At 38.6% G+C, this 115,343-nt stretch carries 101 protein-coding genes and 1 pseudogene (1 of these 102 running past the window's edge); 48 read left to right on the top strand and 54 right to left on the bottom strand.

Features of this window, described 5'->3' with window-relative positions; translation table 11 throughout:
- From HMJ38_RS07815 to HMJ38_RS07805, 3 genes are all read right to left on the bottom strand, one after another.
- A protein-coding gene (locus HMJ38_RS07815; protein ID WP_194973815.1) for a FecR family protein crosses the window boundary here: on the bottom strand, nucleotides 1-976 show its 5' portion. 116 nt of this gene lie to the left of the window's left edge; only the first 976 of its 1,092 coding nucleotides appear in the window; its start codon is at nucleotides 974-976; its stop codon lies off the left edge, out of view.
- Nucleotides 977-1,367: 391 nt separating this feature from the next.
- On the bottom strand, nucleotides 1,368-1,979 hold the full coding sequence (locus HMJ38_RS07810) for a Uma2 family endonuclease (protein ID WP_194973814.1): 612 nt from the start codon (nucleotides 1,977-1,979) through the stop codon (nucleotides 1,368-1,370).
- Between the two features lie 113 nt (nucleotides 1,980-2,092).
- A complete protein-coding gene (locus HMJ38_RS07805) occupies nucleotides 2,093-2,695 on the bottom strand; it encodes an RNA polymerase sigma factor (protein WP_228779945.1) in 603 nt (200 codons plus the stop codon).
- 629 nt (nucleotides 2,696-3,324) lie between these two features.
- On the opposite strand from HMJ38_RS07805, the gene HMJ38_RS07800 reads away from it, so the two are divergent.
- The 11 genes from HMJ38_RS07800 (at nucleotide 3,325) to HMJ38_RS07750 (ending at nucleotide 14,311) form a co-directional block, all read left to right on the top strand.
- Nucleotides 3,325-3,699 carry a globin domain-containing protein gene (locus HMJ38_RS07800; RefSeq protein WP_194973813.1) on the top strand — a complete coding sequence of 125 codons (375 nt, stop codon included), beginning with the start codon at nucleotides 3,325-3,327 and terminating at the stop codon, nucleotides 3,697-3,699.
- Between the two features lie 2 nt (nucleotides 3,700-3,701).
- Nucleotides 3,702-4,463: a lysophospholipid acyltransferase family protein gene (locus tag HMJ38_RS07795; protein ID WP_194973812.1), complete on the top strand. Its 762-nt coding sequence runs from the start codon at nucleotides 3,702-3,704 to the stop codon at nucleotides 4,461-4,463.
- Nucleotides 4,464-4,589: 126 nt separating this feature from the next.
- Nucleotides 4,590-4,877: an Asp-tRNA(Asn)/Glu-tRNA(Gln) amidotransferase subunit GatC gene (gatC, locus tag HMJ38_RS07790; RefSeq protein ID WP_194973811.1), complete on the top strand. Its 288-nt coding sequence runs from the start codon at nucleotides 4,590-4,592 to the stop codon at nucleotides 4,875-4,877.
- 38 nt (nucleotides 4,878-4,915) lie between these two features.
- A complete protein-coding gene (locus HMJ38_RS07785) occupies nucleotides 4,916-7,687 on the top strand; it encodes a tetratricopeptide repeat protein (RefSeq protein ID WP_228779944.1) in 2,772 nt (923 codons plus the stop codon).
- A gap of 77 nt (nucleotides 7,688-7,764) precedes the next feature.
- Nucleotides 7,765-8,487, top strand: a complete 723-nt coding sequence (locus HMJ38_RS07780; RefSeq protein ID WP_228779943.1) for an ABC transporter ATP-binding protein — start codon at nucleotides 7,765-7,767, stop codon at nucleotides 8,485-8,487.
- An 81-nt stretch (nucleotides 8,488-8,568) separates the two neighbouring features.
- Nucleotides 8,569-9,120, top strand: a complete 552-nt coding sequence (locus HMJ38_RS07775; RefSeq protein ID WP_194973809.1) for a cob(I)yrinic acid a,c-diamide adenosyltransferase — start codon at nucleotides 8,569-8,571, stop codon at nucleotides 9,118-9,120.
- 1 nt (nucleotide 9,121) lies between these two features.
- Nucleotides 9,122-10,189 (top strand): branched-chain amino acid aminotransferase, encoded by a 1,068-nt coding sequence (locus tag HMJ38_RS07770; RefSeq protein ID WP_194973808.1) that lies wholly within the window; start codon nucleotides 9,122-9,124, stop codon nucleotides 10,187-10,189.
- Between the two features lie 399 nt (nucleotides 10,190-10,588).
- Nucleotides 10,589-10,987 carry a hypothetical protein gene (locus HMJ38_RS07765; RefSeq protein ID WP_228779942.1) on the top strand — a complete coding sequence of 133 codons (399 nt, stop codon included), beginning with the start codon at nucleotides 10,589-10,591 and terminating at the stop codon, nucleotides 10,985-10,987.
- Nucleotides 10,988-11,050: 63 nt separating this feature from the next.
- Nucleotides 11,051-12,155 (top strand): peptide chain release factor 2 gene (gene prfB, locus HMJ38_RS07760; RefSeq protein WP_194973806.1). Its coding sequence is split into 2 segments (ribosomal slippage): nucleotides 11,051-11,110 and nucleotides 11,112-12,155, totalling 1,104 coding nucleotides; the frame shifts between segments, so codons are not numbered across the junction.
- Between the two features lie 62 nt (nucleotides 12,156-12,217).
- Nucleotides 12,218-13,399, top strand: coding sequence for an MFS transporter (locus tag HMJ38_RS07755; protein WP_194973805.1), 1,182 nt, complete (start codon nucleotides 12,218-12,220; stop codon nucleotides 13,397-13,399).
- Between the two features lie 177 nt (nucleotides 13,400-13,576).
- Nucleotides 13,577-14,311: a lysoplasmalogenase family protein gene (locus HMJ38_RS07750; RefSeq protein WP_194973804.1), complete on the top strand. Its 735-nt coding sequence runs from the start codon at nucleotides 13,577-13,579 to the stop codon at nucleotides 14,309-14,311.
- Between the two features lies 1 nt (nucleotide 14,312).
- Here HMJ38_RS07750 and HMJ38_RS07745 read toward each other — a convergent pair whose 3' ends face one another.
- The 5 genes from HMJ38_RS07745 to HMJ38_RS07725 form a co-directional block, all read right to left on the bottom strand.
- Entirely contained in the window at nucleotides 14,313-15,665 is a 1,353-nt protein-coding gene (locus HMJ38_RS07745; protein ID WP_194973803.1) for a M24 family metallopeptidase, read from the bottom strand.
- Between the two features lie 57 nt (nucleotides 15,666-15,722).
- Entirely contained in the window at nucleotides 15,723-17,090 is a 1,368-nt protein-coding gene (locus HMJ38_RS07740) for an MATE family efflux transporter (RefSeq protein ID WP_194973802.1), read from the bottom strand.
- 21 nt (nucleotides 17,091-17,111) lie between these two features.
- Nucleotides 17,112-17,651: an NUDIX domain-containing protein gene (locus HMJ38_RS07735; protein ID WP_194973801.1), complete on the bottom strand. Its 540-nt coding sequence runs from the start codon at nucleotides 17,649-17,651 to the stop codon at nucleotides 17,112-17,114.
- A gap of 57 nt (nucleotides 17,652-17,708) precedes the next feature.
- The gene (locus HMJ38_RS07730) at nucleotides 17,709-18,191 is read right to left on the bottom strand and encodes an Lrp/AsnC family transcriptional regulator (RefSeq protein ID WP_194973800.1); all 483 of its coding nucleotides are present in this window, start codon (nucleotides 18,189-18,191) and stop codon (nucleotides 17,709-17,711) included.
- A gap of 209 nt (nucleotides 18,192-18,400) precedes the next feature.
- Nucleotides 18,401-19,594, bottom strand: coding sequence for a tetratricopeptide repeat protein (locus HMJ38_RS07725; RefSeq protein ID WP_194973799.1), 1,194 nt, complete (start codon nucleotides 19,592-19,594; stop codon nucleotides 18,401-18,403).
- A gap of 76 nt (nucleotides 19,595-19,670) precedes the next feature.
- On the opposite strand from HMJ38_RS07725, the gene HMJ38_RS07720 reads away from it, so the two are divergent.
- Both HMJ38_RS07720 and HMJ38_RS07715 read left to right on the top strand, forming a co-directional pair.
- The gene (locus HMJ38_RS07720) at nucleotides 19,671-20,321 is read left to right on the top strand and encodes a sulfate ABC transporter permease (protein ID WP_194973798.1); all 651 of its coding nucleotides are present in this window, start codon (nucleotides 19,671-19,673) and stop codon (nucleotides 20,319-20,321) included.
- A gap of 115 nt (nucleotides 20,322-20,436) precedes the next feature.
- Nucleotides 20,437-22,464: a M3 family metallopeptidase gene (locus HMJ38_RS07715; protein ID WP_194973797.1), complete on the top strand. Its 2,028-nt coding sequence runs from the start codon at nucleotides 20,437-20,439 to the stop codon at nucleotides 22,462-22,464.
- Between the two features lie 139 nt (nucleotides 22,465-22,603).
- Here HMJ38_RS07715 and HMJ38_RS07710 read toward each other — a convergent pair whose 3' ends face one another.
- Nucleotides 22,604-24,040 (bottom strand): amidohydrolase, encoded by a 1,437-nt coding sequence (locus HMJ38_RS07710; protein WP_194973796.1) that lies wholly within the window; start codon nucleotides 24,038-24,040, stop codon nucleotides 22,604-22,606.
- A 378-nt stretch (nucleotides 24,041-24,418) separates the two neighbouring features.
- The gene (locus HMJ38_RS07705; RefSeq protein WP_194973795.1) at nucleotides 24,419-25,411 is read right to left on the bottom strand and encodes a cation diffusion facilitator family transporter; all 993 of its coding nucleotides are present in this window, start codon (nucleotides 25,409-25,411) and stop codon (nucleotides 24,419-24,421) included.
- Between the two features lie 194 nt (nucleotides 25,412-25,605).
- Between HMJ38_RS07705 and HMJ38_RS07700 the strand changes: the two genes are divergently transcribed.
- Entirely contained in the window at nucleotides 25,606-26,691 is a 1,086-nt protein-coding gene (locus HMJ38_RS07700) for an AI-2E family transporter (protein WP_194973794.1), read from the top strand.
- Nucleotides 26,663-27,610, top strand: a complete 948-nt coding sequence (locus HMJ38_RS07695; protein ID WP_194973793.1) for a tetratricopeptide repeat protein — start codon at nucleotides 26,663-26,665, stop codon at nucleotides 27,608-27,610. The genes HMJ38_RS07700 and HMJ38_RS07695 overlap by 29 nt, the downstream gene beginning before the upstream one ends.
- A 4-nt stretch (nucleotides 27,611-27,614) precedes the next feature.
- On the opposite strand, the gene HMJ38_RS07690 is transcribed toward HMJ38_RS07695, so the two are convergent.
- The 4 genes from HMJ38_RS07690 to HMJ38_RS07675 all read right to left on the bottom strand — a co-directional run bounded on the left by HMJ38_RS07690 (nucleotide 27,615) and on the right by HMJ38_RS07675 (nucleotide 35,749).
- Nucleotides 27,615-30,560 (bottom strand): PAS domain S-box protein, encoded by a 2,946-nt coding sequence (locus HMJ38_RS07690; protein ID WP_194973792.1) that lies wholly within the window; start codon nucleotides 30,558-30,560, stop codon nucleotides 27,615-27,617.
- 142 nt (nucleotides 30,561-30,702) lie between these two features.
- Entirely contained in the window at nucleotides 30,703-31,938 is a 1,236-nt protein-coding gene (locus HMJ38_RS07685) for a porin (protein WP_194973791.1), read from the bottom strand.
- Between the two features lie 99 nt (nucleotides 31,939-32,037).
- Nucleotides 32,038-34,299: an aconitate hydratase gene (locus HMJ38_RS07680; protein WP_194973790.1), complete on the bottom strand. Its 2,262-nt coding sequence runs from the start codon at nucleotides 34,297-34,299 to the stop codon at nucleotides 32,038-32,040.
- Between the two features lie 127 nt (nucleotides 34,300-34,426).
- Nucleotides 34,427-35,749 (bottom strand): TIGR00366 family protein, encoded by a 1,323-nt coding sequence (locus HMJ38_RS07675; protein WP_194973789.1) that lies wholly within the window; start codon nucleotides 35,747-35,749, stop codon nucleotides 34,427-34,429.
- Nucleotides 35,750-35,944: 195 nt separating this feature from the next.
- Here HMJ38_RS07675 and HMJ38_RS07670 point away from each other — a divergent pair, with 195 nt between their 5' ends.
- Complete coding sequence (locus HMJ38_RS07670) at nucleotides 35,945-37,690, top strand: sensor histidine kinase (protein WP_228779941.1); 1,746 nt, start codon at nucleotides 35,945-35,947, stop codon at nucleotides 37,688-37,690.
- Nucleotides 37,691-37,700: 10 nt separating this feature from the next.
- Here HMJ38_RS07670 and HMJ38_RS07665 read toward each other — a convergent pair whose 3' ends face one another.
- Complete coding sequence (locus HMJ38_RS07665) at nucleotides 37,701-38,720, bottom strand: acyl-CoA reductase (RefSeq protein WP_317174501.1); 1,020 nt, start codon at nucleotides 38,718-38,720, stop codon at nucleotides 37,701-37,703.
- Between the two features lie 138 nt (nucleotides 38,721-38,858).
- Here HMJ38_RS07665 and HMJ38_RS07660 point away from each other — a divergent pair, with 138 nt between their 5' ends.
- From HMJ38_RS07660 to cas6, 5 genes are all read left to right on the top strand, one after another.
- The gene (locus HMJ38_RS07660) at nucleotides 38,859-39,206 is read left to right on the top strand and encodes a 4Fe-4S binding protein (protein WP_194973788.1); all 348 of its coding nucleotides are present in this window, start codon (nucleotides 38,859-38,861) and stop codon (nucleotides 39,204-39,206) included.
- A 185-nt stretch (nucleotides 39,207-39,391) separates the two neighbouring features.
- A complete protein-coding gene (locus tag HMJ38_RS07655; RefSeq protein WP_194973787.1) occupies nucleotides 39,392-39,721 on the top strand; it encodes a DUF3276 family protein in 330 nt (109 codons plus the stop codon).
- 118 nt (nucleotides 39,722-39,839) lie between these two features.
- Nucleotides 39,840-40,922, top strand: a complete 1,083-nt coding sequence (locus tag HMJ38_RS07650) for an AI-2E family transporter (protein WP_194973786.1) — start codon at nucleotides 39,840-39,842, stop codon at nucleotides 40,920-40,922.
- 14 nt (nucleotides 40,923-40,936) lie between these two features.
- Nucleotides 40,937-42,034, top strand: coding sequence for a redox-regulated ATPase YchF (gene ychF, locus HMJ38_RS07645; protein WP_194973785.1), 1,098 nt, complete (start codon nucleotides 40,937-40,939; stop codon nucleotides 42,032-42,034).
- A gap of 107 nt (nucleotides 42,035-42,141) precedes the next feature.
- Entirely contained in the window at nucleotides 42,142-43,020 is an 879-nt protein-coding gene (gene cas6 / locus HMJ38_RS07640) for a CRISPR-associated endoribonuclease Cas6 (protein ID WP_194973784.1), read from the top strand.
- A 253-nt stretch (nucleotides 43,021-43,273) separates the two neighbouring features.
- Here the strand turns inward: cas6 and rhuM are convergent, their stop codons facing one another.
- On the bottom strand, nucleotides 43,274-43,720 hold the full coding sequence (gene rhuM, locus HMJ38_RS07635; protein ID WP_228779940.1) for a RhuM family protein: 447 nt from the start codon (nucleotides 43,718-43,720) through the stop codon (nucleotides 43,274-43,276).
- Nucleotides 43,721-43,789: 69 nt separating this feature from the next.
- On the opposite strand from rhuM, the gene HMJ38_RS07630 reads away from it, so the two are divergent.
- Both HMJ38_RS07630 and HMJ38_RS07625 read left to right on the top strand, forming a co-directional pair.
- A complete protein-coding gene (locus HMJ38_RS07630) occupies nucleotides 43,790-44,245 on the top strand; it encodes a helix-turn-helix transcriptional regulator (protein ID WP_194973783.1) in 456 nt (151 codons plus the stop codon).
- Nucleotides 44,246-44,247: 2 nt separating this feature from the next.
- Nucleotides 44,248-44,895 (top strand): nucleotidyl transferase AbiEii/AbiGii toxin family protein, encoded by a 648-nt coding sequence (locus tag HMJ38_RS07625; protein WP_194973782.1) that lies wholly within the window; start codon nucleotides 44,248-44,250, stop codon nucleotides 44,893-44,895.
- A 155-nt stretch (nucleotides 44,896-45,050) separates the two neighbouring features.
- Here HMJ38_RS07625 and HMJ38_RS07620 read toward each other — a convergent pair whose 3' ends face one another.
- The 4 genes from HMJ38_RS07620 to HMJ38_RS07605 all read right to left on the bottom strand — a co-directional run bounded on the left by HMJ38_RS07620 (nucleotide 45,051) and on the right by HMJ38_RS07605 (nucleotide 50,111).
- Nucleotides 45,051-45,431: a Fic family protein gene (locus HMJ38_RS07620; protein WP_194973781.1), complete on the bottom strand. Its 381-nt coding sequence runs from the start codon at nucleotides 45,429-45,431 to the stop codon at nucleotides 45,051-45,053.
- A 150-nt stretch (nucleotides 45,432-45,581) separates the two neighbouring features.
- Nucleotides 45,582-48,335 carry a PVC-type heme-binding CxxCH protein gene (locus HMJ38_RS07615; RefSeq protein WP_228779939.1) on the bottom strand — a complete coding sequence of 918 codons (2,754 nt, stop codon included), beginning with the start codon at nucleotides 48,333-48,335 and terminating at the stop codon, nucleotides 45,582-45,584.
- Nucleotides 48,325-49,224, bottom strand: coding sequence for a sugar phosphate isomerase/epimerase family protein (locus tag HMJ38_RS07610; protein WP_228779938.1), 900 nt, complete (start codon nucleotides 49,222-49,224; stop codon nucleotides 48,325-48,327). Before HMJ38_RS07610 ends, HMJ38_RS07615 begins: the two co-directional genes overlap by 11 nt.
- Before the next feature lie 308 nt (nucleotides 49,225-49,532).
- Nucleotides 49,533-50,111, bottom strand: a complete 579-nt coding sequence (locus HMJ38_RS07605) for an outer membrane beta-barrel protein (RefSeq protein WP_194973780.1) — start codon at nucleotides 50,109-50,111, stop codon at nucleotides 49,533-49,535.
- A 212-nt stretch (nucleotides 50,112-50,323) separates the two neighbouring features.
- On the opposite strand from HMJ38_RS07605, the gene msrB reads away from it, so the two are divergent.
- Together msrB and HMJ38_RS07595 are read left to right on the top strand one after the other, a co-directional pair.
- Entirely contained in the window at nucleotides 50,324-51,427 is a 1,104-nt protein-coding gene (msrB, locus tag HMJ38_RS07600) for a peptide-methionine (R)-S-oxide reductase MsrB (protein ID WP_317174500.1), read from the top strand.
- Nucleotides 51,428-51,582: 155 nt separating this feature from the next.
- Nucleotides 51,583-51,993: a hypothetical protein gene (locus HMJ38_RS07595; protein WP_194973779.1), complete on the top strand. Its 411-nt coding sequence runs from the start codon at nucleotides 51,583-51,585 to the stop codon at nucleotides 51,991-51,993.
- 226 nt (nucleotides 51,994-52,219) lie between these two features.
- Here HMJ38_RS07595 and HMJ38_RS07590 read toward each other — a convergent pair whose 3' ends face one another.
- The gene (locus HMJ38_RS07590) at nucleotides 52,220-52,642 is read right to left on the bottom strand and encodes a Dabb family protein (RefSeq protein WP_194973778.1); all 423 of its coding nucleotides are present in this window, start codon (nucleotides 52,640-52,642) and stop codon (nucleotides 52,220-52,222) included.
- Nucleotides 52,643-52,910: 268 nt separating this feature from the next.
- Here HMJ38_RS07590 and HMJ38_RS07585 point away from each other — a divergent pair, with 268 nt between their 5' ends.
- A complete protein-coding gene (locus tag HMJ38_RS07585; RefSeq protein ID WP_228779937.1) occupies nucleotides 52,911-55,247 on the top strand; it encodes a penicillin acylase family protein in 2,337 nt (778 codons plus the stop codon).
- A gap of 82 nt (nucleotides 55,248-55,329) precedes the next feature.
- Here the strand turns inward: HMJ38_RS07585 and HMJ38_RS07580 are convergent, their stop codons facing one another.
- The 4 genes from HMJ38_RS07580 to HMJ38_RS07565 all read right to left on the bottom strand — a co-directional run bounded on the left by HMJ38_RS07580 (nucleotide 55,330) and on the right by HMJ38_RS07565 (nucleotide 58,449).
- Entirely contained in the window at nucleotides 55,330-55,665 is a 336-nt protein-coding gene (locus tag HMJ38_RS07580; RefSeq protein WP_194973777.1) for a rhodanese-like domain-containing protein, read from the bottom strand.
- Nucleotides 55,666-55,763: 98 nt separating this feature from the next.
- Nucleotides 55,764-55,991, bottom strand: coding sequence for a hypothetical protein (locus tag HMJ38_RS07575; RefSeq protein WP_194973776.1), 228 nt, complete (start codon nucleotides 55,989-55,991; stop codon nucleotides 55,764-55,766).
- Nucleotides 55,975-56,931, bottom strand: coding sequence for a sterol desaturase family protein (locus tag HMJ38_RS07570; RefSeq protein ID WP_194973775.1), 957 nt, complete (start codon nucleotides 56,929-56,931; stop codon nucleotides 55,975-55,977). Before HMJ38_RS07570 ends, HMJ38_RS07575 begins: the two co-directional genes overlap by 17 nt.
- An 81-nt stretch (nucleotides 56,932-57,012) precedes the next feature.
- Nucleotides 57,013-58,449 (bottom strand): MBL fold metallo-hydrolase, encoded by a 1,437-nt coding sequence (locus HMJ38_RS07565; protein ID WP_194973774.1) that lies wholly within the window; start codon nucleotides 58,447-58,449, stop codon nucleotides 57,013-57,015.
- A gap of 153 nt (nucleotides 58,450-58,602) precedes the next feature.
- On the opposite strand from HMJ38_RS07565, the gene HMJ38_RS07560 reads away from it, so the two are divergent.
- The gene (locus HMJ38_RS07560; protein WP_228779936.1) at nucleotides 58,603-59,205 is read left to right on the top strand and encodes a class I SAM-dependent methyltransferase; all 603 of its coding nucleotides are present in this window, start codon (nucleotides 58,603-58,605) and stop codon (nucleotides 59,203-59,205) included.
- A gap of 160 nt (nucleotides 59,206-59,365) precedes the next feature.
- Nucleotides 59,366-60,169, top strand: a complete 804-nt coding sequence (locus HMJ38_RS07555) for a universal stress protein (RefSeq protein ID WP_194973773.1) — start codon at nucleotides 59,366-59,368, stop codon at nucleotides 60,167-60,169.
- A gap of 384 nt (nucleotides 60,170-60,553) precedes the next feature.
- Here the strand turns inward: HMJ38_RS07555 and HMJ38_RS07550 are convergent.
- Together HMJ38_RS07550 and HMJ38_RS07545 are read right to left on the bottom strand one after the other, a co-directional pair.
- Nucleotides 60,554-61,332: pseudogene (locus tag HMJ38_RS07550) on the bottom strand (alpha/beta hydrolase).
- 295 nt (nucleotides 61,333-61,627) lie between these two features.
- On the bottom strand, nucleotides 61,628-62,467 hold the full coding sequence (locus HMJ38_RS07545; RefSeq protein WP_194973772.1) for a 1,4-dihydroxy-2-naphthoyl-CoA synthase: 840 nt from the start codon (nucleotides 62,465-62,467) through the stop codon (nucleotides 61,628-61,630).
- 84 nt (nucleotides 62,468-62,551) lie between these two features.
- Here HMJ38_RS07545 and HMJ38_RS07540 point away from each other — a divergent pair, with 84 nt between their 5' ends.
- Genes HMJ38_RS07540 through HMJ38_RS07530 form a run of 3 tightly spaced genes read left to right on the top strand, consistent with a single transcriptional unit; the run spans nucleotide 62,552 to nucleotide 65,253 of the window.
- On the top strand, nucleotides 62,552-63,625 hold the full coding sequence (locus HMJ38_RS07540) for an AMP-binding protein (RefSeq protein ID WP_194973771.1): 1,074 nt from the start codon (nucleotides 62,552-62,554) through the stop codon (nucleotides 63,623-63,625).
- Entirely contained in the window at nucleotides 63,622-64,047 is a 426-nt protein-coding gene (locus tag HMJ38_RS07535; RefSeq protein WP_228779935.1) for a DUF2141 domain-containing protein, read from the top strand. Before HMJ38_RS07540 ends, HMJ38_RS07535 begins: the two co-directional genes overlap by 4 nt.
- A 30-nt stretch (nucleotides 64,048-64,077) precedes the next feature.
- Nucleotides 64,078-65,253 carry an ATP-grasp domain-containing protein gene (locus tag HMJ38_RS07530; protein ID WP_194973770.1) on the top strand — a complete coding sequence of 392 codons (1,176 nt, stop codon included), beginning with the start codon at nucleotides 64,078-64,080 and terminating at the stop codon, nucleotides 65,251-65,253.
- A 388-nt stretch (nucleotides 65,254-65,641) separates the two neighbouring features.
- Here HMJ38_RS07530 and HMJ38_RS07525 read toward each other — a convergent pair whose 3' ends face one another.
- The 3 genes from HMJ38_RS07525 to HMJ38_RS07515 are packed head-to-tail and all read right to left on the bottom strand — an operon-like array spanning nucleotide 65,642 to nucleotide 71,370.
- Entirely contained in the window at nucleotides 65,642-67,057 is a 1,416-nt protein-coding gene (locus HMJ38_RS07525; protein WP_194973769.1) for an efflux transporter outer membrane subunit, read from the bottom strand.
- Complete coding sequence (locus tag HMJ38_RS07520; RefSeq protein WP_194973768.1) at nucleotides 67,054-70,227, bottom strand: efflux RND transporter permease subunit; 3,174 nt, start codon at nucleotides 70,225-70,227, stop codon at nucleotides 67,054-67,056. The genes HMJ38_RS07525 and HMJ38_RS07520 overlap by 4 nt, the downstream gene beginning before the upstream one ends.
- A gap of 6 nt (nucleotides 70,228-70,233) precedes the next feature.
- Nucleotides 70,234-71,370: an efflux RND transporter periplasmic adaptor subunit gene (locus tag HMJ38_RS07515; protein WP_194973767.1), complete on the bottom strand. Its 1,137-nt coding sequence runs from the start codon at nucleotides 71,368-71,370 to the stop codon at nucleotides 70,234-70,236.
- A 177-nt stretch (nucleotides 71,371-71,547) separates the two neighbouring features.
- On the opposite strand from HMJ38_RS07515, the gene HMJ38_RS07510 reads away from it, so the two are divergent.
- Nucleotides 71,548-72,312, top strand: a complete 765-nt coding sequence (locus tag HMJ38_RS07510; protein ID WP_194973766.1) for a hypothetical protein — start codon at nucleotides 71,548-71,550, stop codon at nucleotides 72,310-72,312.
- Here the strand turns inward: HMJ38_RS07510 and HMJ38_RS07505 are convergent.
- Both HMJ38_RS07505 and ppsA read right to left on the bottom strand, forming a co-directional pair.
- A complete protein-coding gene (locus HMJ38_RS07505) occupies nucleotides 72,309-72,749 on the bottom strand; it encodes a hypothetical protein (protein ID WP_194973765.1) in 441 nt (146 codons plus the stop codon). The genes HMJ38_RS07510 and HMJ38_RS07505 overlap by 4 nt on opposite strands.
- A 91-nt stretch (nucleotides 72,750-72,840) precedes the next feature.
- Nucleotides 72,841-75,216 carry a phosphoenolpyruvate synthase gene (gene ppsA / locus HMJ38_RS07500; RefSeq protein ID WP_194973764.1) on the bottom strand — a complete coding sequence of 792 codons (2,376 nt, stop codon included), beginning with the start codon at nucleotides 75,214-75,216 and terminating at the stop codon, nucleotides 72,841-72,843.
- A gap of 323 nt (nucleotides 75,217-75,539) precedes the next feature.
- Between ppsA and rluF the strand changes: the two genes are divergently transcribed.
- From rluF to HMJ38_RS07480, 4 genes are all read left to right on the top strand, one after another.
- Nucleotides 75,540-76,274, top strand: a complete 735-nt coding sequence (gene rluF / locus HMJ38_RS07495) for a 23S rRNA pseudouridine(2604) synthase RluF (RefSeq protein WP_194973763.1) — start codon at nucleotides 75,540-75,542, stop codon at nucleotides 76,272-76,274.
- Nucleotides 76,275-76,394: 120 nt separating this feature from the next.
- Entirely contained in the window at nucleotides 76,395-77,075 is a 681-nt protein-coding gene (locus HMJ38_RS07490; RefSeq protein ID WP_194973762.1) for an OmpA family protein, read from the top strand.
- 300 nt (nucleotides 77,076-77,375) lie between these two features.
- Nucleotides 77,376-78,539 (top strand): pyridoxal phosphate-dependent aminotransferase, encoded by a 1,164-nt coding sequence (locus HMJ38_RS07485; protein ID WP_194973761.1) that lies wholly within the window; start codon nucleotides 77,376-77,378, stop codon nucleotides 78,537-78,539.
- Nucleotides 78,540-78,595: 56 nt separating this feature from the next.
- Nucleotides 78,596-79,717 carry an AEC family transporter gene (locus tag HMJ38_RS07480; RefSeq protein ID WP_194973760.1) on the top strand — a complete coding sequence of 374 codons (1,122 nt, stop codon included), beginning with the start codon at nucleotides 78,596-78,598 and terminating at the stop codon, nucleotides 79,715-79,717.
- Here the strand turns inward: HMJ38_RS07480 and HMJ38_RS07475 are convergent.
- The 7 genes from HMJ38_RS07475 to HMJ38_RS07445 all read right to left on the bottom strand — a co-directional run bounded on the left by HMJ38_RS07475 (nucleotide 79,709) and on the right by HMJ38_RS07445 (nucleotide 86,241).
- Nucleotides 79,709-80,476: an XRE family transcriptional regulator gene (locus tag HMJ38_RS07475; protein ID WP_194973759.1), complete on the bottom strand. Its 768-nt coding sequence runs from the start codon at nucleotides 80,474-80,476 to the stop codon at nucleotides 79,709-79,711. The genes HMJ38_RS07480 and HMJ38_RS07475 overlap by 9 nt on opposite strands.
- A gap of 3 nt (nucleotides 80,477-80,479) precedes the next feature.
- Nucleotides 80,480-80,737 carry a hypothetical protein gene (locus tag HMJ38_RS07470; RefSeq protein WP_194973758.1) on the bottom strand — a complete coding sequence of 86 codons (258 nt, stop codon included), beginning with the start codon at nucleotides 80,735-80,737 and terminating at the stop codon, nucleotides 80,480-80,482.
- A gap of 223 nt (nucleotides 80,738-80,960) precedes the next feature.
- Entirely contained in the window at nucleotides 80,961-82,082 is a 1,122-nt protein-coding gene (locus HMJ38_RS07465) for an ATP-binding protein (RefSeq protein WP_194973757.1), read from the bottom strand.
- A gap of 308 nt (nucleotides 82,083-82,390) precedes the next feature.
- A complete protein-coding gene (locus HMJ38_RS07460; RefSeq protein WP_194973756.1) occupies nucleotides 82,391-82,732 on the bottom strand; it encodes a type II toxin-antitoxin system HicB family antitoxin in 342 nt (113 codons plus the stop codon).
- Nucleotides 82,729-82,971 (bottom strand): type II toxin-antitoxin system HicA family toxin, encoded by a 243-nt coding sequence (locus tag HMJ38_RS07455; RefSeq protein ID WP_194973755.1) that lies wholly within the window; start codon nucleotides 82,969-82,971, stop codon nucleotides 82,729-82,731. The genes HMJ38_RS07460 and HMJ38_RS07455 overlap by 4 nt, the downstream gene beginning before the upstream one ends.
- Nucleotides 82,972-83,201: 230 nt before the next feature.
- Nucleotides 83,202-85,451: a Tex family protein gene (locus HMJ38_RS07450; protein WP_194973754.1), complete on the bottom strand. Its 2,250-nt coding sequence runs from the start codon at nucleotides 85,449-85,451 to the stop codon at nucleotides 83,202-83,204.
- Nucleotides 85,452-85,623: 172 nt separating this feature from the next.
- Nucleotides 85,624-86,241 carry an outer membrane beta-barrel protein gene (locus HMJ38_RS07445; RefSeq protein ID WP_194973753.1) on the bottom strand — a complete coding sequence of 206 codons (618 nt, stop codon included), beginning with the start codon at nucleotides 86,239-86,241 and terminating at the stop codon, nucleotides 85,624-85,626.
- A 378-nt stretch (nucleotides 86,242-86,619) separates the two neighbouring features.
- On the opposite strand from HMJ38_RS07445, the gene HMJ38_RS07440 reads away from it, so the two are divergent.
- Nucleotides 86,620-87,201 (top strand): TlpA family protein disulfide reductase, encoded by a 582-nt coding sequence (locus HMJ38_RS07440; protein WP_194973752.1) that lies wholly within the window; start codon nucleotides 86,620-86,622, stop codon nucleotides 87,199-87,201.
- A gap of 19 nt (nucleotides 87,202-87,220) precedes the next feature.
- Here the strand turns inward: HMJ38_RS07440 and HMJ38_RS07435 are convergent, their stop codons facing one another.
- Nucleotides 87,221-87,841 carry a hypothetical protein gene (locus HMJ38_RS07435; protein WP_194973751.1) on the bottom strand — a complete coding sequence of 207 codons (621 nt, stop codon included), beginning with the start codon at nucleotides 87,839-87,841 and terminating at the stop codon, nucleotides 87,221-87,223.
- 197 nt (nucleotides 87,842-88,038) lie between these two features.
- On the opposite strand from HMJ38_RS07435, the gene HMJ38_RS07430 reads away from it, so the two are divergent.
- From HMJ38_RS07430 to HMJ38_RS07410, 5 genes are all read left to right on the top strand, one after another.
- Nucleotides 88,039-88,617, top strand: coding sequence for a TlpA family protein disulfide reductase (locus HMJ38_RS07430; protein WP_194973750.1), 579 nt, complete (start codon nucleotides 88,039-88,041; stop codon nucleotides 88,615-88,617).
- Nucleotides 88,618-88,719: 102 nt separating this feature from the next.
- On the top strand, nucleotides 88,720-89,388 hold the full coding sequence (locus tag HMJ38_RS07425) for a hypothetical protein (protein ID WP_194973749.1): 669 nt from the start codon (nucleotides 88,720-88,722) through the stop codon (nucleotides 89,386-89,388).
- A 149-nt stretch (nucleotides 89,389-89,537) separates the two neighbouring features.
- Nucleotides 89,538-90,884 (top strand): flavin monoamine oxidase family protein, encoded by a 1,347-nt coding sequence (locus HMJ38_RS07420; RefSeq protein ID WP_194973748.1) that lies wholly within the window; start codon nucleotides 89,538-89,540, stop codon nucleotides 90,882-90,884.
- Between the two features lie 141 nt (nucleotides 90,885-91,025).
- Nucleotides 91,026-92,171, top strand: coding sequence for a nitrilase-related carbon-nitrogen hydrolase (locus HMJ38_RS07415; RefSeq protein ID WP_194973747.1), 1,146 nt, complete (start codon nucleotides 91,026-91,028; stop codon nucleotides 92,169-92,171).
- A gap of 251 nt (nucleotides 92,172-92,422) precedes the next feature.
- The gene (locus tag HMJ38_RS07410; protein ID WP_194973746.1) at nucleotides 92,423-93,682 is read left to right on the top strand and encodes a carcinine hydrolase/isopenicillin-N N-acyltransferase family protein; all 1,260 of its coding nucleotides are present in this window, start codon (nucleotides 92,423-92,425) and stop codon (nucleotides 93,680-93,682) included.
- A gap of 112 nt (nucleotides 93,683-93,794) precedes the next feature.
- Here the strand turns inward: HMJ38_RS07410 and HMJ38_RS07405 are convergent, their stop codons facing one another.
- The 3 genes from HMJ38_RS07405 to acnA all read right to left on the bottom strand — a co-directional run bounded on the left by HMJ38_RS07405 (nucleotide 93,795) and on the right by acnA (nucleotide 97,413).
- Nucleotides 93,795-93,974: a zinc-binding dehydrogenase gene (locus tag HMJ38_RS07405; protein WP_194973880.1), complete on the bottom strand. Its 180-nt coding sequence runs from the start codon at nucleotides 93,972-93,974 to the stop codon at nucleotides 93,795-93,797.
- A gap of 48 nt (nucleotides 93,975-94,022) precedes the next feature.
- On the bottom strand, nucleotides 94,023-94,505 hold the full coding sequence (locus tag HMJ38_RS07400; RefSeq protein WP_228779934.1) for a DUF5060 domain-containing protein: 483 nt from the start codon (nucleotides 94,503-94,505) through the stop codon (nucleotides 94,023-94,025).
- A 133-nt stretch (nucleotides 94,506-94,638) separates the two neighbouring features.
- A complete protein-coding gene (gene acnA / locus HMJ38_RS07395) occupies nucleotides 94,639-97,413 on the bottom strand; it encodes an aconitate hydratase AcnA (RefSeq protein ID WP_194973744.1) in 2,775 nt (924 codons plus the stop codon).
- Nucleotides 97,414-97,563: 150 nt separating this feature from the next.
- On the opposite strand from acnA, the gene HMJ38_RS07390 reads away from it, so the two are divergent.
- Nucleotides 97,564-98,622: an endonuclease/exonuclease/phosphatase family protein gene (locus HMJ38_RS07390; RefSeq protein ID WP_194973743.1), complete on the top strand. Its 1,059-nt coding sequence runs from the start codon at nucleotides 97,564-97,566 to the stop codon at nucleotides 98,620-98,622.
- A gap of 3 nt (nucleotides 98,623-98,625) precedes the next feature.
- On the opposite strand, the gene HMJ38_RS07385 is transcribed toward HMJ38_RS07390, so the two are convergent.
- The 4 genes from HMJ38_RS07385 to HMJ38_RS07370 are packed head-to-tail and all read right to left on the bottom strand — an operon-like array spanning nucleotide 98,626 to nucleotide 101,561.
- Entirely contained in the window at nucleotides 98,626-99,591 is a 966-nt protein-coding gene (locus HMJ38_RS07385) for an MlaD family protein (protein WP_194973742.1), read from the bottom strand.
- Nucleotides 99,591-100,349: an ABC transporter ATP-binding protein gene (locus HMJ38_RS07380; protein ID WP_194973741.1), complete on the bottom strand. Its 759-nt coding sequence runs from the start codon at nucleotides 100,347-100,349 to the stop codon at nucleotides 99,591-99,593. The genes HMJ38_RS07385 and HMJ38_RS07380 overlap by 1 nt, the downstream gene beginning before the upstream one ends.
- Entirely contained in the window at nucleotides 100,342-101,139 is a 798-nt protein-coding gene (locus HMJ38_RS07375) for an MlaE family ABC transporter permease (RefSeq protein WP_194973740.1), read from the bottom strand. The genes HMJ38_RS07380 and HMJ38_RS07375 overlap by 8 nt, the downstream gene beginning before the upstream one ends.
- Nucleotides 101,140-101,186: 47 nt before the next feature.
- Complete coding sequence (locus HMJ38_RS07370; protein ID WP_194973739.1) at nucleotides 101,187-101,561, bottom strand: response regulator; 375 nt, start codon at nucleotides 101,559-101,561, stop codon at nucleotides 101,187-101,189.
- Between the two features lie 425 nt (nucleotides 101,562-101,986).
- Here HMJ38_RS07370 and HMJ38_RS07365 point away from each other — a divergent pair, with 425 nt between their 5' ends.
- The 5 genes from HMJ38_RS07365 (at nucleotide 101,987) to HMJ38_RS07345 (ending at nucleotide 106,738) form a co-directional block, all read left to right on the top strand.
- Nucleotides 101,987-103,363, top strand: coding sequence for a TIGR00341 family protein (locus HMJ38_RS07365; RefSeq protein ID WP_194973738.1), 1,377 nt, complete (start codon nucleotides 101,987-101,989; stop codon nucleotides 103,361-103,363).
- An 11-nt stretch (nucleotides 103,364-103,374) separates the two neighbouring features.
- Nucleotides 103,375-103,836, top strand: a complete 462-nt coding sequence (locus HMJ38_RS07360) for a YciI family protein (protein ID WP_194973737.1) — start codon at nucleotides 103,375-103,377, stop codon at nucleotides 103,834-103,836.
- A gap of 50 nt (nucleotides 103,837-103,886) precedes the next feature.
- Nucleotides 103,887-105,230, top strand: coding sequence for a sugar porter family MFS transporter (locus HMJ38_RS07355; RefSeq protein WP_194973736.1), 1,344 nt, complete (start codon nucleotides 103,887-103,889; stop codon nucleotides 105,228-105,230).
- Entirely contained in the window at nucleotides 105,223-106,104 is an 882-nt protein-coding gene (locus tag HMJ38_RS07350; RefSeq protein WP_194973735.1) for a carbohydrate kinase family protein, read from the top strand. Before HMJ38_RS07355 ends, HMJ38_RS07350 begins: the two co-directional genes overlap by 8 nt.
- 301 nt (nucleotides 106,105-106,405) lie before the next feature.
- A complete protein-coding gene (locus HMJ38_RS07345) occupies nucleotides 106,406-106,738 on the top strand; it encodes a four helix bundle protein (RefSeq protein ID WP_317174506.1) in 333 nt (110 codons plus the stop codon).
- Nucleotides 106,739-107,012: 274 nt separating this feature from the next.
- Here HMJ38_RS07345 and HMJ38_RS07340 read toward each other — a convergent pair whose 3' ends face one another.
- The 7 genes from HMJ38_RS07340 to HMJ38_RS07310 form a co-directional block, all read right to left on the bottom strand.
- Nucleotides 107,013-107,408, bottom strand: coding sequence for an HIT family protein (locus HMJ38_RS07340; protein ID WP_194973734.1), 396 nt, complete (start codon nucleotides 107,406-107,408; stop codon nucleotides 107,013-107,015).
- A gap of 51 nt (nucleotides 107,409-107,459) precedes the next feature.
- A complete protein-coding gene (greA, locus tag HMJ38_RS07335) occupies nucleotides 107,460-107,933 on the bottom strand; it encodes a transcription elongation factor GreA (protein ID WP_194973733.1) in 474 nt (157 codons plus the stop codon).
- 180 nt (nucleotides 107,934-108,113) lie between these two features.
- Nucleotides 108,114-110,783, bottom strand: a complete 2,670-nt coding sequence (locus tag HMJ38_RS07330; protein ID WP_194973732.1) for a hypothetical protein — start codon at nucleotides 110,781-110,783, stop codon at nucleotides 108,114-108,116.
- Nucleotides 110,784-110,802: 19 nt separating this feature from the next.
- Nucleotides 110,803-111,624, bottom strand: a complete 822-nt coding sequence (locus HMJ38_RS07325) for a GLPGLI family protein (RefSeq protein ID WP_194973731.1) — start codon at nucleotides 111,622-111,624, stop codon at nucleotides 110,803-110,805.
- A 63-nt stretch (nucleotides 111,625-111,687) separates the two neighbouring features.
- Nucleotides 111,688-111,906: a hypothetical protein gene (locus tag HMJ38_RS07320; protein ID WP_194973730.1), complete on the bottom strand. Its 219-nt coding sequence runs from the start codon at nucleotides 111,904-111,906 to the stop codon at nucleotides 111,688-111,690.
- 271 nt (nucleotides 111,907-112,177) lie between these two features.
- A complete protein-coding gene (locus HMJ38_RS07315) occupies nucleotides 112,178-113,761 on the bottom strand; it encodes a solute:sodium symporter family transporter (RefSeq protein WP_194973729.1) in 1,584 nt (527 codons plus the stop codon).
- A 206-nt stretch (nucleotides 113,762-113,967) separates the two neighbouring features.
- Nucleotides 113,968-114,849: an inositol oxygenase family protein gene (locus HMJ38_RS07310; RefSeq protein ID WP_194973728.1), complete on the bottom strand. Its 882-nt coding sequence runs from the start codon at nucleotides 114,847-114,849 to the stop codon at nucleotides 113,968-113,970.
- Nucleotides 114,850-115,343: the final 494 nt, after the last annotated feature.

Here is a 115,343-nt window from a genome sequence, read left to right as displayed (position 1 = left end):
CAAGGTCTTTGGCAGGCCTGTTCAGGAATTGGATTTCCACTCCATACCAATTTTCCAAAACCCTTTTGATTTCAGCCATCTGGGTCTGTTCAAACACGATGGTCTTTTGGGTCCATGCCAGCACCTTTTCTTTATCGAATTCACCTTTTTCGACTTTTTGACTTTCCGACTTAAATCTTATGGCTTCCCCAGGGACCAAACTGATACTTCGAGGATCTTCCATGTCCACACTGACCTCCACCAAACCGGTCAATAAGGATACCTCCAACACTTCATTCTCAAATGCTTTGACATTGAAAGAAGTGCCCAAAACCTGCGTGGAAACCTGACCCGTCCTCACAATAAATGGTCGATTAGGATCTTTAATTACCTCAAAAAATGCCTCGCCTATCAACTCTATTTCCCTTTGATGCGATTCGAAATTTTTGACATAGCGCAGGGAACTTCCTGAATTGAGAATCACTTTGGAGCCGTCCCTTAGGGTAAGATTGGATTTCACTCCAGGTGCGGCAATATGTTCTTGGTATTCAATCGGAATTTCAGTAATCAAAGTAACTTTAGGTTCAGTCACATAATGGAGAGAAAAAGCCAACATAAAGGCCACGGCAAGGATGGCCACCATCCTGTATAATTGATTGTGTCTGGAAATGGAATGGATGTAAACAGGATACTTTTTAAGGCTGCTTTGGGAATCCAAGGGTATAATCTTACCTTCAAATTCATCAGGTTTTATTACATCCAGCGACTTTTCGATATTTGACCATGCGGCCTTGACCCTGTTTTCATCTACACGACCTGTACTCCTGGAGAGGTTCAAAAGTATTTTTCTGGCCAAAACAATATCCTGATTTTTAGAAGGATTTCTTTTGAGATACTCCTCCCAATAAATTTTTGTCTCCGCATCTGGATTCAGTACCCATTTTTTGAATTCAGGGTCCAAAACAAAATCTTCAATGCTATATTCGGATTTGCACATAATAAAAGGTTTACATTTTAAAGGAGACAGCAAGGCAAAAAAGTTATCCTTATAAAGGAAAAAAATTTATATTTTTTTTAATTAGTGGTTTTTACCTGGGTTTTGATCGACACTTATAGGATGTTCTTTTCGTTCCAAGTTTAAAACATTTTGAAAATGTTCAGAATAGGTAATGACTTCAGGTTACCCTCTTGGCAGCCGTCATTCTGAGGCACGAAGGATCTCTGGAGGTTGGCGGGCTTTATTGTTTTAACAAAAAAAATAATGGGACCAAAAAAGAAATTACAGGGAACAAAAGGCTATATCACCAAAAGTTGATATCTGGAAACTTTTGTATCCTTTTGTCACTTTTGTGGTTCAAATAAAAATATTTTTGGTTTTGTAGATCACTTTAGTCCAGATCCCTGAAAACATACTCCAGATCAAGTTGGAATCCTGCAATAGTCTTAGAATCCAGAATATCTCCCGATGTAAAAAGTCTGGACGGAACGTATTTCCCTTTTACCAATGTATAGGTCATGACAGTCTGTTCGTCGGGATGGATGATCCAATACTCCCCAACGCCGCTTTCTTCATAGACCTCATATTTATATTTAAGTTCCTTTTTGTTGCTGCCCGGCGAAAGAATTTCAATGATCAAATCCGGCGCACCGACACATCCCAACTCATCCAGTTTGCTTTTATCACAAATCACACAAATATCAGGTTGGACCACGGTGTCTATGTCTTCGTTCCTTTTGGATTTTACAGGCAATCGTACATCAAAGGGAGCTTCATAAACCTCGCAGGGATGATCTTCCAGAAAATTAAACAATCTATTAAAAATTTTTCCTGATATTTTCTGGTGGATCCTTCTCGGTGCGGCAGCGGCCTGCCGGAATACTTTGCCCCTGATCAGCTCCACCATTTCATCCATCTGCCAACTCAGATAATCGGCGTAAGTGTACCTTCCATACCCGGTAAAGGGCTCTTTAACTTCACTTCTGCTTTCTTCCCGTTCCATAGAACTAAGATAATGGAATTGATTTAAAATACCGAAAATGGGATCGGTGCTAAGGGTCAATATTTTACAAACGAAATATTAAATAAAAGTCAACAGATTAGGTGATTCACGGATCAAAAAAAACAAACTACCATCACAAAAATAGAAATTACGGATTTTTTTAAATTGGAAATAGCTTTCCAAGCCAAGGTATACACCGACCTTAAATTAATGCCCATCATTTTTGACACTTCCTCATAAGAAAAATCCTCAAAAAAGAGATATAGGATAACCTCTTTCTGTCTGGCAGGAAGATGCTGTAAGGCTTTGGCAATTTTTCGCTCCAGGTCCTCGTCTTTTTGATGGTTGATGATGTTGGATTCAATGGATTCAATGAAGTAACCGGGCGTGTTGTTTTCTCTGATCTCCTCTTTTCTCCATTTTTTTTCCTTACTGCTCGCTTTGCTGATTTTTCTGGAAAGGGATTTAAAAAGATAAACTTTCACATTATTGGCCTGCTGCAGCGTCTTATGGTATTTCCATAAATCTATAAAAACTTCCTGAATACAATCCTGCACAAAATCCTCATCAGCCACCATGGACAATCCAAATCTAAAAAGCTCATGGGAATATAATTTGTACAACCCCTCCAATCCGGTTCTATCACCGGACTGCAACATCATCCAGAAATCATCCGGCCCCTGCTGCGAGGTGATGATGGCGGGTTGTGGTTTCAAAATCTATTTTGGGTTATATTGAATCAGCAAACAATATATAGAACAATTATAACAAAGACAATTTGCTGGTTTTGATTCATTCAGTAAATGATAGGGGGACTTATAAATTAGAAACACTTTTCCAAGCATATTTTACATAACGCATCTCCCACCCTTCACCGCCAACCCCTCTAATTCTAAATCCTTCAGTTTCATCCCGACAAACAGCAGATTTTAAAGGATGGCAGGTATCTACAACCCTGAAAGGCCTGTCAAGCGTACAGGGAGGTTGAACTTATGGAAGGTTACATTAAAAGCACCGTTCCTAATAACAGATAAGCCTATCTCATTGGACTCGTTTTTAGCCTTTCTTTGACAGCTTACCTAGTCATTAACAAAATAGTTCCGCTTGTTTATATGATAGCTATCTGTGGCATCATCAGTGCCGGAATCTTTTTTTACGAGCAAAAGAATAAATCCAACAATTGTTGATAGGGCCGGAAACATCTAAAAATTCAGAAAGAGTTAAACCCAGAAAAAAAAATTAGACTGCCCTCCCATAATTTTAGCTTTATCAGTAACCATACAAAAACCAAACATGTCTTAAAGAAATAATTACTTTTGCCTCTTAATTCAGCCAATCTTCTTTAATGTCCAATTCAAGCCAAACCATATACGAAAGCCTCGGAGAGGAAAAGATTAAAACCCTTGTCCATCACTTTTATCAACATGTCACCGAATCACCGGAATTGAGAAAGCTTTACCCTGAGGATTTGGCACCGGCAGAAGAAAGGTTATTTTTGTTTTTGATTCAGGTCTTTGGAGGGCCACAGACCTACATGGAAAAACGAGGCCATCCCATGTTGAGGAAAAGACATTTCCAATGGCCCATCGATACTCAAATGAGGAATACTTGGCTCAATTGTATGATAAAGGCTATCGATAGAGTTGAAATGGACAACAACATTAAAGAGGGAATAATATCCTATTTTGTGAAAGCTGCTAATCACATGGTCAATCAATAACAATGCTTGTAATCAGAAAAATCTATACTGCTTATGCTTTCCTGATGTTCTGCATCAGTTTCCTTTTGTTTTTCCCCTTATTTTTGTTGTGTATTTGGGTTCCGGGTTGGCAAAAGTACGGCAGAAAAATCAATCAGTTCTGGGCCAACTTGTTTTTCATGCTGATATTCCTTCCGGTAAAAATTGAAGGCAAAGAACATATCAAAAAAGGTCAGCCCTACATTTTTGTATCAAACCACTTCTCTTATATAGATATCGCCATGATGGGATTTATTCCGGGAGATGTCATTTACATCGGAAAAAGTTCCATTACCAAAGTCCCCCTCTTTGGTTACTATTTCAACAATTTGCACATCGCTGTCAAACGGGAAAGTATCAAAAGCCGTGGAGAGGTTTTACTGAGGTCTAAAAATGCCATAGAAAATGGCAGCAGTATTGTGATTTTTCCCGAAGGTGGAATCTGCGCAGTGAATCCACCTATCATGTCAAAATTCAAAGATGGTGCTTTTAGCTTGGCCATAGACAAACAAATACCCATCATTCCTGTCACATTATCATTTAATCATTTAATTTTGCCTGATGCTGATAGGCTATTGATGAATTTTATCAAAGCCAAAATTGTAATACATTCCCCTTTGGAAACTGATGGAATGAATACCAAGGATATCTCTCAACTCAAAGAGAGGTGTTACACCATAATCCAAAACCAATTGTGGGAAGACAATAAAAAAGCTCTCAAAAATTTGAATATCAAAACTTTATGAAATAAAGCCTGCCTGATGCAGAAAGGCATGGGAAAAACCTCAAAAACTGAAATTATTTTCCAATATGCGAGATTCCACCTGCCTGAAGTCAGTCAGATGTGACCACTTAAGAACAACAATAAACACATGAAAATAGATTTAAATACCGTAAAAAAAATGGCCCACCTTGCAAGGTTGGAATTCAATGAAGAAGGTGCGGAAAAAATGAAGCAGGACATGACCCAAATATTGGATTGGGTCGAGCAGCTGAATGAAGTGGACACTGAAGGCGTTAACCCAATCACCACCATGTCTTCCGAAGTAAATGTATTGAGAGAAGATGTGGTCGGTGAGCACCTATCACGGGAGCGAGGTCTTCAAAATGCCCCTCAAAAGGATTCGGATTATTTCAGGGTTCCAAAGGTTTTGGAATAATGGCTTCAAAAAAGTCAATTGTATTCCAAAATTTATTTTTGAAAGGCCTTCCTATCCTGGTTTTATTGATTGGAGGGCTTTACGTGTTATTCAGTTTCTTCCTTTGGGAAAGAGCAATCATGCCAATTCTTCCGGGTATTTTTTCAGAATCTATTGCCGTACCCATCAGTTTTGTTCAGTTGGCGACTGAACTGATTCCCATCGAAATGGAGAATTTTTTGTTGTTCCAGACCTTTGAATCATTACCGCCTACTTATTTTCCCAATGTCACACTGCTATACGGAGCGGTGATTTGGCTACTTTTCAATATTGGGCTGAGTCTCATAAGTACGTTGAAAAAAATGTATTTTATCGGAGCAACAGCTTTGGTGATTTTTTTATTGGCCTTTAGTGGTATCAACGGTTTGAACATTGGAGGAATTTCCAGCAATTATGCATTGATTTCCATCTTGTTTGGCGTTTTATTACCAATGGTTTTGATTTCCTTCTTTGCAGGTCATTGGGCAACCCTACCCAGATTTTTGGTGATTTTCATTTCAGGAACAACCACCCTGTATATTCTAGGTACTTTCTCAGGTATTTCCTCCCCTTGGATTTGGCTATCTGAAAATGCTGCTTTTCCTGCTGCAATCATTTCCACTTTGTTTTTACTGCATATTGGTCATGTGATGATTTCCGGCTCATCTTTATTCTTGATCAAACTCAATAAAGGGACCGGGCTGAAGATTTCATTTCACTTGATTTTGATCTTCATCATCTACTTTCTTTTAATCCTCTTCACATTATTGGACATCATGGGAGAGGTGAATCTGCCCTTCCCAACCCTTCCACCTGTATTACTGATGCTGATTTGTGGATTGATCGGAATATTCATCGTAAGGCTGAAAATTGCGCAAACAGATCAGGCATTTGATGCACCCATAATTGGTGAAGCATTTTACTGGACAGGTTTTGCAATCACCGTTTGGACTTGGGGCAGGGCTATTTTTATTGAAAATGAACCACTCTATGAGTTTCTTAACCATATTTTCCTATACAGTCAACTTTCCCTTTCACTCCTGTTCTTCATTTACCTGATGGCTAATTTTTCCCAAATATTAAACAGCGGAAAAGATGTTGAAAGGATCTTATTCAAACCCCAATATTTTGCCTATTTCCACATGCGCATAGGTTCCATCATGGGTTTGGTCATTTTGACTGTTTATGCAGATGGAATTATTGGAAGCCAATTGGCCAGCACCAGCACCAATATCAATGCGGATTATTACGGCCAAACAGACAGACCGTTGGAAGCAGCCATATTATATGAAAACTCATGGTTGCAATACAGGAGAAATGATAAGGCCAAAAATGCGGCAGCACATATCCGGTTCATCCTGAGACAATCCCAACAGGGCATGGATCATCTTTTGGAAAGTTTCAACTATGCCCCCAATATCCCTAGTATTTTATTACTCAGCGCTAAAGCGCACCAACAGGAAAAAATCTTCGATGCACTTTTCTACCTGGAAAAAGGATTGGAATACTATCCGGGGAATCCTTACCTCATCAACAACCTCGCTTTACTTTATTCCAAAATCAACAGACCCATTGATGCCATTTCCAAATTGGAAGAAATACCCAAAGAAAACAAGGTAGCTCAAGCCAATAAGTTAGGGCTGCAGATTAAACATAGCATCAAAACGGACGGACCCAGTGAAATCCTCGATGATCGGATCTTCAAAATCAACTATTTGGCCGGAGCAAATAAAAAAGGGGATTTTGCAAATTTCATTTTGGATACAGATCAAATACCGGACGAATTTTCATTAAAGACAGCTCTATTTCGGAATCAATGGAGCAACAAAATTGAAACTTCATTGGAAGCGGACTTGAATTTAATGGATAGTTTGGTTTCTCGGCAACAACCTGGATTCGAAGAAAGAATCTTTCGTGAAACCAGAATACTCAGGACACTACAACCCTCATACATCAATGAGACGCTGAAGTATATCAATGGAACTGCGATGGTCCATCCCAACTATGGGGCTTATTACCATGAAATGGCAGCTAAAATACTCGCCGGCCAACTTGATTTTGAAAAAGCTGCAATAGATATTTTGGTGGCTGCAGAGAATGGCTTTGAAAATTATAAGCCTTTTCATTTGGCAATTTTATTTTTCGGAAATAAAGTTAATGAGGCCAAAGCAATAGAAAACAAATATGAAGTTTCATTTCCATCTTGGATGATATTTGAAGAAAATGGTCTTTTGGAAAAAAATGATGCCTCAGATTTTTTTGAAAAAATAAGCCGTCTTCATCAATCATTACCTGAGGATTTTCTGGCGGACCTCGACTCATTGGACCAAAACATATTCAAAGAAGAGTTTGCTTATCATATTATGGTTCATAAACTCCATTGGCTAAAAAAACCTGAATTTGAGAAGGTGAAAAAGATCCTTACAAGCGGAGCCAATTCCGTCCTCAAAAATGAAGATCTTGACTCTTGGTATAATTTTATTCATTCAGATACTGAAAATCTACCTTCTGAAAAAGTGGTGCAACTTTTCCAACTTGAGGAAGGCCTGGACAGAAATGCTTATTGGACTCCTTTGATTTGGAAAAAAGTCCAAAAAGAAACCGATGAACTAAGCAAATACGAGCTTTTACAAGAGGCCATACAGTTCAATAAAGATCCATTTCTATGGATTCAATATGTAAAACAAAGTCGTAAAATTGGGTTGGATAGCTATGGAAGTACAGCCATGGCAGAAATGCGTGGATGGCTAAGTGCAGAACAAATTGAAAAGCTTCAAATGGACAACTTCTAAAAAGATGATGCGTAAAGTGACCTAGAAGTTTTTTGAAACAAACATTTAAGTTAAATTGTCATTTAAAACATTTACCGATGACTAAGATCATAGAAACCACAGAAATCAGCAAAAAATACCAAATGGGTGCAGAGATCGTCCAAGCATTAAAATCTATATCCATCAATGTCAACAAGGGGGAATACGTAGCCTTTATGGGGCCTTCAGGTTCAGGTAAGTCCACCTTGATGAACATTATCGGCTGCTTGGACTCCCCTACTTCTGGTAGCTATGTATTAAATGGCAAAGATGTGAGTGACATGTCTGAAAATGAATTGGCTGAAATCAGAAACAAAGAGATCGGATTTGTTTTCCAGACATTCAATTTGTTACCTAGAGCAACTTGCCTTGACAATGTGGCTTTACCCTTAATCTACGCCGGCTTTAAAAAATCAGACCGTGAAGAACAAGCATTTCAGGCATTGAGCAATGTAGGATTGGCAGACAGGGTACATCATAGACCCAATGAACTTTCAGGTGGTCAAAGACAAAGGGTAGCAATCGCTAGGGCATTGGTCAATAATCCAAGTATCATCTTGGCTGATGAACCGACCGGAAATCTTGATTCCAAGACCTCATACAGTATAATGGAACTATTCCATGAATTACATCAAAAAGGCAACACCATTATCATGGTCACCCATGAAGATGACATAGCACATTATGCACATAGGATTGTGAGGCTAAGGGATGGTCTTGTGGAAACAGATACACTCAACCCCAATCCTACTCGAGGTGAGTCCATGTTGCTGGCGAAGTAGAAATCATTATTTTTTTGCAAATAGATTACTATTTTTGTTGAAACATTGCTGCAATTATATTTTAAAATCGGGAGAGAATTCATGAAAATTTATACCAAAACCGGTGATACCGGTACCACCTCTTTGTTGGGAGGGAGGCGTGTTCTCAAATCAAATTCACGGATTGATGCCTATGGCACAGTAGATGAGCTGAATAGTTTTATCGGATTACTCAAAGATCAGGATATTAATCAAAAAAGAAGTGATTTATTAAAAGAGGTACAGGACCGACTTTTTACGATTGGAGCAACGCTAGCTACTGAACCTGGTAATGAAAATGTGAAAAGACCTGATCTTCACGAAGAAGATCTTGAGCTTTTAGAAAAAGAAATTGATCTCATGGAGCAAGAACTTCCCGTGCTGAGAAATTTTATTTTGCCAGGAGGGCATCAGGTGGTTTCATTTTGTCATTTGGCACGAACAGTATGCAGGAGAACCGAAAGATGTGTGATTGCCCTCATGGAAACCGAATCGGTAGACGAAATCATTGTTAAATATTTAAATAGGCTTTCTGATTATCTTTTTGTTTTAGGAAGATTGATTGCCAAAGAGTTGGACGTAGAGGAAGTAACTTGGAAGCCCAGATCAAAATAACATGAAAACAACCTTACAAATTGACATAACTAAAACCTCCAAATCAAAAATAGACGATATTGATTTTGAGAATTTGGTATTTGGTAAAACCATAAGTGACCACATGTTTGTGGCGGATTTTTTCAATGGAGAATGGACTGATTTTAGGATCGAACCCTATGCCCCCTTGGCACTTAATCCTGCCAATGCAACGCTACATTACGGTCAGTCTGTTTTTGAGGGTATGAAGGCCTACAAAAACGAAAATGATGAAATTCTCTTGTTCCGTGCAGATGCCAACCAAAAAAGACTGAATGAATCTGCCAAAAGGATGTGTATTCCCGAAGTTCCGGAAGAATTATTCATGGAAGGTTTGATGCAACTATTGGATATTGACCGAAAATGGATACCCAATAAGCCCGGATCTTCTTTATATATCCGTCCTTTTATTTTTGCTACAGACGATTACCTTGGTATTAGACCTTCTGAGCGTTATAAATTTATGATTTTCACCTGTCCGGTGGGTCATTATTATGCTAAGCCAGTGACAGTCAAGGTAGAACAAAAATACACCCGTGCTGCTGAAGGCGGTACCGGTGCAGCCAAAGCTGCCGGGAATTATGCAGGTTCTCTATATCCTGCACTCCTGGCTCAAAAGGAAGGATATGATCAATTAATCTGGACAGACAGCAAAACCCATCAAAACATCGAAGAAAGTGGCACGATGAACTTGATGTTTATGATCAACAATGTATTGATAACAGCCCCGACACACACAGGCACTATTTTAAAAGGTATCACACGGGACTCTGTGCTTACCTTAGCTAAAGAAATGGGATATGTGGTTGAAGAAAGGTTTTTAACGGTTGAGGAATTGGAAACAGCATTGCAAACTGGGAGTATTCAGGAAGCATTTGGTACAGGTACTGCCGCCACTATAGCCCATATTGCCAAGATTTATGTAAATGGGGTTGAATTTGAATTACCTCAAAAACCTGTTGATTCATTCTCCCTTCAAGTGCTGAGAACTTTGGACAATATAAAATATGGTAAAGTAAATGATAACCATAATTGGATTATCAAGTTATAAATCAGAACTACTCTAGGAGCACTCCCAAGAGCAATCCACTGGTAGAAATTTGAAATGATGCAAAAGACCAACCCTCATGGTTGGTCTTTTTCCATAAAAAAACATAATATGAATCTCAAATAGGATTCATATTGATTCAGTAGCTTTTGACAATCCACAATTTAATTTGTCCACGTCGAAATTTCAGTCATCTCACCTCCGACTTCTACCGATTCATAGAAAAATGAGGTACTTGACATATGCTTGTCATTCACAAGACCCATTCTAATTATGAAGCAAAAGTCCTATTTAAATTCAAGACACTTAGTTCTAAGTTTTTTGTTTTTGGTCTTGCTCTCTACTGATGGTTTTGGCCAAAAATTTATCTTATTACAAAAAGGATCCAATCAAAAAACAAGATTGAAATTTGAAATTGGCCACGAATTCACGTACAAAACTACTACTTATGACTTTTACATTACAGACATTATTGTAGATATCAGAAACGACATCATTGTATTGTCTGAAAATATATTGCAGCCAAAAGACATTACAGCGGTATATATCAAAAACAAAGACCCCAGAAATGCCACCTTGAAAAATCTTTCCTTTTTGGGCATGGGTGCGGGTTTGATATTTTTCACAGGTGGAATCATCAATAGCCTCTATCATTATGGAGACCTTTCACAGACGAGCAACAGTTTTGGATTATCAGCAGGCTTATTCGGTGCAGGATTTTTATTTTCCAAACTTCAATACAAGGAATTTAAGCATGAGGGAAAGAATAAAATACAACTGGTAATACTTTACGGAGATTGAAAAGAAAATAGGTTTAAAGTATATTTTTCACGACTTTTGCACCTCAAATTAACTAAATAAATTATGACATCAGACCAGTTGAAAGACTTGAGAGCCCGTGTTTCGGCTTTGAGGAGGTATCTTTGACTACGATAAGAAAATAGCCGAAATAGAAGATTTGGAGGCAGTTTCTGCGCAACCTGACTTTTGGAATGATCCAGAAGAAGCGGAGAAAAGCATGAAGCATATCCAATTGAAAAAAAGCTGGACCAACGCATACGAAAAAGTTGAAACCTCACTTCAAGACCTTGAAGTTCTTTTTGATTTTTATGCTGAGGATGAAGTTTCTGAAGAAGAAATGAAAGCCGATTACAATAAGACTTTGAAAGCCTTAGAAGAACTTGAGCTTAAAAAAATGCTCAGCAATGAGGAAGATCAATTGAGTGCCATGCTCGAAATCAATCCAGGTGCAGGAGGTACGGAAAGCAATGATTGGGCTTCCATTCTAATGCGTATGTATATCATGTGGGGAGAGAAGAATGGGTACAAAGTCCGTGAAGTTGACCTGCAGGAAGGAGAAGTCGCTGGAATCAAATCCGTGACTTTGGAATTTGATGGACCTTTGGCATATGGCTTTTTGAAGTCAGAAATTGGTGTCCATAGATTGGTTAGGATTTCTCCCTTTGATAGTAATGGTAGAAGACATACCTCATTTGCCTCAGTATATGCCTATCCGGTGGTAGATGACACCATTGAGATCGAGATCAATCCCGGTGACGTTGAATTACATACATCCAGATCAGGAGGCGCCGGAGGTCAAAATGTAAACAAAGTTGAAACCAAGGTACAACTTACCCATAAACCTTCAGGAATCGTGGTGGTATGTCAAATTGAAAGATCTCAATTGGCTAACCGTGAAAAGGCCATGCAGATGTTGAAATCAAGACTCTATCAGTTGGAGATGGAAAAGAGAAATGCCGAAAGGGCAAAAATCGAATCCGGAAAGATGAAGATAGATTTTGGTTCCCAAATCCGTAATTATGTCCTGCATCCTTATAAATTGGTCAAGGATGCTCGAACCGGATATGAAACCTCAGATACGCAAAGTGTATTGGACGGTGAATTAAATGAATTCATCAAAGCTTTTCTTCTTGCGCAAAGTGAAGAAGAAGTCAATAAGGATGAATAATCCCAAAATTAACCTTTCAAAGCTGATCTGCTTTGAAAGGTTAATTTTATAAAAACCATATTATGCGAATCCTTCCACCCTTTTTTACGCTGGATTTTTTCTTGCTCTGTACCAGCTCATTTTTGTTTTTTGCAAGTTTCAACATGATTATCCCAGAACTCCCCTCCTACTTAAGTTCACTCGGTGGGGAAGACTACAAAGGTTTGATTATTGCGCTATTCACCTTGTCGGCAGGATTATCAAGACCTTTCAGTGGAAAACTTGCAGATAAGATAGGGAGAATCCCTGTAATGATATTTGGGGCCTTGGTTTGTTTGTTGGTGAGTCTATTGTATCCTGTGATTACAGGGGTAGCTGGTTTTTTATTATTGAGGTTTGTCCACGGATTTTCGACAGGTTTTACCCCGACAGGTATCTCAGCCTATGTTGCCGATATTGTTCCATTCAACAGAAGAGGGGAAGCTATGGGCTTACAATCATTATTTGGTTCTTTGGGAATGGCCGCAGGACCTGCATTGGGTGGATATATCAGTATTATTTGGGGCATAAATCTATTATTCTATATTTCCGCTTTCACAGCAGTTTTATCTATTCTTGTTTTGATCAGACTAAAAGAGACCGTCAAGGACAAAGAAACGTTTCATCCCAGATTATTGAAATTGCACCGTTATGAAATTATTGAGAAAAGAGTACTAAACCCTTCTTTGGTACTTTTTTTAACTGTGTTTTCTTTTGGGGTAATCTTGACGATCATCCCTGATTTTTCCACTCACTTGGGAATAGAAAATAAAGGTTTATTCTTTGCTGTTTTTACCCTTTCCTCATTGGGTATCAGAATCATTGCAGGGCGTACTTCGGATAAATATGGTAGAATTCCTGTCATGAAGGCGGCCACCTTATCGATGGCCTTATCAATGATCATCATTGCTTTTGCAGAGAGTAAAGGTGTCTTTCTGTTGGGAGGGGTAGTGTTCGGCTGCTCTGTAGGTATGAATTCTCCAACCATTTCAGCTTGGACTATTGACCTTTCTTTGGATGCGTTCAGGGGCAGGGCTTTAGCTACCATGTACATTGCCTTGGAGGCAGGAATAGGGATTGGAGCTTTGGTGTCAGGATTTGTTTTTGCCAATAATGCCAACAATTTTACTTTGGTTTTTTCCCTCGGTGCTGTAACTTCTATTTTGGCTTTTCTCTTCCTTTTGACAATTCCAAAAAATAAAGAAATCCCAGTTTTAAAGATTTAATTTATTAAAATTCAATTTTTTAATGATATTATATAAAATATAAAAATACATGTGGTTTTAGTATAAAAATTTGTCATTCAAGTTAATAATTATTTTTTTAATCAAAAATTTACGAAAAAATTATGTTTTATTTTGAGTTATTCATTTACTTTTAAATCCATTTAATTGTAGACTCTAATGCTAGCTTGGAATAGTAGATTGACTGTAATCTATTTTTTGGTTGTGTCTCTTTCGGTGATATCCATTGTTTGGGGATATTCAAATGCTTATATTCTCAATATATTCATTGTTCCGGTATTGATTTTCGGGCTTATTGGAAAATTCAAAAAAAGTTTTCATCCATTAATTCCTCTGATGCTTATAGCTACACTTTTTGCTTTCTTGGGAGATATCTTATTCTCTATTCCTGTTGAAAAATCGCTCTTTAATACCATTGGTATCTGTACGTTTATAGCAGCACAGTCTTGCTACGGGTTATTATTTTATTATTCTGCAACCATCAAAAAACATACCTCTCAGCCACCCCTTTCTAGAAGGTGGCCAGAAGTATTGGCATTTTTTTTAGTTTTAATTTCATCTATAACTGTTCTTCCATTGACAGGAGAATTTATAATCGCCAGTTTGATTTACGCTATGATCGGGTCAGTAACCCTAATATTGGCCATGAACAGAAGATTCTTCGTACCCAAAGCCAGCCACATAAGGGTCATGATCGGTGTATCTTGTTTTTACATCAGTGACATCATCACAGGCTTTGATATGTATGGAGAAAACAAGTTCCTTATTGCCCTCATTACTCTTCTCTATTCTCTTGGGCATTTTATGATCATCAAAGGCATACTGATCCAGGTAGATGAAATACCCGCAGAGAAGGAATTTGAGAAATATTATTCTTCCTTAACCAATAAATGAGTTAATTTTTCAAATAGGAGCTTTTCCTTGGAATAGTAAGATACTCAAGCTGTCTACCATTAAGATAGGTAACTTTTTGACCATCATAATAGGCCCCTTCCTCTAGCATGATTCTTACATCTTTGTTCCACTCTTTTACAAATACAACTGCATTCAACTCAATGGCATAAACTGTATTGGGATATAAGGGATAGTCACCTGCACCTTTGGTATCTCCTTGGTTATCCCACATTCCGATAGTTGGTCCTGAGGCATGTCCGTGGGTTCCCAGCGGGTGTGAATAAATGCTCCCCTTAATCCCTTCTGAATCCATGATTTTTCTTGTTTCCCGCAAAATTTGATTACCGGTTCTTCCGGTTACAAATTGGGATGTTAGAATATCCTGAAGCCTGTTTCCTACTTTCATCGCATCCTTAAGGTATTGGGGCACATCATCTTCACCGGGTTTGAGTACATATGCCAATTGCTGCGTATCCGTATTCAACCTCAAATAGGTAATTCCAAAATCCATATGCAGAATATCACCGGGCATGATCACTTCAGAATCTGCTTTGACGGCAAATGACCTCAAATGTTCCTGCGAACTTGGGTCAGGTCTTTGGAGATCGACAGAGGGGTGAAACCAAGTATCAAGCTTCAATTCCTTAATTCTTTCCCTATACCACCATACCACATCATCAGTAGTGGTCACTCCAGGAGTGATTACATTTTCTGACAAACCTTCCGCAATGATTTGATTTGCTATACTTTGAATATGCCGGTATGAAGCCATTTCGGAAGGAGTTCTGGTCTCCAACCATCCCACTGCCAAGCTTTGTGCAGAAGTAACCTTAGCGTGATAATTTTCAGGCAGGTATTCTAAGAAGGTATTGTATTCGGTAACATTTAAACCGTCAGCGTGCCCATAATCCTTTGCGATATTTAGACCTATTTTCTTTGGGTTTTTTTCAACAATCAAATCTGCCAATCTTTTCCACTGATCAGGTTGGGTTTCGGGATCCCAAGCTTTTTTGAATGATTTCCCAACGTCATATCTTGCAACAGCCAAAGTTTCCACCGATTGACTGTTTGGCGCTTTATAAATGACTAACATGGTTCTTCTTCTTGCCGCATGCCATGTGGCGGGCAAAAAGGTTCTAATTACCGGATCTTCATTGTATTCCCTTGAAATAATGACCCACATGTCAATATCGGCCCTGTCCATCAGAGAAGGTAATATTGTATTTATCCTTTCTTCCAGCCATTGATCAATCACTTTGGCTTGCTCCTTTTGGGACAAAACATGGAGGCCTTGAGAAAAGGAAACTTGGGAAAATAAAAAGAGAATGGCAGCTAAGGCAAATATTTTTTTCATGTTTTTTTGATTTAATGATCGGAAAATAGAAAGAATCCCTATAAATAAAAAACCAAACTATACTGATGGGATTTTTGAATTCTTTTCACGCAAAAGCCTTGAACTTAATCTATGGAATCGGAATAAAAGCAGAATACCTGTAACGGTCAAACCGATGAGTAAACCATACCAAATCCCCACTTCCTGCATTCCCATAACGAATCCAAAAACATATCCCAAAGGCAAACCAATTACCCAATATGCTATCAAAGTGACAATTGTCGGGACCCTTACATCCGCCATACCCCTCAAAGCTCCAAGTCCTACCACTTGTATCCCATCGGATAATTGAAATAAACCTGCAATGATGAGTAGGGTTGCACTCATTTTGATTACTTCGATATCGTCAATATAAAGTGAAGGTAAAAACTCTCTGAAAACTATAAAAATTATTGCAGAGATACTCATGAACAATGCTACCATCACAAAAACAGTGAAACCGGCCTCCCTGAGAGATTTAATATCATTTCTACCCAATTGGTTTCCCACTCTGACCATTGCCGCTATGGAAAGCCCTGAGGCCATCATATAACTTACTGATGCAAGATTGATGGCTATCTGATGGGCTGCGAGGGCATTGACACTGATCCATCCCATCATAATTGCGGCAGCACTGAAGGCACCCACTTCAAAAATAAACTGAAAACCTGTGGGTACACCGATTTTCAGCATTCTTGCAATCATCGGAAAACTCAATTTTTTTATACCCAAGCCCAATGAAAATGGTTTATACCTTTTGGAATTCCAAACATAATAAACGATAATGGCTCCCATCAAAATCCTCGAAATCAGCGTTGCCCAACCTGCACCATTCAGTCCCATTGCGGGGAATCCCATATTTCCATATATAAAAACCCAATTTAGAAAAACGTTTATTCCATTGCAGAATAGCGTGATATACATGGCCTGCTTGGTTTGGGAAAGCCCTTCTGCCAGCTGCTTGAATGTTTGGAAAAACATAAAGGGCAGCAATGAAAAAGTTATGATTGCAAGGTAAGGTATGGCTTGGACCACCACTTCCTCAGGTTGATTTAAATGTTTCAATAAGGGGGAAGCCAAAACGATCACAAGAAACAAGATTGTACCCGTTGCCATATTGATGACAAACCCGTGGTTGAACAGTCTCGAAATTTTCCCAGCGTTGCGCTTTCCATCTTCCATAGCCACCAAAGGTGTGATTGCCATAGAAACCCCTATACCAAACATCAACGCCACATAGAATATACTATTTGCCAGCGAAGCTGCCGCCAAAGGTTCTGCTCCCAACCTGCCCACCATCATACTGTCAGCAACACCTACCAATACTTGCCCCAATTGACTGAGCATTACAGGCACTGCCAATGAGGTGGTTTTCGAGAAATTATCTTTAAACTCAGCAATTGTCATTACCTACCCTATCCAGAATGATCAAATATTCTTCAGTTTGGCTACTTTTAATAAGCCTGCAATAGAGATTGCATCAGTAATCTCACCATCTAGTACTTTTTGGACGGCCTCTTGAAGCGGGAGTTTTATCACATGTAATTGCTCTGTTTCTTCAAATTCAGTTTCTCCTTCAATCAGACCCTCCGCCAGAAAAACAAATCCCTCTTCATCTGTCACTGAATTGGATGTATGAATCCTGAGGATATTGGTCCACTTTTCGGCTACAAGGCCTGCCTCTTCCTTTAATTCCCGCTTTGCAGATTCCAAAATATCAATTTCCAGTGGGCCTCCTCCCATGGGGATTTCCCAAGAAAACTCATCCAATGTGTATCTGTATTGTCCTATTAACCAAGTATTGCCTTCATCATCAATCGGGATTATTCCCAATGCTCTATTTTTAAAAATCACTTTGCCATATATCCCATCTTTTCCAGAAGGAATCACTACCTGATGCTCCTCGAGTTTGATCCAAGGGTTGTCATATATCACCTTAATTGATTTGGTTTTCCAAGGGTTTTCCATAGTTGGACATAAAAAAAGGGTGACTTTTGGCCACCCTTCTGAATTTAAATTTTTAATTTATGCAGGGATCGGCAGTATTTTGCTATCCTTAAATGTAGAAAGAATCACCATAGATTGCATTGAATCCACTTCTTTAATTTCACTCACCTTTTCAAGCATCAACTTTTGATAAGCAGTGATGTCTTTAGCAATTATCTTAAGGATAAAGTCACCTGTACCTGTAATGTGGTGGCATTCAATAACTTCCTGTATATCGTTGATTTCTTTCATAAAAGCATCGATATTCCCTTTGTTATGACCAATTAGGCTTACCAGTACAAAAGTGCTCACTCCAAGACCGATTTTTTCAGGGTCTAATTTAGCATGGTAGCTTTTAATGATTCCGGATTGCTCCAACTTCTTAACACGTTCCAATGTAGGGGCAGGAGAAAGTCCAATATCCTTTGAAAGTTGGGCGTTGGTGATTTTGGCGTTTCCTTGTAGGATCTCTAGGATCTTGCGGTCTATTTTATCGAATTTCACTTTAATGCTATTATCCATGATTGAAGAATTTTCAAAATATTATGTTGTGCAAAGTTAATATAATTTGATATTGTTTTAAAACAATTACCCACAAAAAACGCGGCTGAATTCAAAATATTGTTATCTGATTGACTACTTTTCAGAATTTTAACATTGAATTATTTTTATCTTATTGAATTTTTTCAAATTATCTCCTGATTTTAACCCTTTGAAACGAGAAATTTTAATTAAAGTTTATTCTTTTTGATATAATCTCTAGCTTCGACATGAGCAGGGTGTTTTCTTTTGGCATATTTTTTTACTTCTTTAAAATATTCCTTGGCTTGGGCTTTATTATTCTCCTCATTGGCCATCTTGCCCAAAGCTATCAATGAAAATAAATAATATCCGCTTTCCTGACTTTCGGATTCAACACCATAGGACAAGGTTTTAAGATAATATTTTTTCGCTTCTTGTTTTTCATTAATCCTATCATAAAATTGGGCTATGTAAAAAGCTGCATACCTCCCTGAATTGGATTCGTACCCTGTCCAATTTTCGTCGATTCTTCTCAATATTTCCTCGGACTGTTCCTTTGACTCCGTAATTCTTCCTACTGTATACAAATGTCTGGCATAAGAGCGATGGAAATATGGATTGTTTGGAAATTTGGAATGTAGGTAATCAGTTATAGCCAGTGCTTTATAGGGTTGCTTTTCATCCGAAGCATATAATCTAAATAAAAAATACTGTGCTTCTATCCTGGCATAAAAAGCATTTTGGGCTACATCTTCCAATTGCTTTAAACCTAAATCCTTATCTCCTTTTGGAAATAGGGCTACGACAGGTTTTAAGATTGGGTAATTCTCAGGAATCCAGACAGAAAAGTAATTGAATAATGCATCCCCCAACAAAAGCTCCGGATTAAGTTCCTCTTCACCTCTGCTCAAATTGAGATATTTGAGCGCATTTTTCCCCGCAAATGTGGCTCTGGTCCAACTCTTTCTTTCACTGAGAAGCCTCCCTTGAAATCCATAAGCACCTGCTAAAAAAAACGCAGCTTCTTTATTTTCGGGATCATCATCAAGCATCTCTTTTGCTTTGTCAATCACTACATCCATCTGACTGATGAATAGATCATCCATCCTTTTGTTTTCTATATCCGGAGCTATTTTCCACCATGTACTTAGCCCTATCAAAAAATAAGGCAAAGGATGCTCGGGATATTGATAAAGAAGCACCTTGAAACCACGTTCAGCCGTTGCAAAATCAAAATTATAGAGGGCATTTATATTCTCAGTAATTCTGAACTGAAGGCTCTTATCCAGCAAGAGATAGGTAGGTTCTTCAAATCCGATTTTCTCCAAGGGATTTTCCTGAGCTTGTGCCACTGTAATGGTACTAACCAATAAAAAACCAAATAATATTAGTAATGTCCGCATTCTTATTCTAAATTTTCTTCAAAATTATATCCAATTCCAAACAATCGTTTAGATTTGGCAATATTTATTTTATTGTATGACGATTCCATCAAATTCAATCTCTCAACGTATACAGGATGCAATAGATTTCGACAAGAGGCTGTTTTTTCTGATTCTTGTAATTTTATTTTTGTTGATCCGCTATGTGACCAACGACCTCATACTTCAAAGCATTCCCGGGTATGAACAATTAGAAACTGAAGGTAGCTTTACCATCTTCCACATCTTTAACGCATTAAATTATTTATGGACGCCTTTTGCTTTACTCTGGAAATTCACTGTGATAGCCTTTGTGATTTGGACCGGTGGCTTTGCTTTTGGATATAAAACTTCTTTTGTTAAACTATGGCAATTTATCCTTGTGGCAGAAGTGATTTTTGTTTTTCCTGAGTTGATCAAATTATTATATTTTATCCAACCATCTGATTCTAACACCTATATGGAAGTCAAAAACTTCTATCCACTTTCCTTATTCAATTTGGTTGATCAAGACTCGATTGCTGCAAAATATATCTATCCACTTCAAACTATCAACCTATTTGAATTACTTTATATTTATATTCTGATTCTAGGCTTTCATACCATCAGTAGAAGAAGTATATCTGAATCAACAATAGTAGTTCTTTTTAGTTATGTCTTCTGTCTTTTATTATGGCTAGGATTCTACATTATGGTCTACAAATCCTGATTTGCAAAACGATCCCTTTAAGTTTTATTAACCAATGGCTTTTCCCAAAAACCTCAAAAGTTGGTTAACTTTGTCGGAATCGAAGAGATTTTCAGATTAATTAAAAAATATACCTATGAATCCATTATTGGAAAAATTCAATACCCCATTTGACACCCCTCCTTTTCACCTCATTAAAAATGAGCATTTTCTTCCTGCTATACAAGATGCAATAATATCTGCAAAAAATGATATCGAAGCAATCAAAAGCGAACCGCTTCCAAGTTTTGAAAACACCATTGCAGCATTGGATCGAGCAGGAGACAGACTAAACGTAGTATCAGCTATTTTTTTTAACCTAAACTCAGCAGAAACGAATGATGAAATACAGGTTTTGGCCAGGGAAATTTCCCCCTTACTAACTGCCCATAGCAACGATGTATTGCTTGATGAGGAATTATTTGATCGTATCAAACTAATTTATACCCAAAAAGATCAATTGAAATTAGATGAAGAACAAGAAACCTTATTGGAGAAAACCCATAAGGCATTTGTTAGAAATGGCGCACAATTAGATCAAACCAAAAAAAATAGGCTGAGGGAAATCGATAAAGAACTCTCCCAAATTGGACTAAAGTTCGGCGAAAATGTACTTGCAGAAACCAATCAATATGAATTGATCATTGAAAATGAAGCCGACCTATCCGGACTGCCCGACGCTGTCATTGAAGCTGCTGTACAAACAGCTGAAGAAAAGGGGAAGGTAGGAAAATGGGTGTTTACCTTGGCTTACCCCAGCTACATCCCCTTTATGATGTACGCAGATAGCCGGGCTTTGAGAAGAGAGATTTTCATTGCATACAATACCAAATGCAGTAAAGGGGATCAATTGGACAATCAGCAACATATCAAGGATATGATCAGATTGAAAACAGAAAGGGCTGCTTTACTGGGCTACAAGAATTTTTCTGATTTTGTATTGGAAGAAAGAATGGCCAAAAGTGGACCCGAAGTGATTGATTTTTTATCCAACCTTTTACAAAAATCAAAACCCAAAGCCCAAAAAGAAGTAGAGGAGTTAGCACAATTTGCCAAAGATTTGGATAATTTGGATCAGCTTGAAAGATGGGATTTTAGCTATTATTCAGAAAAACTCAAAAAACAAAAGTATGAAGTAGATGACGAATTGCTACGTCCTTTTTTCAAACTTGAAAATGTTATTGAGGGCGTTTTTACCACAGCTGAGAAACTGTATGGGTTGAAATTTGTCATCAACAAAGACATCCCTGTTTATCACCCTGAAGTGAACGCCTATGAGGTCAGGGACAGAAAAGGAAATCATATTTCGGTTTTCTATGCAGACTTTTTCCCACGCGCGGGCAAAAGAAATGGAGCATGGATGACAAGTTTTCGTGGTCAAAAAGTCATAGATGGCAAAGATAAAAGACCTCATGTTTCTATTGTTTGCAACTTTACCAAACCTACCAAGACCAAACCCTCATTATTGACTTTTAATGAGGTGACCACTCTTTTTCATGAATTCGGACACGCCCTTCATGGTATGTTGGCAAAGGGCACCTATGAGTCCTTATCGGGTACCAGTGTTTATTGGGATTTTGTGGAGTTACCTTCTCAGATATTTGAAAATTGGTGTTACGAAAAAGAGTGTTTGGATCTATTTGCCAAACATTACGAATCGGGTGAACCGATTTCGGAGGACTTGATCAAGAAAATAAAAAACGCTTCAAATTTTCATCAAGGCTACCAAACCGTAAGACAGATCAGTTTGGGGATGCTTGACATGGCTTATCACAGCACAGAACCATCCCTGATACAGGATATTTCAATATTTGAAAAGGAAGTGATGGAAGCAACCAATCTTTTACCTGAAGTATCAGGCACTTTGATGAGTACTTCCTTTTCACACATTTTCCAAGGAGGATATGCGGCAGGGTATTACAGCTACAAATGGGCCGAGGTCTTAGACGCAGATGCATTTGAATTGTTTTTGGAGAAAGGAATTTTTGATCAAGAAACAGCAACTTCATTTATGGAAAATATCCTTTCCGCGGGTGGTAGGGTTCACCCATCAATCCTGTACAGAAGATTCCGGGGGAGGGAACCAAAACCAGAGGCACTGTTAAAAAGAGCTGGGCTAATTTAGATAAAATGCTCATTAAAATTACTCTCGCATTTTAATAGTGTGATTAATTGAGCACCGATAATCTTATTTGGAATAAAGATCAAGGGTAATAAAAAAGGATGGCTTTTCAACCATCCTTTTTTAGATTTGGATCAAAAGATCAATTTTTCACATTATAATCAAGGGGTACTTGTTTGTCACCAACAAGTGCTTCATACTTCACATCTCCCATGCGTTCATTAAATTCCTTGGTTGCTTCTTTGATCAATAGAGGATTTAAAATGAGATCTTTACCTGTAAGCGCCATTGTTTTAGCAGCTAACATCATCCCTTTGAATCCAATACTCATACCATCAGCAGCTACTGCCTGCCAGGTATGGGCAGCAGTTCCAGGAACCCAAGTTGCGGTTCCCAATCCTACTGTAGGAACGACATAACTTACATCACCCACATCTGTGGAAGCCGGGAAGAAATTGACCCGGTAGGGTTCTATATTTTTGGCTGATTCTATGGGAGGGATGTTTTTAGAATTAAAAGTTTTTTGAATTTCCCTTGCAAACTCAATTTCTTCTTGATTGTACTCCAATCCACCCAATAAGGAAAGATTTTTATGCATTACTTTTGCCAAAGTCTCATTGGGTAATAGACCATACAACCCTGAGGCGAGTTCAATATCAACCTTTGTACCTGTACCCATTGCAGCCCCTTCAGCAGCCTTTCCTATTCTGTCCCACATATCTTTAAGTTCTGTAATGTCAGGATGTCTGATCATATATTGTACTTCCGCAAAGTCAGGTACTACGTTTGGCGCCAAACCACCACTTGAAATAATATAATGGATTCTGCTTTCCTGATCCACATGTTCACGCATCATGTTGACCATCATATTCATGGCTTCCACTGCATCAAGTGCAGACCTTCCCCTTTGTGGGGAGGCTGCTGCATGTGCAGTTTCTCCATGAAATTTAAACCTTCCTCCGATTACAGCATTGCAACTAGAGGCATTTGCCGCATTTCTATCAGAAGGATGCCAATTGATAACAGCATCTACACCATTGAATATGCCATCACGTGCCATGTAAACCTTGCCTCCACCACTTTCTTCTGCAGGCGTACCAAATATTTTGATGGTAGCTTGGATATTGTTTGCGTCAATCCATTCCTTGAGGGCTACGCCTGATGCCACGACCGCTGTTCCAAACAAGTTATGTCCGCAACCATGACCACTTCCACCTTCTACTATCACTGATCTGTAGGGAACTGCATCCTGTGACAATCCAGGCAAAGCATCATATTCCGCCAAAAAACCAATTACAGGGCCTCCTTTGTCATAAGTAGCAACAAAAGCTGTTGGCATGCCTGCCACTCCTGTTTCTACATTAAAACCCGAAGCTTTTAATTCCTCTATCAGGACTTGGGAACTGGTAAATTCCAAAAACCCCAATTCGGGATTTTCCCATATCTCGCGGGCAGCTTTGGAAAACCTTTCGGTATTGGCATCTAAATTTTTTGTGATAAATGCATCATGGGAAGTTTCCTGCCCCCATACCTGAAGGCAGAACATGACACCAAAAAGTCCTAGTAATAATTGTTTCATTGGATTAAAATTTAAGATTGAAAGTTTTAATTAAAATGTATTTCTAAAAATAAGCTTTGGAAGTTTAAAATAAAACAGAAAATATCTTCTTTGACCAATTAAATAAAAAAAGGACATGTCAAGACATATCCCTTTTTAAACTCCTTAATCCATTTGAAAAGCAATTGCTGTTTAAGGAACAGCTTAATCCTTTGATTTCTTGTCAGATCACAATGAGGACCCCAACAAGAATCAACCATACTACGGATGTTACCGCTAGCAGTATCCGAAATTGTTTGTCCTCGTTCATGGCTTTTTTTTAACGAATATACTAAGTTTTTTGTATTTTGTCAAATATCTGAAAATAATTTGAAAAAAATAATCTTTGGAAAAACATTATTATCCATGAAGTTCATGATAATGTTTCTGATTCTTCGACATATTCAAGGCTGTCCATTCTATTTTCTTATTAAATGGCACTTTTCTCACAGGGCAATCCTTGATTTGGCAATAATGGCAGCACTTTTCGGGAATACATGGATCCGAATGAACAAATACTTCCATATCTCCCTTCCAATCATCCTCTAATACTTTCTCAAGCTGCTCTACTTCTTCATGTACCTGTTTTAAGTCATAATAATAAGGCAATGTCAGATGAAGGTCAATATGCCTGTCCCCCCCATATTGCTGAACCCGCATATTATGAATATCAATCCATACATTTTTCCTGTTTTGATTAATGACATTAACCGTTGATTCTACTGCTTTCGGATCAGCTTCATCCATAAGCCCTCCAACAGACCTTCTGACTAAGCCATACCCGGAATACATGATATAAAAAGAAAACAAAATGGCAATCAACGAATCCAAAAACATATATCCGGTCAGGTAAATAATCAAAACGCCTAAAACCAAAAGAAAACTTGTCAAGGTATCTGTTATCAAGTGCTTTCCACTTGCCTCGAGTGTCAGACTGTTTAGTTCTTTTCCTTTTCTCTGTAAAAAAAATCCAAGAACCCCATTTACCGAACCTGCGAATGTCACTAATAAGACACCCTCAATCAATTTTTCCAATTCACTAGGGAAAAACAAATTATAGATAGATTGATAAAAAATAAAAACCCCTGCTAGAATAATCAGGGTACCTTCAACTCCCGCACTGAAAAACTCAATTTTACCATGCCCATATGGGTGATTATCATCTCTTGGTCTTGAGCTCAGGTATATGCTATAGGTAGCAAAACCGGCAGCTACCACATTTACAATACTTTCCAGCGCATCTGTAAGAATTGCCATCGAATTTGTAATATAAAAAGAATAGAATTTCACTATCAGTAACCCTACACTGACAATAAATGAAACCCTAATCCAATTCGATTTTTCTCTTTCCACTATTTTATTTTTAATCTCTCAAAAATAGAACTAATTTTATTAAACCTCTTTTGTCATTAAATTAAAGGACTAAATTTATTTGAAATGAAATCTCCAAAAAGCTTATTTCACACAAAGCATATCCCCTACTCAATCCAGATTAACCAACAATAAACGAAAGCTATCTTTATTTAAATTTCAATTTTTAAAGGAACATGGAATCAAATAATTTACAACTACCCGCCTACCTCAAAGCGCTTTTTGTTCTACTCCTTATCATAATCATCATCTTTATTCTAATTATTGGCAGAAGTATATTTGTCCCTTTATTCCTTGCCGGTTTGATTTCAATATTATTGACTCCAATTGGCAATTGGATGGAGAGGAAGAGAATTTCAAGAATCCTAAGTACAACAATTGCACTTTTTTCTGGCATAATCATAATCCTTGGCATATTTACGTTTGTGGTCTTACAGGTCGCAAGTTTTAGTCAAGACCTTGGGAATGTAGGAGAAACCCTCAACAACTACCTTGAACAAATAGATAGTTTCATGATTGAAAACCTTAAAATTGAAACTGGTATTGGGCAAGGGATTGACCAGAGTTACCTGATAAATCTTTTACAATCCAATAGCTCTAGCCTGGCCGAATTCCTTCTTGGCACGTTAGGTTCTCTAGCAAGTGTAGTACTTTTACCCGTCTTTATTTTCTTTTTTCTTCTTTACAGAGACCACCTGACAGTATTTATTGCATCCCTATTTCAGAACCATGAAAACGAAAAAATAAAACTGGAAATAAGGATTTTGAGAAAGGTTGTTCAGAGTTATATAATCGGAATCATAAAGGTAATGGCCATATTAGCCATAATGAATACAATTGTCTTGTTTAGTCTTGGAATAAAACACGCCATTTTCTTTGCTGTCTTTGCTGCATTACTGAATATTATTCCATATTTGGGGCCATTTTTAGGAGCTGTTCTACCTACGATTTTTGCCTTTCTTACCAAAGACAGTCTTTTTTATCCCATAGGCGTAGTGATTTCCTTTCAGATCATTCAAATGATAGAAAGTAATTTTCTGACCCCAAAGATTGTTGGGAGCAATGTAAATCTTAATGCCTTTGTTACTTTTGTGGGACTGTTGATTGGTGCTTCCATATGGGGAGTGATCGGAATGATCTTGATAATACCCACTTTAGCAGTATTAAGAAAAATATTTGAACTCAGTGAATCCACTTTGCCGTTTGCTTTGTTGTTAGGTGAAGAAAAACCCAATGTTGAAAAAGAAACTGATCCCACATAACTGGATAATTATTCTGATATGGAACATCTTGTTGATTTCCTGCGATAGTCCGGATACCAAAAAAGAAAGGTATTTGCTGAAAGGCAATGAAAAATTAAAAGAAAACGACACCAAGTCTGCCATTGACTTCTATGGGGAAGCGCTTAAAATAGATCCTGATTTCAGGGATGCGCTATTCAATCGTGGTTTGGTCATGTATCAACTCAATAGACTTGAAAATGCCATTTCAGACTTCTCTTCCATATTAAGAACCAATCCCGTCGATACGCTTGCTCTTTTTCAGCGAGGAGTGACATACATGGACAATGGCGAGTTTTATAAAGCTTTGGAGGATAGCAAGACCTTGATTAGAAATAATCCTGAAAGTTGGAGAAGTCATTTTTTAGAAGGATTGGTCTTGGAGCAAATCAAAAATTATCAGGAATCCTTGACTTCTTTTGAGAAAGCGCTAGAGCTGTTTCCTGACAACCCCGAAGTATTGGTAAATCAGGCAACGATTTTCTACTATCTCAAAGATTTTGAAAAAGCTGAAGTTGGACTTAAAAAAGCCGAAAAATTAGATCCAACTGAAGCCAATATCTTTAATTTGAGATCAATGATTGCATTTGACCGAGGAGAATTAGATATAGCCTTGACAATGATCAACAAAGCTATCGCTCTGAATTCAAATCAAGCTTATTTTTACAACAATAGAGGTCTGTATCTAATATTTGAAAATGAACTTGAAAAAGGACTTGAAGACATCAATTACAGTCTAAAACAAAATCCTAAAAATCTTTTTGCATTTAGAAATAAAGGGATTTATCATTATTTCAAAAATGAAAAAGAGCTTGCTTTAAGGTATTTGACAGAGGTATTTGAAAAGGACCCTGATATGGAATTGGTAAAGGATTACCTGGAAAAAACAAATAACCTTTAAATGATTATCCAACAACTTCTTTTATTTTCTTCAAAAGTTCAGAGGCATCAATTGGTTTGGAAACATACCCTGAAAACCCGCACTCCTCAATTTTTTCCAAAAGATCTTGTTTAGCAGCAGCTGACAGTGCTAGAACTGGAACTTTTGAAATTGTTTTAATGATAGAAGTAGCTTCAAAACCATCCATTACAGGCATTTGAATATCCATCAAAACACAATCATAATTATTTTTGGAAACAGCTTCTACGGCCTCTTGGCCATTGAACACCCTGTCGTAATCTAGCCCCCATTTTTTGATGATCTTTCCCAGAACCAAGGCATTGACATCATTGTCCTCAGCCATCAGGAGTTTGACCTTTCTTAGGGACGTTTCGGCGGGTATCAGAGAGGTAGTAATCGGGGCAGAGACTTTGCCGATTTTTTCAAACTCAACTTCAAAGTAAAATACCGAACCAACTCCTAATTCAGAATCTATACTAATTTTAGCGTCCATTTGTTCCAGCAATTTTTTAGTGATGGAAAGTCCTAGGCCTGTTCCGCCATATTTTTTGCTGAATGAATGTTGTATTTGGTCAAATTGGTCAAATATTCTGGCCTGATGTTCTTTGGCTATTCCTATGCCAGTATCCTTGACTTCAAAATACACCTTAGCTTTACCATCTCTGCTTTCCTTTAATTTCAAAGTAACATCAACCCTTCCATTATTGGTGAATTTGAGTGCGTTGGTGATCAAGTTGTTTAACACCTGTGCCAGCCTGACTTTATCTCCTTTGACATCAATGTTTAACTCTTCAAGCATGTGAAGGGTAAGCTTATTCCTGCTGTCTTTGGCATGAAATTCAAGTCCATTGATGACTTGGCTCACTACATTTTTGAGATTCATGGGATTGTTTTCCAACGTCAATTTACCGGCTTCGATTTTTTGATAATCCAACAGGTCGTTGATCATGATGATCAAATTGTCCACTGCGAAGTTGATCGTATTCAGTGCTGAGGCTTGAATGGAAGTATGATCGTCCTGTAGCAGCGAGTATACTGATCCTGAAATTGCATTCAATGGTGTTCTCAGTTCGTGGCTGATCATTGACAAAAATTCGGATTTGATCTGACTTGCTCTTTCTGCCTGTTCCCTGGCATTCTTCAGATTATTCTCAAATCGCTTCTGTTCGGATATATCTGTAAGATATCCATACCAAACCACGTCACCATTCTCCAGAAGTTCAGGTTTGGCAGCGCCCAAGACCCACTTATATCCGCCATTGATTGGCTCAACTAACCTAAACTGACAGGTCCATGGCTTTAATGTCCTTGCAGATGCAACTGTTGAAGTCAAAACCTGTGCAATATCTTCAGGATGGACTTTATTGATAGCCTGACCGATATTTTTCATGTTGTTGAATTCATCCTCTCTTACACCCAACAAATCCTTGATACCCGGACTTAGATAAGAAAAAGTCATCTCACCGTCTTTATCCAAAACAAACTGATAAAGCGCACCAGGCACCTGTTCAGTCAAGTGAAGTAAAAAATCTGAAGATTCCTGCAGGGATTTTTCCAAAACAATCCTATCGGATATATCTCTGACAAAGGATATAATATACTTTTTACCCTGAATTTCTATAAGGTTACAATTTACTTCTGCCTGATATTCATTTCCGTTCGATTTCTTAAATGCACTCTGATAAATCTTGCTTCTTTCATTAGTCAAATGGGAAACATGGGCTACCCAAGCTGAGTCCTCGATGAAGTTGGTATCAAAATCACTTATCAATGCCCCACTATTTTTAGCGTGGGAAATATCAAGTTTTTGGTCAGCCTCCTGATTTGTAAAAATGATTTTTCCGGAAACGTCAGTTACCAAAATAGCTTCTGGTGATAGGTCAAACATTTCTTTGAAAAGACCCAACTCGTTTAGAATATTGTATTCATCTGAGATATCCTGAAAAGTCCCATACGCTTTACTGACTTCATTGTCTTTGAAAAGCGCTTTTCCCAAAATCCTTACCCATTTTTCACTTCCCTTCTGGGTCCTAATTTTAGCTTTGAGGTCAAAGCCATTTCCTATTGCCATCAGTTCTGTCATGGCTTTTTGTATCTGAACTCTATATTCAGGTAGAAAATAAAGGATGGTCTGGTCTATGGTGAAAAAAGTAGGTTGATCTATTTCATGGATAGCGTATAATTCTTCACTCCAATAGATTGTGTTTTCGGGTAAGGAAATTTCCCAAACACCTGATTTTGAAACTTTTTCTCCAAGTTTGAACAGCTCGTGTTTCCATTCTCGATCTACAATTGCCAATTGCTCTGAACTGATATCTCTGCCGATGATGTAAAATTTGCCTTCAATAAAATTTACCTGCCAATTCATCCAAATATAATCGCCTCCTTTATGGAGCATTCTGGCTTTAAATTGACTTTGATGGGTTCCTTCCTTTACATCCTGAATTAGCTTTTGCGCTTTTTCCAGGTCTTCCGAATGGAAAAACTGACATAATTCCACATTGGTGACTTCCTCCTGAGAGTATCCCAACAAGGACTCAACAGACTCACTGACCCAAGAAAGAAAATTTTCCTGCCCGATTCCAATAACGTCATTCCAGTTTTTAAGAAATTGGTGAGTATCCTTTTTTGAAGGCATGCCTTTACTTTTCAATTCCTTTCCTTTGTAAAAAAGGAAATAATTGGAACCGTTTTCCTGTGGCAACTCCAAGTTGAAAACAAACTCTCTTTCTTGAAAATCAATGATCAATTCTTCATTGAAAATGTAGGAATTGATATCAAGTCCCAAGTTGACCAAGGTCTTTTCTTCCATGAATTGGCCAATCCCTTTATCAAAAGCAACATTGGTGTAAAAAATATTATAGGGATAAGTATCATCAGCCAAAAAAACCATCTCAGATGATTCATATATGATCTTTTTGAATGTATTATTGATACCTCTTTCTTTCATCAGAAACAGCAAAATGGGGTGATAAGAAAACTTTTAGAACTCGGGTGATAAGTTTTAAAATAATATATTGCTGTAAACATACATTAAATTGTTTTTTGTACCAAACATATTGTAATTAAAAATATAAAAAAAGTTATTAGGATTAAATTCCAAATTCTACCTGAAACATTCCCGTCCAAGAATTTCCTGAATTATCCAAATCAGGGAGCCCTTCAAGCCATTTATATCCAAAATTACCTTGCAATTTTATCCTATGACCTCTAATATAATACGTATACCCCATCAGTACTTCATCTACCCTCTGCTGAAAAATAGCTATCTGATCTTTGGGTACTATATAAGAATAACGAAGTGCTATTTCGGAATTCTGATAGATCATTTTACTCAACTGAATGTTGATACCATGACCAACCTGAACAAATCTAATCTCTCCCGCTTCATTACTTGTAAATGGATCAGCAGAAGTTCTTTGCAGGTATTCAGCAAGTATCGCATTCCCTTTATATTTGAAAACACCGTCGAGGATAAAACTTTCAATCGTCCTGTTTTCAAACAATTCCTCACCCAATTGGCCCGAAGTTTTATTGGCCCTCACATTTTTTGAGTAGCTCATTCCGATCGAAATTTTTGGCAGAGGCTCAAACTCAAGATCCCCTTCGGAATAATCCCCATTATTCTGAAACAAACCCAAAGGCAAATACTCTACCCTGCCCGTATAAGCAAGACCGTTATTGATAGCAGAGGCATTCCTCCCATCTCCTGTCGAAACAACTCCCTTCAATTCTAAATAAGAATCTTGTTTCAGTTTTTTGGTGTAATAGGCAAAAAACCCAAAATCTCTATCAATATTAAACATAGCACCTGCAATGGACCTATCTGCAAACTGAAGATTTCCTGAACTTGTGACCCTTTGTCTGTTACCTGGTAATTTGGACTGTCCAAAACCAAAATAGAGGTTGTCTGCCACGAAATAATAAATAATTGCATCCCTAACTGGTTGGGCTATCACTGAGGACTCTAGATCAAGATCTGCTTTGGAAAATGCCAACTGAATATAATACTGTAATTTGGGATTTCCTACAAATCCATCAAAACGAAGACGCAGTCTTCTTACCCTCATTTCAAAAGCATTGATGGTAAATTCATCTCCGCCAAGTGTATTCAATCCTGCCCTGTTCTGCATTCTAAATCTTAAATTCATCAAAAAAAGAGAATCCTTATAGAATTTGATTCCATCATCAATATTTAGTAGCGCCCTTTCGTCTGATTCGACAGTTTGCCCAAAGACTAATCTATTTGGAAAAAAAATGATTGAGACCAGAATGAAAATAAAAAATAATCTTCGTGTTTGTTCGTAAGATTTAAAATTGGTTCCCATATTTTGATACTTTGTTACAATTTAATATCCTATTATCATTTAAAACAAAAAAAGGCTGTGATTTAAAATCAACAGCCTTTTCACTTCCAAATTCCTTGATCAAATTCCTGCTTTGATCAGGTTAAGAGCAGAACCTGCTTTAAACCATTCGATTTGTCCAGCATTATATGTATGGTTGACTTTGATTTCGTGCTTGCTACCATCAGCATGGTTCAACAAAACTGTCAATTGTTTTCCGGGAGCGAAGGAATTTAAACCAACAATATCAATGGAATCATCTTCTTGAATCAGGTCATAGTCTGAAGGATTTGCAAAAGTCAAAGCCAACATGCCTTGCTTTTTAAGATTGGTTTCATGAATTCTGGCAAAAGATTTTACGAGAATTGCCCTTACGCCCAGAAATCTTGGCTCCATGGCTGCATGTTCTCTTGAGGAACCTTCACCATAGTTTTCATCCCCCACAACTATAGTCCCTTCTCCATGCTGTTTATATTGACGTTGAACAGCCGGCACTTCGCCATATTCACCATTCAACTGATTTTTGACTTTATTGGTCGCCTCATTGAAATAGTTTACCGCTCCAATAAGCATGTTATTGGAAATATTATCCAAATGACCTCTATACCTTAACCAAGGACCTGCCATTGAAATATGGTCAGTTGTACACTTTCCTTTTGCCTTAATCAATAATTTCAATCCTGTAAGGTCATTTCCTTCCCAACTTTTGAAAGGTTCAAGCAATTCCAATCTATCAGAATTAGGATCTACAATCACCTCCACAGAAGAACCATCTTCTGCGGGTGCCTGGTATCCGGCATCCTCTACAGCAAATCCTTTTGTTGGTAATTCGAGTCCTGAAGGCTCATCCAATCTGACCTGATTTCCTTCTTCATTGATGAGGGAATCTGTCATTGGGTTGAAAGTGAGGTCCCCGGCGATTGCCATTGCTGTAACTATCTCTGGAGAAGCGACAAATGAATGGGTATTTGGATTGCCATCTGCCCTTTTTGCAAAGTTTCTGTTGAATGAAGTTATGATGGAATTTTTTTCCTGCTTTTCAGCACCATGTCTTGCCCACTGACCAATGCAAGGCCCACAGGCATTTGCCAAAACCACACCGCCCATATTTTCAAAAATGTTAAGGAATCCATCTCTCTCCACTGTAAACCTAACTTGTTCAGAACCTGGCGTAATTGTATATTCTGATTTGGCAACAAGCTTTTTGTCCACTGCCTGTTGTGCCAATGATGCTGCTCGGGAAATATCCTCATAAGATGAGTTGGTACAGGAGCCAATAAGCCCCACTTCCAATTTGGCAGGCCATCCGTTTTCTTTTACTGCCGAAGCAAATTTTGATAAAGGCCATGCCAAATCAGGGGTAAAAGGACCGTTGACATGTGGTTCCAATTCCGATAGATTGATCTCGATTACCTGATCAAAGTATTTTTCCGGGTTTGCATACACTTCTTCATCACCCGTCAAATGTGACTTGATTTCATTGGCCATATCAGCAATATCCCCTCTTTCAGTACCTCTTAAATAAGCTTCTGATTTTTCGTCATAGCCAAAAATTGAAGTGGTAGCTCCTATTTCAGCACCCATATTACAGATCGTACCTTTTCCGGTGGCAGAAAGTGATTTAGCGCCATCTCCAAAATATTCTACGACTGCTCCTGTACCTCCTTTGACTGTAAGGATACCGGCTACTTTTAAGATGACATCTTTTGCTGAAGTCCATCCTGAAAGTCTACCTGTTAATTTAACACCTATCAATTTCGGGAATTTGAGCTCCCAAGCAAATCCTGCCATCACATCACAGGCATCTGCGCCCCCGACTCCAATCGCAATCATTCCGAGACCTCCGGCATTTGGAGTATGAGAGTCTGTACCAATCATCATCCCACCTGGAAAGGCATAATTCTCCAAAACAACTTGATGAATTATACCGGCACCCGGTTTCCAGAATCCTATTCCATATTTATTTGAAACTGAGGAAAGAAAATCATAGACCTCTCTGTTTTTATCTTTTGCTTTGTCAAGATCAGCAATAGCCCCCACTTCAGCTTGAATCAAGTGGTCGCAGTGTACCGTAGAAGGCACTGCTACTTGGCTTCTACCCGCTTGCATAAATTGAAGCAAGGCCATTTGGGCAGTTGCATCCTGCATGGCAACCCTATCAGGATTAAAATCTACATAGGACACTCCCCTTTCATATGCTTGGGAGGCTTCTCCCTCTGAAAGGTGTGCATACAATATTTTTTCCGTCAAAGTGAGGGGTCTACCCACAGCCTTTCTTGCTGTTTCAATTCTAGAGGGAAACTTTGCGGAGACCGCTTTGATCATTTCTAAATCAAATGCCATTGAAAATAAAGTTTATAGTGTGAAAAGGATTTCATTTATTCGATCGCAAAGATAAAAAATCGGGTCTAAAATAGAAGTAAAATTGAAATAGCCTTGGTTATTTATTATACAGCATTACAGGAGTGGTTTAACATATCAAAATCCAGATCCCAATTCCAAAAACCAAAAGCCCGCACAAAAAGAAATAAATCGTATATCTGAGTATTTCTTTTGCGGAAACTCCAGTGATAGAAAGAAGCGGCAAAGCCCAGAATGGCTGTAGCATATTGGTCAATTGATCACCATAGGCAAATGAGAGAATCATTCCTGCAGGATCAACTCCCAACTTCATAGCACTCTCCATAAGTATCGGACCTTGTATGGCCCATTGTCCCCCGCCCGAAGGAATAAACAAATTGACAACAGCGGCACTGAAAAAGGATGTCAAAGGAAGTGCCTCAGGAGAAGATATATGAATCATCATGGAACCTAAATCTTCCAAAAACCCAGAATATTTGATCATGCCCATAATTCCTGCATAAAATGGAAACTGAATCAGAATGTCAGTTGCACTTTTCAATCCGGCTTCCAGTGACATAACATAATCCTTCAAGTTTCTATAAAGCAATAAACCGATACCCAATAAAAGGAAATTGACAAAGTTGAGGTCAAAAAACCCAAGATTGCCCTGCTCTGCAAAAATGAAGTCAGAAAGACCTAAGCCAAGAATCAATAAACCGATAATTATTCCCAAAAAACCTTTACCCGATTTCAATTTATTTTTTTTAGCTGAATTCCGAGTTGGAAGATTAAATACTTTTGGCTTTCTTTTACTTAGAATAAACAAAGTCAACAGCAATGACACCACCAAAACCAAATTGACCAAAAAATTCTGGCTAGAGAAAATAGTTTCAGATACTGGCAACAATCCAATCGTATGCTCCAAAAAGTGTCCTTTCTCAGCGACTTTCAGGGTAGAAGAACCTGAAAGCCCTGAATGCCAAACCATCATCCCCAAATACCCTGCTGCACAAATCAGGGGATAATTGATCTTAATGCCATTATTATAATTTATCTCACCGATTTTACGGGCCAAAACAGCACCGAGAACCAAACCAAAACCCCAATTGATGTATCCAGCAACCAAGGTTACAGATCCAGTTATCAATACAGCTTTTAAATTATTGTCAGCAACTTTGGACAATTTGGTAATCCATTTATTTACCTGTTCTGATATCGCCAATGAATAGCCAAAAACTAAAATCAAAATCATTTGCAAGGTAAACTCAAGTAGCTCCCAGAAACCTTTTTGCCAATATTTAAGTACTTGAAAGCCATAAATTGAATAGGTCGGGTGTTCCGGTTTTGTAAAAAGCCAAACCATGATAAAAACAAATCCAGTCAATCCCAGTGCTATTTCAAAAGTGGAGGGGAAACCTATTTTTATTTTTTTTCTTTTTACCAGATCCATTGTAAGAATATTTCGTCTCATCAAAATAACGACCATTGATTTTGATCTTTAAACATAACAGGTTTTTGTCGTATTGGGAATTATGAGAAAGAAGGCTTAATGCTAAAGGCTATATCTGAGTTGTGAAAAGTTATTTTTTGGATAAAAAATGTTTACTTTGAATTAACTTATCATCATCTCAGAATTAGATTGGAATTGAATATTTTTTCCATTACCCTTTTGGTTTCAGGAATATTAGTTGCTGGAATTTCCTCTGTAATTATTTACAGAATGAAAGATGCTGTCCGATGGTTTGCGGTCACCATGCTGCTTGTTGCCATTTGGGCATTGGGATATGGCTTGGAACTTATGAGTGAGACTCTTGAAGCAATGCTTTTTTGGGTAAAAATTGAATATGTAGGCATTGCACTTGCTCCAGGAACATGGATTTGGTTTTGTTTGAAGTATACTGGATTAGAAAAATGGCTTAACTTCAAAACAGCCTTAGTAGTTTTCGCTATCCCAATTATTACCTTTTTGATAATCTTGACCAATGAATTCCATCATTTACATTACAAGGAAGTATCTGTATATGACTTAGGTCCTTTTCCATTATTGGAAATATCAATCGGCCCATGGTATTTGGTCCATACCACTTTTTTTTATTTGTCGCTTTTGTTCGGGAACATTCTTTTGCTTATCAAATTTAAGAATGCAGACAGCATATACAGAAAACAGATCAATCTATTGATTTTTGCAGGCGTTGTTCCTTGGTTTTTCAATGTGATATATCTGTTGGGATATAGACCTTTTGAGCATATTGACCTAACACCGTATGCATTTTTGTTTACCTACATATTTATTGGAATTGCATTGCTGCGTTTTGAGCTTTTCAATATCAAGCCTATTGCAAGGGATAAAGTGTTTGAACTGATTACCAAAGGAATACTTGTTTTTGATCCAAATGAAAAGGTGATTGATTATAACCATGCCATTCTAAAAGCACTCAAAAAACCCAAGGACAAATTGATCGGCAAATCAATGGGTGAATTGTTTGAAAATAAACCTGAACTGATAGCAGTCATCCAGAAGAGAGAAATATGTGCATTGGAACTTGAACTGGATTCTGACACCAATAAAAGTGAGTTTAGAATAGAGTGCGTCCCCATTTTGGACAAAAAGGACATCTTTAGTGGCATGATGGTTCTATTTGAAAACATCAGTGCTGAGAAAAAAACACAACGGCAATTGCAATATCAGGCCGATGAACTTATCAAAACCAACTCTCTCAAGGATAAACTTTTTACCATTATCTCGCATGATCTTAAAGGCCCGATACTTGGCGTAAGAGAACTCATTCGGCTAACGAATGAAGGAGTTATTGGAAAAGATGAGTTTTTCAAAATTCTTCCTGAAGTAAACAAAAACATGGATTCTGTTTCCATTTTACTAGAGAATTTATTGGCCTGGACTAGCAGTCAACTCAAAGGTGAGGTGGTCGAAAAACAGGAATTTAACCTTGAGGAACTGCTTCAGGAGCAATTTAAACTATTTGATAAAACAGTAAATGAAAAGGGGATATTTCTGAAAAAAGTCAAATACTCCCAAGGGGACATTGTCGTTTTTGCGGATAAAAACATGATCGACTTGGCAATCAGAAATCTGATCAGTAATGCAATTAAATTTTCCGGATTAGGGGATACAATTTCTGTAATTTTAAAAGAAAAACCTGAATCGGTTTATATCAGGATCAAAGATACAGGTTCTGGAATTCCTCCTGAAAATCTGGATAAACTGAGAAGAAAAGAATCCATCAGCACATTGGGTAAAAACAAAGAATCAGGCACAGGATTGGGATTATTATTGGTACAGGACTATATCGAAAAAAATGGAGGTCATTTGTATATTCAAAGCACCTTGAATGAAGGTAGTGAGTTTAGTTTTTACCTGCCAAAAAAATGAATGCCTGTTATTAGGAAAGGTTTTGCAAGAATTGAAGCGTATCCACACCGTCAGCATAGTCATCTAATCCAGGGCATTGTGCTGTACCGAAATCCAAACTGCCCGGGTACCAGCTTTTTAAAGACACAATGCATTGGATTTTTTCCTTTTCCTCTGATAATCTTAAATTCAACTCCTCCAAATCTGCGTACAGTTCGTAATACAACACCGCTATGGGAGAAACCAAAGCGTTACTTTCCTTCATAAGCAGAAATCCATTATCCAAATGGGGATCCTTGTTGACCAAGAAAATAGATTTATTGTATTCGTAGTTGTTGTGGTATTTGTGATTGTGTGCCACGTCTCTGAACTCTGCAATAGCATCAAGGAATTCGATTAATGTATCATTATTCCTGACATAAAGTTTGGATACATTTCTGCAGCCTAATCCGTAATATTGAAAAACATCCTTGCCTAGGTCCCTAAAGTCATTTGGTTTTTCAATGCCATCCAAAATCCCAACTGAGGTCCTGTTTTTTCGGATAATGTGAGGGTACCTTCCAAAATAGTATTCAAAATACCTTGCTGAATTATCGCTTCCAGTCGCAATGTATGCATCTTTGGATTTCAACATCTCTTCTACTGAAATCAATGGATCAAACCTTGGCTCCAATGCGATCAATTCCTTTACAAGCCAATTCATGAGCACCTGATCCGAAGAACTCAGCTTGATACAAGCTTTGTGACCGGAAATCAACACACATAATAAGTCGTGAAAACCAACCGCGGGAACATTACCGGCCATCAAAACACCTATAGATTTTATTTTTTTGACAGCCTTTAGATCATAGGAACTGAGCCAGGATTCAAAATTTTCTTTTTGCAGATTGATTGAAATGGTCCTAAGAGCATCTTCCGTCTGAACAGGAGTGAACCATGTATTGTTGTTTTGGATGTTACTAGACAGGATTTCAAACTCCTCCCTATCCAATTCATTTATCTTTTTCCCGAGCTTAACAAATGCTTCAATTCTATCTTCCAGCGTCATCATTATTCGATTTTGGGCAAAGATATTCAAAACAGATTTAAAAAAATTTTGATAGATTGAATATAAATTAATTAGTATGACAACTTTTTTTTACGTGATTTGTTATTTGATTATTAATTTTGCTCAACAAATAGATACAACATGGCTATAATGATAACCGATGAATGCATCAATTGTGGTGCATGCGAACCTGAATGTCCAAATACTGCCATCTATGAAGGAGGTATAGAGTGGACATGGGCTGGAGGTACAAAACTAAAGGAAGTTACACTTGAAGACGGTACTGTAGTAGATGCGAATCAAAAACAGGAACCTGTATCAGATGAATTCTACTATATCGTAACAGAAAAGTGTACGGAATGTACCGGATTCCATGAGGAACCGCAGTGCGCAGCTGTTTGTCCTGTAGATTGCTGTGTGGACGATCCCGAGCATAGGGAATCTGAAGATGTCCTCATGGCCAAAAAAGATTATATGCACGGAGAATAAAAGAGGGAAATCCCTCTTTTTTTTATATCTTAAATCATGGTCACGCAGGTTTTTTTGGCGGCAAAAAACTCTGAAAAAAAATAAGTTTTTAAAAAAAACTGCATAATCCCTTGAATATGTTTTTCGAATTGATTTAACTTGTCTCGCTAATATTTAAATAACCAAACATTTTAAAACCTTGCACAGTGGAAGATCATAGAGGAAATGACAGAGAAGAAATCTTCTCAAAAAGAGTAAAGGCCGGTAAGAGAACTTACTTTTTTGATGTGAAATCTACAAAATCCAACGATTATTATTTGACCATCACAGAAAGCAAAAGAAGGATGAAAGATGATTCTTTTGTTTTTGAAAAGCATAAAATATTTCTGTACAAAGAAGATTTCGGTAAATTTATCGATGCATTACAAGATGCTGTTGATCATGTCAAAAATGAGTTGCTTCCAGATTTCGATTTTTCCCAATATGACAAAGATGAATCGGAAAATGAGTTTGATGATGAATTGAAGTGGGATTAATTCCACTTTATGACTAGCTTAAAAAGGATACATCTATAAACGAACCCGGTTGAATTTCTGACCTGATATTCGTAACAAATTAGATGTATCTTTTTCTTATTTAATTATCACGATCTATATGAAAAGGCCGGTCATTTACCTTCTTATTGCCATTATATTATTTTTATTGGCAGGCTGGTATTTTGCAAATATTACTTTATATCTGATATTTTCTCTAGTCATTGCAGCCATATTGAGGCCTTTGACCAATAGAATCAATTCTTTTCATTTGATGGGACAGCATGTCCCAAGGTGGGTATCCATCATTTTGTCATTTGCTTTGGTCATCAATATCTTTTTTCTGATCAGCCTTTTGTTCATCCCTCTTATTTCTGCGCAAATACAAGTCATATCCTCCTATGACTTGGATTATCTTTATGAACAAATCCAGAATCCTGTCGGAAAAATCGAGGATTTATTGATTCAATACGAAATAGTCAAGAGTGAACCTGGTTTTTTGATCATGCAGGTGAGGGAAAATATGATTACCAGTTTCAGTGCAGTCAATTTTCAGGGAATTATCAATACAATAGTAAATACAACAAGTTCTTTATTAATCGGCATCATGGCTGTCAGCTTTATCACTTTCTTTCTTTTATTAGAGAATGGCATGTTGAGAAAAAACCTGATGAACCTGATTCCCAATGCATATTTTGAATTGGCTGTATCTACTTTCAACAAAGTAGAAAGACTCCTATCAAATTATCTGGTAGGTTTGCTGATTCAGATCACTTGTATTTTTTCTATTGCTGCTATCGGTCTTACCTTGATGGATATCGATTATGCGCTGACAATCGCAATGTTTGCAGCAGTAGCCAACTTGATTCCCTATGCAGGTCCTATTTTAGGTGCTTCCTTTGGGGTTATTGTTGGTTTATCCACCGGAGATTTTAGTGGTTCCAATCAAATCGGTCTGATGATTTTTAAAATTCTTTCTGTATTTGCTGTGGTACAGATTACGGACAATGTCATATTACAACCATTGATTTTTTCTAAATCTGTAAAAGCGCATCCTCTTGAAATTTTTGTTGTTATCTTTGCCGGTGCAAAAATCGCCGGTATCCTCGGGATGATCCTTGCAATCCCGGTTTATACCATTATCAGAGTGTCCGTGATGGAATTCTATGTTGGTTATAAGGAATATAAAATTTTCAAAATTTAAAAAAATAACAATTAATGGCTTTACAATGTGGTATCGTTGGACTTCCCAACGTAGGAAAATCTACTTTATTCAATGCGCTTTCAAGTGCCCGTGCGGAGGCTGCTAACTTTCCATTCTGTACCATCGAACCCAATGTCGGGGTAGTGACAGTTCCGGACAGGAGACTTAATGTTTTAGAGCTTTTGGTGAAACCCAACAAGGTGGTTCCAACGGTAATTGAATTTGTGGATATTGCAGGATTGGTAAAAGGCGCAAGTAAAGGCGAGGGATTGGGAAATAAGTTTTTGGCCAATATCCGGGAGGTTGATGCCATCATCCATGTCATCAGGTGTTTTGAAGATGAAAATATTGTGCACGTTGCAGGTAGTGTGGATCCGCTTTTCGACAAAGAAGTCATCGATACAGAACTACAGCTCAAGGACCTTGAATCAGTCGACAAGAAAATCGCCCGAATAGAAAAAATAGCGAAATCCGGAGATGCCAAAGCCAGAAAAGAACTCGAAGTACTACAGTTATTCAAGCAAGGTCTATTGGATGGAAAAAATGCCCGTGCCATTGAAGTAGACAAAGAGGAGTTGGAAGTGGTCCGTGATCTTCATCTTTTGACCATCAAACCAGTACTATATGTGGCTAACGTGGACGAAGGAAGTATTATTACAGGAAATAAATTCGTAGAACAGTTGAAGGAAAACGTAAAGGACGAACACGCTGATGTAATTGTACTTTGCGCAGCAATAGAATCTCAAATTGCCGAATTGGACGAGCCTGATGAAAAAGAATTGTTCCTTTCTGAATATGGCCTCGATGAAAGTGGTCTAAACAAACTGATTTCTGGGGCATATAAATTACTGGACTTGATTACTTATTTTACGGCAGGTGTGCAGGAAGTTAGGGCTTGGACAATCAAAAAAGGCTGGAAAGCCCCACAAGCTGCAGGTGTGATTCATACCGACTTTGAAAGAGGATTCATCAAAGCCGAAGTGATCAAACTAACTGACTACGAAACATATAAAACCGAGGCTGCATGCAGAGAAAACGGTAAAATCGCAATTGAAGGAAAAGAATATGTAGTTCAAGATGGAGATATCATGCATTTTAGGTTCAATGTGTGACAAAAGAATAAAAAAAATTTGTACTTTTGAAGGAAACCAATGTATTTGCATGTTGTTACAAAATTAAAAGTCAAAAAACTCTTTTATTTCATTTTTAATCAAAAACCGTGAGAATAAGATTAATATTTTCGTTAAAAAACAAAGGCGCTTATTTGCCCTTTCATCATCAGTACATCTTGGCTCAATTCCTTAAAGGTTTGATTGTCAAAGGTGGCAAGGAGGAATTTTTCAATTACAATTACTTCAACTTCTCTGGTCTTAAAGGACAGACCAAAGTAAGTAGAAGCGGGCTTCACTATTACTCGAGCTTAGTCACTTTAGTGCTTTCATCACCCAATGAAGAATTTGTGGACTATTTGCTGGAGCAGGTATTTGATACCCCGAAAATTGAATTGGGCAACCTCATCCTTTCACCCGAGTACACCGAACAGGAAACTGAACCTACACTGGAAACATCAAACAAGTTTGTTTGTATTTCTCCATTGGTACTGCTGACTCCTGCTTTCAATGACGAATCAGGAAAGAGATTTATCAATCCCGATACAGATGAATTTTCTGATCTTTTGTATGAATCTACCCTGACCAGAATGGAGAGATCAGGCTGGTATTCCCAGGAACAAATGGAATCCTTCTACAAGTTTCAAGTGGTACCGGATATGAATTATGTAAATAAGCTGAGAGAGCAGCAAAAGAAATTTGCAAGAATCTACTCTGTTTATGACATGGATGTCAAATATGAGGTGAGAGGCTATACCCTACCTTTTACCCTATATGCAGCTCCAGAGGTTCAGGACTTCGTGTTCAAATGTGGTCTAGGTGCCTTTACCCATAAGGGTTTTGGTATGTTGGATCTTGCTAACCATGCAGTGAATCAGAGAACAGAACCATACAAATTCAAAAGAGAAGGCTTTGTCCCTTACAAACCTTCAGACAAGCCTAAGTCTTCCGAATCTGAGGAAAGCGAAGGTACTCAAGAGGAAATCTAAAAAAAGCCCGGTTTTCAAGCCGGGCTTTTTTTTGCCTCCAATCTAATACTTTACAGAGGTAATCCCACGCCGGGTGTAATTTGCAATTACACCCTCTTATCCAAACCGTCCTACAGGAATCATTTGAAAGCGCAGGTTTCCGAGCTAGAAACCCTTGCCAATCCCAGGCCCCTCAAAGGTGCCTTGGGATTCTCTCTGAATATGCGATCTGAAAATAAGGGCTCTTGATTGTTGATTTCCGGGGTATTGATCGTTATGCTTCTTTCAAAAGGTAATCTCTGAGCACTCGACTTGCCCAAACACGAAATTGGGTACCTCGTTTTGAATTGACTGTATATCCTACTGAGAGTATTGCGTCAAGGTTGAAATGCTCAACGTTATAAGTTTTTCCATCCGTTGCAGTTGTTGCATTTTTTGCAACAACTGCATTTTTGTCCAATTCTTTATTCTTGAATATGTTTTTTAAATGTCTGGGAATAATAGATTTATCCCTTTCGAAAAGGTTAGATATTTGATTGAGTAAAAGCCAAAAGGTTTCCCTCTCTTCATCTATTCTTACCTCAATGTATTCGGGTAATTCATTCGTTTGATATAATATGGTTTCGTTTTTGCCAGTCACTGGGCATTTTATTATTTTCAGCGGTAACATGTCAAAACTGGAATCAATCAGGAATGTTAACATTCGCTTTACCTTCTCCAAGCGCTTACAGCTTAAAAACCCCTTCAGAATTAATTATTCTATGTAAACAAATTTGTTTATTTTTGTGATATGGATTCAAGAATTCAACATATCAAAGGAGTTCATCCGGGTGCATTTCTGGCTCGGGAACTAAAGCATAAAGGTTTGGCTAGAGGTCCTTTTGCATTGTCTGTTGGTGAGTACCCTCAGACACTGAGTGCTATTATCCATGGTAAAAGAAGTATGAACACCTCACTGGCATTAAGGATTGAACAATCCTTGGGTTTGGAAGAGGGTACATTAATGATACTTCAGGTTTACCATGATATCAGGGAAGAAAAAAGGAAATTGACTAAGGATATTAAACCTGATTTAAGTAAGCTTAGAAACGGCCTATTCTGGGACACGAAAATTGAGAATATAGACTGGGTTAAACACAAGCGATACGTAATTGAAAGGGTAATGGAACGGGGAACCAATGAGGAGAAAGAGGAGATTAGAGAATTTTATGGATTAAATGCTATTTCCGAACTTGAAATAGATTAAATATGAAATCACTTTACTGGAACACTGTATCGGCAGACCTTGGAGAATGCTTACTTTTATTAATGAATCATCCACTCTTTGATGATTTCAGGCTCGTAGGTGGAACCGCGTTAAGTTTACATTTGGGTCACCGACTGTCTGTAGATATCGACTTGTTTTCTTCAGGGATGCACGGCAGTTTAAACTTTGATTTAATTGACAGTTTTTTGAGATCTCAATATAAATATGTTTCTGCTCCTTTAGGTGTTCCTATTGGCTTTGGCCGTTCATACTTACTCGGAGAAACCTCTGATAAGACTATAAAACTTGATCTGTATTATACTGAACCATATCTTGATCAAGTTGAGATTAATGAATATGTAAGAATGGCAAGCATAAAAGAAATTGCTGCTATGAAGATTGATGTGGTACAAAGAAGAGGAAGGAAGAAGGATTTTTGGGACATTCATGAATTGCTTGATAAGTTCACAGTAAGTCAGCTTCTAGACCTTCACCTGCAAAAATATCCTTACAACCACGAAAAAGAATTGATTTTGAAAAACATGATTGATTTTGATAAATCAGATGATGAACCTGATCCAACATGCCTCAAAGGCAAGTACTGGGATTTGATAAAGTTGGATATCATTGAAGCTGTGAAAGAAATCTAAATGGTAGAAAAGAGGGTTCTAATTCCTCCCCTTCCGGACTTTCTGGTTCAATGGCTTTTTAAGGGATTACTCATTACAAAAGAGCGGGGTTTCAATAGAAAAAAAGCCAATATTCTATATTCCGATATGGAATATTTTTTTATAAATTCTTGTATTTAAGCTAATTCATAGTTTGCGTTGCGTCCCTTTTCATTTACTTGCTTTAAGATGTCTTTTTCCATCAAGTCTTTGATGTCACGCAACGCGGTATCGGTTGAGACCTTGGTCATTTTCGCACATTTTGAGGTTTGCAGTTTACCTTCGAAACCGTCAAAAAGTTTGTTGAGCATGAAGCGTTGACGTTCGTTGATGGGTGTATTTTCATGTAATTTCCAAAATCCGGATTTACGCAATATGCTTTGTGTGGTGTCTTCGGTGGCGAGCATCGCATTTTTCAGGCAATTCAAAAACCAGTCCAACCACTCGGTTATATCTTTTGAACTGTGTTGTACATTTTGTAATACCGCAAAAATGCGGTGATTATTTTCTTTTTTCACCGCTGTAATTTTAAAAAATCAGCTGTTTTTAACCGTCACAGTCGCAATGAAATCGCAAAGAAATTCCTAAGTGATCCTTTGGGTTCAGTGGAGTTTATTTTCCAATAGTAGTCGGAATCAAATTCTTAAAATAGTTTGCAAATTTATTGCTCAATCGAACCCTTCCAAATAAGCCAATAAATCCCTAAGATCCTGATCAGTTAGCCTTTCCTCAAGCCCATTAGGCATGAGAGATTCCTTGACCATTCCATAATCTACTATATCCTCTTTTTGGATGGAAATAAAACCTTTTGCTTGGGTATAAAGCTTGACATTATTGTTGCCCACATCAATCTGCCTTCCCTGTTCCAATGTCCCGTCTTTTAATTTGATATACCAGCCCTGCCATTCAGGGCTCATTTCGGCAGAAGGATACAATATGGATGCAATTAGGTTATTCCGGTCTTTGGATTTTCCGACATTGCTCAGGTCAGGGCCCAAGTCTCCGCCCCTTCCGTCCATGACATGGCAGGTCGAACAAAGGGAGGTATTGGAGAAAAATACCCTTCGGCCCCTTTCACTGTCCCCTGTTCCATCGAGTAAGGCATACCATGATTTCTCATTGCCAACCTCCGGCCTATTTGTCAATTCCTGATCTAACCCCAGTTGTAGCTGTTGTTGAAATCCTCCTAAAGAACTCGGATTTTTGAGCTGCTTTTCAAATGCCTCTCGGACATCAGGTTGACTGATTTTAGCCCTTAGAAATCTTGCGGCTTCGATCCTTATGTTTTCTTCCCCGCTTTCCAATAATGGGATTATTTGATTCCAACCATCCAAAGGCTGTCTTGAAAGACCTGCCAAGGCATCTGACCGAACAGTCGCTGAATTTGATGCTTTCAGCGTCAATTCCAACAATTTGGCAGCAACTTCCTTATCATGAACATTTTGTAAAGTCCTGATCGTCTCCAATCTCAAGGCGTCAGGTACACCTTCCGCTAAGAATGAAATGAGCAGTTTTTTGTGGTCCTGAGGATTATCCAGAAACCTTAAAGCATTCACCCGCATTTCTATTGAGTTTTGATCATTCTGAACAATGTCAGACACAAAATTTTCCGGAAGTACTCTTTTCAGTGCCTGGGACCTGGATTGAAGCCGGTTTTGAAATGCATGGACAAAATCCGGTTGAAGCAGTTTTACCGTTTCCAAATAGGTTTCAAACAGGTCATTGGAAGGGGGACCTACCCTAAGTGCATTTCCAATCTCATCTTTCAAAGTGACCATTTGGGAGGATCCAATCCAGATCAAAGCCATTTTTCTGATTTGGGAATCAGGATCATTCAAAAACCCTTTGGCAAGCGCTTCCAGTTCTTTATCCCCTGATCTTTTAGCTGCTAATAATGCACCCATTCGGATTAAAGCGTCTTGGTCTTTCGCCAAGGCTTTTATTTCCTCCTTTTGATTGGACAAAGCCAATATCCCAGCATGCCTTAGGAATGGATCATCTGATTTCAAGGAGGATTTCAAATCCGCTAGCGGTGCTGAATCCAATGACTCCAAGGTCTTTTCCCATTTAGCAAGTTTGGGTTGGACTGATTTACTTTTTCTGGGGAATACTTTCTCATTGTCTTTTGAAGTGAGTTTCCAGATTTTGCCCCTGCCATGGTTCGGGTAATATCGGACCACCCAATCCGTAAAATAAATCTCACCTTTGCTGTTGACCGCAAAAGCCACTGGTCTAAAATCTTCTCCACCTTCTACAATGACTTCTGTCTTGCCTGTCACAGAAAGACCTTTCTGTTGCATATCCATACGTACAATGGTACTTTCTTCCCAGATGGTACAAAGCATTTGGTTATCATAATCTTGGGGCAAATTCGTCAAACTTGTATTGACTAATCCGGAGGGTGCCTCGCCCAAAGGCACTGCAATGGGCAAAGTACCCGGTAGTTCTCCGTTCCACGCCAGATAAGGATGGATGCCACTTCCTCCAAAAAGTGATTGGTATCCGAAATCAGATTTATACACGGCATGGACAAGCCTGTTAGGCCCCCTGCTGTCCGGGTCATTGTCGGCTACCAACAACCGACCCTCATTATCAAACTTCAGGTCGAATGGGTTCCAATAGCCTGTACTAAAAATTTCCACTTCAGACCCATCCCATTTGGCCCTTATGACATTACCCCCATCACCATATCCTGAAATCTGACTGCCATCACTTCCTTCAAAATTCCAATATTCGCTTCCGGTATTACCCCTACCTAAGTACATATAGCCATCCTCGGAAAAAGTGATACTCAGCATGGCTGCGTGGGCATAGACGCTTTCAGGCTTTTTGAGTCCCATCAGCTTCTTTTTCTCTTCACAAACACCATCTCCATCGCGGTCATAAAATACCCAAACCTCCCGAGAGGTGACAAGATACAAATGCCCTTCAGGGGAAAATGCCAAATTCATCCCTTCCTTGATCCCTTCGGCAAAAACTGCGATTTTATCCAAATGACCATCCCCATTGGTGTCTTCAAAAACCTTGATCAGATCTCCCTCAGGACCCTGATAATCTTTGGGAGGCAAATGGGTGTGGGATTCCAAAACATATACCCTGTCTTTGGCATCAATGGCTATTCCAATCGGGGTTACAATATCAGGCTCCTCCACTACCACAGAGAGGACCAATCTGTCATCCAAAAGACGTACACCCTCAGGTAAATCATTTTGGGGTGAATCATTTGGTTTACATGAAAAAAGTATGTGCATCGTCAGGAAAATAATAGATAATGAATTGATGAATTGTGGCTTGAGATTAAATGAATACATAGAATGGGTATCAAAAATGTGTTTTTTTTGTTTTGATCTTGATTTGTCCCAGATCATAATAATTCCAAAGCTTCCAGGGTTTATCCTGGAAGCTTTGGAATTAAATTTCATACTTTTTGAAAAGGTCGTAGGCCCGGGTCAGGTCCTTTATGAGAGTATCTTCATTTCTTGGCGGCGCCATCTCAATAAGCAGGTAACCTTCATAGCCATAATCCAGCATTTTCTGGATCACAGCATCATTTTGGGTTACCCCATCCCCGTAGTTGACTACTTTATGTATCCCAAATCTTTCGGTGTCCTTCAGGTCAATATGCATGATTTTCGAATGGAATTTTTCCACCACATCCAAAAGCTTGACATTGGAACCATCAAAATGTCCATTGTCCATGCACATCCCGACATGGGTAGAATCCACCTCATCAAAAATCCTTTCATAGTCTTCGATGAATTCAAGATTGTTGTTGGCATGATTCTCCACCATTACTAGGACATCCATCTCTTCCGCTGCAGGAGCAATTTCCTTGAGGCAAGCAATAACTGCTTCCAAACCTCCGTCCTTTCCCCTTCCGGCACCGGTAAACTTGACCCTTCTGCAACCAAGTTCTTTGGCGGCATGCATGTTCCAAAGTTTATGCGTCACATCTTTGATGATATTGCCCTCGGCACCAAAGCCTGAACCCTGAACACAAATCGGCTTAAGGTCCAGCTGTTGGCATCTTTCTTTGATACTACGGATTCCGGCAGGGGTCAAAGTCCTTGGATACCAGCAATTGAATTCCACATTTTTAAAGGGGAGTTTGGGAAGTATTTCAAAGGCCTTTTCAAAATTGTGGTCCCCGAAACCATCCATGGTAATGGTGGCTATGGCGAGTTCGACTTTTTTTGGATTTTTGAAATCAAGGGTTTTGGAGTTTGCCAATAAATCCGGTACCACACCCAATCCTGCAATTCCCAAACCTGCTTTTTTTAGAAATGCTCTTCTGTTTTTGTTATCATTCATCAGCTAGGTACTTGATTGATTATTAACTTAAAAATAAGTAAAATAAAACAAGCCGAAAAAGCCTTTTATATTAAAATAAAAGAACTTTTTCGGCTCGTAGTACTATCCAGTCAGGATTTAAAAAGACTAACCCAGTCGAGTGCAGCATAAACTTTCATTGACGGCTGGGTGTAGTTGTAACTACACCCTGCTGTCACAGCCATCCATCAGGTTTTTGGGATGCAAATGAGGCAACTGACTTTTCTTTAAAATTTAAATGAAATTTTTCATAGATACGGCTAGTTTTTTTGTCTCCGTAATCCCTATTATCAAAACTTCAAAGAAAGTCCCAACATCAACTGTTGGAATCTTAAATCTCCATCACCTGTGAAGACATTGTCAATATCCACTTGCTGTCCGTTCAGAACACGCTCATATCTCAGGTCTAGACCAAGATTGCCCAAGTTCAACCCGATACCAAACTGATAACCTGCATTGTATTTTTCATAATCAAAATCCCTCAGGTCATCTTCAATATAATAATGAAAGGAAGGCCCTGCAAAAACCGAAACCAAAGGTCCCAAAAGATTAAGACCGACCAAAAGCGGTGCATCCAATCTTTGTGTAGTTAATTTAACTTGATTGACTTGGGAGGTAAGGTTGGTATAATTGACTTCAGGCCTGATAAAAACCGGTCCTGCATTGATTTTGCCAAAAAGGCCAAGATGATAGCCCAAGTTTTCCCTAGGGTCTCCCCAAATGGCCTCCGCATCTTTGAAGTATTGGCCATTGGAATTGTAATTCAGGCCTCCTTTGATTCCAAATCCGCCGCCTGTCTGTGCATGGGCGGATTGGTAAAATGCCGTTATGGCCAACAATAGAATGAAGGATTTAAGTGCTGTTTTCATAATTGTGGAATTTAATAGCTGGTTTAATTTATTTGATTAGTCAAACACATCAATCTAAATTGTTGTTAATTAACGTAGTTGCTGTGAGAAAATGTATGTTCCAAATCATCAATTGAATTATTATCAAGTACATTCTTTAACAGGAATTAACAAAGAATCGCAAACTAAAATCGTGCCTTAATAATTAACATAAATATATATAGGTAGAAAATATGATGAAAAACGCCCGAAATTTAATATTACTGGTACTAATTCAGGTTTTTAGTATCAGCATTGTGGGATGTTCCCGTGCAGAAAATGGCAATGAAAAGGTAAAAACTTCTTCTGAAGAGGAACAATATTCAGGTCCAAGTCAACTGGCTACTTTTGCAGGTGGATGTTTCTGGTGTATTGAGGCACCTTTTGAAGGTATCCCCGGAATTGTATCTGTGATTTCAGGTTATTCTGGAGGCAAAGAAAAAAACCCTTCATACAATGATGTGGCAGGTGGAAAAACAAGCCACAGAGAATCAGTTCAGATCAAATTCAATCCTGATATCATCAGCTACAGTGAGCTTTTGGATATTTTTTGGCAGCAATTTGATCCCACAGATGAAGGAGGTTCCTTTTATGACCGCGGATTCCAATATACATCAGCGGTATTCTATCATGACAAGGTTCAAAAAGAAACAGCTGAGGCTTCCATTAAAAAACTGGATAAATCAAGAGTTTTTGAAAAGTCCATTGTCACTCCTGTAATCAAATTCACGAATTTTTATCCTGCAGAAGATTATCATCAGGATTATTTCAAAAAGAATCCTACAGAATACTATGCCTATAGAAAAGGTTCAGGAAGAGATGCTTTCATTGCCAAACATTGGGCAGTAAACCTTGAGAAACAATACAAAAAACCTTCCGATGCAGAACTGAAAAAAAACCTGTCCAAATTACAATACGAGGTCACCATGCATGAAGCTACTGAAAGGGCATTTTCAAATGAATACAATGGAAATAAAGAAGCAGGAATTTATGTTTGTGTAATTTCTGGAGCGCCTTTATTCAGTTCTTCGGACAAGTATGAATCCTATTCCGGATGGCCAAGTTTCACCAAGCCAATAGATGCCCGATTGATTGATAAACCTGTGGACAAGTCCATGGGTATGATACGTGTGGAAGTAAGAAGCAAATTGGGTGATTCCCACCTTGGACACGTTTTCAATGATGGACCAAACCCAACCAACCTTCGATACTGCATGAATTCCGCAGCGATGAAATTCATACCCAAAAAAGATATGGAAAAAGAGGGTTATGAAAAATGGGTATGGTTAGTGGATTAATTTCCTGAAGGTGAGGTTAATTCGCTCACATTCTACTTTTTTCTTTTTGGTGATTGATTATTGTTTTATTCATACAATTATATCAAATTTAATGCGTCATTGTAGACATCTTTAATTTTTGAAGTTTTGTAGGAAAATTTTCTAAAACACCAATTATGAACAAATACGTTAAGTTCGCCATTTTAGCCATAGTGATTGTCCTAGTAGGGGGATTCTACTGGAGGTATTATTTTGTGTTCAGCGAAGGTATCAAAGGTGGAAACCTGAATTACTTTGAGAAAAAGGGATATGTCTTCAAAACTTGGGAAGGTAGGGTGGTCCAAGAAGGATTCCAAAGTCCTACTGCGGGTGCTTTACAGAGCAATGAATTTCGTTTCAGTGTGAAAGGAGACGATGTCGTCACCCAACTAGAAAGGGCAGGAGGAAAATTCGTCGAATTGCGCTATAAAGAATATTTAAACCCTCTTCCATGGAGAGGAGCCAGCGAATTTGTTGTATTCGAAGTAATAGATATCCGCGATATAGGGGGTAGGTCAAATAGTCAGCTCCCTGTGAATGAAGATTAAAAATAATCAGGGGGCTGTGCCATAAGTTCATTGCCCCGCTCTAAATTCAAATTAGGATTTAAATTTTTATGGTACTCCCTGGTAGAATCATTAAATAGAGGAATCCCTTCTGAATTAAGCATTCAGGCAGTTATAACGCTGATTTTGCAGCTACTCACAGATAAAAACAATCCGTGAAAATCAGCTCAATCAGCGTTATCAGCGTTGCGTAAAAAACTTATATCTCTTAATTTTTTGCCCAATAATCCACTACTAAGACTTTGTCCAAATGAGGACCCAATACAGCGCCAAATGCCTTATGGTCGGGATGAGGCAAATACACTGCGCGATCTTCTTCTGAGGCAAAGGTCAGAAAAAAACAATGCGTGAATCCTTGGTCCAAACCTTCGGGACTATTGTTTGTCCCCCACTCTATTGACTGAATTTCTTTGATTTTTGAGGGCAAGGCCATAAATGCCTCTTCTACCTTTTTGACATCTTCTTCACTGGCTTCATCCTTGAATTTGAACAAGACCACATGTCTCAATGCTTTATCCATATTGGTGATTTTCTTTTCTATAACTTTTTCTATGACTTTTTCTTCTTCTTGGGGACTCTGACATGCCGCAATGACGAGGGCACCTAGTAAAAGGAAGGTTAAGTTTTTCATGGTTTTTGGTTTTGGTTTGAAGAAGCAATTTCTTAAAATATATTCATCAGTTTTTACCGTTTGTCCAATATTTGTAGAAGGAATGAGATTTTTTCCGAAATTATTGATCTTCTTGAAAAAATACCAATCACCAAATTCCATATTTAATTCAAAAATGATGATTCTTAACCTCATTCTTAAGACCCTGAGACCAAAACCCCAAATATCCATTTTCTTTTTGATCGTTTTAATATCATTTGCTGCTTGCAATAATAAAACCAATGGCCCAATGATGATTGGTCTGCAGGAAGAGGTGGAAGTCATAAGAGACGAAAATGGCATCAACCACATCTTTGCCAATAATGAACATGACCTGTTTTTCAGTCAGGGATATCTTGCGGCAAAAGACCGGTTATTTCAGTTTGAAATTTGGAGAAGACAGGCAACAGGAACTTTGGCAGAAATACTTGGAGAAAGGGAACTTGAAAGAGACAAAGGTGTTCGGCTTTTCAAATTCAGAGGTGAAAAATCAACTGAACTTAAACATTACCATCCACAGGGTGAAATTATTGTGGATGCTTTTGTTGATGGCATCAATACCTATATCAAAGAAGTACTTGACAACCCTGAACTATTACCTGTTGAATTTAGACTTCTTGATATCCTCCCTGGATATTGGACTTGGGATGTAGTAATTTCCAGACATCAGGGTCTTTTGGAAAATGTCAAAGATGAATTGACTTACAGCCGCGTGATTAGTCTCATTGGGGCTGAAAAGGCAAATGAAATCTACTATTTCCATCCTCAAACACCCAATTTGGACATCTCCTCCTCCATCCCTAAAGAATTGTTGTTCAAGGATATTTTGGCTCCCTATAATGCTTTTCGAAAAGGAGTAACTTTCCTTCCCGAAGATATCCAAGAAGACAAAAGAAATGAATCCCTTTCATTTTTGACTGAAATCCGAGAAGTTGAAATAGATCTTGAAGAAACTTTGGAATTTGAAAAGTTTTCGATCGGTAGTAATAATTGGGTGGTCAGCGGAAAAAAGACGAAAAGTGGATATCCCATCATGGCCAATGATCCGCATAGACTTCAGGCAGTTCCTTCCTTGCGTTATTGGGTTCATCTACACGCCCCTGGATGGGATGTGGTTGGAGGAGGTGAACCGGTAATCCCAGGTGTTTCGATTGGCCATAACCAATTCGGGACTTGGGGATTGACTATTTTTAACACAGATAATGAGGACATGAGAATATATGATACTCATCCTGAAAATCCCTTACAATACTTCCACAAAGGCGAATGGCTGGAAATGAGGGCTATAAATGATACCCTAAAAGTCAAAAATCTTCCCGACCAAACCCTTACGCACTATTATACCATACATGGTCCGGTAACCTTTATAGATAGCGCACTTCACAAAGCCGTGGCAGTGCAGTGCGCCTGGCTAGAACCAGGAGGAGCGCCTTACCTGGCAAGCCTAAGAATGGACCAATCCCAAACATGGGAAGAATTCCGGGATGCTTGTACCTACAATCATATTCCAGCAGAAAACATGATTTGGGCTGATAAAGAAGGTAACATCGGATGGCAGGCCACTGGAATTTCACCGATTAGAAACGGCTTCTCTGGCTTGGTACCTACATTAGGAGATGGGAGCATGGAATGGGAGGGCTATCTTCCTATTGATCAGCGACCAAATGATCTGAATCCTGCTGTTGGCTTTATTGCTACAGCCAATGAAAATGTAGCGCCTTCGGATTATAAACAAACCAATGCATTAGGCTACGAATGGGCAGATGCATTTAGAGGCAATAGGGTCCGGGAAGTGTTGGGACAGGGAAAGGATTTTACCTTGGAACAAATGGGAGATTTGCAGAATGACTATTTAGCACTGCCTGCAAGGGAATTGGTTCCTTATATCCTCAATATTGACTTTGAGACAAGCAATACCAATTCAGCCCAAACGGCATTGGAAGATTGGGATTATATTTTGGACAAAAATTCCGTAGCAGCAGGAATCTATGTGATGTGGGAAAGGAAAATAAGGTCAGAGATCAAAAATTTAATTGTTCCTAAAGAGGCACTTCCTTATGTAGGATCAATCCAATTGACCAAGATTTTATCATGGATGGAAGACCCATCCAAAATATTCAATAATAATCCAATCCAAGCAAGGGATAAGTTCCTCAAATCTTGTTTTGAATTGGCTCTTACAGAACTTGAAAATAAACTTGGCCCCGATCAATCCAAATGGCAATATGGCCAAACATCCTATAAACATGCGTTGATAAGGCATCCGCTTAGTATGGCTGTATCGGAGGAATGGAGAAATAAACTTGATCTCGGTCCTGTGCCACGTGGAGGGTATAGCTACACCCCTTCTGCCAATGCCTATGGTGACAATAATACTTCAGGTGCTTCCTTTAGGATAATTGTTGACACTGGAGATTGGGAAAGCACTTTGGGTATCAATACCCCGGGACAATCTGGAAGTCCTGAAAGTCCATTTTACAAAAACTTATTTTCAAAGTGGGCAAACGATGAGTATTTTATAGTTCCCTACAACTACGATAACATCAAAAAAATCTCGTCTGAAAAGACAATACTAAAACCAAAATGAATAATTGAATAAAGCCGATTTCAAATAAAAAAAAGTCCATCAGAAGAATCTCTCCCGATGGACTTTTTAATATTCAACCCAATCAAACCACATCATATGGCCAACTCATAATTCCGCCGGCCATATTATAGGTATGTTCAAAACCCATTTCACTCATTATTTCACAAGCCTGACCACTTCTATTGCCACTTCTGCAATAGATATAGTATTTTTTATCTTTTGGTAAATGTTGAATCTGAGACTGAAAATTAGGACTCATGATGTCAATATTTCTTGCTCCTTTTAATCTTCCTGACTGGAATTCACCAGCGGACCTTACATCAAGGATAACAGCATCTTTTGCATTCATGCCCTTATTGAATTCTTCACAATAAAGGTCTGTATAGTTTTTTGGTTTGCTTCTAAAGAAATTAAACATGGTGTAAATTTTATATTCATTACAAATCTAACCCTGTTTCAGGTAGTAATCCGTAACCAAAATCACACTGAAAAAAAATAGTATCCATGAAGATCCGATCAAGCGAAAAACCTGTCTTTGATCTTTAGAATTGATAATCTAATCAACAAGGCCCAGGGAATGCCATGGAATAAAAAATCCAACCAATCTAAAAGTTCCATTCCTTTGGCACCTCCTGCTATCCATTTGATTTTGCCCCAAATATGTGGTTCTGGCACAAAAGGTGCCAATCCCAGTGTCAAACAAAGAAGGATGACGTACCGCCAATTGTTAATTAATTCTTTCATGGATTCTCTCATTAGGTGAATCTGACAATTCGGTACTCTCATCCATCTGCTGCCTTCCTATTTTATTTTTTGCGAAGGGGTAAGTAATCTGGGTCCAGAAAGTTTTGGGAAATTCTTCCATACCCTCAAAACCCAAAGGTTCATCCTTTCCTTCATGAGGAATATAATCCGTATTGAAGATATAATCCCATAGGCTTAGCGTGATGCCATAATTCACACCATACCTTCTATCTTTTGGAAGAGTCTTGGCATGATGCCAAAGGTGCATCATAGGATTGTTGAGAATATATTTCAAAGGGCCATAGGTGATTCTCAGATTGGCATGATTGAGATGTCCAATGGCTGTTGTAAAAATATGCATGATAAAGAAATCTTTCAATCCAAACCCGATCATGGCCAACGGGATATATTGGGCAGATTTATAGATGATAGTTTCCATCCAATGAAATCTTAAATGGGCAGCAAATCCCATTTGTTCAACTGAATGGTGAACTTTGTGGAATTCCCAAAGCATAGGTATTCTGTGCAACATCCTATGTACATTCCACTGAATAAAATCAGCAAGAATAAACATCAGCAAAAATTGCGACCACCTTGGCCAAGTGTCAATTTGAAGTGCCACCATATTTTCAATCCCAAACCAGCCAAGAAAATCATTAAATGCCTCAACTGCAACATTGGATATGGCGTTGTAGGCAATTAACGAAAACAAAAAATAATTGAAGAACATATAAAACCCATCCAACCAGAAGTCTTTTCTGAAGATAGCTTGTTTTTCTCTCCAAGGAAGGAAAATTTCCAATAACCATACGCCTACCGAAAGCCCGAGCAACCACCAGAAATAATTTTGCCAGGAAGGGTAAAACATCTCGGTGACGAGGTAATTCCAATAGCCATAGTAGGAATCACCTATTATTTTGATATATTTTTCTAAATCCATTGCTTCAATTTATTGAATTTAAAGAAAAAGGCAATCCACACGGATGCCTTTTTCGATACTCCCATAAACCACAACTAATTATCATTTGTTATAATCCTTGATTGCGGCTCCCATATCAAGGACTTCTACATGTCTTAATCCATTTTGAATAATGCTACTTCCTGCCGCAGACCGATAACCTGTCCCACAATGTACCACAACAGGCTTATCTGTTGGAATTTCACCTATCCGATCCATTAACTCCGGTAAAGGTATATTGATGGAATTTTCGAATACTTTTCCTTTAGCCACTTCACCGGAATTTCTGATGTCTATGATAGTAAAGGCATCATGATTGGAATCAAATGCTTTTTGGTCAAAGATATCCATGGACTCTCCACCTTTTTGGTCGTAGACAAATGCCCCTTTGATAAATGGTTCATAACCGATTTTTGCTGTTTTCGAAATCAGTTCTTCCAAACTTTCTTTACTATCAGCAACCAGATAATAATCTGAGCCAGGTGCTATTAGACTGCCCAACCAAGTTTCAAATTTGGCTCCCTTCATGATATTGACTGCACCTTCAATATGTGACTTTTTGAATAGCTCCTGATTTCGGCCGTCAATGACAACCACTTCCCTATCGGTCGTTTTATTTTTTTCTAATCTATTTACCTTATCTTTTGAAGCTTGATATTCAGGTGCTCCATTTTTATTCAACGCCACATTGTATGGAAAATACTTTGGAATAAAAGGTTGGTCTTGAAGCAATAATTCAACAAATGCATCCTCAGTCATATCCTGTAAGGCGTAGTTTGTCAATTTCTCCAAACCAATCGTACTACTTGAGGCATCACTGATTGCCTTTCCACAAAGAGACCCCGCACCATGGGCAGGATATACAGCCACATCATCGTCCAATATCATCAATTTCTCTCTTGTAGTGGCATACATCATTTTTGCCAGTTCAACCCTAGTGGCCATAATGTTTCCGACTGATTCTCTCAAATCAGGTCTTCCCACATCTCCTATAAATAGGGTGTCTCCTGTAAATACGGCCACATCTTTCCCGTTTTCCTCGACTATAATGGATATTCCATCTGGGGAATGTCCGGGAGTATTGATCGCTTTAAGCCTAACTTTTTTAGAGAGCTTGATGGCATCTCCTTCGTCGAAAGCTTTGTGGGGATAATCTGCACCTGCCAACTTACTGATATAGATGGTAGCCCCTGTGCTTTGATGTATTTCAAGGTGCGAACTGACAAAATCCGCATGGGGATGGGTTTCTATCACCGCAATTATTTTTGCACCGCTTGAAGAAGCATGGTCATAATATTGCTGGGGATTTCTTCCAGGATCTACCAAAACCATATCTTGGCCTACCTGTATCGCATAACTGAAATGAGCTAATCCATCATCTTCAAATTGCTGAATAAATACTTCCTTCAATTCGGCAGGTTTTATCAATTGCTCAAACTGAAACCCGTAAGTTAGGGTGAAAACTCCAAAGGCCAATAAACCTAGAATTAGTTTTTTCATTTAGGGGTTTTATATTCTTGAAATCAAAATTACTCAAACAAAACACCCAAAAATGTGACGGATGTTACATTACAAGATGATGTTTATCTTTAAAGTGTCAAATATTACAGCAATCCCCATTGTTTTTCTCCATTTTTGGTAAAAATCGAATTAATGAAGATGAAAGAATTCTGGAATGAAAAATTTTCACAATCGCCAAATTTATACGGTGAAGGCCCAAACAAATTTCTGGAAAATGAATTGGCCAATCTTTCTCCTGCCACCCTGCTATTACCAGGAGAAGGAGAAGGCAGGAATGCCATTTTTGCAGCTAAATCAAAATGGAAAGTAACTGCCATAGATCAAAGTGAAATTGCTCAAAACCATGCCCTTCAAAAAGCAAAGGCATTAGACTTGAAGATTAATTATATTGTAGGTGATATCCTGGATATTGACCTTGAAAAAGAAAAATTTGATGTCTTGGCATTAATATACTTTCATCTTCCCTTAAATAACCAAATGGTTATACATCATAAATTATTGCATTCGCTCAAAAAAGGTGGGGTATTGTTGATAGAAGGCTTTGGAAAGAAACAGTTGGAATTCAACTCAGGAGGTCCTAAATCCATTGAAATGCTGTATGATCTAAATTCCCTTCAAGCTAGTTTTCCCAATGTAGTATGGCAGGAGAAATTTGCAGGAATAATAAGTCTTGATGAAGGAAAAGGGCATAAAGGTGATGCGCATGTTATCCGACTAAAAGGAATAAAAATCTAGTGGGGAAATGACTTTTATCAGGAAATAGATTCAAAAAATCTTGTAGCTTAGTCATAGTGAAAAGATTGAGCCTAGCTAAATCTTGATATTTATAAAACAAAGTTCAGAAACCCATTAACAGTATATTGATAACAGTCTAAAAACATAAAGCACCTTTGACATGAAAATCCTCGTCCCTACCGATTTCTCCGAAAATGCCAACAACGCATTGGAGTTTGCCAAAAAAATAGCCAAACATAAAAATGCGTCAATCACTTTACTATACGCATTCTATGCAGTGTATGACTTTGCCTCTCAGGCCACTGAAATCATTGGTCAAATAGAAATGGAAGCAAAAAGAGAATTAAAAAAAGCTACCGAAAAAGGCCAAGCAGAGGGACTTCGATTTGATTATAAAATCATACAAGGAACAGTGTCAACAGCTGTGACTTCAATAGCTCTTAGGGAAGACTACAATCTGATTGTAATGGGAACCCAAGGGGCAAGCGGTATCAAAAAAGCATTGATCGGTTCCAATACAGGACACGTCATCAAAGAATCCAAAATCCCGGTCTTAGCGGTTCCATTTAACTCAGATTGGGGAAAAGAAAATAAAATCTCGGTTGCGCTCGAATTGGAAAAAGAAGATGAAAAGTATTTCAAAAAGTTATTTTCTCTTACTGAGGAATTGAAATTGCCTTATGAATTTTTTCATATTAAGACAGATGACAATTTCGAAAAAGAAATAGAGTTTAAAGGATTGGAAGTTTTCCTCCGAGAGGAATATCCGAATAAGGACATTAGCTTTACGGTAGTATATGCGAAGGAAGTCAATAAGGGAATCCAACAATACTTAGATCAAAATCCAGGTGCAATGTTGGTCATGTTTTCTAAAAATAAGACCTTCTTCGAATACATTTTTAATAAAAGCACCAGTTTGGAAATGGCATTTCATACCCACGTTCCACTTTTGGTGGTTAAGTGAGAGGGTGAGGTTAGATTTTAGATTTTGGGTTTTAGTAGTTGAAGGCCTCGTCATTCTGAGTCGTCAACATTTTCCAAACGTTCAGAATTGAAAATAACATTTAGTTTCTCCTACCTACGGCAGGCAGGCGTCATCCTGAATCAGAGGTACTGCCTGTCCCGTTAACTAACGGGAAGGTGAAGGATCTCCATGCCTTAGGGTAGAGACTCCCCGAAAGCATCGGGGCAGGCTTTCGTTCGTCAGCGTGACGGGTCCTAAGTTCATGTCAATGGTATGAAGCTTCACTAATTCCTTGTTTTTACCCAAACTCATATGCGAAATAAAGAATCTCGTATGCAAGGAAAAAAGGTTTGACTTCGGTAAACCTCTATAATTCTAAGGCGTTTATTCACTAACTCTCTCCAAAATCCACTTCAAAATATCCTCCATTATCTCTTCCTTTTCATATTCATTGACCAATTCATGATAAAGGTCAGGATATCGGTGGAAGGTTTTGTCTTTGGATGCAATATTCCTGAAAAATTCCTCTGTTCCCTTGGGGTTAGACAGTTTGTCACCTGTTCCGTGCATCATCAAAACAGGATATTGAAATCCACTTGACTTTGATTCAATTTCTTTGATCATTCTCAATAACTCGTATCCTGTCCTAGCGGGTATCGCTTCACTGTATACAATGGATCCTCATTGTATTTTTTGACTTCCAAAGGATCGTGGGAAATCATTGAACTGTCAAGTTGAAGAACTTTCAATTTTGGTACTAATTTACTGGCAATTGAGGATACGGCGATCAATGCTTTAGAGACATTGTCTGCCGGCTTTAAAGCAGCAGCACTCATAATGATTCCATCCGATTGTGGCTTATACCTAAGTGCGTAGGCCGCAACCAATCCTCCTCCCATGCTGTGCCCGAAAATAAATGTAGGAGCATTGGGTACAAAACTTTTCACTTTTCCAAAAAGGGCATCAATATCCTTAAGGTAATCCTCATAATCCGAAAAATATGCAGTTGGCTTTGGCAGGGAAGATTTGCCATGACCCCTTCCGTCAAAGGTGAAGACTGCAATATTCTTATCCACCAATTTTTTGGCAAGATGGGCATATCGGGTACTGTGTTCACCTAGTCCATGCACGATCAATATCGCGGCATCGGATTTCTCAGGCATCCAAGCTTGTAAATAAAGTTTGATCCCATCATGGCTCGTGTAGGAAGTTTCCAGGTGTTTCATGGGTTGGAGATTAGGAGTGTAAATTGTTTACTGCTGTCCTGATTCATTTGTATGACAATTTTTAAAAGGTGTCCGATAACCGATGACCAATGTTGGAGATGCCCTGTGAACATTGTTGTGCCACTTTGTAATGAGTATTTATCAGAGATTTTTCAAATTAAGTCAAGATCTGAAAGTACTTGATTTCTATATTTTGTTGTTAAATAAGATGCTCAAATCAACTTGAGTAAAATTAGGGTATCCACTTGATATCCTTGAAGTTAGGCTTTCTCTTCTCAAGAAAAGCATTTCTACCTTCTTTGGCTTCCTCAGTCATATAGGCCAACCTCGTGGCCTCGCCTGCAAAGACCTGCTGGCCTACCATCCCATCATCAGTCAGGTTCATGGCAAATTTCAACATTTTGATGGAAGTCGGGGATTTCGCCAGGATTTCCTGTGCCCATTGATAGGCAGTGTCTTCGAGTTCGGTGTGGGGTATTACTGCATTTACCATACCCATGTCGGCTGCTTCCTGTGCGGAATAATTTCTCCCCAAGAAGAAAATCTCTCTCGCCTTTTTCTGACCTACCATCTTGGCCAAATAAGCGGATCCATATCCCCCATCAAAGCTTGTCACGTCTGCATCTGTCTGTTTAAAAATGGCATGTTCTTTACTGGCCAAAGTCAAATCACAGACGACATGCAAGCTATGTCCTCCTCCTACTGCCCAACCCGGCACCACTGCAATGACTACTTTGGGCATAAACCGAATCAGCCTTTGGACTTCAAGGATATTCAAGCGGTGCATGCCATCCTCCCCCACATATCCCTGATGACCCCGCGCCTTTTGGTCACCTCCTGAACAAAAAGAATACACCCCATCTTTCGGTGATGGACCCTCAGCGGATAACAAAATCACACCAATGGAAGTATCCTCCTGCGCATCATAAAAAGCATCATACAATTCGCTTGTGGTTCGGGGTCGGAAGGCATTGCGCACCTCAGGCCGATTGAAAGCTATCCTTGCAACTCCATCACATTTTTTATAGGTTATATCCTGATATTCTTTGGCGGTTTTCCAGTTTATCGTCATGATAATATTTTGTTTAAATTTTAACCGCAAGATAACAGGCTTATGGGAAATTTGTTGAATTTTGGAGTAAGGTCTTGAAAAGCCATGGGAAAAATCATTTTAGAAAATAAGGACTACACTTTTGACCAAATCAAAAACGGACAATGGAATGAAGAAGATCCCTATCTGCATCAGTCATTCTCATTCTGTCAACAATGGCTCAAAGGAGTTGAATCATTTGAATTAAAAACATCCGGATCTACCGGGAAGCCCAAGAAAATCCAGGTCAGTCGCAAACAAATGGAGATTTCTGCTGCTGCAACCAAAGCTTTTTTAAATATTGACTCTGAGTCAACTTTACTATGTTGCCTGAACACTGAAATGGTTGCCGGTAAAATGATGCTAGTCAGGGCTATGGAATGGAATGCTGATTTGGTTTTGGTCAAACCCAAAGAGAATCCTTTGGAAAAGCTTTGGTATGAATCTCGCATTGATTTTACAGCTATGGTACCCTTACAGGTTCAGGCTTGCTTGTCAGATGAAACAACTAAGCCGAAGTTAAAAAGTATAAGGACTTTGATTATTGGCGGAGCGCCAAGTTCGGGATCTCTGAAAGAAAAAATAGTTGAAGAAGATATCAATGCTTATCAGACTTTTGGAATGACAGAAACAGTTTCCCACATTGCGCTAGCTCCAATTACAAAAGGTGAATTGGTATTTGAAACCCTTCCGGGTGTCAGCATTGGCACTGATGAGGATGGGCGTCTGTGGATTTCAGCAGGTATGGCTTCAGAAGAAAAACTTCAAACAAATGATATTGTTGAATTGTTTAACAATAGTCAATTCAAATGGCTGGGCAGAGCTGACTTCACCATTAATTCAGGAGGAATAAAAATTCAACCTGAGGTATTGGAACCACAGTTGTCACCCTTTATTATAAATCATTTCGGAGATGTTCCTTTTTTCGTTTTTGCAAAACATGATGAAAAGTTGGGCCAAAAATTGTTGCTCATCCTTGAGTGTGAAATTATCGAAGCATCAAAAATAAAATCCTTTCAAAATGACCTAAGAGCAAATCTTATAAATTATCTTGTACCCAAAGAGGTTTTGGTACTTGATAAATTTACAAGAACTGAGTCCGGAAAAATAAACCGATTAGAAACCATTAAATCATTATGATGAAATTACTTTTGATACTTTCTTTAATTGTGGGAACGATGTTTTTTGAACAAAATTCAAATTCTCTGACATTGACAGTGACCAACGTGAAAAATGAACAGGGCGTGGTCAGGGTTTTGCTTTTCAAAGGTGATTCCGGCTTTCCGGACGATCCTGACAAGGCCTTTAAAAGTGCGTCTGTTAAAATTTCAGGAAATAAGGCCGTTACCGTTTTTGACAATATTCCTGAAGGCACTTATGCACTTTCTGTTTTTCACGACAGTCAAAATACAGGGAAATTGAGAACCAATGCTTTTGGGATTCCAAGAGATGGCTATGGTTTTTCAAACGATGCGATGGGAACTTTTGGACCACCAAGTTTTGAGAAAGCAGCATTTAAAATTACCGCAGGTAAAAATAATGCGAACATCAATCTGAGATGATTCTATCTTCGCGGTTGAAAAACACTGTTTATGATTCTTTTGGATTACCCCTACACGTCAGACTTTCTGATAGACACCGTCGTTAAAAATCAATTCCCTGTTGTTGCTACCAAAGAAGCAAAAGAAATTCTTAAGGGAACAAATGCCAATTTGATCAGCGAGGAAGCTGCCATTGCATGGGTCAAGTCAAATCCTTTAAGTCCTGTTTATACCAACTCTGAGAACAGCATTGCGTGGATACAACAAAACCTGAAGGGCACCGGTCTTCCGGGAAAAATAGAGGCCTTTAAAAACAAATTTAAATTCAGGGAATTGATTCAAGATGCCTATCCTGATTATTTTTTCAAATCAGCCTCATTATCAGAGTTGGAAAATTTGGATATCAACGATTTCAAATTCCCATTTATCATCAAGCCTGCGGTTGGGTTTTTCAGTATTGCTGTGCACAAAGTGGATAATCCAGAAGATTGGCCATCTATTGTTGGCAAAATTGAGAAACAGATTGAAAAAACTAAATCCCTATATCCCAAGGAGGTGGTAAGCAACACGGATTTTATCATTGAGGAATATATCCGTGGGGAGGAATATGCATTTGACTGTTACTTTGACCAAAAAGGAGAACCTGTGATTTTAAATGTTCTCCACCATGTTTTTACTTCAGAATACGATGTCAGCGATAGGGTTTATTCCAGTTCAAAAGAAGTGATCGACAGACTTTATCGACCCATTATGGATTTTCTACAAATGATCGGTTCAAAGATTGATCTCAGAAATTTTCCATTACATATTGAATTCCGGGAAAGTGAACCTGGGAAAATCAATCCCATAGAAGTGAATCCCATGCGGTTTGGAGGATGGTGTACCACTGCTGACCTGACCTGGTTTTCTTTTGGCATCAATTCATACGAATACTTTTTCAATTCAAAAAAGCCTGATTGGAAAAAAGTTTTTGAAAACAGAAAAGACAAAAAATACAGTCTTATTCTTTTGGACAACCAATCAGACATCGCCCAAGAGGATATAGCCTATTTTGACTTTGAAGCCATTGCCAAAGATTTTGAGCATCCAATTCATGTTAGAAACGTGAATATGGACAAATTCGGCGTTTTCGGTTTCCTCTTTACCGAAACGAGTAAAGGAAATGAGCGGGAACTGGAAGAAATCCTACACTCCGACCTGAAGAAGTATATGGTGCTGAAAGGGTGAGTGTTTCAGTGGGCAGTTGCCAGTTGGCAGTGTTCAGTTTTTAGTTTTCAGTGGGCAGTTTCCAGTTGATCAGTTTTGAAGTTATCAGTTTGCAGTGTGTCTGTTTTGAAGTGGTCAGTTTGCAGTCTGTCAGTTTGCAGTGGTCAAGTTTGCAGTGGTTTTGTAAGCATCAGCATTTCAATGTTAAGCCCAAACTTCTACTGCCTACTGCAAATCATGACTACCCAGCCGTACACTGTGACTGCCGCCTGAATCTACCAAACTGCAAACTGCGACTGCCAACTGAACACTGAAAAACCTGCCTATGCAAAAAACCTTCGAGGTCTAAAAAAAAGACCTCAAAGGTTGTCAAGCCTACTGCCAACTGCGACTGCCTACTGAAAACCGCCTACTGCACAACAGGCCCTCCCCCGGTTGCTTTATACATCCGTGCATGGGCGGAAAGTAATTGTTGCTGAAGGTGAACAAGTTCCAACTCCGCATCAAAAGCCTGCCTCTGGGATTCGAGGAATTCCAGATAACTCGTAATCCCTTGGCTATACCTTTCACCACTTAGGAATTGGGCATTTAAGGCTGAGGCTTTTCTTTCTTCCGCTATGCTGATTTCTTCCATCAGGGTGCTGATTTCAATTTTTAGGTCCTCTACCTCCCTAAATGCATTCAAAACGGTATTTTCATAAGCAAACAATGCCTGATATTCTTTGCTTTGGGCTATATCTACTTGCCTTCTTAACTGTCCCCAAAAAAGCAGAGGCCCAGCTAGCTGCCCCCCCAAGTTCCAAAGAGGATTCCTCAAACTCAGATCGGTGATATTGTCTGAAATGATTCCAAGTGTCGCATTGAGACTAATGGTTGGTAAGCGATTGGCTTTGGCTACGCCAACCTGAGAGTTTTGCGACATAAGGCTATATTCTGCTGCAATGATATCAGGCCTGTTGATTAACAAATCTGCCGGGCTGAATCTCGTCAGATCCAAAGAAAGTTTCTGTTCCGTCAATGGCTTGCCGGTCACTATACGCATTGGATTCATTCCCACCAAGAAACTAAGTGCATTTTCTAACTGAACTGTTTTTCGGTGAAATCTCGGGACGGACCCTGCTGCAATGGCTTTCAATATTTGGGATTGGTCCACATCTGTTTGGGGAACTATTCCTTTTTCAAACCTCAATTTGATAATTTGGTGCATGCTGTCTCTGAGCGCCAGATTTCTCTGTGCGATCTCATACTCTTCTCTAGCCTGCAACAGACTAAAATATGTACTGGCCACATCTGAGACAAGTGATATTTGAATACTCTGTAAGCCGTATTCACTGGACAATAGATTGAATCTGGCGGCATCGGACAAGTTTCTGATTCTTCCCCAGAAATCCAACTCCCAATAAACCCCTGTACCTGCAATAAACAGCTCGTTTACCTGGCCTATTTGATTGAAAAGAAAATTTCCCCTTTCGGCAGATGCCTGTGCACCTACCATCGGAAGGAAATTTGCATTCTGAATCTTTAGTGCATAACGGGCTTGCATGATTCGCTCAGATGCAATCAGGGCATTTCTGTTATATATCAATGCATTCTGAATCAGATCCATTAAAACCGGGTCATCAAAAGATTCCCACCAAAGAATATTGGCATTCCCTATTTTGGGAAGGGAGTCAGTATTCAGGGTATCGGACTGGACCATTTCAGCCACTGTCAAATCTGCTTTGAATTGTTCAGGCACCAAGACATCTGCTCCTTTGTACGGCTTTCCTGACTTGCAGGCTACCAAAAACACTATAGCTATAGCTAAGTAAATGAGTTTTCTCATGATCCTGATTGATTTGATTTTAACCTATTCAAATCTCTTTTTTCCTCATATCCAAAGATTTTTCCTATAAGAACGAAAAGCATCGGATACATGAAAACTCCCAAAAATGTTGCAATTCCAATTCCGCCCAATAGTGCCATTCCCATTACCTTCCTCGCTTCAGCTCCTGACCCGGAAGCAAGAACCAAAGGAAGTATGCCAAGCACGAAAGAAAACACTGTCATCAAAATCGGTCTGAACCTCAGTTTAGCTGCATCCATCGCCGCATCATATAGGGATAAGCCTTCATCGAACTTCAGCTTGGCAAATTCAACAATCAGAATCGCGTTTTTCGCGGCCATGGCAATCAAAAGAATCAAGGATATTTGTGCGAAAATATTGTTTTCAAAACTGATACTGAAATACCTGGCCACGACCAAAAACAGAAATGCTCCGAAAATCGCGAAGGGAGTTCCTAACATGATACTCAATGGCAGTGACCAACTTTCATATTGGGCTGCCAGGATCAGAAATACCAAGAAGAAGGAAAATACGAAAATAATACCTGCAGATCCCGAAGATTGTTTTTCCTGAAAACTCATGCCACTCCAACTGTAGGACATATTGGAAGGAAGAACTTCTGCTGCCACTTCCTCCAAAGCATTTAAAGCCTGAACAGAACTGTAACCCGGGGAAGGTATACCCGTCACCTCAGCTGACCTGTAAAGATTGAACCTATTCGTATATTCCGGGCCACTGACATCCTTAACTTCTACGAATGTACTGATAGGGACTGACTCTCCTTCTTTGTTTTTAACAAAAAACAAGTCTAGGCCTTTCTCATTTTGCCTGTACTCCGACTCAGCCTGTATGTAGGCCCTATAAATCCTACCGAATTTTGTGAAGTCATTGACGTAAGCTCCACCGGTAAAAGCTCCAAAAGTGGAATATACATCCTGCAGGTTGACCCCTGTTTTCAATAATTTATCATTGTTTAGCTCAATAAACCGCTGCGGAACCGAAGCCTGATATTGTGTGGAAGCTCTTCCTATCTCAGGCCTTTGATTGGCAGCTTGAATAAAGGCCATGGTATTGTTAAAAAGATATTTAGGGTCTTCGCCCAATTGGTCCTGAATCATCATGCTGAAGCCAGAACCCGAACCCAATCCTGGTATGGCAGGAGGACCAAAAGAAAATGCGATGGCATCTTTTACTTGGGTGGCTAGGATTCCGTTTATTTTTTGAGATACCTTGATAGCTGTCATGCCTCCACGCTCCTCCCAGTCTTTCAGAGTTACAAACATAAAAACAGAATTGGTACTCATGGCATCCGCCAGTAAGTTGTACCCTACGGCTGTTGCAAAGGTCTCTACTTCGGGAATTTCTGCAATTATTGCCTCCACCTTTTGAGCTACTTCGCGCGAACGCTGTAAACTTGCTGCATTTGGAAGCTGCATACTAACGAAAATATATCCCTGATCTTCCTCGGGAATAAATCCACCCGGTAAAGTATAGCCCAAAATTCCCGCCGCTACAACTGTCAATAAGATAAAAACTGCCCCGCGTTTCAATTTACCTCCCACTACTTGAGTGACATTCATGTAGGATTGGGTTGATTTTTCGAAAGCCCTATCAAATGAATTGAAAAACCTGCCCAATAATCCCTTTCTCTGTCCTTCCTTTTTGGGTTTCAATAAAAGAGAGCAAAGTGCCGGACTAAGGGATAATGCATTGATACTTGATATAAATACCGAAACGGCAATAGTGATGGCAAACTGCTGGTATAAGCGACCTGTGATCCCCGGAATGGCTACTACAGGAACGAACACGGCTATCAATACAAGACTAGTGGCAATGATAGGTGCAGTGACTTCTTTCATGGCCTCGGTAGTTGCCTCCTTGACGCCCATTCCTCCATCCATCTTCACCTGTACGGCTTCCACCACTACAATGGCATCATCCACCACTATCCCTATAGCCAAGACCAATCCCAAAAGAGACAAAACATTGATGCTGAACCCCAATAAAGGGAACAACATAAATGCGCCAATGAGTGAAACCGGAATGGCCAATGTAGGTATCAAGGTTGCCCTCCAATCCTGAATGAATAAGAAAACTACCAAAATCACCAAAAGCAAAGCGATAATTAATGTTTCGATGATTTCAGCGATACCTGCAACGATCGGCTTGGTTGAATCCAAGGTTATTGAATGACTAACACCTTCGGGATAACTTTGGGAAAGATTATCCAATTCTTTCATCACATCCTCCACCACCTTTACTGCATTTGAGCCGGGAGATTGGTAAATGGAAATCAATGCGGATTGAGCTTTGTCAGTTGTCGTAAAGGCACCATAACTTTCTGTACCCAGCTCAACCCGGGCAATATCCTTGATCCTGACTTGAGAACCGTCAGGATGTGTTCTAACGATGATCTCATTAAATTCCTTTTCTGACTGAAGTCTCTCAGGCAACCTGATGACATAGGTAAAGTCAGTTCCAGGTGGTGCAGGCTCTGCGCCAAGTTTACCTCCAGGAACAATGATACTCTGCGCACGGATGGCTTCCGTAATCTCGGCTATTGTAATCCCCATTTTTGCGAGGATATCCGGTTTAACCCATATTCTCATGGAATAATCAGAAGAGCCAATTACGCTTACACGGCCAACGCCTGGGATTCGGGCCAAATTATCCCTGATGTTGATCATCGAATAATTTCCCAAAAATTTCTGGTCATACCTTCCATCCGGAGAAACCAGAGAGATCAGCAATAAAATATTGGACATGGATTTTTCTGTTGTTACCCCCAATCGGGTTACTTCCTGGGGCAGCTTGGCCATGGCTGCTGCTACCCTGTTTTGGGTAAAGACAGTATTCATATCAGGATCTGTACCAATATCAAATGTCACCTGAATACTCATGGAACCATCATTGGCATTGGTGGACTTCATGTAAATCATGTTTTCCACACCATTGATTTTTTGTTCAAGTGGGGTAGCAACGGACTGTTCTACACTCACTGCATTGGCGCCGGTATAACTTGCCGAAACACGGACTACAGGTGGGGTAATGTCGGGATACTGTTCGATGGGAAGGCCTCCGAGAGCGACCAAGCCAACCGTTACCGTCACTATGGCGATTACTATGGCTACAATAGGTCTTCTTACGAAAAAGTGATGTTGATCTTGCATGGAAGCCTATTTTGCAGCGTTAAATTGAATGACTTCTATATTTACCTCTTGGCCTCCTTTTACGGTCATCAGACCATCTATCAAAACCTTTTCTCCCTTTTCAAGACCTGATTTGATGATGAATTTATCTTCAAAACTGTCAAATATCTCCACCTGCTTTTGGATCACTTTGTTTTCTGAATCCACCACAAACACATTGAAAAATCCCTGAACCTCAAATGCACATCGCTGAGGTATGACCAATCCATTTTCCACCACATTGACCATACTCCTGACTTTTGCAAACTGGCCCGGGCGAATGAGACCTTCAGGATTGGGAAATATACTCTGGATTAAAATAGATCCTGTAGTTGGATCTACTTCTCTATCAATAAATCTGAATTTTCCTGTAAACGGAAATAATTCACCATCAGCCAAAAATAATTCTAAAGGTAAATCTGCCTTTTTCACATCGGTGGGAGATAAATCAATCACCTCCCGGGCTAAAGTCAGGTAATCCCTTTCACTTAAAAAGAATTCAACAATGACACTGTCTATCTGGGAAACTGTATTAAGTATAACCGGATTTGGAGACCTACCTACATATTCCCCCACTTTTGCCTTCGTTTTTCCAATGATGCCTGTGATCGGAGAATAAATATTCGCATAACCCAAGTTTACCTTCGAAAGACTGAGACTGGCTTCAGCAGCCTTTAAGGATTCTTCAGCAGCTTCTTTTCTTGCAATGGCCGCATCGAGATCTCTTTTACTCACAGCATTGAGTTCTGCTAAGGGTTGAATTCTATCAAGGTCATTTTTCGCATTGACCAACATGATTCTTGCTTCAGAAAGACGGCTTTGTTCCCGAGTGACTTCCAACTTGTAGGGATAATCATCAATGGAATAAAGCAGCTGACCTTTATTGACCCTCAATCCTTCATTGAAGTGGATTTTCTCAATAAACCCATCCACCCTTGCACGGATCGGAATATCAGCTTTTCCATAAACCTGCCCCACAAAATCTTTATAAATCGGAATGGTCTCCTGTGCAACTTCTACAGCTTTGAGATTTTGAACAATGGCGACAGTTTCTGTTTTCTTTTCACATCCAAAAAATACAAAAGGAAAAAAAAATAATATATTCTTCAACGGTATTATTTTCATATCTGGTGGTTAAACAAGTTAAAGTTGACAAATTTAAAAAAAAATAATTCTTAACAAACTATAATACAGGATAATAGAGTAGCCTATATCTGACAATTCAACGTATTGTTGAACTATTAATGAAAAAAGCTAATTTTAACCATTATTGCATCTCATTCTTCAAACCATTCCAAATACATGCATCTTAAAACAGAAGACCTTACAAGACTAGAAATTGAATATGATTCAGGGGTAATACCTCCTCCTTACAGTCATATTTTCAAGTTGAAAATCGGTTTCGGTAAAAATTTTTTGGAAAGTCAATTGGATATGGTCTATACTGAGAGGGAAGAAATCTCAGAGGAAGAAATACTTAATGAAGGCTTTACTTTAGATGATGACTTCCATTTTCAGGGTGAAATTCACAAAATCTGGGAAAAACCTTTGAAAGAGCTTTATGCCAAAACTAAATGGTCCAATAAAAAACTTGACGAAGAAGGTGGCATAAAAGTATTGGCCAAAGACCTTCACGGACAGTTTAGTCGGACTGTTCCGATCAATCAGCAAGATTGGCAGTTTTTTGCACAGGATTACATTCAGGCTATCTATGAGGTAAGTCAGAAAGAAGCCCCCCTGACGATTCATTACCTCATCAAGGAATCCAATGATGTAAAGGAAGTAAGTCTGACGGTAAAATTTTCAGTCCGAAAAATGGAATTGAAAGTAAATGGTGAAGAAAAAGAGGCGGATTGGGATGAATGTAAAACCTTATTGTCACATATTTTTATTCCTGACTATGACTACGGGATTGCAAAAGAAAAAAAGCCAAACCAACAAGGTCAATTTATAGATTGTGGGGATGGTTATTGGCATGAAATAGGAAAAGGAGTCATCAATATTGACGACTCCTTTGATGCTGTTTCCAAAATAAAGAAAGGTTTCAAAAAGCTGGTTTCTTCTTAAGGAAGGGCATTTTTATAAAAATCCCTGACATAGGCCAAAAGCTGATTATCGGTCAACTTATTACTGCTTTGTACAGAAAACCACTTCCCGTTGTAGGATTTGTTTTCTCTCAACCTATTTCTCAATTGTTCTTTAGCTGTGCCTGGCCCAAAAAGAAGGATATCATCAAATCTATGAAGCTTTCCTTCCATTATTTTAAAATATTCATTCAGTTCTTTCTGGGTAATATTGTTTTTTTTGTGCTCATTGTTAGAGGCATGTTCAGGATTTGGGGAGAACCGTGTCATATCATTGACCTCACCTTCAATCCTTTTGATACTTTCATGGGGTGAGTCAATTGTCTCAATTATTTCAACATTACCATTGTTGTATCCAATCAATTGGGCCTTGGAATGATCGATCCAAACTCCAACTTGCTTAAATGAATTTTCACTCATGTTTTTTGGGTTTATTTTATGATTGATTATCGAATTTCTATGAGCATCAAGTTACAATTTTTTAATAAATACCCCATACTTTTAACGCCCTTTAACTTTTTGAATTTTCTTCTGCCAAAATGATATTTTCAATTCCCTTAAGCAAAGCATCAGGATTAAAGGAGATACTGTCAATTCCATTTTCCACCAAAAATTGGGCAAAAGCAGGATAATCACTCGGTGCTTGTCCACAAAGTCCGATTTTCTTTCCGGCCTCTTTAGCTGTTCTGATGACAGATTGAAGCATGGATTTCACGGCTTCATTATTTTCATCAAACAGGTCAGCTACAAAAGCAGAATCCCTGTCAATACCCAAAGTCAACTGTGTCAGATCATTGGAACCAATGGAGAATCCATCAAAAATCTCTGCAAACCCCTTGGCCAAAATTACATTGCTTGGAATTTCTGCCATTACATAAACTTCCAGCGCATTCTTGCCCCGCTCTAATCCATACCCCTTCATAGTTTCCAAAACCTTTTTGCCTTCTTCCACCGTTCTGCAAAATGGGATCATCAGTTTGACATTTGTCAAACCCATCTCGTCCCTGACGATTCTCATGGCCTCACATTCCAATCCAAACCCTTCTTTATACCGCTCATTGTAATACCTTGAAGCTCCCCTGAAGCCCAACATTGGATTTTCTTCCTCTGGCTCAAAAGGCTTTCCTCCTATCAATTGGGCATATTCATTCGTTTTGAAATCACTCATTCTGATGATCACATCTTTGGGGTAAAAGGCGGCAGCAACCATTGCCAAATTCTCCGAAAGCTTTTCTACAAAATATTTCCTTTTGTCAGGATAATATTGGGTGATGGCCGCTATGGCTCTTTTGTCATTGCTCTCCGGCATAGTATTGTAATTCACCAATGCCATGGGATGTATGCGGATTGCATTGCTGATGATAAATTCCATCCGTAACAAACCCACCCCTTCATTGGGATAAAAAGATAAACGGAAAGCTCTAAATGGGTCAGCCAAAATAAACATGGGTTTGGTTTTGGTTGGTTTGATGGCTCCAATATTGATTTCTTTTTCAGACCATTCCAATTTTCCGTCATAAATCATCCCTTCATCACCTTCAATACATGAAACGGTGATAATCTGTCCATCCTGTAACTTTTCAGTGGCATCCCCTGTCCCTACCACAGCATGGATTCCCAACTCCCTTGCCACAATGGAGGCGTGACTGGTCCTTCCACCTTTGTTGGTCACAATACTCACTGCCTTGCGCAGCATCGAATTCCAATCGGGATTGGTAATATCCGCAACGATAATATCTCCATCTTTGACTTTACCCGAATCGGCCATAGATTTGACAATACAGACCCTGCCACTGGCAATGGCAGTTCCCACAGCTTTTCCCTTCGTGATTGGGTTTGTTTTGGAGAGTAAGATGTATTCCATCACAGTAATTCCGGATTTCTGTCCGTGCACTGTCTCAGGTCTGGCCTGTACGATAAACAATTCTCCGGTCAACCCATCCTTGGCCCATTCGATGTCCATAGGGAGTTTGTAATGTTTTTCAATTTTATAACTCCAAGAAGCCAAAGTTTCCACTTCCTCAGGTTCCAAAGAAAAAGAATTGCGCTCAGCCTGACTTGTCTTGATATTGGCTACGGGCTTTTCTCCCCCATTGGCGTATACCATTTTATTTTCCTTCTCCCCCATTTTCTTAAAAATCAAACTTCGGATTCCCTTTTCAATGGAAGGCTTGAATGCATAGAATTCATCGGGGTTTACTGCTCCTTGGACCACATTTTCCCCTAATCCCCATGCCGAGGTGATGTAGATAACATTTTCAAATCCTGTCTCTGGATCAATACTAAAGATCACACCTGCGCTTCCAATATCCGATCTGACCATTCTTTGGACGCCAACTGAGAGTGCTACATGCATGTGATCAAAACCATTGTCCACCCTGTACTTGATGGCACGGTCATTAAATAAAGAAACGTAACAGCGGTGAATCGCATCTAGCAGATTTTCTTCACCATTAATATTTAAAAAACTATCGTGTTGTCCTGCAAAACTAGCTGTGGGCAGGTCCTCAGCTGTAGCAGAACTCCTTACAGCTACTGAAATCTTCTCCGCTTTGGACAAATTCCTATAAGCTTCCAGAAAATCTTCTTTCATTTTTTGAGAAAAAACCCCATTAGACATCAATGAACGGCAAGACTTTCCGATTTCTGACAAATTACTGAGCTTGACAGTATCAAGTTCCTTTAATTTTTTATCCAACAATTCATACAGTTTATTTTCATCCAAGAATATCCTGAAAGCTTCTGCTGTGGTCGCAAATCCATCGGGAATTTTGATACCTTTGGGGCTCAGTTCAGAAAGCATTTCTCCCAAAGAACCATTTTTACCTCCGACTGTTGCAACATCAGAATTCCTTATTTTTTGAAATTGAATCGTGTAGTGTGACATATTAGTATTATTTATATGGTTATCCATTTCTTGGCCAGAAATCCAAGATTATAATTCAAACAGTTCGCCTGCCTGTCCGGTAGGTAGGGAAGTCCGAAGTCGGATTTCCGATGTGCCGGGCATTTCAGTTTCCTAGCAAGAATTGTATGGTATTACCATTTTTCTGGCATCATTGCGTAGATACATAATGATTTATTAATGAACTCCCTCAAGTTATTACCAAACCACTAAAAAAATTATGATCTAAATCACCGATTATCCTGACTTTTATATTTTAACAGAAATGAGAAGTATCTTTCGGGAAAAATCAGATTCAAACCAAGATGAGTGAATTGCAGGGCACAAGGATCAATAAATACCTGAGCGAAGTGGGTTTTTGCTCCAGACGGGCTGCTGATAAGTTAATTGAGGAAGGTAATGTTACAATAAATGGAAAGGTTCCTGAAATGGGTACCAAAACTTTTCCGGGAGATGAGATCAGGGTGAATGGAAAGCTGATTTCAGAGCCCAAAGAAGAGCATGTTTATATCGCCTTCAACAAGCCTGTCGGGATAGTTTGTACTACAGATACCAAGACAGAGAAAGACAATATCATTGACTATATTAAACACCCAAAGCGTATTTTTCCGATTGGGCGCCTGGACAAGCCCAGTGAAGGGTTAATTATGCTTACCAGTGATGGGGATATTGTCAACAAAATCCTTAGGGCAAAAAACAACCATGAAAAAGAATATCTGGTCACAGTAAACAAACCAATTACAAAAAGCTTCATTCAGAAAATGGGGAATGGTGTACCGATTCTGGATACAGTGACATTAAAATGTAAAGTCAAACAGATCAGCCACAATAAATTCAATATTATCCTTACCCAAGGGCTAAACAGACAGATAAGAAGGATGTGTGAATACCTTGGTTATGAGGTCACTAAATTGAAGCGTATCAGAATCATGAATATCCCTCTTGATATACCTATTGGTAAATGGCGCAACCTGACAAAAAAGGAAATGGAGGAAATCAACCGCTTAGTGGCAGACTCCGCCAAGACATTCGATGACTAAATAGGTAGAACACCTCTCATTTTATAATATATCGGTCTTTGGCATGATGTTGGAATAGATAATAAATGACTGATGGGATTCTATCTGGCAAAATCAATTACTAAACCAACTATTCTTATTATGAAAACTTTAATGTTTAAATCGGGCATATTTGCCCAATTCCTTGTTGTTATTTTTCTGGTAAGCTGTTCTAGCTGGAACAATACCCAAAAAGGTGGTACAATAGGGGCAGGAACAGGTGCTGCAGTAGGCGGTCTATTTGGTTCCAAAAAAGGAAAAACCGGCGAAGGTGCCGTTATCGGTGCAGTCATTGGAGGTGCTGTAGGTGCAGGAATTGGCGTGTATATGGACAAGCAAGCTGAAGAATTGGAAAAAGAAATGAAAGATGCCGAAATTGAAAGAGTGGGAGAAGCCATCAAAGTAACTTTTGATTCAGGGATTCTTTTCGGGTTTGATTCTTACGCACTTACACCCGCTTCACAGGAAACGATTATGAAGTTTGCAGACATACTCAATGAGTATCCTGATACGGATATTACCATTGAAGGGCATACAGATGACAAGGGGGCTTACGAATACAATCTTAACCTTTCCAAAAAAAGAGCAGAGGCTGTCAATAACTACCTCAAAATGCAACAAGTAGGTAGTAACAGATTGGTTACAAATGGGTATTCATTTGACAGACCCATAGCGGATAACACCACTGAAGAAGGACGTGCCAAAAACAGAAGGGTTGAAATCCTGATTACGGCAAATGAAGAATTAATTGAAAAAGCAGAAAAAGGCGAAATTGAAAATTAAAGCTCATTGGATTGAAATTCTGTTCTTATACAATTCAATTAACTGAAGACAGAGGATTTCTAAAGCAATCCATAAATACTCAATTTCTTCCATGAAAGCTTAAGGAGCAGAAATAAAGAATCATTCAATACTAATACTCATAGTTAATATAACTATGAGTATTTTTTTAACCTAAATTTCATATTTTATATTAAATATTATTTTTTCACATTATTATTTTAACCATTTATATATATAAATAATAATTTTTTAACAAATATGATTTATTTTAAAACCAGTATTTAAAATTATAACATAAATATGAAACATCTTAACAGAAGAACCTGGCTTAAGACCAGCATATTGGGACTTGGAGGAATTACGGCATTGCCGGCTACATTATCTGCCCTTGAAGACAGGAAGTCCAAATGGCTTTCAAAGAGTATGGTCAAAGAACTCCCCTTCAATGCAGACCCTGCAGTTGCAATGAAGGCGAGGTTATTGGCTAATGAGAATCCTTTTGGACCCTCTGAAAATGCCATAAAGGCCATTTCAAATTCCATTTCCATGGGAAACAGGTACGGACATGCAGATGCAGCTTATCTCATCAGTCTCATTGCCGAAAAAGAAGGAGTCAAACCTGAAAACATCATGTTGGGTCCTGGATCAACTGACTTACTGGAAAAAACTGCAATCTCCCTGTGCAGAAAAGGCGGAAACGTGATTTCAGCCGACCCTTCCTATCTTTCTTTGGTCAATACCGCAATAGCAATCGGTGCATCTTGGAAGGCAGTACCTCTTAAAGAAGACCAAAGTCATGACCTCAATGGTATGCTAGCCGCTATTGACTCAGATACCAAACTGATATATGTCTGCAATCCGAATAACCCAATGGGTTCAATTACAGATTTTGATCAAGTGAAAACTTTCTGTAAACAAGCATCCATGAAAACTCCTGTTTTTGTGGATGAAGCTTATCTCGAGTTTTTGGATAATCCCGAAGAAAAATCAGCTGTCAATTTGGTGGCCGAAGGTCATGACGTGATCGTAGCAAGAACTTTTTCCAAAATCCATGGAATGGCAGGTTTGAGGATTGGGTATATGGTGGCAACCGAGGAAAGAATCAAATCCGTGACTGACTTGGTCAGAAGCACTATGGGTCTGTGTATTACCTCTCTAAAAGGTGCAATTGCTAGTTTTCAGGATGAATCATTTATTGCAAAATGCCGTGACCTGAATAAAGCTTCAAGGGAATTTACTTCGGAAAGCATACATGCTTTAGGCTATCAGGAAATCCCTTCCTATACCAGTTTTATGATCTTCCCGATCAGAAACGATGCAAAGTCATTTTCCAAATCCATGTTGGATCAAGGTATCGGAATCCGGATGTATGCCATCGATGAAAAACCTTGGTGCCGTGTCAGTATGGGAACAATGGACGAAATGCACCTATTTGTTGATGCACTTAAAGTCACAGAAGCTTAGAAAACCAAACCCAAAATAGCCTTTTGAACCAAATTGAATAAATAAAAATCCGAGTTATGAACCCCGCCGTTCAAAAGACGCTATCCTTGATTATCTTATTATTGATCGGCTTTTTGCTGAGAAAAAAATTCCAAGATCCTGCCAAACAAAACGGATTGAAAACTTTAATTCTGACCGTGGCATTACCGGCAATTATTTTCGTGGCATTATTAAAGGCAGAAATCAAGGCTGATCTATTGGCATTGCCATTCCTGGCACTTGGATTCAACTTCATTCTTTTTTTCCTGCTCAAATACCTACTTCCATTATTTGGACTTGAAAAAGACTCCCCTTCTTACCGAACTTACCTCTTATTGTTCCCTTCTTTGGCTCCGGGATTGTCTTGTTTTCCTTTTTTGATTGAGTATTTGGGTGATGATGCCCTGGCTTGGGGGGCTTTGGCAGATATTGGCAACAAGTTCTTTGTGCTTATTTTCGCCTATATGCTTGCCATGAGTTGGTTTATCAGGAATTACCCCAACAGCAATAATGGGACTAGGGAAAAGGTAAAATCCCTTTTAAAGAGTTTGGTAAATGAACCAATCAATATCGTCATGATTTTGGCAATGATTTTATTGGGATTAGGAATCCACATGGAAAACCTGCCACCCTTTCTATCTTCCGCTATTGGAAATCTAAGTAGCCTCATGACTCCTCTAGTTTTGATTTATATTGGAATTGCAGTTATCTTCAACTGGAAACAGATTAAAAAAATTACAGGGCTACTGTTCCTTAGGTCAGGTATAACTTTTATTGTGAGTGGATTGATGGTTGTCTTTGTACCTACCCTATCGTTTCCGGCCATTTTGGTTTTGGTAGCATTTCCTCAGAGTGCTATCAGTTTCTGGCCTTTTGCCCACATGTCAGCTTTTGTAGGTATGGAACAAAAAATGGAAGACAATAAAAAAAGGACTTTTGACCTAGAACTTGCTGTAAATATCCTTGCTGTTTCCCTTCCCTTTTCTACTGCCATCATGTTGGGCATATTCTCTTTTGGGGAAGCCTTCACATCTCCCACCCTCTTGTTTTCAATTGGATTTTTGATGATTATTCTAAGTAGTTCAAAAGCATTGTTGAAATGGATTACTCCAATGGAATTACGGGCAGAACTCAAAAAAAGCTTGGGGTCTTTATTTTAACCTGATTATCTCTGAACGGAGGTCAAGGATCATTTGGGAAATGTCTTCCAAACTGACCGGCTTTGCTTTGTCTTTGGGATTGGGGAAATCAGTACTGATAAAAGCTTTGGCTTCCCATATTTCCAGAACATCCTCCCCTTTCACTTCATAAGGCTTGTAATGTTCATTGTCCGAAACCAAAAACAGTTTTCCGTTCTCATCCAAGTAATTGAACACCCTTTTGTAAACCACGCCCTCAGAAGAAGTGACCAAGACATAGGTCTTTCCGCTTTTAATTTCCTTCAGTTGTTCGACGTAGGACCCTATAATGACCGTACCCGGAACCAAAGGCAACATGCTATCGCCACTCAGTTCAAAAGCACGATAGGTCGAATTCCTGGAAAGCGTGGGAATATGAAATTGGGGCAAGGATTCCATATACTCCGGATCAGCAAAACCATTTAGGTATCCTGCAGATGCCTTTTGCCCGACCATGGTGATATTCTCTCTATCCTGTTCATCCGCGGCGATGGTCAGTATTTTTATGTTTTTGTTTTGGTTTAGCCGAAGACCATATTGCTGGATATCGTGGTGCAGCAGTTCATCGATGCTCACAACAAACAGTTCGGACAAAATCGCCAAAGTAGAAAGTTTGGGTTCCGACCTGCCATCCTCATAGGCCGAAATCATCGTCCTTTGCAAATCCAGCTTTTCCGCCAGTTCGCTTTGGGTCAATCCGGATTCTGACCTTAGAAATTTGAGATTCTTTGCGAGTAACATAATTTAAGCAGAATAAAGATAGAAATTGTTGTCCTCCCTGACGGGGTTTTTCACAGAAAAAGGGTTTAATCCTGAAGTGGACATCTTTCTTCTCTCCAAGCGCTCCTGTATCTCCGCTATGATTTCCCCAATTGGCTTGGGTTCATTGACCAAAAGGTAGCCATATTGTGGCTTTTGCTCATCTTCTACAAAAAATTTCACTTGACAATTTCCCGAAGGTAATTCTTTCTGGGTCACAGATATCTTTTCCATTGCTTCCATGTTTATTGCTGTTTAACAGGAGCTAATATAAAAAGGTTATTTTAAATAACATATAGATGTTTGTAAAATTAACATTATTGTGACGTATACTGTCTGGAAAAGTTGGAAGTAGGGAAGTTGGGAGTTTGGAAGTGGGGATTGAATTGGAAGATTTTAAAATTGGAAAATTGATTAATCTATAAAATAATACCTACAATCTTATGTCTTAAATCTTGTGTCTTTTTCAAACCATCACAAATTCCCTGAAATTGTCCCGATGGATGACTTTGGTCTTGGCTTTATACGATTCAACAAACGAAGCGGGAAAATTTACTTTTTGTTTGGGATTCCATTTGAATTCAAATCCTAGAACCTTCCCATCAAATGTTTCTACAAAATCAACTTCCTGTTGGAATTTGGTTCTCCAGAAAAAAATCTCCCTGTTCAAATGGTGGTATTCCAAAAACTTCACCCTTTCACTGATCAGGAAATTCTCCCAAAGTGCTCCAATGTCATTTCTGAGTGAAACAGGCGAAAAATTATTTATCAAAGCATTTCTCACCCCATTGTCATAAAAATAGATTTTTTTGTTTGTTTTAATTTCATTTCGCAGGTTTCTGCTGAATGTCCCCAACCTAAAAATCACAAATGCCTGTTCAAGCAATTCTATATAACTGATAACGGTTTTGACATCGATTTTCAAAAGATTGCTGAGTTTATTAAATGAAACCTCATTTCCCACCTGATAGGCCAATGCTTGTAACAACCGATGAATGGCATCAGGCTTCTTGATAAGTCCCAAAGAAAAAATATCCTTATAAAGATAGCTTTCGGAAAGCTCCAAAAGCAATTCCTTTTGCTCGGCAACATTGGTCAGAATCTCCGGATACATTCCAAATACGAGTCTTTCTTCAAGACTTTGCTCAGCCCTTACAAATCCTGCATGTTTTTCCCACTCTTGCCAACTGATTGGATATAAAAAACATGTCCACTTTCTTCCTGTAAGCGGCTCTTGGGTCAATCCTGAAAGTTCAAAAGATGACGAACCGCTTACCAAGACCTGAACATCATTGAACCTGTCGTGTATTATTTTGAGCGTAATACCAATGTCTTTTATCCTTTGGGCCTCATCAACAAAAACCAACGGATAATTTCCCAAAATACCTCTCAACTGTTCAGTATTTGGAGAATTTAGAAGTTCTCTAATAGTTGGATCATCCCCATCTAAAAACAAATAGTTTTCGGATTTCAAAATTTCATTGATCAAAGTTGTTTTACCAACCTGTCTTGGACCAATAACGATAATGACTTTTCTCTTATAAAGCTTATCCTTTATCCACTTTTTTTGTAATCTTGCTATCTCCATGATCAATAGGTTTTGATAGTTAATCAATTTTAATTGATTCAAATATACCAACTTTTGTGGATCATACTCCATAAAAGTAGCTACTTTTGTGGATCGTATTCCATAAAAGTAGCTACTTTTATGGATTTATAGGGATATGGATATAAAAATAGACTTCCAATACTGGAAGCCAATTTTTCAATTTTACAATCCGCCACGGCGGACAAGTTCTTACAACCTTTCTATCCTTCTGGATAAACGTCAAAAACCTAAGTCAAACTTCACTCATTTGAAAAATACCTTTAATTAGGTCTGCATCCTCTCAACTTTCACACAAAGTCTTTGCCAATTTGGGATCTGATCGCCTCCGCTACAAAACTGTTTAAGGAGGTTTTGGCTTCCATAGCCAAAAGTGCCGCCTTTTGGTGTAGCGATGCTGGAATCCGAACATTGAAACTGCCTTTAAATGGTTTTTCCGGCGTTTTTCCTTCTTCTTTGAAATCTGACAAATAAGTATCTATTGCATTCTTGAAATCTTCTTCCAGCAGTTTTCCAGTTTCACCCTCAAAGGAGATCAATCCGTTAATTCCCAGAACTTTTCCATAGAGTAAATTATCCTCAGCGCTGTATTCAATGCTGCCCGTATAACCTTTATATTCCAAATATTTCATAATCCCAATATTTCCCTGACCTGTTTCATTTGGTATTTTTTCATGATCCCACTTGGATGCGGTTTGTGGAGCATTAATGGAACACCTTCCCTATTCTCGAACCTTACCCTTGACCCAGAGGTTTTTCCTTTTTTTACCTCCTCAAAACCAAAGTGCTTAAGTAGCTTAACCATCTCATCATAATGAAAGTCGGATGGATTGCCTAAAAACCTTTCAATCAGTTTTTCTATCTTTGTCACAACCCAAAGTAACTATATTTGGTTGCATTTTCCAAGAATTTTTTTTCTAATCTAACCATAGTAAGTCTTGACACCAACCTCCTTTTCAAAATACCTTGACCACAATGAACCTTATACTTAACAACTTAGTGAACTACTTCTGAGCAAAACTAAACACAGCCTACTGACCGCTGAAAAACTGATCACTGCCTACTGGGAACTGAACACTGCCAAATGAAACTAAACACTGATCACTTCCCAAACCTCCCCTTCAACATTGCCAACTTCGCCGCCATATCACCTTCTGCTTCGGGTTCTTCTTTCTTCTTTTTTTCTTTTGGAGTGAATTTTCCCCTTTCTGCAAATGGGTCAGACTTCATGCTCAATGCAATCCTCTTCCTTGGGATATCCACTTCCGTGACCGTAACCTGTACTTTTTGGTTGACGGATACAACTTGGGAAGGGTCGGTTACAAACTTATCCGCCAAATGGCTTAAATGAACCAATCCATCCTGATGTACTCCGATATCCACGAAGGCTCCGAATTTGGTGATGTTAGTGACAATCCCGGGAAGCTTCATCCCCACTTTCAAATCCCTCATTTCATTGACTCCATCCTGAAAGCTGAAAATCTCAAAAGTTTCCCTTGGGTCTCTTCCCGGTTTGGAGATTTCCTCCATGATATCCTGAAGCGTAGGAAGACCAACAGTTTCAGAAATATAATTTTTCAGGATGATTTTTGACCTCAGTTCCTCCGAACTCATCAAATCATTCACTTTGGCACCGATATCCTTTGCCATTTTCTCCAACAATTCATAGCGCTCTGGATGGACGGCACTTGCATCTAAGGGATTTTTGGCATTTCTGATCCTTAAAAATCCTGCGGCCTGTTCAAAAGCCTTGTCCCCTAACCTGGGTACTTTTTTGATTTCATTCCTGCTTTTGAAAGGTCCGTTTTCATTCCTGTAACTGACAATATTCTGTGCCAATACCGGCCCCAATCCCGATACATAAGTCAAAAGCTGTTTGGAAGCGGTATTCACTTCTACCCCTACTCCATTCACACAGCTCATGACGGTGTCATCCAATGAATTTTTCAAGGCTCCTTGATCTACATCATGCTGATATTGACCAACTCCTATAGACTTAGGATCAATCTTAACAAGTTCAGCCAAAGGATCCATCAATCTCCTGCCGATTGAAACAGCACCCCTGACAGTCAGGTCATAATCAGGGAATTCCTCCCTTGCCACATCTGATGCCGAATAAATGGACGCGCCGCTTTCATTGACCATGGTCACGATCACATTCTTGGGCAATCCAAGGGATTTGACAAATGACTCGGTTTCCCTGCTAGCTGTTCCGTTTCCTATGGCAATGGCCTCCACCTTGTGTTTTTCTACTAAACTTCTGATGGTAGCTGCTGCTTCGGCAATTCGCTTTTGGGGTTCATTGGGATAGATGGCATCGTAACTCAATAATTGTCCTTGTTGACCAAGGCAGACAGTCTTACAACCTGTCCTGAAACCCGGATCAATGGCCAATACCGCTTTTTCTCCTAAAGGTGCGGCCAACAATAACTGTCTTAGGTTATCAGCAAATACCTTGATAGCCTCTTCATCTGCCTTCTTTTTGGTAAAAAGCCGGACCTCTGTTTCCATTGATGGTTTTAATAACCTCTTATAACAATCTTTGATAGCCATACGAACCTGTTCAACCGATGCATTGGCAGCATTTTCCAATACCGTTTTCTCCATCAAGGTAATGGCTGAGATTTCATCCGGACTGGTATCCAACATCAAAAACAGTTCTTTCTCCCCTCTTCTCATGGCCAACACCCTATGGGAGGGTGCCGTCTTTACCGATTCTGTCCAATCAAAATAATCCTTATACTTGATGGCTTCTGCTTCTTTTCCAGGCAAGACTTTGGAAACAAATTGGCCTTCGTTGATAAAAAGCTCACGCATTTTTTTCCTCAACTCCACATTTTCATTGATCCATTCGGCAATAATATCCCTTGCACCCTGTAGAGCCTCTTCCACGGAATTGACTTCCTTTTCCGCATCAATATATTGCGCTGCTTCTGTTTCAATATCGAAAGACACCTGGTCAAAAACCTTTGTTGCCAGAGGTTCCAGTCCCTTCTCTCTGGCAACAGTTGCTTTTGTCCTTCTTTTGGGTTTGTAGGGCAAATACAAATCCTCCAAAAGGGACATAGTTTCAGCTTTACTGATTTTATCTTTTAATTCAGGAGTTAATTTACCTTGTTCTTCGATGGATTTCAGGATGGCTTCTTTCCTCTTTTCCAAATCCCGCAACTGCTGGGTCCTGTCACGGATGGCAGCTACCTGCACTTCATCCAGACTTCCCGTTACCTCTTTCCTATATCTTGAAATAAAGGGAACAGTCGCTCCTCCATCCAACAATTCGATAGTATCTGTGACCTGCTTGACTTTGATGCCCAGTTCCCCGGCTATTTTGACAAAATGATTGATATCCATTTGATGTTAATTTGAGGGCGCAAAGTAGCAAGCTTTTAAAAGCCGTGCCAAGTTTTGGTCAATATATCTAAATCATTGCTGGTTAAAAATCTGATACTCTTCGTGAAAAAAATCATAAAAAAAGCCTGCAAATTTTATTCGCAGGCCCATTAATTTATATTTGATTTTGTGATTACCTAGGCAATCTGATTACCACTGCTCCAGTAAATCCAAATTGGATGACGGATGAAAAACCGCCTACACCTACCTGGGTACCACCTCCCGGACTCCACCAAAGGTTTGCGCCCACGTTGGAAATAGGCATCATCAAGTTGGCTTGAAGCCTCAATCCCACATTATCGGTAAAGAAATACTTCATACCACCGTTGATACCTACAGTAAACCGTGTGATGTTATTGAAAGTGTTGTCAGTAGATGCCAAGGTGCCTGTACCTACTTTTAATCCACTGAAAAAAGCCATTTGACTGGAAGTTGGAAACAGCCTATTATAACCGATCATCGCATAGTGGGCTTGTATACGTTCCCGTACAGGACCATTCAATTGGCTGGAATTGGCTGTGCCAATTCCAGCCTGATAACTGTACAAAAGCTCTACTTCCGCCAAATCATTCAGACCAAACCCAAGCATACCGCCGACCGTTTGCCCACCACCTAATCGGGCTCTGCCACCAAAAATAGGAAATCCGTGATCGAAAGTATATCCTGTAAAAGGGGTGATTTCAATAGATTGGGCGCTGACTTCAAAGAGGGATACCAAAATCAGAACCGGAATCAATATTATTTTTTTCATTTTGAAAGAATTAAAGAAGTTGAAAATATCGGTAAATATTGCAATAGTTTGTTAATAATTAAATAATTCAAAATAAAATTTAAAAAATTATTGATTACACCTTCCTTCAATTTATTTTATTAACAATAAATGGTTTTTTTGAGTGTTCAATAATATATTTATTTAGGATTATTTTATCATGGACAGTACCGATTTGTAGGCTATCAATCTTACATTTCCATCCCTTACACTTTTTTATTTCTCTCTTTTCATAATTATCATTTTGTTAAAAAAATTCTTAAGTAGTATTTGTTACAATGCTTAATGCCATACATTTTGTATTTTTGAATTCATTCTAAAAAATGGAAATAAAACCACTACCCATTACCACACAATCAAATGATCAATAAAAAAACTATTTTATTTGGATTGGCATTTTTTGGCATCCTTGCCATTTTGGTTTACCCCTCAAAATTCGGGAAAAAAATCAGGCAAAAAACCAAGATAGAATTATTGGGAACAGGATTGATCAAACCCAAAATAGTTGCAAATACGCCGTCGTCAGAAATTGTTAGCTTTAATTATGAGGGTTCACTCTTGACATTTGAAGGCATTCCTGTAAACCTTGAAGATTATAGTGGAAAGACGCTTTTTATCAATATCTGGGCATCTTGGTGCGGGCCCTGTAGGGCAGAAATGCCTTATATCAATAGTCTTTATGAGAAATTAAAAGATAATCCGGATGTAGAATTTCTGATGATTGCCATTGATGAGGATTTCGAAAAAAGTAAATCCTATGTTGGAAATAAGAATTTCACGTTTCCCATCTTTCATGCTTATGAAGGACTGAACAGTTCCCTCCATACCAAAGTAATTCCAATGACTGTTGTCGTCAGTCCACAGGGAAATATTGTTTTTAACGATAAAGGCATGAATAATTTTGATACGGAAGAATTCAGAAATTTTCTTTTATCTCAATAAAAAAGAATTGGAAAGGGTTTTATTGAAAGATTCTGATAATTAATCCCCCATTCAAACTCACCGGCACAAATGGCGACCATCCAGAAATATTTGTTCCTGTTTGGGGATTCCACCAAAGACTTCCCCCTTCTGCCACGATAGGAACCAGCAAACTGCCTTGCAATCTTAATCCAACTCTATCGGAGAGATAATGTTTCATACCACCTTGAATACCCATAGTGAATTTGGTGCGGTCTGTATTGGTTCCTTCCGAGAATACCAAGGAAGAAATTCCAAATTTCACTCCTGCTAAAAATGTGGTTTTCCTGGAAGCAGCAATTAATTGGTTGATGCCCCCCAATACAAAATGTATATTTGCTCTGCTGACAACATCCTCTGCCAAATAATCAGAGCTTGCAACCGCATCTGAGCCGAAATAAACATAAGAGATTTCAAATTCAGTCTTATTTTTCGGTGTGGTGTAGCCAAAAAAAAGTCCATAATTGATATTCCCTTGTATTGTAGCTTCTCCCCCTGTAATGTCAAAACTTGAAGGAAAAGTATATCCTGATACAGGTGTTAATTCAAAAGTCTGTGAATATGCATTAGAACTCAAAAAAATACTTAGCGACAAAAACAATATTTTAAATAAGCTCTTCATAACACTGAAATTTCGTATTTAATGAGTAATAACTAAATTAATGAATAGTACTAGAATTCAAAATTGGAAATGGAAAATTATTCAATTTTTGAATGTACTTCGGAATTCAGAAAAATTCCGGTACTAAAAATCACATAGGGAATACTTCTTTAAAAGTAATTTTGTAATTCTAAGTTATACCACAGAAAATTGAAAAAATGATTAATTGGAAGAAAGAATTCAAAAGCTGGGGCATTATGCTTGCAGTATTTGCCTTTTTATATTTTACAGGTTTGATTACTCCAATTATGGGTGGTGTACAATCCTTGCTTTTAGCAACGGGAATCAAAAAACCAAAAATCACTTTGGTAGACAGAGAGAATCAGGTTTTTGATTATAATGGGAGGTTTGTGGATATGCAGGGAAATATGGTGGACTTGAATGACTTTCAAGGAAAGACGGTTTTTATCAACCTTTGGGCCACTTGGTGTCCTCCTTGTCGTGCCGAAATGCCACATATTTCTGATATGTACAAGAAAGTAAAGGACACTGAAGATCTGGAATTTCTGATGATTGCTTTGGATAAAGATTTTGAAAAGAGCAAAAAATACGTCGATGGCAAAGGCTTTACTTTCCCGGTGGTACACGCCGCTTATGGATTGAACAATTCACTCCAAAGTCAATCAATCCCTACTACATTGGTCGTTAGTCCCGATGGGGAAATCATCTTTTATCAAGAAGGTATGAGTAACTTTGATACAGAAGAGTTCAGGAATTTTCTTACAAGCCAAAATTAAAACCATTGAAAATTAATGGTTTAAAAAATAAACTAATCATCCTTTAGCTGATTTTATACTTTTCCCGTAATGGTTTTAAGCATTCACCTTAAACCAAACAAAATGAAAAATGGCTTTTTGATCACATTACTGGTAACCGGAATTCAATTCAGTACATTCGCCCAAGAGACATCGGAAGATAAGATCTTCGATTATGCTGAAACCAAGCATGAACTCTCTTTGGATATGGCTCCGATCATCCAAGGGAATTATCCCTCAGGTCTCCTCTATCGCCAACATTATGTAAGCAAAAATGGGAAAAACGTTGCTCTTCGATTAGGTGCACAATTAAATGCAAATATTGCATCTACTGAAAATAGTACATCCGCTCCTGATCCCGATTTGGTAGACAGAAATTATCAAAACCTGAATGTTTTTATAGGCAAAGAGTGGCAAAAACAAATTCAATCTAGAATCATTGGATATTACGGTGCGGACTTAAATCTAGGTTACAGTCGTTCATCCTTTAATAATACGCCTGGATCCACAAATCAGACCGACTTCACCAACAAAGACAATTCATACAGCATAGGCACAATCGGCTTTCTGGGAATGAGATACCATTTTTCCAAGCATTTCTCAATTTCAGCAGAAACCGGAGCTAATTTAAGTTTCTATTCTAGTACATCTGAAACAAATTCTAACACTAATGCCGCAAGCAAAAGCAAACTTAATAGTCTGGGTTTTGGAATGATACCCCTCCGAGCCATTCGATTTTCTTTCCATTTTTAAATCTGAACACGACATTTTCACTTAATCGCAAAGACTTCTTGCAGATTCGGTTTTTATTGGGGATTTTTCACTCCTAAACCCTATCCCATGAAATCTTTGCCTTATAGTTTGTCTTTTCTCTTGGCCTTAATATATCCGGAACCCTGCTAATGATAGACGTCATCATCATAGGTGCTGGGTTTTCGGGAATTGCTGCTGCCAGGAAGCTCCATCAAGCCAATAAGTCTTTCCTTGTCCTGGAGGCAAGGGACAGGATTGGAGGAAGGGTTTACTCCAAACATCTTTCTGATGACTTATATGTAGACTTGGGCGGACAATGGATTGGGCCAAGTCAGACACGTATGTATGAACTCTGTGAAGCATATGGGGTGGAATACTTTGAGACTTATGATCAGGGCTACAATATCATCGACCTCAATGAAAAAATAAAAACCTACAAGGGAATCATTCCGAAAATGGATATCCTTTCATTGATCAATCTTGATTGGATAATGAGGAAACTGGAAAGAATGGCAAAGACAATTCCACTTCATGCCCCTTGGACTCATGCAAAAGCTTTTGTTTACGATCAGATCTCTATGGAGGATTTTTTGGCTCGTAATTGCCGAACACAAGCCTGTCTTTCGGTAATGCGTATTGCCACTGAAACAATTTTTGCAGCAAAGCTTGAAAGCCTATCCCTCCTTCATGCCCTCTTTTATATCAAATCAGGAAAAAACCTCAACACCCTGATCAATGTCAAAAATGGTGCGCAACAACATCGTTTGGTTGGAGGCATGCAAATATTATTGGAAAAAATGGCAAAACCATTTGATGACCAAGTTCTCTTGGAACATGCTGTTATTGAAATCAACCAAGGCATTGGTGGCGTATCTGTAATCGGAAAGGGTTATAATTTTTCCGCAAAAAAAGTAATCATTGCCATACCGCCACCTTTGGTTTCAGAAATCAAATTCGACCCACCGCTTTCTCCTGAAAAAACAATTGTTATTAACCAAATCAACATGGGTAAGGTCGGGAAGTGCTTTGCCATTTATGAAAAGCCATTTTGGAGAAATGATGGATTCAGTGGTCAGACTTTGGCTGATTCAAATTCTCCTTTTCAGGCCATGTATGATTGCTCACCAAAAAATGTAGCGTACGGGATCATTATGGCATTCACCATTGCCGATCGGGCTGAGGAATTCTTCAACAAAGAACTGTCCAAAAGACAAGATATCTTGACTGGATTTTTGGTCAGGTATTTTGGGGAAAAGGCCTCCAATCCCATGCAATATCTGGACCATACCATGACAGATGACGCTTGGAGCGGTGGCTGCTATGCCGGAATTTATCCTTTGGGAGCTTGGACAAATTTCCAAAATGCCTATTCCAAACCCGAGGGTAATATCATTTGGGCAGGCACAGAGAGTTCGGATGTTTGGTTTGGTTATATTGAAGGTGCTGTAAGGGCGGGGGAAAGGGCTGTGGGGGAGATTTTAGATTTTAGATCTTAGATTGTAGATTGAAGATTTGCCTATAAAATGAATGATTGTGGGGTAATCCTGACGACATAAGAATTTGAGATTTGGGATTTAAGAGTTGATATTAGGAAGGTTTGCAAATTAGAATAGTTGAAAGCTTCAGTAAAAAACATAATGAAAAATATCGGTTTTGGATTTCTGGTGGTTATTTTGATTTGGGTGATTTGGGCTAATTGGAGTTACAGGGCTGAATTACCGCCAATTGATGCTCGAATTTCCACTGTTTCCCAATTAACCTGTGATGGCTGTGAAAATGGCGATAGCTTAACCCATGACAGGAATATCGTTGGAATTCAGCCTTATATGTTGGAAACCGATTACCTGAGTGAATCCCGATTCCTGGCCAAATTGGATGCCTATTTTAAGATGGCCCAAGAAAATGGTTTTTTCAGGGAAAACACAATGGTCCTGCTTCCTGAGTATCTTGGTACTTGGTTGGTCATAGCAGATGAAAAGAATTCGGTTGCCAATGCCGGAAACCTTACATGGGCCATGGCCCAATTGGTATTAAGCCATCCATTTCAGTTTGGAGCATATTATGGCAAATCCGAAAAAGAGTCAGACAGGACAGCTGCAGCGCTATTCAGGATGAAGTCCGAAAAAATGGCCAATATTTACCAGAATGTTTTCAAACAATTATCCAAAGAATATCAGGTCTATATAGCTGCAGGATCCATTCTACTGCCTGGTCCTGAGGTAAAGAATGGGGTTTTGGAAGTTGCTATTGAAGCACCTATTTACAATACTTCCTTTATTTTTGCTCCCGATGGAGACATTTTTCCCCAATCCATCAGAAAAGCATTCCCCATAGAATCCGAACACCCATTTGTAACCGCGTCACCCACTGCCGACATTCCTACTTTTGATCTGCCTTTTGGAAAGTTTGGTGTATTGGTCTGCGCTGATTCATGGTATCCCGAATCCTACCAAGCCATTCAGGGAGTAGAAGTTGTCTTGGTCAATTCCTATTGTGCCATTGATGGTGCTATGGATGTTCCTTGGGGAGGATATAACGGCGCACCTCCCCCTATCGATGTAGATCTCAATGATATCGGAGTCCTCAATGAAAGACAAGCTTGGGAAAAATATGCGCTACCGGGAAGAATTGAAATTTCAGGAGCGAAAATAGGGGCCAATGTATTCCTGAGAGGTGAACTTTGGGATTTGGGCACAGATGGGCAACCTTTCTTTATCAGAGATGGTAACTTGCTGGAAATTAAAAAAGCTGAAAAAGGTGGGATTTGGAGTATGGATTATTGAGAAGTAAGACATGAGACGTAAGACGTGAGATATGAGAAAAAGAGACGAGAAGCGAGATGCGAGAGCCGAGACTTTAACGGCAGACAATCGTGAGATTTGAGGAATTAGAACCGAGAACCGAGAACCGAGAGGTTAGAGGGTAAAAGTTTTCGGTTTTTCGGTTTGGCTCAACCCAATTTTACGATTTTTCAATTTTTAAATTTTTCAATTTTAAAATCCATTAACTTTAAACCACTCCAACCCTCTCCCCTATGTGCGACACTTTGGTAGCCCTTCCTGAATCGACAAAAAACGGAAACTTGATTTTTGCAAAAAATTCGGACCGGGAACCTGATGAGGCGCAGGCAATAATTAAAATCCCAAGGATGAGTTGGGGTCAAGGTAAAGCTGTTCAATGCACTTTTATAAGTATCCCACAAGTTGAAGAAACTTTTGAAGTCATCCTCTCCAAACCATTCCACATGTGGGGTGCGGAGATGGGCATCAATGAGTTTGGGCTTGTGATTGGGAATGAGGCTGTTTTTACCAATGTCAAAATCCCAAAAAACAATGACGGCTTAACAGGCATGGATATGTTGAGACTTGCCTTGGAAAGGTGCCGCACAGCTCCTGAGTCTGTCAAAACAATTACCGAATTACTTCTGGAATATGGTCAGGATGCCTGTGGGGGTTTCAAAAACAAAGATTTTTTCTACCATAACAGCTTTATCATTGCAGACCCCTATGAAGCCTATATCCTCGAAACAGCTGGAAAATCCTGGGCTGTCAAAAAAGTAAAAAACTTTGCTACCATTTCCAATGGACTATCTATCAATACTGATTATACCCATTTGAACATTCAAGATGAAAAAAGATCCTTTCCTTTTTCCCTCCTACCTAAATCCAATCCATTTTCTTTTTCCCAATACTTTTCGGATTTCCTTTATACCAAAGTTGGCAGAGCCTCGCAGAGACGCGAATGCAGTGGCAGCTTGTTGGAAGCGGCAAAAGGAAAACTGACTGTAGAGATGGCAATCCAAATTCTTCAAACCCATAACCTTCCGGACCCGCAGTTTCAGTCCAAAAAAGCCACAACAGCATCACTTTGTATGCATGCCACCGGACTGACCAATCCGAGTCAGACGACCGGAAGTATGGTTACTGAGGTCAGAAGGAATAGTCTCTCTACGGTTTGGTTAACAGGAACTTCCATGCCCTGTTTGTCTGTATTTATCCCTTTCTTTTTTGGCACAGACATATTAAAGGATTTTCCACAACCAGGCCCCGAATCAGATTCTTCCCTTTGGTGGGAAGCTGAAAAAGTCCATCAATGGATTTGTAAGGATTATCAAAAAAGGAAGGCCGAATTTTGGCCATTGGCCAAGCAATTACAAAATGAGTTTTTGAGCGAGGAAAAAAGATTGATTGCTGCAAATTCAGATCAGGAAAGTTTAGGGCAATTCAGTAAAGAATGCCTTCAAAATGTCAAAAAGCTTTATAGGGATTTTACTTCCGAATTTTTAAGAGAATGATTAATTTCAAACATGGAAACTCCTGAAGATAAATTGGATTTGGAGGAGTTTTTGGAGAAGTCAAGTGAATTTGATTCCCGCAAAGGTACAAAGAGATATTTGGGGTGTAGTTTTATGGTGATCCGAGTTTAAGGCAATAAATAAAACAGCTCCTCCCCCCTTCAATATCCAAAACCACATTGCCTGTTTTTTGGCCTGAAGCTACGTAGCGGTAGGCCTCGGCAGCCTTTTCTATAGCATAACTCCAGTCGAGAACTGGCCTGAATTCACCATTTTCCATCAAGCCCTGCATGACTCGCAAACATCTTAAATTTTGTGTAATCTGAAGGGAAAAATTCGATTATTCAATCTTTTGAAACTTTAATGCGGTGTAAGGAATAGATGTGGTGAAAGTAAACGGGTCTCCAGGAACATTTTTTGATTCTATTGTTTTCATTTTCCAGGTATCCATCACATCCAAACGATATTCTCCCTCACCTTTCAGATTAAGATTGATTTCCACTCCTGTATCAGCAACATGAGCCAGATAAACCTCACCGGGCTTGGCGAGGATATGGACATTTGTTTCAAGGTTTTCGGGTTTCCCCTGAGAACCAGATGTTTGGTAATCCCAAGTACCCTGGGTAGGTGGAGAAAACCTGATCCGATAAACTCCATTCCCATCAAAAAATCCGGGGACTTCAACTTTTTCATTTCCTTTGGTGAATATAGCCTCCAAGGAAACTTCCAAATAGGTATTCCCAGTTTCAGGTCCTGTCAATTCAATTTCGAAGACGGACCATTGTTCTATTTTTTGTAATTCAGGATTGGTTTTGCATGACATGAAAATCATGACGAGTATGAAAATAAAATTAGGGTTTTCATGATATTTGATTTTTATAAAAAAAGGAATTCAAATAGCACAATCATAAAAAAAATAACCCTTCAAGAGAGTGGATTCTTGAAGGGTTATGAATCTATTTTTTTAAGAAATCCCGTAGTACATAATGCAAGATTCCTCCATTTTTATAATACTCGATCTCAATGGCTGAATCCAATCGGCAGATTACTTCGAATTCCTTGATGGTTCCATCCTCTTTTTCAGCTCTAAACTGAAGTGATTTGAGCGGTGATAATCCGCTTGCTACACCTGAAATACTGAATTGTTCACTACCATTTAATCCAAGGTAGGCAGCAGATTCGCCCTGTTTATACTGCAATGGCAATACGCCCATCCCAACCAAATTACTCCTATGGATTCTTTCATAGCTTTCTGCCAATACTGCCTTGATTCCCAATAGGTTTGTGCCTTTTGCTGCCCAATCTCTGGAAGATCCACTTCCATACTCTTTTCCAGCCAAAACTATTAAAGGAGTGTTTTCCATCCTATATTTCTTGGATGCATCATATACGGTCATTTCCTCTCCGGAAGGAATATGCTTAGTGAATCCACCTTCTTTGTCAACCAATTGATTTTTGATTCGGACATTGGCAAAGGTTCCCCTTACCATCACCTCATCATTCCCTCTTCTTGATCCATAGGAATTGAAATCCTTCTTTTCAACACCTCTTGCTATCAAGTACTGACCAGCCGGGGAGGATTCGGAAAAAGAACCTGCAGGAGAAATGTGGTCTGTGGTAATAGAATCACCTAATTTCAGCAAAACTCTCGCCCCAATGATGTCTTTAGGTTCTTCAACAGATTCTGATATTCCATTGAAAAATGGAGCTTCTTTGATGTAAGTACTCTCATCAGACCATTGATAAACTTTATCTTTGGGGACCTCCAATTGCTTCCAAATATCATTTCCTTCAAAAATCTCCCCATAACTTTTTTCAAAATCAGCAGGGGAAAGTACCCTGCTCATTACTTCAAATATCTCATCATTGCTCGGCCAGACATCTTTCAAATAAACAGGCTCCAAATTGGGGTCATATCCCAAAGGTTCATTGATCAGGTCAACATCTACCCGTCCTGCCAAAGCATAAGCCACCACCAACATGGGGGACATCAGATAATTCATCTTGACCTGAGGATGTACCCTTGCTTCAAAATTCCTGTTTCCGGATAGCACTGAACTCACTACCAGGTCATTTTCCTCCACAGCTTTGGCAATGTGTCTTGGAAGTGGACCTGAATTTCCGATGCAGGAAGTACAGCCATAGCCTACCACATGGAACTTAAGACCTTCCAGGTCATCCAACAGTCCTGCTTTTTCCAGGTAATCGGTCACCACCTTCGAACCTGGGGCCAATGAGGTTTTCACCCAAGATTTCGTGTCCAAGCCTCTTTGTCTCGCTTTTCTTGCAACCAGTCCTGCGCCTATCATGACTGATGGGTTAGATGTATTGGTACAGGAAGTAATAGCGGCGATCACAATTGAACCGTCATGCAGTGCAAATTTTTCATTGTGCATCTTGACAACCACGGTTTTGAGACCATTCTTCACCTTGGTCTCATATTCGACCTCAGCGGACGTCCCTCCTTTTGGTTCCGCTGGCTGACTTCCTCCTTCACCATACCAACGCCCCACTTGTCTTTTATCAATAGGTATATATTCTCTTCCATGGACTTTTTCCAACAACTCCCCGAATTTGGATTTAAACTCCCTTACCAATATTTTATCCTGAGGCCTTTTTGGTCCTGAAACTGTAGGTTCGACGGTGGATAGATCCAATTCCACAATGGAACTGTATTTAATTTTATCTTCTCCTTGTCTCCACAGCATATTGGCTTTACAATAGTCCTCGACCAATTGAATTTGATCTGCAGACCTATTGGTTTTTTTCATATAATCCAAAGTCCTGTCATCAATGGGAAAATAGGTGACGGTACATCCAAATTCAGGAGACATATTGGAAATGGTGGCCCTATCCGGAACAGTTAGATTATCCAGGCCTGAACCAAAAACTTCGACAAATTTACCAACAACTCCATGCCTTCTCAGCAACTCGGTAATTGTCAGTACCATATCTGTAGCGGTGGTTCCCAATGGTAGTTGTCCTGTAAGTTTCAAGCCCACAACCTCAGGCATGATAAAGTAAATGGGTTGTCCCAGGATAGCCGCCTCAGCTTCTATTCCACCAACTCCCCATGCTACAACACCTATCCCATTGACCATTGGTGTATGGGAATCCGTGCCTACCAATGTATCTGGGAATGCATTACCATCTCTTGAAATAACTCCTTGGGCTAAATATTCTAAATTTACTTGATGGCAGATCCCCATTCCGGGAGGGACTACCGAAAAATTATCGAAGGCTTTTTGTGCCCATTTCAAGAATTGATACCGTTCTCCATTTCTTTCATATTCTACTTCCACATTTTTCTGGTAAGCATAATTAGTCCCAAAATAATCTACCTGAACAGAATGATCGATAACCAAATCAACAGGAATCAAAGGGTTAATCTTTTGCGGATCTTTCCCTTTTCTAGTCGCCTCTGCACGGAGTGATGCAATATCCACCACCGCGGGTACACCTGTGAAATCCTGCATCAAAACTCTCGCAGGTTTGAAGGGGATATCTTTATCTGAAGGTTCCGGAGACCAACTGGCTAAAGTTTCAATGTGTTCTTTGGTAATGCCAAAATCATCAAAATTCCTTAAGGCATTTTCTAAAAGTATCCTGATAGAAAAAGGAAGGGTATCAATTTTATAGCCTTCTTCTTGAAGTGCTGATAAACTCCAATAATTGTAGGTTCCTTTTTTGGATATAAGCGTTTTCTTGGTTTCTTGGGGGTGTATCTTCATTGTGATATAATTTTGGTATGGTAAAAATGAATTCATTGTTATAACTTCATTCATTTACAAATAATTCTCAATTTACCTTATTTTACTTGTTTCATTACTAGAAAATAGGTTTTCAATGTCAATTATTTATATTTATCCTAAGGAATTTACATGAAAACAGTATTAGCAATTGTCAGTCTATTAATTTTGTTAGCGGGTTTGTTGCCCGTTATCAAAAGAGATTTTTGGGTCTTTAGGGTATTTGATTATCCAAGATTCCAAAAGTTTGTTCTTTGCTTGACAATTTTAGTTTTGTGGCTTGTTTTGGGATTTTCATCCTTTAGTAAGTTGGATTACATTCTTTTTGTCGGGTTGGTGGTGATGGCCATATTTCAGATGTATCAGATATACCCATTTACAAGGTTTTCACCAAAGATGGTGCAGAGTACCAAGGCAGGTTCAAATTCACCCACATTCTCTGTGATGGTTATCAATGTATATCAATATAACAAAGATCAGCAATTGGCCCTAAGAGTAATCCAAAGTGAAGATCCCGATATTTTACTGTTAGTCGAAACAGATCTGAAGTGGGCCCAGGAAATGAGTAAATTAAAAAATAGCCATCCAAATTTTGTGGAAATCCCTCAGGAAAATACCTATGGCATGTTGTTCTACTCCAAGCTAAGGATCGTAAACCACGAAATTTTGCACTTAATTGACAAAGAAATACCTTCAATTGAAGCTATGATAGAATTGAAAAGTGGAGACCATGTGAAAATATTTGCAATTCACCCCAAACCTCCTGTACCAACTGAAAGTCAGTCTAGTACAGAAAGAGATGCAGAGATTTTATTGGTTGCAAAAAAAATAAAAAATTACAAAAAGCCAACTTTGGTTATTGGTGACCTCAATGATGTGGGTTGGTCTTATACCAGTGAATTATTCCTTAAAATCAGTGGTTTATTGGATCCTAGAAGAGGTAGAGGCATGTTCAGCACCTTCCATGCCAAGTACTTTTTCCTCAGATGGCCTCTAGATCATATCTTTGTCAGCGAGCACTTTACTTTAGAAAACCTTAAGGTTCATCAAAATATTGGTTCTGATCATTTTCCGATAAGTGCAAAGTTTTCATTATCTCCAAATAACAGAAATGAAAACTTCGACGCAGACAGAGATGATAAAGAAACAGCCAATCAAAAAATTGAAAAAGGGAAATCGGAGGGTTCTTAAATATTAATTATTATCTTTTTCCATTCTTTTGAAACCTCTTCTGAAAGGCCAAGTGTATTCCAATGCTTCAAGTCCCTTGTTCAGATTCATGGTTGCACTATCTGTGTTGATCATAGTACTTTTTAGTTTTTCTGCAAATTCAGCATCATTGAGCATCAATCCCAAGGCATTATCACTGTCATTCAATTTGTCCATTGTGACTTTCAATCCATCCGAGAGTTCTTTGGTGTTTTCTATGGTAGCCTGTAAACCTTCCACAGATGATTTGAGATTCTGATAAGTTTCCTTGTCGTTGGTCAGGTCATAAATTAGTGTCCCTTCTTTGTACAGGTTTGTTGTGATTTTATTGATATCACTGATAACCACGTTACTTCTCACAGCTGCCCTTTCAAAGGCGGACATGGTGTTTTTGAAGCTTTCGGCCAATAGGCTATCTGTCATCACCGCTCCAACCATACCTTTTCCTTCCGCAATTTTTGTGGTTAGCACTTTTAAGTTTTCAGTAATGGTCACAAGGTTTTTATTATTTTCCTGAAGTGTTGACATCATCTTATCTGTATCCAAAGGCATTACCGCTATCAGCCTGTCTCCATCCTGTACGGGTGGTGCTTGTGTGGTTCCCCCATAAATCACAATAATCTTGTTCCCTATTAATCCGTCCGAACCAATAGTAGCTTTAGAATCCTTACGGATATATTCTTGAGCTTCGTTTTCGACACTCATGACTATCTCTACCTGAGATTCTCCATAAAAATTGATTTTTCTGACCGTACCGATTTTTACACCTGAAAACCAAACATTGTTACCAGTCTGCAATCCTCCTATGTCATCAAAGACCGCATTGAGTCTGATACTTTTTACAAATTTCTTTTGCTGTCCACCCATAGTGAGAATACCCGCTATGAAGATGATAATCCCTACTAGGACAAAAACGCCCACGATTACGGATTTTTTATTATCATTTCTCATTATTTGATAAAATTATAGTCGTAAAATGATTTCACTTGTTGGTCGGTAGCTTCCTCAAAAACTTTTTCGAAAGTACCGACTGAATTAAATTGACCTTCGATCAAAACCGCCATCCGATCACCCGTTTGCTTGGCACAGGTCAGATCATGGGTAATAACGATTGATGAAGTCTTGAACCTTTCCCTAACCTCATTGATCAGGTTATTGATTTCGATACAGGTCACGGGGTCGAGCCCTGCTGTAGGCTCATCGTAAAGCATGATTTCAGGATTCAAAATCAATGTTCTTGCTATCCCGATTCTTTTCTTTTGTCCACCTGATAATTCAGACGGCATTTGATTGATGGTCTTTGGTAGTGCAACAGCATCCAACAATTCCTCTATTCTCTTATCGATTTCTTTTTTGGTAAGGTTTTTAACATTTCTCACCAAGGGAAATTCAAGGTTTTCTCGGACAGTCATACTATCATAAAGCGCAGAAGCCTGAAAAGAAAAACCAATTCTTAATCTAAATTTGTTCAATTCCTTTAAATTCAATCCGGCCGTATCAATCCCGAATATCTTGATGGTTCCTTCATCCTGCTTTAGCAGACTGACCATTAACTTTATCAGAACTGATTTTCCACTTCCCGATTTACCTAAGACAACCAGGTTTTCACCTTTGTAAAGATCCAAGTCAACACCTTTGAGTACATGATTATCACCAAAGGACTTTACGAGACCTCGTATTTCGACTACTTTTTCCTGATCATTATGCATAGCGAATGGCATTTACAATTTGCATAATCAAAAGCTCTTCCACAAATATTAAGAACATAGACATTACCACAGCCGAATTGGCTGCCTGACCTACCCCTTCAGTTCCTCTTGAAGAATTGTAACCTTTGTAACACCCCACAATCCCAATGGTAAATCCAAAAATCAGGGATTTGATGACCGAAGAGAAAATATCCAAAAAGGAAATTGCTTCAAAGACTTGTACAAAGAAAGTGGACATACTCACAAGCTCATTGGCATTGACACTTAGAAATGAACCCATCAAAGCCACGAAATCTGTGTACATGACCAATACAGGTATCATAAATGTCGCGGCCAGGGTTCTTGTGATCACCAAATATTTGAAAGGATTGATAGCAGATACTTCCATGGCATCAATCTGTTCGGTCACATTCATGGACCCAATCTCCGCACCGATACTCGAACCCACTTTACCTGAAGCAATCAAAGCAGTCACCAAAGGGCCCAGTGCCCTGACTACTGCTATGGAAATTAAAGCCGGCAACCAAGAAGCCGCCCCAAACTCCGCCAAAGAAGGCCGGGATTGATTGGTGAAGACAATACCAATAATAAATCCTGTCAATGAAATCAAAGGAAGTGAACGGTAACCGATCTCATAACATTGTCTCAATATTTCTCTAAACTCATAGGGAGGAAACCAAACCTCTTGAAAAAATCTTTTCACAAACCTAAAAGCCTTGGCAAGTCCTGAAAAAAACTCATCCAACTTTTTAGTAAGTACTGGTTTAATCACATCATTACTTTCTGCCATAAGAAATAATAATTCTTTTTATCAAAATAAACAAATCTCCAGGAACTTTAGACTTCAATTCCCAACATCTCCATCAATACATCAGTCTGCAAGGGTTTAACGAGAAAACCTGTAACCTGACCATATTTTTCACTGATGACTACATCCATAGGATCCATAGAGGAAGTGAGCATTTTTACAGGAATTTTGTTTCCTGTTTTTACAAGTTCTTCAAGAAAATCCCATCCCTGCATCTCGGGCATATTCACATCCAAAATCAAAAGATCTGCCTCGTGGTTATTAAGCCAGTCTAATGCTTCAAAAGGATTTTCAAAGAAAAACAGTTCAATATCAGGCTTAATCCGCAAAAGATTTTTACGGTTGATCATGTGTTGGATTTTATCATCATCCACAAAAACTAATTTATTAATCAATTTTGCCATTCCTCAAAAATGTTTGGGTCAATAAAATATAATTATAATTGAAATCACAATCCTTCTTCAAAGCCACTGATCAAAACTATCATCATTAAATTGCTCACACAAATATAATAACATATCCAACTGTCATTGGTCTTTTTGTCAGATTCCTTTTTTTTAGTTATGTCTAATTTATTTAGTCTACTCAAATTTAGATATACCTAAAAGTATTATAATATGTTTGATATCAAATACTTACTATGATTAGATTCAATAAATAATTCTACTTGATAGTCCTGGAATAATTAATATTTGCAATTGCTATAAATCTTTCTTTCCTACCCTCTCTTCTTTGTTTCATTTTTGTTTTTGATAAAAACAATTTAATCAAGATATCTCAGATGTGTGTTTTTTGCATAGATTGCTTTTTGATTTAAGGTTCAAAAACCATGGAAGAAAATAAAAAGCCGGTCAGCTTAAGAAATAAAATTCTGATGATCTTAATCTTTTTCAAGGATAGGTTTGACCTCCATGAGGGCAAAGAGGATGAGCTTGAAACCATAGACTACATCAAAAAAAATGTGGAATTCAAAGGTGCCAATCTTTGGATTCTCATCTTTGCCATCTTTGTGGCATCAGTAGGATTGAATGTAAATTCCACTGCCGTGATTATTGGTGCCATGTTGATATCTCCACTCATGGGACCTATTATGGGTATAGGACTTGCTGCGGGAATTAATGATTTTGAACTCCTCAAAAAGTCCATGAAAAATCTGGGAATTGCTGTCCTGATCAGTATTCTCACGAGTACCATTTACTTCTCCTTCACTCCTCTTGATGATGCCCAATCAGAATTGTTGGCAAGGACAGAACCCACCATTTGGGATGTATTGATTGCCTTGTTCGGTGGGCTTGCGGGGATAGTGGCTGGGTCCAGAAAAGAGAAAAGCAATGCCATCCCCGGTGTAGCCATTGCAACTGCTTTGATGCCACCTCTGTGTACAGCCGGTTATGGTTTGGCTACAGGCAATCTCTATTACTTCTTTGGGGCTTTTTATTTATTTTTTATCAACTCAGTTTTTATCAGCCTTTCGACTTATCTGATTGTCAGATTTATGAAGTTCCCCAAGAAGGAATTTCTGGATAGAAAGCGGGAGAAAACAGTCCGGACTTACATCACCCTTTTCACCTTGTTAACAATAATCCCCAGTGTATATCTAGCATACAACATTGTCAAACGTACCTTCTGGGAAAAAAGCGTGAAGGAATTTATAAGCAACGAATTTGACTTGCCACGTACCCAGATAATTGCCAGCACTTTGAATTATGATGCAGATAGTAGTGTCATTGAAATAAGCTTGATAGGAGAAAGAATTGAGGAGGAACAAATCATCCGTATCCAAAAAAGACTTGATGCTTTTAATCTTAAAAATACATATCTCAACCTCAAGCAAAGTGGTGATTCCGGTACTGACATGAACCTGTTACGTTCGGATATTTTAAAAGATCTATATGAAAGAAATGAATTATTGATCCAGGATAAGGACCAAAAGATAAATCTTCTCGAAAGAGAACTGTCCGAATACAGTAGAAGCAGCAATCAGGTGGTAGACCTTGCCAATGAAGCTAAAATCCATTATCCAAATCTAGAAAACTTTACCGTGAACAGGACCATTATGGCTAATCTGAAAGAAAATAGACAGGATACCTTATTATTGGCATTTGCCAAATTCAGACAAACTCCATCTGCACAAGAAAAACAGCGATTTGGGGAATGGCTAAAAGTCCGGACCAAAGCAGATACTGTATCTTTGATCATTCAATAATCCCAAAAAGCATGAAAAAGCTTTTGACCATATTTATCCTTTCCGCATTTACTTTCATACCCTTGACAACCAAAGGGCAAAGTGAATCTTATGACCCAGATTTAGCCCAAAAACTTCAAGCGGATGACTATGGCATGCGAAAGTATGTTATTGCCTTTCTTTTTTCTGGTGACCGGATTTCTGAATACACACCTGAGGAAAAGGCAGAAATCCAAAAAGGACATATGGCCAATATCACTAAACTGGCGGAAATGGAAAAACTCATCCTGGCAGGCCCTTTTTTTGGTAATGACACCATGAGAGGTATTTTTATTTTCAATGTCAATTCCAAAGAAGAAGCTGAAGAACTGACTAATACAGATCCAGCAGTCCAAGCAGGAGTCCTTAAAATGGACCTGAAAGAATGGTATGGGTCAGCTGCTTTGTTGATGATACCTGAATTCCACAAGAAAATACAGAAGTCGGATTTTTAAATCCCGGACTTCTAACTATTTTTAAACCTTGACCCAACTAACATATTCCTATGCAAAGCAAAAATTACGTTCTTTTCTTATCGGTAACAGCTGCCTTGGGCGGGTTTTTATTTGGTTTTGATACCGCGGTCATTTCCGGTGCAGAAAGAGACATACAAAATCTCTGGGGATTGGATGATTGGAGTCACGGTTTGGCAGTGGCCATGGCCCTTTATGGCACTGTCATTGGAGCACTTTTCGGGGGTATACCTGCCGACAAGTTCGGTAGAAAAAATTCTCTCCTTTGGATCGGAGTATTTTATTTGATTTCTGCAGTAGGTTCAGCCCTGGCCAATGATGTCAATACATTTATGATATTCCGGTTTATCGGGGGATTGGGAGTAGGTGCTTCTTCTGTAGTAGCACCCATGTACATTTCGGAAATAGCTCCGGCAAAAAGACGGGGACAATTAGTGGCCTTATATCAATTCAATATTGTATTTGGCATCCTCATGGCTTATTTCTCCAATTACCTGATCGGTACAGCTAATCTTAATGAGGCATGGAGATGGATGCTGGGAGTCGAAGCAATTCCTGCATTGATATATAGTATTTTGATTGTCAAGGTTCCAAAAAGCCCAAGGTGGCTGATTGCGAAAAAACAGGATTTTGATTTGGCAAGGGAGATTCTAACCAAAACAGATCCTGATGGTGTTGATGAAGCAATGGAACTGGCAATTGCAGAAAGTAAAGAAATCAGGGGTAAAGTTGTTGCAACAGCACTTTTCAACCCAAAATTCAGGAAAATTTCTTTTTTTGCTTTTCTGATGGCTTTTTTCAATCAGATGTCAGGCATCAATGCCATCATCTATTTCGCCCCAAGGATATTTGAATCTGCGGGAATTGCCACCGAGGATGCTTTGCTTTCCACCATTGGTATAGGGGTCATCAACCTAGTGGCGACCATGCTTGGCCTGTATCTCATTGACAAAATCGGAAGAAAAATGCTGATGTATATCGGCTCGGTCGGATATATCATTTCACTTTCCCTGATGGCTTACAGTTATTTTGGAGGCGGCATCAGCAATACTCTCCTGCCCTATTTTGTCTTCGTATTCATAGCCTCACATGCTATAGGACAAGGTTCGGTAATATGGGTATTTATAGCTGAAATCTTTCCAAATGAACTACGGGCTTTCGGACAGTCCTTGGGTTCATTTACCCATTGGATATTGGCTGCACTCATCGCAAACCTATTCCCCTTCTTTGCCAGTACTTTCGGGGCAGGAAGCATTTTCGCATTCTTTGCTTTAATGATGGTGCTGCAATTGATCTGGGTAGCTTTCCGCATGCCGGAAACAAAAGGAAAATCATTGGAGGAAATACAAAAAGAATTACAGAAAAGCCATGTCTAAAAAAGTCGTATGTTTTGGTGAAATGTTGTGGGATTGTTTTCCTGACAAAGAAATTCCAGGTGGTGCACCTATGAATGTAGCGCTCCACCTGAAGCAGTTGGGTCTAGATGTGCAAATGATTTCAAGGTTAGGAAAAGATGCGTATGGGAAAAAATACCTCGACTTCATCCAATCCTATGATTTCGATCATACCCTCATACAGACGGATGAAGAGCATGCAACAGGAACTGTGACAGTACATAATGAAGATTCTGAAAACATCAGATATACAATTGTTTCACCTGTGGCATGGGATTTTATTGAGCTGAATACGGATAACAAAGATGCTGTTTCCAATGCTGATGCATTTATTTTTGGGAGCTTGGCTATTAGAAACAAAAGCAGTTGGGAAACACTCTACCAACTTTTGCACCAACCGACACTCAAAGTCTTTGATATCAATTTGAGGGCGCCATTTTTTGATTTTGAAAAAATCGAGATCATGCTGGGCTTTACCGACATCCTCAAGATCAATGAAGATGAACTCGAGATTGTCGCGGATTATTTTGGAATAGCGCCTGAGGTCAAAGCATGTTGCAATTTGCTAACGACCCATTTTCCGGTTAAAATGGTCTGCATTACTTTAGGCTCAAAAGGAGCGATGATTTTCCAAGATGGAAAGATTTTCCAACATCCGGGTTACAAAGTTTCCGTAGAAGACACTGTTGGTTCCGGTGATGCTTTTTTGGCTGGTTTTATCAAAAGCTACCTTGAAGAAAAAACACCCGATGAAATCCTCCAATTCGCCTGTGCCATGGGTGCTTTTGTGGCAACGAAAGAAGGCGGAACACCGAAGTATGGGGAGAGTGAGGTTTGGAAGTTGGTTGGTTTGTAGTAGGCAGTTTACAGTGGTCAGTGTTCAGTAGGCAGTTTTCAGTAGGCAGTAGTGGAAAGTTTTCAGTTTAGCAGAGGGCAGTTGGTAGCTTTCCTGTATAATTGTTGCAGTTTGCAGTGGACAGTTTCAGTGAACAGTAGCAGTGGGAAGTTGAGCAGATTGATTGAAATTAGATTTGAGGTGATTTGGCAAACTTTAGGTTATCGGATAGATTGGAATTGAAAGATTTGTACAATTCGTTAATTTTTAAACTCAGTATGTTATGGATTTCAAAGATTTGTTAGCCTAAAAAAAGGCTTTTATTTTGGCTATGGATATTTTTGAACTATCAAAATCTTTTCCCAAAGAAGAAAAGTATTCCTTAACCGATCAAATCAGAAGAAGTAGTAGGTCTGTATGTGTTAATATTACAGAAGCTTACAGAAAAAGACAATATCCCCTACATTTTATATCAAAATTGAGTGATGCGGATATGAAAAACAGTGAAACCAGAGTTTGGCTTGATTTTGCAATTGCATGCAAATACTTGAGGGACGATGAATACGAAAAATTACTTCAACAGGATCAAGAGATTGGAAAATTGATAAATTATATGATGCAGCACCCCGAAAAATTCGGTTCTAAAAAACCTTAGTCGACCTTTTTAAACCGTCTTATTCAAACTGAATCAATTCTTCCAGCGAATGACAACTGACAACCTACTTCTGACACATTGTAAACAGCAAATCCTAAACCGATCACTGTGATATCACAGAGCACCTGCAAACTTCGAATGAATACTGCCTACTAATTTCTGTTGTTCACTGCAAACTGTAACCACTGACCAACTGAACACTGCCTATTGCCTACTGAAAACTGTAGACTGAACACTGCCAACTGTATACTGCCTACTGCCCACTGCAAACTGCCTACTGAACACTGGCCCTAATCCTCTCCCCAATCTCCGCCAACTCTTCCTTGCTGAGTTTAAGCTTAGGGCGGGTGAAGTTGATGTCATCCATGGTTCTTAGCGGAACAAGGTGAACGTGGACATGTGGCACTTCCAATCCGATTACTGCTACCCCTACTCTCGTGCATTTGATAGATTTGTCGATTGCGTTTGCTACTTTTTTTGCAAAAACATGGAGACCTGCCAAAGTTTGGTCATCGAGGTTAAAAATATAATCTACCTCTTTTTTGGGAACTACAAGCACATGACCTTTGACTAAGGGCATGATATCCAGAAAAGCGATATAGTGTTCATCCTCGGCAATGATTTCTGCCGGGATTTCTCGGTTGATGATTTTAGTGAAGATTGATGCCATAGGTGTAAAAATAAAAAATCCCGAAGGAGAAACCATCGGGAGATTGAGTTTTTAATAAGAAATATCCAAGATTTCAAATTCCAATGTTCCCGCAGGAGCCTGAATTTGAGCAATATCCCCTTTGGATTTCCCATTAAGCCCTTTTCCAAAAGGAGAGGCCAATGAAATCTTACCTGCCTTCAGGTCAGCTTCTTCCTCAGAAACCAAGGTATAGGTAACGGTCATCCCGTTTTTGACATTTTTGATTTTAACAGTGCTCAGGATACCAACCTTAGAGGTATCCATTCTTGAATTATCCATCACCCGGGCATTACCTACCACCCCTTCCAATTTGGCAATTTTTAATTCAAGATGCCCTTGGGCATCTTTGGCAGCATCATATTCCGCGTTTTCACTTAAGTCGCCCTTATCCCTTGCTTCCGCAATTTGCTTGGCAATATCGTGCCTTCCTTTCGTCTTCAACTCCTGAAGTTCGTCCTTCAGTTTTTTCAGACCCTCTTCAGTGTAATACTGTATGTTTCCCATGACATTTAAATTTACTATGGCTATGAAAAATAAAAGAACGGTTTCATTACTGAAACCGTTTCTTCCATGCTTTCGCTATTTGTATGGGTCAAAGGTAATGATTTCAATAGGACTATCAAATCTATACTTGGCAAAAGAATTATTATACTATTATTTAACCTCACTGAACGGTATCAAAAATTAAATGGCAAATGAAATAGTAAATAAAAACTGTCGAGGTCTCAATTGAGTAAATTGTGAGCTAAGTGTGAAAACATTTACATTGAAATTTTCAAATGTGTTAAAATCCAATAGATTAAAAATTTTAAATCCAAAATCAACCTTCTTTCCTATTAACCTATACCGATATGAAGCATCTATAAAAGTGCTTTCGTTTGTCAAACCATTTGATTCGTTAAAGAAATGATCAGCAGTAAATCGAACTAAATGAAACTCATTTGGAAAAAGATCCAATTCAACTTTATTATTAAATTGTATAATATTTCCTATTTCAATATTTTCAAATTCGGATTCAATTAGTCTAAAACTACCATTCCAAGTCAACCCAAATATTGATTTGGGCCTCAAGCCCCATATTATCCTTGGATTTAAAATTTTCAAATTGAAATCTTTAATACTTCCTTGAATGATTTGCTGTCCAGTCCTGTTTTGATGATCGAGACTTATTGTCAAATTGGAATTCAGCATCGGAAAGTATTTACTAGTTCTCAAAAACCACACTTGAGATTGCATTCTATTTAAAAAATTTTCTGCCCTCAGAATCGCCTCACCAGAATCCAATATCTCATTTCCAATTATCGTATTCATTTTACTGTTTAGAAGATTGAATCCAGCTGAAGCAAAATAAGAATAAATTGGATCCTTAAATTGAAAAGAAAGGCTGTAATTGTATTGGATTTCATCTGGTATATCTGAAAGATTTTGTTGAATTGTTCTGTAATCTTTAAAGACAAAGCCGGGATGAAGCTGATGTAATCCTTTGAAATCATTTGATTTTTGAAACGAAAAATAGAAGTTTAATTTGGAATGCACGAAATATGACCCCTGAAAATTTGGTTCAAATATCACTCTAGATAAATTTCTTTTAAAATCAATTCGAGGATCCAAAAAGTTAATATTAAAGTAACTTAGAGGTACTTTTAAACTAAAACTAATCTTATCTGTCTTAAAATCTAAATCATTTTGAAGGTAAGCGCGCATTTCCTTTTGGCGCAATTTATTGGAAAAATTTTCTGGAATATTTATTTCCCCTCCTCCACTATCTTTTAAAGCCATTTGACTATCCATAAAATTCAATTTTGCTAGGAAACCCATTTTTGAAGTAAGACTCAGGTTTTTAGCAACCCGTTTAGTAATTCCAATATTATTGTTAGTGAAATATCCCTTTTCCTTTAAGGTTTGTAGTAAAGTTCCCTTTTCATTTGATTGAGGTAATATCATATCAAATCCAACAGTATTGAGATAAAATCTTTGGTTTGAAAATCTCATATTTATTTGAGATTCATAATTAAAAAGTCGTTTTTTAAAAGGCTTAATTCCTTTCAGAGTATTCCCTAATTCAATAAAGGGCAATTCAATATCTTGCATCCTACTTTCAGAATTCAAGAGGATATTCCCTACCTCACGCCTGTCTTGAACATTGATTTTTGTAGAATTCTTAAAATAGCTTTTTTTGATATTTTTAGTCCAGCTTAATTCTGTACTTAGGTTGCTGTAAAGAAAATTGTTCCTAATATCCTCTGAAATTCGGATTGAATCTCCAGGAAGGAAAAAAGTGGTTTGCTCACCTCCGATTTCTTCTATTTTATCATTTATAAAAGAGAGATTAATTCTAAACTCAGTATCATTTTTGTTTTTACTTAAGGAGTTTATAGTTGCTATTTTGCTTTCATTGAACTCGTACTTTTCCTTGGAAAGACCAAACGACGAAACTTGTCTAACACCGAACCAAGTATTAAACTCTTCTAATTTCCATCTTTTTGTAAGATCTTCAATTGTCAACACTTTAAGTTCTTTTTGGAGATCCTTACCGATATTATTTGCTTGAAAGGAATTTAATATTTGAAAATCGCTCCTGAAAATCATTGGTGTCAGATTTATATCATAGAGTATTGGGCTAAAGCCGGATCCAAAATGTATGACTCCAAGCCAAACATTTTTTCTTTTTAATTTTAGATTAAGAGAGGTTCTTTCTGAATAAACCAAGCTGTCCAAAACCGCAATTGGCTGATGATTTTCCAAAATCTGGATAGACTCCACAGCACTAATTGGCATATTTCTATTTGCCAGATTATATCTCCCCCCCAAAAGATCTAATCCTTCAATATAAAATTTTTCCAAGGCTTTTCCTTGATATCGAATCATTCCGGTATTATCTACTTCAATTCCAGGCAATCTCGACAAGACATCAAAAATGAATCGATCATTTGAATTTGAAATTGAAGATACATCATAAAAAATTGTATCATTATTTGATGTAATGGGATTTCTCTTTCCCTCGAGAACCATCTCTTTTAGTTCCATAATAAAAGGATTCAAGGATATTTCTAAAAATTGATCTTTATTTGGAATCGACAAAATTAATTCTTCCACTGTCAAAGAACGAAATATTAACAATAGACTATCGGGACCTTCATCAACAAGGAGGCTGAATTCACCTTTATCATTGCTAATGGCATAAGCCAATGTGGTTGAATCATTGGGGCTTTTAGCTATTATATTTACACCAAAAAGTGGTGAATTCTCATTCTTGAGCGTAAGGGAACCTTGAATTCTTGTTTCTTGACTAAACGCAGAAAACCAAAAAAAAAAGGGGATAAATAAGCAGTATGTATATTTTTTGAAGCTCATTATATATAAATAAAAAACTTCAATCAACTTTTAAAATGATCGGATTGTTTGCCTTATTATATCTTTCTTGAGAACTTGCTATCTCCTCGGGACTAACCATATTTACCCGATCGCCTAAACCTAATCGAACATCTTGAAAATATTTCTTCTTAGTCTCAAAAAACTTATTTTTGGAAGTAGTAATTGCTTTGGGGTACCCAATCTCTCCCATATCAATTTGTTTTTTTTCAATACCTGTCAAATTAAAATAGTAATGATTGTTAACATCATATAACTCAACTATCAAACCGGGAAGTCCATGAAAAATAAACGGACCATCTCCTATAGGGATTTCTTCTGTAAACCATGCCTCATATTGTCTGCCCCCAACGGAAGTGGTCGCTTTGACACATTTTTTGTCAAGTATATTACGAATGTCATCTGTAATTTTCCAATCTACTTTCCAAAGTTGATCTTTAAATCTAAAGCTGTTAAAAAAAAACTGATCAAAATATACCATTTCATTTAGTGGTAGATTTTTATGAACGATCACTTTTGACTGTGGTTGTTTCATAGATCGTCTTGCATTCATGAATTCCTGAGGGTTAAATTCTCCGATGGAAGTCGAATTATCAGTATATTTTTTTTCAAAATTATCAATTTCAAAACCATAGAAACTCTGAAAAACACTGTTGGTTCCATTAGTCCATAAAACCATTAAATCTTCCTTTCTGTTATCTAAATCAGTAGAATCAGGAGCAAATTTAAATTCATAAAAAAATGAATATGTACTTGTCTGAGCAAATATTTCACAAAAAAAACATAGATCAAATATTGCGATAAATAACAAAGCTTTTTTCATAATTATATTATTTAAAATAAAATAGTGGTAGGGAATTTACCCCTTACCACTAATGACTTGGTTTTATGGAATATCCTCGTTGCACCAAAAATTATTCCAACCAACCATATCTTCTGCAATTTGACCTACAGTAAAACCACAAGCAATTGCTGGCTTACCACAATCAGTAACAAAGTTTACACATTGAAACTCGCGAACTAGAAATGTTGATTGATTTGCTTTCGCAGTAAAGCCCATAATTGTCAGAAAAAGAACTGACAAACTTAAAATTAACTTTTTCATAAAATTTAAAATTTAAGGTTAAATTATTTTTTTATGGTTAAAAAAGCGGCCACTAATAAATCCGATATGAAAAAAGAAAGAAAGAAAGTAAAAAACAAGTGTTAGTTAAAAAATTTTAAAAAATTATTAAAAAAAATATTGAAATGTCAATACAGATTAATATCCTTATTGTTAGATAACAATTAATAATTTAAAAATTAACCAATATTCTTGACATCCAACATTGATAAATAGGGATTTTAAGGAGATTTCACAGTTAATCTCAGTATGGCTAAAAACCTGACTTCCCCAACCAATAATAAATTAACAAAGTCACCAAACAGAGGAATGCCGAAAGTGGTTTGGCATATTTCCACTCTTTTAAATCAATGGGGCTTTTAGAAATATGTTTGAAAACAGGACCCCGTTTAAATCCGAGACTGACCATATACATCAAAAGGAGATTGAGCAAAAACTCTATCCCCCAAATATGGATAAAGTGCAGATTGACTTGCATCAAAAAAGTCGTCAATAAATAAAAAGACAACCCGGTTGCTAATCCGACTTTTGCGCCTGTGGCAGAAATCTCTGGTATAAAGAAACCTGCGATCAAAACTGATGCAATGGGGATAAAGAAAATACCGTTCAATTGCTGCATCAATTGGTACAATCCATCAGGGGCATTGGCCACCATCGGTGCCACCAAAATTGCTACGACTGCAAGAACAAGAGAACTCCACCTACCCACCCTGACCAAGTTTCTGTCAGATGTCTTTGGGGAGATGATTTTTTTGTAAATATCCAAGCTGAAGATCGTTGCCGCTGAATTAAGCACTGAATTGAAGGTACTCAGAATGGCCCCCAATACCACTGCAGCAAAAAAACCTACCAATCCCAATGGAAGCACTTTTTTCAATAACACAGGGTATATAAAATCCTGATCACCAAAGTATTGATCACCATAATAGTAAAAAGCAATGATGCCGGGCAAAACAATAATCAAAGGAATCAGAATTTTGAAAATACCTGTGAAAAGTAATCCCTTTTGGGCCTCAGCCATATTTTTTGCACCCAATGCCCTTTGAATGATGGTTTGGTTCATTCCCCAAAAATATAGCTGATTGATCATCAGGCCTGTAAATAATGTACTAAATGGCATCACGGAATCCTCAGCACCAATTACATTGAATTTTTCCGGAACAGCTTCGTAAACCCTACTCATGCCATGGAGAATATTGCCTTTGCCTATATCCCAAAGGGCAAATACCGGAACCAGCAAGCCTCCAATCATCAGCCCTACAGCATTGACAGTATCCGAAATGGCTACGGCTTTCAGGCCCCCAAATATGGCATATATGGACCCTATCACTCCGATAGTGATTACTGTCAACCAAATACCTTCCGATTTACTGACCTGTAATACTTCCGAGACATTAAAGATGCTTTCCAAGTTAATGGCTCCGGTGTATAGAACAATGGGGAGCAACGTGACTACGAAGGATAGCATCAACAGTAGCGCTACAATGGTCTTTGTTGTGGCATCATACCTACTTTCCAAGTATTGTGGAATGGTGGTCAATCCCATTTTGAGGTAGATTGGAATAAAATAAAGCGCTGCAATCACCAAAGCAATAGCAGAGGTAACTTCCCACGCAATGATGATCATCCCATTTTTATAGGCCGAACCATTCATTCCAATCAAATGCTCTGTGGATATATTGGTCAGGATCATGGAACCCGCTATCACCCCACCTGTCAGAGTTCTCCCTCCTAAAAAATACCCCTCCTTGGAGCTGATATCATCCTTTCTTAACCTATACCAAGAGTAGAAAGCTACAAAAAAAGTGAATCCAATGAAGGAAAGAGCGGTGAGCATTTAGGGGTTTCTGGGTTGAGGATATTGGTGGATATTGATGGATATTAAATTGATATTGGTGGATATTGGTTGATATTAAATGGATATTTTGGGGTAGAAAAATGAGTTAAGTTGGAAGTCCGAAGTAGGAAGACTTCCAACCTCCTGCTTCGGGATTCTTTCTTGGTACGTGGTACTTTGTACTTGGTACCAAAAATCCCGTCGGCCTAAAACCTCAAAACCCCCGGCAAATACTTTGCGACCAAATCCTCATAATATGGTCTTAGCGCTTTGGCATCAGGTGGAACAGGAACTTTGGAATAAAGATCGTAGGGATTAAATTTGTCCACCCATTTGAACATCTCCCGGTCATGGTCATTAAGCAAGTAGTCATATGAATTTTCCCTATGTTGGGCATAGAAAGAATGGTAGCGGATCATATAGAGCGCAGGCTCGGGCATATGATCTTTGACCATTTGATATAGATACTCATCATGTCCCCAGGACATTTTCACATTGTCCAAGCCACAATTCGGTTTGTATATTCCAAACTTCGTATTGTAGCGTCCATCTTTCGAGTCAGGGTTGGCCTCAAAAAACTCAGGATAAACTATGCTTTCAGCATGTTTGCAGCCAACCGGAAAAGTATCCCCTACCACAGCCCATTGCGGTTCTCCGAACAAACAGAGTACTTTACCTAAATCATGGATAAAACCCGTCAGCACAAACCAATCAGGATGGCCATCCTGTCTGATGGCTTCAGAAGTCTGGAGCAGGTGCTGCAATTGGTCCAAGTTGGTATCAGGATCTGAATCATCCACAAGCGTATTGAGGTAATCAACCGCATCCCAAAAAGGCATTTCTTTCTTCTCAAACTTCAAAAACTCCTTTTCCTTTTCCACCACAAAATCATAGGTCTGATAGGTATGATTCAGCCTGTAGAATTCCCGGACAGTGTCCACTCTTTCCGAATCATGGTAATTTCTATAATCATCCTTTGCTTTTGCCCGTTTTTCTTTTGGTTCAGGATACCTCACCAAAAGGTCTTCTTCCCAATGTTCGATGTTTTGAAGTGGTGACTTTTCCTGATCTGAAAGTTTGGTGTTCATTGGTTTATTGTTTTGATACAGAAATATAAAAAGTTATTCCCAAAAGTTCGAAAGTAAGAGGGTAAAGTTTTATAATTCTCTTGACTGCTTTTTATGGTTCAATCGTGTCAGAGGCTTCTCCTTGTCATTTCGAACGTAGAGAGAAATCTATCATACCTCAGGATATAGGCTTCTCATTTCGTCGAAGTGACAAGGTGATGTCTTAAAGGATTCTTGAATGTTTTTTTATTGTTCAATCATGTCAAAGGCATATCCTTGTCATTTCGAACAGAGAGAGAAATCTGTCATGCCTTAGGGTAGACTTTTCCTTTCGTCGAAGTGACAAGGTGATGTCTTAAAGGATTCTTGAATGTTTTTTTATTGTTCAATCATGTCAAAGCCATATCCTTGTCATTTCGAACGTAGAGAGAAATCTATCATGCCTCAGGGTATAGACTTCTCCTTTCGTCGAAGTGACAAGGTGATGTCTTAAAGGATTCTTGAATGTTTTTTTA

Source organism: Aquiflexum lacus (assembly GCF_015476655.1).
In the GTDB taxonomy this organism is placed as follows: domain Bacteria; phylum Bacteroidota; class Bacteroidia; order Cytophagales; family Cyclobacteriaceae; genus Aquiflexum; species Aquiflexum lacus.
This window is presented reverse-complemented; position numbering and strand designations above follow the sequence as displayed.

Coding starts and splice junctions, on each gene's coding strand:
- HMJ38_RS07810 (WP_194973814.1), bottom strand. CDS start 1,979: ATGGAACGGGAAGAAAGCAGAAGTGAAGTTAAAGAGCCCTTTACCGGG.
- HMJ38_RS07800 (WP_194973813.1), top strand. CDS start 3,325: ATGTCCAATTCAAGCCAAACCATATACGAAAGCCTCGGAGAGGAAAAG.
- HMJ38_RS07795 (WP_194973812.1), top strand. CDS start 3,702: ATGCTTGTAATCAGAAAAATCTATACTGCTTATGCTTTCCTGATGTTC.
- gatC (WP_194973811.1), top strand. CDS start 4,590: ATGAAAATAGATTTAAATACCGTAAAAAAAATGGCCCACCTTGCAAGG.
- HMJ38_RS07780 (WP_228779943.1), top strand. CDS start 7,765: ATGACTAAGATCATAGAAACCACAGAAATCAGCAAAAAATACCAAATG.
- HMJ38_RS07775 (WP_194973809.1), top strand. CDS start 8,569: ATGAAAATTTATACCAAAACCGGTGATACCGGTACCACCTCTTTGTTG.
- HMJ38_RS07770 (WP_194973808.1), top strand. CDS start 9,122: ATGAAAACAACCTTACAAATTGACATAACTAAAACCTCCAAATCAAAA.
- HMJ38_RS07755 (WP_194973805.1), top strand. CDS start 12,218: ATGCGAATCCTTCCACCCTTTTTTACGCTGGATTTTTTCTTGCTCTGT.
- HMJ38_RS07750 (WP_194973804.1), top strand. CDS start 13,577: ATGCTAGCTTGGAATAGTAGATTGACTGTAATCTATTTTTTGGTTGTG.
- HMJ38_RS07745 (WP_194973803.1), bottom strand. CDS start 15,665: ATGAAAAAAATATTTGCCTTAGCTGCCATTCTCTTTTTATTTTCCCAA.
- HMJ38_RS07740 (WP_194973802.1), bottom strand. CDS start 17,090: ATGACAATTGCTGAGTTTAAAGATAATTTCTCGAAAACCACCTCATTG.
- HMJ38_RS07735 (WP_194973801.1), bottom strand. CDS start 17,651: ATGGAAAACCCTTGGAAAACCAAATCAATTAAGGTGATATATGACAAC.
- HMJ38_RS07730 (WP_194973800.1), bottom strand. CDS start 18,191: ATGGATAATAGCATTAAAGTGAAATTCGATAAAATAGACCGCAAGATC.
- HMJ38_RS07725 (WP_194973799.1), bottom strand. CDS start 19,594: ATGCGGACATTACTAATATTATTTGGTTTTTTATTGGTTAGTACCATT.
- HMJ38_RS07720 (WP_194973798.1), top strand. CDS start 19,671: ATGACGATTCCATCAAATTCAATCTCTCAACGTATACAGGATGCAATA.
- HMJ38_RS07715 (WP_194973797.1), top strand. CDS start 20,437: ATGAATCCATTATTGGAAAAATTCAATACCCCATTTGACACCCCTCCT.
- HMJ38_RS07710 (WP_194973796.1), bottom strand. CDS start 24,040: ATGAAACAATTATTACTAGGACTTTTTGGTGTCATGTTCTGCCTTCAG.
- HMJ38_RS07700 (WP_194973794.1), top strand. CDS start 25,606: ATGGAATCAAATAATTTACAACTACCCGCCTACCTCAAAGCGCTTTTT.
- HMJ38_RS07695 (WP_194973793.1), top strand. CDS start 26,663: ATGTTGAAAAAGAAACTGATCCCACATAACTGGATAATTATTCTGATA.
- HMJ38_RS07690 (WP_194973792.1), bottom strand. CDS start 30,560: ATGAAAGAAAGAGGTATCAATAATACATTCAAAAAGATCATATATGAA.
- HMJ38_RS07685 (WP_194973791.1), bottom strand. CDS start 31,938: ATGGGAACCAATTTTAAATCTTACGAACAAACACGAAGATTATTTTTT.
- HMJ38_RS07680 (WP_194973790.1), bottom strand. CDS start 34,299: ATGGCATTTGATTTAGAAATGATCAAAGCGGTCTCCGCAAAGTTTCCC.
- HMJ38_RS07675 (WP_194973789.1), bottom strand. CDS start 35,749: ATGGATCTGGTAAAAAGAAAAAAAATAAAAATAGGTTTCCCCTCCACT.
- HMJ38_RS07665 (WP_317174501.1), bottom strand. CDS start 38,720: ATGATGACGCTGGAAGATAGAATTGAAGCATTTGTTAAGCTCGGGAAA.
- HMJ38_RS07660 (WP_194973788.1), top strand. CDS start 38,859: ATGGCTATAATGATAACCGATGAATGCATCAATTGTGGTGCATGCGAA.
- HMJ38_RS07650 (WP_194973786.1), top strand. CDS start 39,840: ATGAAAAGGCCGGTCATTTACCTTCTTATTGCCATTATATTATTTTTA.
- ychF (WP_194973785.1), top strand. CDS start 40,937: ATGGCTTTACAATGTGGTATCGTTGGACTTCCCAACGTAGGAAAATCT.
- HMJ38_RS07630 (WP_194973783.1), top strand. CDS start 43,790: ATGGATTCAAGAATTCAACATATCAAAGGAGTTCATCCGGGTGCATTT.
- HMJ38_RS07625 (WP_194973782.1), top strand. CDS start 44,248: ATGAAATCACTTTACTGGAACACTGTATCGGCAGACCTTGGAGAATGC.
- HMJ38_RS07615 (WP_228779939.1), bottom strand. CDS start 48,335: ATGAAATTTAATTCCAAAGCTTCCAGGATAAACCCTGGAAGCTTTGGA.
- HMJ38_RS07610 (WP_228779938.1), bottom strand. CDS start 49,224: ATGAATGATAACAAAAACAGAAGAGCATTTCTAAAAAAAGCAGGTTTG.
- HMJ38_RS07605 (WP_194973780.1), bottom strand. CDS start 50,111: ATGAAAACAGCACTTAAATCCTTCATTCTATTGTTGGCCATAACGGCA.
- msrB (WP_317174500.1), top strand. CDS start 50,324: ATGATGAAAAACGCCCGAAATTTAATATTACTGGTACTAATTCAGGTT.
- HMJ38_RS07595 (WP_194973779.1), top strand. CDS start 51,583: ATGAACAAATACGTTAAGTTCGCCATTTTAGCCATAGTGATTGTCCTA.
- HMJ38_RS07590 (WP_194973778.1), bottom strand. CDS start 52,642: ATGAAAAACTTAACCTTCCTTTTACTAGGTGCCCTCGTCATTGCGGCA.
- HMJ38_RS07585 (WP_228779937.1), top strand. CDS start 52,911: ATGATGATTGGTCTGCAGGAAGAGGTGGAAGTCATAAGAGACGAAAAT.
- HMJ38_RS07580 (WP_194973777.1), bottom strand. CDS start 55,665: ATGTTTAATTTCTTTAGAAGCAAACCAAAAAACTATACAGACCTTTAT.
- HMJ38_RS07575 (WP_194973776.1), bottom strand. CDS start 55,991: ATGAAAGAATTAATTAACAATTGGCGGTACGTCATCCTTCTTTGTTTG.
- HMJ38_RS07570 (WP_194973775.1), bottom strand. CDS start 56,931: ATGGATTTAGAAAAATATATCAAAATAATAGGTGATTCCTACTATGGC.
- HMJ38_RS07565 (WP_194973774.1), bottom strand. CDS start 58,449: ATGAAAAAACTAATTCTAGGTTTATTGGCCTTTGGAGTTTTCACCCTA.
- HMJ38_RS07560 (WP_228779936.1), top strand. CDS start 58,603: ATGAAGATGAAAGAATTCTGGAATGAAAAATTTTCACAATCGCCAAAT.
- HMJ38_RS07555 (WP_194973773.1), top strand. CDS start 59,366: ATGAAAATCCTCGTCCCTACCGATTTCTCCGAAAATGCCAACAACGCA.
- HMJ38_RS07545 (WP_194973772.1), bottom strand. CDS start 62,467: ATGACGATAAACTGGAAAACCGCCAAAGAATATCAGGATATAACCTAT.
- HMJ38_RS07540 (WP_194973771.1), top strand. CDS start 62,552: ATGGGAAAAATCATTTTAGAAAATAAGGACTACACTTTTGACCAAATC.
- HMJ38_RS07535 (WP_228779935.1), top strand. CDS start 63,622: ATGATGAAATTACTTTTGATACTTTCTTTAATTGTGGGAACGATGTTT.
- HMJ38_RS07530 (WP_194973770.1), top strand. CDS start 64,078: ATGATTCTTTTGGATTACCCCTACACGTCAGACTTTCTGATAGACACC.
- HMJ38_RS07525 (WP_194973769.1), bottom strand. CDS start 67,057: ATGAGAAAACTCATTTACTTAGCTATAGCTATAGTGTTTTTGGTAGCC.
- HMJ38_RS07520 (WP_194973768.1), bottom strand. CDS start 70,227: ATGCAAGATCAACATCACTTTTTCGTAAGAAGACCTATTGTAGCCATA.
- HMJ38_RS07515 (WP_194973767.1), bottom strand. CDS start 71,370: ATGAAAATAATACCGTTGAAGAATATATTATTTTTTTTTCCTTTTGTA.
- HMJ38_RS07510 (WP_194973766.1), top strand. CDS start 71,548: ATGCATCTTAAAACAGAAGACCTTACAAGACTAGAAATTGAATATGAT.
- HMJ38_RS07505 (WP_194973765.1), bottom strand. CDS start 72,749: ATGAGTGAAAATTCATTTAAGCAAGTTGGAGTTTGGATCGATCATTCC.
- ppsA (WP_194973764.1), bottom strand. CDS start 75,216: ATGTCACACTACACGATTCAATTTCAAAAAATAAGGAATTCTGATGTT.
- rluF (WP_194973763.1), top strand. CDS start 75,540: ATGAGTGAATTGCAGGGCACAAGGATCAATAAATACCTGAGCGAAGTG.
- HMJ38_RS07490 (WP_194973762.1), top strand. CDS start 76,395: ATGAAAACTTTAATGTTTAAATCGGGCATATTTGCCCAATTCCTTGTT.
- HMJ38_RS07485 (WP_194973761.1), top strand. CDS start 77,376: ATGAAACATCTTAACAGAAGAACCTGGCTTAAGACCAGCATATTGGGA.
- HMJ38_RS07480 (WP_194973760.1), top strand. CDS start 78,596: ATGAACCCCGCCGTTCAAAAGACGCTATCCTTGATTATCTTATTATTG.
- HMJ38_RS07475 (WP_194973759.1), bottom strand. CDS start 80,476: ATGTTACTCGCAAAGAATCTCAAATTTCTAAGGTCAGAATCCGGATTG.
- HMJ38_RS07470 (WP_194973758.1), bottom strand. CDS start 80,737: ATGGAAGCAATGGAAAAGATATCTGTGACCCAGAAAGAATTACCTTCG.
- HMJ38_RS07465 (WP_194973757.1), bottom strand. CDS start 82,082: ATGGAGATAGCAAGATTACAAAAAAAGTGGATAAAGGATAAGCTTTAT.
- HMJ38_RS07460 (WP_194973756.1), bottom strand. CDS start 82,732: ATGAAATATTTGGAATATAAAGGTTATACGGGCAGCATTGAATACAGC.
- HMJ38_RS07450 (WP_194973754.1), bottom strand. CDS start 85,451: ATGGATATCAATCATTTTGTCAAAATAGCCGGGGAACTGGGCATCAAA.
- HMJ38_RS07445 (WP_194973753.1), bottom strand. CDS start 86,241: ATGAAAAAAATAATATTGATTCCGGTTCTGATTTTGGTATCCCTCTTT.
- HMJ38_RS07440 (WP_194973752.1), top strand. CDS start 86,620: ATGATCAATAAAAAAACTATTTTATTTGGATTGGCATTTTTTGGCATC.
- HMJ38_RS07435 (WP_194973751.1), bottom strand. CDS start 87,841: ATGAAGAGCTTATTTAAAATATTGTTTTTGTCGCTAAGTATTTTTTTG.
- HMJ38_RS07430 (WP_194973750.1), top strand. CDS start 88,039: ATGATTAATTGGAAGAAAGAATTCAAAAGCTGGGGCATTATGCTTGCA.
- HMJ38_RS07425 (WP_194973749.1), top strand. CDS start 88,720: ATGAAAAATGGCTTTTTGATCACATTACTGGTAACCGGAATTCAATTC.
- HMJ38_RS07420 (WP_194973748.1), top strand. CDS start 89,538: ATGATAGACGTCATCATCATAGGTGCTGGGTTTTCGGGAATTGCTGCT.
- HMJ38_RS07415 (WP_194973747.1), top strand. CDS start 91,026: ATGAAAAATATCGGTTTTGGATTTCTGGTGGTTATTTTGATTTGGGTG.
- HMJ38_RS07410 (WP_194973746.1), top strand. CDS start 92,423: ATGTGCGACACTTTGGTAGCCCTTCCTGAATCGACAAAAAACGGAAAC.
- HMJ38_RS07405 (WP_194973880.1), bottom strand. CDS start 93,974: ATGCAGGGCTTGATGGAAAATGGTGAATTCAGGCCAGTTCTCGACTGG.
- HMJ38_RS07400 (WP_228779934.1), bottom strand. CDS start 94,505: ATGTCATGCAAAACCAATCCTGAATTACAAAAAATAGAACAATGGTCC.
- acnA (WP_194973744.1), bottom strand. CDS start 97,413: ATGAAGATACACCCCCAAGAAACCAAGAAAACGCTTATATCCAAAAAA.
- HMJ38_RS07390 (WP_194973743.1), top strand. CDS start 97,564: ATGAAAACAGTATTAGCAATTGTCAGTCTATTAATTTTGTTAGCGGGT.
- HMJ38_RS07385 (WP_194973742.1), bottom strand. CDS start 99,591: ATGAGAAATGATAATAAAAAATCCGTAATCGTGGGCGTTTTTGTCCTA.
- HMJ38_RS07380 (WP_194973741.1), bottom strand. CDS start 100,349: ATGCATAATGATCAGGAAAAAGTAGTCGAAATACGAGGTCTCGTAAAG.
- HMJ38_RS07375 (WP_194973740.1), bottom strand. CDS start 101,139: ATGGCAGAAAGTAATGATGTGATTAAACCAGTACTTACTAAAAAGTTG.
- HMJ38_RS07370 (WP_194973739.1), bottom strand. CDS start 101,561: ATGGCAAAATTGATTAATAAATTAGTTTTTGTGGATGATGATAAAATC.
- HMJ38_RS07365 (WP_194973738.1), top strand. CDS start 101,987: ATGGAAGAAAATAAAAAGCCGGTCAGCTTAAGAAATAAAATTCTGATG.
- HMJ38_RS07360 (WP_194973737.1), top strand. CDS start 103,375: ATGAAAAAGCTTTTGACCATATTTATCCTTTCCGCATTTACTTTCATA.
- HMJ38_RS07355 (WP_194973736.1), top strand. CDS start 103,887: ATGCAAAGCAAAAATTACGTTCTTTTCTTATCGGTAACAGCTGCCTTG.
- HMJ38_RS07350 (WP_194973735.1), top strand. CDS start 105,223: ATGTCTAAAAAAGTCGTATGTTTTGGTGAAATGTTGTGGGATTGTTTT.
- HMJ38_RS07340 (WP_194973734.1), bottom strand. CDS start 107,408: ATGGCATCAATCTTCACTAAAATCATCAACCGAGAAATCCCGGCAGAA.
- greA (WP_194973733.1), bottom strand. CDS start 107,933: ATGGGAAACATACAGTATTACACTGAAGAGGGTCTGAAAAAACTGAAG.
- HMJ38_RS07330 (WP_194973732.1), bottom strand. CDS start 110,783: ATGAGCTTCAAAAAATATACATACTGCTTATTTATCCCCTTTTTTTTT.
- HMJ38_RS07325 (WP_194973731.1), bottom strand. CDS start 111,624: ATGAAAAAAGCTTTGTTATTTATCGCAATATTTGATCTATGTTTTTTT.
- HMJ38_RS07320 (WP_194973730.1), bottom strand. CDS start 111,906: ATGAAAAAGTTAATTTTAAGTTTGTCAGTTCTTTTTCTGACAATTATG.
- HMJ38_RS07315 (WP_194973729.1), bottom strand. CDS start 113,761: ATGCTCACCGCTCTTTCCTTCATTGGATTCACTTTTTTTGTAGCTTTC.
- HMJ38_RS07310 (WP_194973728.1), bottom strand. CDS start 114,849: ATGAACACCAAACTTTCAGATCAGGAAAAGTCACCACTTCAAAACATC.